Origin of the sequence: Paenibacillus antri, from assembly GCF_005765165.1 — a bacterium.
Classification (GTDB): Bacteria; Bacillota; Bacilli; order Paenibacillales; family YIM-B00363; genus Paenibacillus_AE; species Paenibacillus_AE antri.
Window position 1 is genome coordinate 113,364 of record NZ_VCIW01000010.1, and the last position, 107,187, is coordinate 220,550.

Consider the following 107,187-nt stretch of genomic DNA (forward strand, 5'->3'; position numbering starts at 1 on the left):
GTCGCGGACGTCATCTCGGGCATCTTCGTGCCGATCGTCGTAGGCATCGCTGTCCTGGCATTCCTCGCGTGGTACTTCTTCGTGACGCCGGGCGACGTGGCCGAGGCGTTGGAGAAGGCGATCGCCATTCTCGTCATCGCCTGCCCTTGCGCATTGGGTCTTGCGACGCCGACGTCGATCATGGCAGGCTCCGGCCGCGCGGCGGAGCTCGGCATCTTGTTTAAAGGCGGCGAGCACTTAGAACAAACGCATAAGATCGACGCGATCATTCTGGATAAAACGGGTACCGTAACGAAAGGAAAGCCGGAATTGACCGACGTGCTGGCGATCGGGAACGAAGCCGAGTTTCTGCGGCTCGTCGGCGCGGCGGAGAAAAACTCGGAGCATCCGCTCGCGGAAGCGATCGTCGAGGGAATCAAGGCGCGGAATATCGAGATGCCGGGCACGCAGAGCTTCGAAGCGATTCCCGGGTACGGCGTGAAGGCGGTCGTCGAAGGCAAGACGTTGTTGATCGGTACGAGAAGACTTATGGAAAAGTACGCGGTGGAAGCGGCCGGAGCCTATGGGACCATGGCGGACTTCGAGAACGCTGGCAAGACGGCCATGCTCGTCGCGATCGACGGCCGTTACGCCGGAATCGTCGCCGTCGCGGATACGATTAAGGAAACGTCGAAGGATGCCGTACGGCGTCTGAAAGAGATGGGCATTCAGGTCATTATGATTACGGGAGACAACGAGCGCACGGCGAAAGCGATCGCTGCGGAGGTCGGCATCGACCATGTCCGAGCGGAGGTGCTTCCGGAAGGCAAAGCCGAAGAGGTCAAGAAGCTGCAAGCGGAAGGCAAGACGGTCGCCATGGTCGGCGACGGCATTAACGACGCGCCGGCGTTGGCGACGGCGAACATCGGCATGGCGATCGGCACGGGAACCGACGTGGCGATGGAAGCGGCGGACGTTACGTTAATGCGCGGCGATCTGTCGAGCATTCCGGACGCGATATCCATGAGTCGCAAGACGATGAGCAACATCAAGCAAAACTTGTTTTGGGCGCTCGGGTATAACACCATTGGCATTCCCATCGCAGCGGTCGGGTTATTGGCCCCATGGGTGGCCGGCGCGGCGATGGCGCTAAGCTCGGTATCGGTCGTCTTGAACGCCCTTCGTCTGCAAAGAGCGAAAGTGCGTCACTGAATCGAACAACGAAACGAAAGTAGGCATGCGACGAATGAAAAAGATGATGATTTTGAGCATGGCCGTACTGCTCGCGCTTCTGATTTCCTCTTGCGGCAATAACGCGTCGCAGGCGGACGACCATGGCGACCATGGCGAGCATGGCGGGGAGAAAGCGGCGGAGCGGGAGACGTTGAACGCCTCGTTCGGATTTCCGAGCGGCGCGCCGAAAGCCGGCGAAGAGACGGAGTTGTCGATCGAAATTACGAATGAGCGAGGGGAACGGCTTCGGGACTTCGAGGTAAGCCACGAGAAGCTGTTGCATCTGATCGTCGTGGATCACGATTTGAAATTTTTCAATCACGTTCACCCGGAGCTTCAAGCGGACGGGACCTTCCTGATCCGCACAACCTTCCCGACGGGCGGCGAGTATAAGCTGTTCGCGGACGTCGTCCCTGTCGGCGGGGCGGGCGCGACGCTGACCGAATGGGTGACCGTCGAGGGGCCCGAGGGCGAACACGCCGAGATTGCCGTCGATTCGCTCCTGCGGCAAGAGGCGAACGGCAAGGAGGTCGAACTATCGGTAAGCAGTATGAAGCCCGACGAGGAAGTTACCCTTACGTTTTTCGTTCGAGACGCCGCTACGAAGAAGGAAATCAACGATCTTCAGCCGTACTTAGGCGCCGTCGGACATGTCGTCATCCTCTCGGCCGATGCGGAGCGGTACATCCATGTCCATCCGTTGGATGAGGCGTCCACGGGACCGGCAGCCGCGTTCGCGACTTCGTTCCCTCAAGCAGGCATCTATAAGATCTGGGGGCAGTTCCGGCATAACGACGAAGTGTTCACGGTACCTTACGTCATCGACGTGAAATAACGCAGCGGATCGGGAGAGGAGAAGCGCAATGGAAGGGGAACGGGTAAAAATCGCGGTTTCGCCGGCAATCCAAGTCGGCGGAAGCCTGTTTACGCCGGAGCAGTTCGCCTTGATCGGCAGCCTTGCCGATGGGGGCGCTTCGATCGAAATGACGCCGTTCGGCCAGTTGTACGTTGAAACGGCCGCCGAGCGTCTCGACGATATCCGGTCGGCATTGCAACGCGCCGGACTGCAAGTGCTTCCTGCGGGGTTCGCGGCCAAAGGCTTGATCGCTTGCAATTTTTGTAAAGGAGCCGAAGACGCAGGTCTCGAAATCGCCAGGGAATTGAACCGCCGGATCGCCGGCTTGGCGACGCCGACCCCGGTCAAGGTAGGGTACGCCGGCTGCGCGCTGGGAACGTCCGAGCCGCTGCTGAAAGACATCGGCGTCGTAAAGATGCGGGATACATTCGACATTTACGTCGGCGGAGAGCCGAAAGGGTTGAAGGCTTCTTTGGCTCAGCCGCTCGTTTCCGGAATCGAGGCCGAGCGCGTCGCATCCGCGGTTCGTGCGATCATCGACTATTATACGGCCAATGCGAAGGGGAAAGAGAAGTTTCGGAAATTCGTCGATCGCGTATCGTTGGATGCGATCCGAGAGAAGGTTAGGGAGGTTTTCCAATAAACGATGAGAATTCTATTGATCGGAGCCGCGGGAACGATCGGAAGCGCGGTGCACAAGGAACTCGTCTCGCGGCATGAAGTGATCGCCGCCGGGCGCCATGCCGGCGATGTCCGAGTCGACATCACCTCCGACGAAAGCATTGCCGCGATGTACGAGGCGGTCGGCAAAGTCGACGCCGTGATAAGCACCCCAGGCGCTACGTATTTCGGAGCTCTGGAGGACATGACGCCGGAACACAACGAAATCTCCATTCGCAGCAAATTAGCGGGGCAAGTGAACCTTGTCCTCCTCGGGCATCCTTACGTGAACGATCGAGGCAGCTTTACGCTGACGACGGGGATCCTTATGGACGATCCGGTCCTAGGCGGCGCCTCCGCCGCGATGGCAAGCGGCGGAGTGAAGGCGTTCGTGCAAGCGGCCGCCATCGAAATGCCCAGAGGCATTCGGATCAACAACGTAAGTCCGAACGTCCTCGAGGAATCGAAAGAGAAGTACGAGCCGTTCTTCCCGGGATTCGTGCCGGTCCCTTCGCCAAGGGTCGCGCAGGCGTATCGCAAGAGCGTAGAGGGAGGGCAAACGGGTAAAACGTATACGGTGTATTAATGCCCACGAGGCTGCCGCGTTCGGCAGCCTTTGTTACGCTAACCGGAAGAATAAGAAACCCATCGCCCGTAAAAGTCTCGGCGGCAATAGCCATTTACTAAGTTATTTTAAATGGCGGCGGAACCAGCAACCATCCCTTCTTCTGAAGAAATGCTTTATAAGTGATCCCAAACGTTACCTTCGACATAAAAAATTTTGCGAACATCGCCCCCACATCGGTGCGCACCGCTTCCGTAATCCCTCTCGCTGCCATCGTCATCGCTACAACTAAATTTTCAGAGACTAATTGCGCCGCTTCTTGGTCGGATAATTTGGCATCGGCCGGGATACTTTCGAAATCTCCTTGTTTCTTGGGAGGAGTTGTCTCAGGCAGAGGCACGCCTTCCTTTTGAAGAAATCCGATAATGTCCTTTCGAATTTCCGAATGAATATCCATTAGCTCTTGCAAATGTTTTTTTAAATCCTCATCTTGAACGGTATTTATGGCAACCTGTTCGCCGCGTATGGTTTGTTCCGACACGGCAAGGAAAAACCATAAATTCATTACTTCGCCTACATGTAAAGGAGGTTTCTCCCCGTCAAGAAAAGGTTTGAAAACATCCTTGATTACTTCGAGCAAATTCATTTCGGTTTACCTCCAGCACGTTTGCGTTTATTATTTTCCCGATTTCCCCTTATTATGATTAAGAAAGGGGGCTGAGAAGGCTCTACTAGGGGGATTGCACCGTAAATTTCATATTGTTGCACGTTAATAAAGTGAATTACTATAGGAAGACGCGACGACTCGTCGGCAAGGAACAAAATCGGAGACGAAGGAGCTTGCGAATGAGAACGACGCTTCGCGGCAACAAGTATATGCCGTTCACGTATAAGATGATGCTCCCGTACCTCGTGCTTGTCCTCTTGACGGATTTGTTGATCGGCTACATTTCCTATTCGATGCTCGTGCAATCCCGAACCGAGATGGCGGAGACGAACATACGAACGGCCATGAAGCAGACGCGCAACAACCTCGAATATCAAGTGAACGAGATCAGTCGCATGGCCGATATCATCTTTAATAACGGGGCGTTCCAGAACGCTTTGCAAAACCGGGGAGAGCCGCTGGAGGTCATGCTGGCGATGCGGGATCACATCACCCCGCAGCTGAGAGGGCCGCTGCAGCTGTACGGGAATCATCTCCGGTTGGCCGTCTACGCGACGAACGATCGTATCCTGGAGATCGAAGGCGACGATATGTCGACGCCGATTCACCGAAGCGATTATTATGTCCTGCTCTCCGGCCACATCGAGAACAGCCCGTGGTTTACGTCCATCGTCGAACGCGGTCGGGATCGGGTTTGGGTGCAGGTCGACACCGACCGGCAGCTCGACAACATCTCGTATTTTCGCAAGCTGGTGTCCGCTTCGACCGCCGTCATCGGGTACGTACGCGTCACGGCGAGGTTCGACGAGCTGCTCGGCAACTTCGACGCGTACCCGATCGAGCAGGGGATTCGGCTTCGCTTGATCGATACGGCGACGGGAACCGCGCTCTACGAGCGAGGCGCGTCCGCCGGCTCCGGCGAAGACGGGTCTTATTTGATCGTCCGAGAGGACATCACGGAGACGCATTACGCCATCGAAACGTACGTCCCGCATGCGTATCTAAATAAGGACGCCAGCCGGCTGCAGCGGGTAATCGGGACCGTGTGCGCGATAAGCTTCCTTGTCATGGCCTCGATCGGCTATCTCGTGGCGCGCTTGTCCGGCAAGAAGATCAAGCGGATCGTGACGTTGGTCCAAACGTTCCAGGAAGGGAACTTCCACAAGCGGATCGGATTTTCCGGCAACGACGAGTTCGCCCATATCGCGGATGCCTTCAACCAGATGGCCGCCAGCATTCAAGAGCTGATTAAGAACGTCTACGTGCAGGGCATTCAGCGAAAGCAGGCGGAGCTCGACGCGCTGCAAGCCCAGATCAATCCGCATTTCTTGTACAATACCTTATCGACGATCGGCAGCCTCGCGAATATGGGAGAGGTGCAGAAGGTGACCGCTATGGTCCAAGGGCTTTCGAAGTTTTATCGGCTGACGATCAATCAAGGGCAGGCTTCGATCGCGCTGGAGAAGGAACTGGAGCAAGTGCAGACGTATCTGGAAATACAGAAGGTCAAATATGCGGGGCGCTTCAACGTGTATTACGATATCGATCCGGGCATTCTTCATGTGCCCGTGATTAAGCTGATTTTACAGCCGTTCGTGGAAAATGTGTTCAAACATGCCTGGTTCGAGGACGCCATCTCTATACGGATTACGGGAAGGCGGCTAGGCAAGCGCATCGAATTGAAGGTGATCGACAACGGCGTCGGCATGCGCCCTGAAACATTAGAGAATATGCGGACTCCCTCTCCTTCGAATCACTCGGATCGATACGGCTTGAAGAACGTGGAGGAGCGGATCAAGCTGAGGTACGGGCCGGATTACGGCATTCGGATCGGCAGCCGGTACGGCGCGGGAACGACGGTTCAGATCATTCTTCCGATCGAGGACGAGCCGCCCGGGGACGAAGAGGAAGCGCCGGCATAAGGCGATGGAAGGAAGAGCAACCTATGGACATTACTATTTTGCTGGTAGACGACGAAGCGGTCGATTTGGAGTGGCTGCGGAGGCGGGTGGCAGGCAACGAGCAGGTCGTCTTCCAAAGCGTAACAACCGCTTCCAGCGGCTTCGAGGCGCTCAAGATCATGGAGCAGCAATCGATCGACGTCGTGCTGTCCGACATTCGGATGCCGATCATGTCCGGCATGGAATTCGTTCGGAAGGCCAAGGAAGTGAACCCCCAGGTTCAAGTCGTATTCATTAGCGGGCATCAGGATTTCGGCTTCGCGAAGGAGGCGATTCAGCTCGGGGCCGCCGGGTATTTGCTCAAGCCGGTGGACGATCGCGAGTTGAACGACATGCTGATCGAGCTCGCCGGGAAGATCGAGAGAGAGCGGCATCAGCGGGCGTCGCTATCGGAAACGTTGTCGCTCGTGAACCAGGAGCTGGTGCTGCGCTGGTTCCACGAAGGGACGCCGGAGCAGATCGACTCGCATGTCCGCGGCTTGTTGACGCCGGTCGCGTCGGGCGGCTCGGCCGTCGCGCTCGTCGAGGTCGACGATCTGGCCTGGAAGCTGGAAGGCATGGACGAGGGAGAACGGCACGCCTTCATCGGGAAGGTCGCCGATTACATCCGCGGCTTCGCGAGAGACAACTCGTTGGGGACGGTCATCGCGGGCCGCGATCACCGGTTCGTCGTGCTGACGACGCCGCCGGAGGACGAAGCCAAGGCGCTGTTGGAACGGTTGATACAATCGTTCTATCAGTCGTTCGCCTTCTCGATCACGGTCGGGACGGGGAAATATACGACCCAAGTCGACGAGCTTCATCATTCCTATCGGCAGGCGAAGGCGGCGCTCGGCATCAAGTGGATCGTCGGGAAAAATCGGCTGATCCAAGACGCCTCCGTCTGGTCCCCGAAGGCCAAGATGGCCCCCGACGTGGAAGAGGTCGTCGATCGGATGCTGCAAGCCATGCTGGAATACGACCTCGTGACCGTCGACGATTGCCTGCTCGAGCTGTTCGGCGGGGACAGCCCGTTGTCCCGAAAGAACGAAATTTACGACCTGATCATTCGGATCAATTCCAAGCTTCATGCGGAGCTGCAGCAGATGAACGAGCATCTGTACGACATCTTGAAGTGGGAGAGCCATCAGCCCCTCATCCTCTTCCAGTTCGAAACCGTACACGACATCATCTCCTGGCTTCGAAGGAGATTCTTCGAGTTGTCCGAGCTGCTGTACTTGAAGAGACAGAAGCAGAAGCGCGGGTTGATCCATAAAATTACGGAATACGTGAAGGAGCGTTTGGATCAGAAAATTACGCTGAACGAAGTCGCCGCGCACTTCGGATTCACTCCGAATTATTTGGGCCATCTGTTCAAGGCGGAAACGAATCAATTGTTCAGCGACTTCCTGAACGAGCTGCGGATGAAACGGGTATGCGAGCTCCTGCAAGACCCGACGAAGAAAATTTACGAAATCGCCGATCAGGTCGGCTATAAGAACATTATTTATTTCAACAGGCAGTTTAAGCAATACGCGGGCGTCTCGCCCGGAGAGTATCGGAAGAAGAATAAAATGTGACGCGGCGCCGGGATCAGAACCGGCGTCTTTTTTATAAAGGAGTCGAAGGGAGAATCGTTGAATTCGTATTACTTTTCGTTGTTCCCCTTAATTATTTCGCAGCCGAAAACTTTCTATAATTAAGATACACATAGAGAGAAGAGAGGGATCAAGAATGAGACTGCGCAGGTTCTGGGATGACTTGGCAAGGTACAAGATCCTCTTGCTGATGTTGGCACCGGCCGTTCTTTTCTACCTGATATTCGCGTATCTCCCGATGGCGGGGATTGTAATCGCATTCAAGCGTTACGACTATATCGGGGGGATTTTCGGAAGCGCCTGGAACGGCTTGGACAACTTCCGGTTTTTCTTCGAATCCGGGGATGCCTGGAGGGTAACGCGAAATACGGCGTTGTACAATATCGCGTTCATCGTCGTAAACAACTTGCTCCAAATTTTCGCGGCGATTCTGCTCTTCGAGGTCGGGGGCAAGTGGTTCAAGAAGCTGACGCAGTCGGTCTTATTCCTCCCGTACTTCATCTCGTGGGTCGTCGTCGGCGCGATCGCTTATAACTTGTTAAACTACGATATCGGCACCGTGAACGCGCTGTTAAGAGGGTTAGGTTTGGAGCCGATCGACATCTACAACACGCCTTCGTACTGGCCGTTCATCCTGGTCGCCGTATCGGCGTGGAAGACGTTAGGTTATGGAACGGTTATGTACCTGGCCGCCATCACCGGCATCGATACGGAGATGTACGAGGCGGCGGAAATCGACGGCGCGAACATCTTCCAACGCGTCATGAAGGTGACGATCCCGAATCTGTATCCGACGGTCATCATCCTGGTGCTGCTCGCGGTAGGCAACATCTTCCGAGGCGACTTCGGCATGTTCTACAACATGATCGGAAATAACGGACTGTTGTTCTCTTCCACCGACGTCATCGATACGTACGTGTTCCGTTCGCTCATCACTTCGAACGATATCGGCATGTCGGCCGCGGCGGGCGTGTTCCAATCGGTGCTCGGCTTCGCGACGATTATGCTCGTCAACTACGCCGTCCGTCGATACGACCGCGACCGCGCATTATTCTAAAGGAGGCGATGACATGAACGCTAAGGATGCGAGCTTCGGTAAACCGTTCGTTCCGGCGGTTCGAAGACGGAGCCACCTGGACCGGACGCTCTTCTCGACGATCGGGTATGTGTCGCTGACGATTCTGGCGGTGCTCTGTATCGTTCCTTTCATCTTGGTCGTGTCTTCGTCCCTGACGGAAGAAAGCACGATCGTCGTGGAAGGATACCAATTCCTTCCGTTACACTTTTCGACGGAAGCGTACAGCATCTTGTTTAAATATCCGCAGCAGCTGATCAACGCGTATATCGTGACGATCGGCGTGACGGCGGTCGGTACGTTCGTAGGACTATTCCTCACCTCGATGACGGCGTACGTCCTGTCGCGGAAGGATTTCAAGTGGCGCAACGGATTCGCGTTCTACTTCTTCTTCACGACGCTGTTCAGCGGCGGTCTCGTCCCGTGGTATCTGCTCATCGTCAACTATTTGCAGATGAAGGATACCGCGCTCGCGCTGATCGTCCCTATGATGCTGAACGTCTTCTACATTATCGTCATGAAGTCGTTCATGAGCAGCATCCCGGAGGCGATCGTCGAATCGGCGAAGATCGACGGCGCCGGCGATTTCCGGATTTACGCTCAGCTCATTCTTCCGCTGTCGAAGCCGGCCTTGGCCACGATCGGATTGTTCCTGGCGCTCGCGTATTGGAACGATTGGTATAACGCCTTGCTGTTCGTCTCGAACGAGAAGCTGGTGCCGCTCCAATATTATCTATACAAAATGCTGGGCAATATGGACGGCATGAGGAAAGCTATGATGAGCGCCGGGGCCGTCAATACGACCTCGCTGCCTTCCGAGGGCCTCAAGATGGCGATGACGGTCGTGGCGACCGGTCCGATCCTCGCGGTGTACCCATTCATTCAGAAGTATTTCGTACAAGGCATGACGATCGGCGCGGTCAAAGGATAAGGATGAACCCAGGCTTTCCTGGTTTATCGATAGCATTCATCATTTATTAGGGGGAACTACCTCATGCAAAACAAAAAGATGCTTCTCGCCGCAACCCTGGCTTCCATGATGGCGCTCGCCGCATGCGGCGGCAACAACGCCGGGACCGAACCGGTCAACGAGGCTCCGGCGCAAGACGATGCTTCGCCGTCGACGGATAACGCCGCTGCGCCGAGCGAAGGCGGAGTCGACACTACGGAAGAAGTCGCTCTGAAGATGGTATTCGTCGGCCCGAAGCCGGTCGATTACGACGCGGTGTTCGCGGAAGTCAACAAAAAGCTGAAAGAGAAAATCAACGCGACGCTCGAAGGCGAGTTCCTCGATTGGTCCGACTGGGCGCAGAAATATCCGATGATGCTCGCGGCGAACGAGGACTTCGACCTCATCTACGCGGCGAACTGGGCCGGATATAACGACCAGGCGCTCAAGGGCGGCTTCCTCGAGCTGACGGAAGACATGCTGCAGAAGTACGCTCCGAAGGCCTGGGAATCGACGCCTTCGGTCAACTGGGATCAAGCGAAGGTGCAAGGCAAGCTGTATATGGTGCCGCAAAACAACGGCGAATCGGTCGAGAAGATCATCCTGTACCGCGAGGATCTGCGCAAGAAGTATAACCTCCCTGCGATCGACAGCCCGGAAGCGTTCGCGAACTATCTGTTGGCGGTCGCGCAGAACGAGAAAGGCGTCACGCCGTTCACGCCGGAGACGGGCGATTGGAAATACCACAACTTGGACCGGATCCTGCTCAAGCAGCAGAACGAGTGGAACATGTTCGACCTCGATCTTCCGTTCGCGTTCAAGCTGAAGGACGAGAAGGGCCAAGTGTTCAACGTGTACGAGACGCAAGAGTTTAAAGATTTGGTCGTGTACTACAAGGATCTCGCGGACAACAACGCATGGTCCAAGAACGTCTTGAACAGCAAGAACGACCATCAGCAGGACTTCCGCCAAGGCAAAACGGCGTCGATTACCCATAACACCGGCACGACGGGCTCCCTCATGGAGCAGATGCGCCGGGAGGGCTCCCCGTACGAAGTCGCCGTCGCCGACATCAACGTAGGCAAGGCGAAGTCGGTCGCGATCTCGACGCAGAACGGCACGGCGATCCATGCGACGTCGAAGCACCCGGAGCGCGCGCTGATGCTGATCGATCTGATGCAGTACGACAAGGAAATTCACGATCTGATCATGTACGGCGTCCAAGGCGTGCACTATGAGCCGGTCGGCGACGACTTGTTCAAATCGACGGACAAGAGCGCGAACTACACGGGCTTTTCTAACTGGAGCTTCAACTCGCCGCTTAACCGCACCAACGAAGCGTTCCCGAAAGAAGTCAGCGATATGGTGAATGGCTTCGAGAGCGGCGTCTACCACTACGCGCTCGAGACGTTCGTGTTCGATAACAGCAAGGTGAAGTCGGAAATCGCCGCCGTCGGCAACGTGATGCTGCGGTACGGCATCCCGCTCGAATACGGCTTGGTGAAGGATATCGACCAAGGCATCGCGGAACTGAATAAGCAGTTGAAGGCCGCCGGCGTCGACAAAATCCAAGCCGAGCTGCAAGCTCAGATCGACGCGTTCTTGGCGAATCAATAAGAAGTTTTCGCCCACAGCGGCAGAGAAGGCTTCAGGCTCGTATGTAACGCCTGAATCGTAAACGGATGCCGTCCTCTAGAGGACGGCATATCCGTTTATCCTTGCGCCGCTGCGTTTTATTTTCATCATGGAAACAGAGGAGCGGAGAGCATTATGACCAAGCGGTATCCCCCGATCAGCGCCAAACTGCCCGTCTTCATGCACGGGGCGGACTATAACCCGGATCAATGGCTTCATGCGCCGGAGGTGCTGAAGGAAGACGTTCGGCTGATGAAGCTGTCGCATTCGAACGTGATGGCGCTCGGCATCTTCGCCTGGGCGGCGCTCGAGCCGGAAGAAGGCGTCTTTACGTTCGAGTGGCTCGACAAGACGTTGGACGAGTTCGCGGCGAACGGCTTGTACGCTTGGCTCGCGACGCCGAGCGGCGCGCGGCCGGCCTGGATGTCGCAGAAGTATCCCGAGGTGCTGCGCGTCGGGGCCAATCGCGTGCGCAACCTGCACGGCGCCCGGCATAATCACTGTTACACGTCGCCGGTGTACCGCGAGAAGGTCGCGATTATGAACGGCAAGCTGGCCGAGCGGTATGCGCATCATCCGGCCGTGGTCGGCTGGCATATCTCGAACGAATTCGGCGGAGAGTGCCATTGCGATTATTGCCAAGACGCGTTCCGCGAATGGCTGAAGCGGAAGTACGGCACGCTCGAGGCGCTGAACCATGCTTGGTGGAACGCGTTCTGGGCGCATACGATTACCGATTGGTCGCAAATTCAATCGCCCGCGCCGCACGGGGAGATGGCGGTGCACGGCATGAACGTCGATTGGCGGCGGTTCGTCACGGACCAGACGATCGACTTCTATCGGTGGGAGGAAGCGCCGCTGAAGGCGGCGAACCCCGCGCTGCCCGCGACCGCGAACATGATGGACTTGTTCGACGGCCTCGACTATTGGAAGTTCGCCGAAGCGGTGGACGTCGTCTCTTGGGACGCGTACCCGACTTGGCACGCCGAGGCGAGCGAGGCGCAGGTCGCCTCTTGGTTCGCGTTCAATCACGACCTGTTCCGTTCGCTCAAGGGCAAGCCGTTCATGCTGATGGAGAGCACGCCGAGCCTGACGAACTGGCAGCCGGTGAGCAAGCTGAAGCGGCCGGGCATGCATAAGCTGAGCTCGATGCAGGCGATCGCGCACGGCTCGGATACGGTCCAATACTTCCAGTGGCGCAAGAGCCGGGGCTCCAGCGAGAAGTTCCACGGCGCGGTCGTCGACCACGTCGGCCACGAGCATACGCGCGTCTTCCGCGACGTGACCGAGGTCGGCGAGACGCTCGAGAAGCTGTCGAGCGACGTGCTCGGCGCGGGCACGGACGCGCGCGTCGCGATCGTGTTCGACTGGGACAACCGCTGGGCGATTCGCGACGCGCAAGGTCCGCGCAACATGGGCGTCCACTACGAGCAGACGGTCGTGCAGCATTACCGCGCGTTCTGGGAGCTCGGCATCTCCGTCGACGTCGTGAGCCGCCACGCGGACTTGTCCGCATATAAGCTCGTCGTCGCGCCGATGATGTACATGCTCGACGATGCCGCGGGGCGCAAATTCGAAGCGTACGTGGAAGCGGGCGGCACGCTCGTAACGACGTATTGGAGCGGGATCGTGGACGAGAACGATCTATGCCATCTCGGCGGCTTCCCGGGGCCGCTGCGGAAGACGCTCGGCCTCTGGTCCGAGGAGCTCGAGGGCCTGCACCCGCACGACGCGAACGGCTTCGTCTACGACGGCGCGGCATACGAGTCGCATGAGCTGTGCGATCTGATCCACAGCGAAGGCGCCGAGGTGCTCGCGACGTACGAGAGCGACTTCTACGCCGGGCGCCCGGCGCTGACGGTGAACCGATTCGGCCGAGGCAAGGCGTATTATTTGGCGACGCGGGCGAAGGAGCCCTTCTACGAGCGGTTCTACGCGAAGCTGGCGGCGGAAGCGGGCGTGAAGCGCGTGCTGGGGACCGAGCTCCCGGCGGGCGTCACCGCGCAGGCGCGGACGGACGGAGAGAACGAGTACGTGTTCGTCATGAACTTCAGCGGCGCGCCGCAGACCGTCGCGCTTGACGCTCATGCGTACGTCGACTTGGAGACCGGCGCGTCCGTGACGGGCGAGCTGGCGCTGCCGACGAACGGGATTCGCATGCTGAAGCGATAGTGGAATCGAGGAGGTCTTCCCGAACGGGAGGCCTCTTTCTTGAAACGGGGAGGAACGGACATGGAAGGAAGAATCAGATATTCGTTCGACCGGGAGTGGCGGTTTGCGCTCGGCGACATCGCCGGCGCGGAGGCCGTCGCGTTCGAAGACGGTTCGTGGCGTACCGTGCATGCGCCTCACGACTGGAGCGCGGAAGGCGCGTTCGACGAGCATGCCCCTTCCGGCGGCGACGGCGGATATCTCCCGGGCGGCGTCGGCTGGTACCGTAAGTCGTTCGTCGCCGACGAGGCATGGATAGGCCGGAAGGCGACCGTCCAGTTCGACGGCGTCTATATGAACAGCGACGTCTGGGTGAACGGGGCGCATCTAGGGCGGTACCCGTTCGGCTACGGGAGCTTCGAGTACGACCTGACGCCGCATCTCGTCTTCGGCGGAACGAACGTCATTGCGGTCCGGGTCGACAACGGCGCACAGCCGAACTCGCGTTGGTATTCGGGCTCCGGCATCACGCGCCGCGTCTGGCTGCAGGCGACGGACCGGCTGCATATCGACCGGTTCGGCGTCTTCGTAACGACGCCGGACGTCTCGCCGGACGGGGCGACGGTCGCGGTCGCAACGCGCGTCGTCAACGACGGCGATCGAGCGGCGGAGGGGATCGTTCTGCGCGCGGAGGCGCTCGATGCGCGGGGCGCCGTAATTGCGTCCGTCGAGACGGTATCGGCGCCGATCGAAGCCGGAGCGACGCTGGAGCTGCGGCAGGAGCTTCGGCTGGAACGGCCGGCGCTGTGGTCCGTCGAAAACCCGCAGCTGTATACCCTTCGAACGACGCTCGTCCGCAGCGGCGAGACGGTAGACGCGGAGGAGACGACGTTCGGCGTGCGTTCCGCCGTGTTCGACCGCGACCGCGGGTTTCTGCTGAACGGCCGTCAGGTCAAAATCAACGGCGTCTGTCTGCATCACGACGGCGGGTGCGTCGGTGCGGCCGTGCCGGTGCGGGTGTGGGAGCGGAGATTGCAGCTGTTGAAGGAGATGGGCTGCAACGGCATTCGAATGAGCCATAACCCGCCCGATCCCGAGCTGCTCGACTTGTGCGACCGGATGGGCTTCCTCGTGATGGGCGAAGCGTTCGACGAGTGGACGATCACGAAGTGGAAGAACGGGCGCGCGGACGTCCACGGCTATGCCGAATATTTCGACGCGTGGGCGGAGCGCGATCTGACGACGATGCTCCGGCGCGACCGGAATCATCCGTCCGTCGTCATCTGGAGCGTCGGCAACGAAATTCCGGAGCAGCGGGAGCCGGACGGGCACGACGTCGCCCGTCGGCTGATCGACGTCTGCCGCCGCGAAGACCCGACGCGTCCCGTGACAGCGGCCTGCGACAACATCGAAGCGGAGCCGGTACCCGCGACGGAGGCGTTCCTCGAGACGCTTGACGTGGTGGGTTACAATTACGTCGGGCGCTGGCGCACGCGGACGGAGACGTTCTATAGCGAGGACCGGCACCGGTATCCGCACAGACGGGTCATCGGGACCGAAAATCCCGGCATCGTGTCCGTCCGAGGGGAGTATTCGTTGGAGCCGTCGACGGACGAGTGGTGGCGCGCTCCGTATCCGACGGCCATGATCGGGGTCGAACAGCTCTGGAAGTATACGCGGATGCACGACTTCGTCGCCGGCGACTTCATGTGGACGGGCATCGATTATATCGGCGAGACGAGATGGCCGAACAAGAACGCCAGCTTCGGCGTGATCGACACATGCGGATTTCCGAAGGACGGCTATTATTTCTACCAGAGCCAGTGGACGGACCGTCCGATGGCTCACCTGTTTCCGCATTGGAATTGGGCGGGGCAGGAAGGGCGGGTCCTCCCGGTCGTCTGCTACACGAATTGCGAGAGCGCGGAGTTGTTCGTGAACGGCAAGTCGTTCGGGGTCAAGTCGTATGAATTTCCCCGGCAAGGGATGACGAAGGAGTGGGCGCATTTCGAACGGCCGTACGTCCACGTCACGACGTCCGATCTGCATCTGACGTGGGACGTCCCGTACGAGCCGGGCACGCTGCGGCTCGTCGGGTATAGAGGAGGCGCGGTCGCCGTCGAGACGGAGGTCGCGACGACGGGGGAACCGGCGGCGATCCTGGTCGAAGCGGATCGCGCGACGATCGCGGCGGACGGCCGCGACGTCTGCCATGTGACGGTGCGCGTCGTCGACGAGGCGGGCAGAACCGTTCCGACCGCCGACGTGCAGCTCGCGTTCCGCGCGGAAGGCGCGGGAGCGCTGATCGGCGCCGACAACGGCAAGCCCGACTGCCATGAGCCTTATAAGTCGAACCGCCGCCGGACGTTCAACGGCTTGGCGCTGGCGATCGTGCAGTCGACGCTGGATGCGGGAGACGTTCGCGTCACGGTAGAGGCCGAAGGCTTAGGCTCGGCGAGCGTAGAGCTCGAAAGCGTGGCCGATATACGTATCTATGAAGCCCGAATCTAGCGAAGACGGAAGAGGAGCCGCCTCGAGCGGCTCCTCGTTTTTTTCGTTATCGACGTTGACAACCTCAATATATTGAGATAAATTAGTATCCAACATCTACATATTGTTTTTCGAATAGGTGTCTTACTTTCGAGCCGAAAGTAGACTTAATAGGGAAGCCCGGTGAAAATCCGGCGCGGTCCCGCCACTGTATGGAGGAGTGCGCTTCAATACGCCACTGGCCGGTATTCGGCCGGGAAGGCGAAGCGCATGACGATTCCGAGCCAGGAGACCTGCCTATTCTCGACAACCCCTACGGCAGATAGGAAGGTGTCCGACGTTTGCTTCGTTTGCAGCGTGCTTTTTTTTCGCATGAGCTGTCCTCAAAGCGTATTCGGCATCGCGTTCCTTGCCGGGTGCGCTTTTTTTTATGCAGGAGAGGAGCCCGATCGACGATGTTAGTGATGTTCGAATCCAGAACCGGCAACGTGCAGCGCTTCATTCGGAAGCTGCAGCTGCCGTCGCGCAAAATCCAGGACGAGCTGACGGTGGACGAGCCGTTCGTGCTGGTCACGTATACGACCGGGTTCGGCCAGCCGCCCGAGAAGGTCATGGCGTTCTTGAACAACAATTCCGCTTTCCTTCGCGGGGTGGCGGCCAGCGGCAATCGGAATTGGGGCGAGAGCTTCGCGAAGAGCGCGGACTCTATCTCCCGCGCGTTCGGCGTGCCGATCGTCTCGAAGTTCGAGCTGTCGGGCACGAGCCGCGACGTACAAACTTTTCTCACGGGGGTACAGCGACTTGCGACATATTGAGTTGAACAATCTGCTGATGCAGCGGGATCGGGAAGGCTTCTTCCGGCTGGAGCGGGATCGGGAAGCGGTCGCCGCCTTCATGGACGAGGTGGCGGGCAAGAGCGTCGTCTTCGCGACGACGAAAGAAAGAATGAAGCACTTGATCGAACGCGACTATTACGAGAACGTCTATGCGTCCTATACCGAAGAAGAAGTCGACGACGTCTATCGGATCGCGTATCGGTACGACTTTACGTTCCCTTCCTATATGGCGGCCAGTAAGTTCTACACCGATTACGCGCTCAAGAGCAACGACGGCACGAAATATTACGAGCATTACGCGGACAGGGTCGCCATGGTGGCGCTTCATCTGGGCCGCGGGAACGTCGACGTCGCTCGCGCGTTGACGAGCGCGATGATGGAGCAGCGGGTGCAGCCGGCGACGCCGACGTTCCTCAACGCGGGGAAGAGCCGGCGCGGCGAGATGGTGTCCTGCTTCCTGCTGGAGATGGACGACACGTTGAATTCGATCAACTACGTGCTCTCCACCTGCATGCAGCTGTCGAAGCTGGGCGGCGGCGTCGCGGTCAACCTGTCGAAGCTGCGGGGAAGAGGCGAGTCGATCAAAGGGGTGGAAGGCGCGGCCAAGGGAATCATGCCGGTGCTGAAGCTGATGGAGGACGCGTTCTCTTACGCCGATCAGATGGGGCAGCGGAAGGGGTCCGGGGCCGCGTACTACAACATTTTCGGCTGGGACGTTATGGAGTTCTTAGACAGCAAGAAAATTAACGCGGACGAAAAGACCCGGTTGAAGACGTTATCGATCGGGCTGATCGTGCCGCAGAAGTTTTACGACTTGGCGGAGCGCAACGAACCGCTTCATGTGTTCGCGCCTTACACCGTGTACAAAGCGTACGGCGCGCATCTCGACGATCTGGACGTCGACGCCATGTACGAGACGCTGCTGGCCGACGACCGCGTGAAGAAGAAGGTCGTTATGAGCGCCAGAGACATGCTCGTGAAGATCGCTTCGGTGCAGATGGAATCCGGTTATCCGTACATCATGAACAAGACGAACGCGAACCGAGGCCATGCGTTGAAGAACATCGGCAGCGTGCGGATGTCCAACTTATGCACCGAAATTTTCCAGCTGCAAGAGACGTCGGAAATCGGCGATTACGGCCAGCCCGATCTCATCCGCCGGGACATTAGCTGCAATCTCGCGTCGCTGAACATCGCGAACGTGATGGAGCTTCGCAAGATCCGGGAGTCGGTGCACGAGGGGATGACCGCCTTGACCGCCGTCAGCGATATGACGGCCATCGTGAACGCGCCGGGCGTCGCGAAGGCGAACCGCGAGCTGCACTCGGTCGGGTTAGGCGCCATGAACCTTCACGGGTATTTGGCGAAGCACAAGATCGCGTACGAAAGCGAAGAGGCGAAGGATTTCGTCCGGGCGTTCTTCATGGCGGTCAATTATTATTCGATCGAAAAGAGTATGTGGATCGCGCGGGACACCGGCCGGACGTTCCAGGGCTTCGAGCAATCCGAGTACGCGTCCGGCGCTTATTTCGCCCGCTATCGGGAGACGGACTACCGTCCGGCGACCCCGCGCGTCGCAGCGCTGTTCGAGGGCGTCGACCTGCCGACGCCGGACGATTGGAGGCGGCTCGAGGAAGAAGTCCAGCGGCATGGACTATACCACGCCTATCGTTTGGCCATCGCGCCGACGCAGAGCATCTCGTACGTGCAGAACGCGACGTCCAGCGTCATGCCGATCGTCGAGCTGATCGAAACGAGGACGTACGCCAACTCGACGACCTACTATCCGATGCCGTTCCTGCAGCCGGATAACGTTTTTTACTATAAGTCCGCCTATCAGATGAACCAGTTCAAGGTGCTCGACCTGATCGCCGAAATTCAAGCGCACGTCGATCAAGGCATCTCGACCGTACTGCACGTGAACAGCGACATTACGACGCGCGAGCTCGCCCGGTACTATATTTACGCGGCTCGCAAAGGGTTGAAGTCGCTGTATTATACGAGAACGAACCGATTGTCCGTGGAAGATTGCATCGCCTGCTCGGTATAAATCGCTAGATAGGAGAACCGCCATGGAAGCATTGCGCGCCGTCAATTGGAACCGGTCGGACGACGACTTTACGATTAACTTTTGGAATCAGAACATTATGCAATTTTGGACCGACGAGGAGATTCCGCTGTCGGACGACAAGATGTCGTGGCTGACGCTGTCGGACGAGCAGCGCGACGTCTATATGAAGGTGCTCGCAGGGTTAACGCTGCTGGACACGGTGCAGGGCGGCGTCGGCATGCCGAGGCTCGTCGAGCATGTCGACGGATTGCAGCGCAAAGCCGTCCTCAGCTTTATGGGGATGATGGAGCAAATCCACGCGAAGTCGTACAGCAGCATCTTCACGACGCTGGCGACGGGCGAAGAAATCGACCGCCTGTTTCGGTGGGTCGAACGGCATCCGTTACTGCAGCGGAAGGCGGAAACGGTGACGGCTTACTACAATTCTATTACGGATCGCAAAGGGTTGTACTTGGCGATGGCCGCCTCGGTGCTGCTTGAAAGCTATTTGTTTTACAGCGGCTTCTTCTATCCGCTCTACTTGGCGGGGCAAGGGAAGATGACGAGCAGCGGCGAAATCATCGATCTCATTTTGCGGGACGAGAGCATCCATGGATTGTACGTCGGCGTACTGGCCCAGGAGGTGTTCGCGGAGCTGCTTCCGGGCGAGCAGGCCGAAGCGGAAGAGACGGTGCGGGGGCTGCTCGACTTGCTGCATGACAATGAGACGCGCTACACGGAAGAGGTGTACGCTCCCGTCGGACTGGCCGGCGAAGTGACGGCGTTCCTTCGCTACAACGCGAACAAGGCGTTCATGAACTTGGGCCTCGAGCCGCCCTTCGCCGAGGAGGAGATCAATCCGATCGTCATGAACGGGCTTCGCACCCAGACGAAGCAGCACGATTTCTTCTCGAAGAAGGGGAACGGCTACGTGCGCACGATTCGCGTCGAACCGCTGCGGGACGAGGATTTTGTGTTCTGAACATCGCTTGAATAAAAACCTCGATTCGTAAGCTTTTCAACGAATCGAGGTTTTTCAATGATTGACGATGTAGAAGTTTGGGGACAGTAACGACATACGCGGAACACTATGATTCGGAGGGATAGGGTTGAATGAGTCCCGTAAGTCGACGCGTTATCGGCGACAAAAGGCCTTTGTCAGTATGTACGGCACGACCCAGCTACAACCCAAGAAGCCTCTGGTTGTGGCTGCTTGGTCGGTGGCCTTCCCGGGCTTCGGTCATCTTCTCCTGAACAAATATTTACGCGGGTATGCGTTGCTCCTATGGGAATTCTTCATCAATCAAAGAATCCAATTGAATACAGCCATGGTTTATTCCTTCAACGGTCAATTTCAAGCGGCTAGGGATATCCTTGACCCGAAATTGATGGGATTGTACATTCCTGTCTATCTCTTCGCGATTTGGGACAGCTACCGAACGACCGTCGACTTGAATAAGCTATATGTACTCGCCGATCGGGAAAACGCCCCGACCCGAAGCTTTACGATAGGGGCGCTGGAGATCAATTACTTGGATAAGCGCAAGCCTTGGCTTGCCGCAATGTGGTCGGCAGCGATTCCGAGCATAGGACAGTTGTACATGCATCGGATCGTATTTGCTGCATCTGTGCTTCTTTACACCATCTTCATCGTTGAGAATTCAAGATTATTGTTGTCCATCCACTATTTAATCCTCGGGGATGTGCAAACTTCTTCCGCCGTCCTGGATGTGCAGTGGGTACTGTATTTTCCGTCGTTTTATTTCTTTACGATTTACGATGCGTACATCAATGCCGTGGAAAACAATAATCTGTACGACGATGACTTACGAAATTATTTGATTCGGAAGTATCAACCGGCCGGGAAAGTGATCCGTCCAGGAAAAAAGGTGGTCTAGTGCAAATTTTCGCTACATTCGAATATTCCCCTCTTCTCGAGCTGGCGATTTCGGAATTAAAGGCTAGGGACGTAGGGGAAATATACGCCGTGCCTTTGGCTTTGCGAAATGAAGATCCGAGGATTTTGGATACGATTCATCGCTCCGACGGAGTTTCTTACATAGACAAAGGATTTATTTTGGCATTCCTGCTTGCCACGATCGGGGCGAGTAAGGGTTTCGTGTGGGAATGGGGCCCCGTGATCTGGGGATTGATCGGAGCAGCCAGCGGAATAGTGCTCGGCCTTGCGATCAGTTGGTGCCAGATTGCGTACAAACGAAGGAGAACTCGCCTTCGGATTCGGAAAGGAACGAAAGGAGACGTCATCTTGATCGTGACATGCGACGAAGGACAAGTCCACGTCGCGAAGGATATACTATGGGATCATCAGGCGATCGGCTTGGCCGTAACCGAATAGAAAGCCTTTCCGCCTTTCCCCTTGCATGGGAGTCGAAGGAAGTCGGCATCCTATGGGCAAGGGGTGAGATGTCATGCGACAGGTAACGAAGGTGTTTTGGATCGCCTTGGCGGTATGCCTTGTGTTCGTGGGGTGGGGCGCGGCGTTTCCGGACCGATTGTCAGGCGTGATGACCGACCTGCAGTCGTTCTTTCTGGAATCGTTCGGTTGGTTTTACCAATTGTGCGCTACGTTATTTTTACTGTTCGCCGTGTTTTTGGTATTCAGCCGGTACGGGAAGATTAAGCTCGGCCAACCGGAGGACGTGCCCGACTTCAATCGATTGACGTGGTTCGCGCTGTTGTTCAGCGCGGGCATGGGCATCGGGCTGCTCTTCTTCGGGGTGTCCGAGCCGATCTCCCACTTCGCCAATCCGCCGCTCGGCGAGGCGAAGACCGACGAAGCGGCGAAGATCGCGCTGCGATACACGTTTCTTCACTGGGGCTTTCACGCCTGGGCGATCTATGCGACGATCGCGCTCGCGCTCGCGTACTTTAAGTTTCGCAAGGGGTATCCGGGACTCATGAGCGCGGCGCTTATTCCGTTGTTCGGCGATCGAACCAAAGGCGTGGCCGGGACGACCATCGATACGATCGCCGTCTTCGCGACGATCTTCGGCGTAGCCGCGTCGCTCGGGCTGGGGGCCGCGCAAATTAACGGAGGCCTCAGTTATTTGACGGGGATTCCGAACCACTTCGGCATTCAGATCGTTATTATCGCCATCGTGACCGTGCTGTTCCTTCTCTCGGCGGGGACGGGACTCAAGCGGGGCATCACGTACCTAAGCAATATCAATATGGGGCTGGCGACGATTTTGTTTTTCGCGGTGCTGTTCGTAGGTCCTACGTTGTTTTTGCTAAATCTGTATATCACGACGCTCGGCGAATACATTCAGAATTTGCCCAGCATGGGGCTGCGTCTGGCGCCGTTCAACCCCGAGCGCGCGGCTTGGGTGCAAAGCTGGACGATCTTCTACTGGGCGTGGTGGATCGCTTGGGCGCCGTTCGTCGGCACGTTCATCGCCCGCGTATCGAAGGGAAGAACGGTCCGGGAGTTCGTCGTCGCGGTGACCGTCATTCCGACGCTCGTCTGTACGGTCTGGTTCGCCGTCTTCGGCGGCACCGCGCTCGATTTGGAATACCGGCTCGGGGTGCCGATCTCGGACCGAACGCTGGAGACGGCCATCTTCGCGGTATACGAGCAGCTTCCGCTGCGAGGCATCTTAGTGGTCGTCACGTTACTCTTGATCGCGACGTTCTTTATTACGTCCGCCGATTCCGCCACCTTCGTGCTCGGGATGCAGACGACGAACGGCAGTCTCGAACCGCCGACCAGCGTCAAGACGATCTGGGGGCTCCTGCTCTCCGCTTCCGCGATCGTGCTTATGATGTCCGGGGGGCTCGAGGCGATGCAAACCGCGATCATCGTGGCCGCCTTCCCTTTAGCGTTCGTACTCATTCTCATGGTGGTCTCTATGCTGAAGTCGTTCAACGGCGAGCTTCGTCCCGCCTCCGGCTCGGGCCGGGGGGCGGCGCCGTTCGAGGAGCGCGAGGGCGGCAGGCTCTCTTTCCCCGGCCGTAAGGAGAAGGCGAAATAAAGCGCAACGAAAAAAAAAAGCGATCGCGCCCCCGGGAATGCTCCGGGGATGCGATCGCTTCTTGTTTTTATTCCTCTTTCGGCACGAGCTCGAAAATAGCGCCGGACTCGAAGGCGTCGATCAACCGGCCCAGCCATAGGTAATATTTTCGCGCCTCGTCCAGCTTCTTCTCGTCGTGATCCAACACGTCTGAGAGCGCGCCGTCTTGCGTCTCCTCCGCTTCGCGGCGGAGCTTGCGGACCTCGACCAGCGCCTTGTTGATCGCCGAGATGTTCATCTCGATCGACTTGCGCCACTCCACGGAGAAGTAGTCGATGAACGTCTGGTGCCAATCGTGCTCCACGACGTATAAATCCTTCCGCGATCCCTTCCCCCATACCTTGTGGACCATCTTGAGATCGATTAACGTACGCATGCCCGTACTCATGCTCGTCTTGCTCATGCCCATGACGTCGCCCATCTCGTCGAGGGTTACCGGTTCGTTCTGAAAATACATATGCCCGTACATATGCCCGATAGACAAGGTAATCCCATATAAGTCCATATTGCTGCCGATCGTCTCGATGACGCGCTGGCGGATGGACTGAATCTTAGCGATATGCTCGTTCGATAGACTTTGCAGTTTATTCATTCGTTGTGTTTCCCTCCTTCTGCGGGGGAGTCGCGAGCGTTGAGACATTTAATCCTCATTGTAGGAAACGATGCCCTCCATGTAAAGAGCGAGCCATGGACAGAATTGGGAGCATATTAGAGTATTCTGTATGTAACGTACGTAAAGTTTAAACTTTACAAACTATACGACCTATTTTCCGTTTTGACCCATTCGACCCCCTCCCTTTAGACTTAAGCCCAGAGCAACAAAGACGCAACGGAAAAGAAGAGAGGGGGAGCAGGATGCCGATCATTGAGGCGAAGCAAGTGACCAAGATATTCGGTAACGACCCGAAACGGGCCCTCCCGCTGCTGAAGCAAGGGTGGTCGAAGGAAAAGATCCTGGCCGAGACGGAGCTGACCGTCGGCGTGAACCGGGTGGATTTCTCGATCGAGCCCGGCGAAATTTTCGTCATCATGGGGTTGTCGGGCAGCGGGAAGTCGACGTTGGTACGGCTGTTGAACCGATTGATCGAGCCGACGGACGGGCAAGTGCTGATCGACGGGAAAGACATCGTGAAAGCGGACGCGGAGCAGCTGCGCGAAATCCGCCGGAAGCAAATCAGTATGGTGTTTCAGAAATTCGCCTTATTCCCGCATCGTACCGTCTTGGAAAATGTTGAATACGGCCTCGAGGTTCAAGGAGAGCCGAAGAAGCAGCGCCGCGAGAAGGCGATGCAAGCCTTAGAGCTCGTAGGCCTGAGCGGCTGGGAACATAAGAAGCCGGATGAGCTGAGCGGCGGCATGCAGCAGCGGGTCGGACTCGCGCGAGGACTCGCCAACGACCCGGACGTGCTGCTCATGGACGAAGCGTTCAGCGCGCTCGATCCGTTGATCCGCAAGGACATGCAAGATGAGCTGCTGCAGCTCCAAGCGCAGATGAAGAAGACGATCGTCTTCATTACCCACGACTTGGACGAGGCGCTGCGCATCGGCGACCGGATCGCGCTCATGAAGGACGGCGCCGTCGTTCAGATCGGTACGCCGGAACAAATCTTGACGAATCCGGCGAACGATTACGTCGAACGGTTCGTCGAGGACGTCGACTTATCCAAGGTGCTGACGGCGGCTCACGTCATGCGGCGGCCGGAGACGGTATCGCCCGACCGAGGTCCGCGGGTCGCGCTGCAGCTCATGAAGGAAAGGGGCGTCTCCAGTCTCTATGTCGTCAATAACGAGCGCAATCTGCTCGGCGTCGTTACGGCGGACGACGCGTCGTCCGCGGTGAAGGACGGGAAGACGCTGCATGACATTATGATCAAGGACGTGCCCGAGGTGCGTCCCGACACGGTCTTGAACGATTTATTTCAAATCATGAGCGACACCCGCGTGCCGGTCGCGGTCGTCGACGAGCAGAACAAGCTGCGCGGCATCATTATCCGAGGCTCCGTCCTCGGCGCGCTCGCCGGCAATCAAAACGTGGGAGGAGGGTAAGCTTACTCATGGGAATTCCCAGAATACCGTTAGGGAAATGGGTCGAAGCATTGGAGTCGTGGTTGGAAAACCATGTCCAGCCTTTGTTCGACGTTATACGGCTGGTTATCGCTTCCGTCGTGGACGGATTCGAATTCGTGTTCCAAACGATCCCGGCTCCGATCACGATCCTGCTGCTTACGGGCATCGCATACGCCCTCGGGCGCTGGCGGCTCGCGGTCTTTACGGCGGTCGGGTTTCTGCTCATCTGGAATATGGGACTGTGGGATCCGACGATGCAGACGTTGGCGCTGGTGCTCACCTCGGCCGTCATCTCGATCGTGCTCGGCGTCCCGATCGGCATCTGGTGCGCGCAGAGCAATACGGTTCGGAACGTCGTCACGCCGATTCTCGACTTCATGCAGACGATGCCTGCGTTCGTGTACCTGATCCCGGCGGTGTCCTTCTTCTCGCTGGGCGTCGTGCCGGGCGTCATCGCTTCCGTCATCTTCGCCATCCCGCCGACGATTCGGCTGACCAACCTCGGCATTCGGCAGGTGCCGAAGGATTTGGTGGAAGCGGCCGAAGCGTTCGGCTCCACCCCGACGCAGAAGCTGGTGAAGCTGCAGCTGCCGCTGGCCGTGCCTTCGATCATGGCCGGGGTGAATCAGACGATCATGCTGTCGCTCTCCATGGTCGTCATCGCTTCGATGATCGGGGCGCAAGGCGTCGGGTCGAAAGTTTATCAAGCGATTACCCAGGTCAAGACGGGGGTCGGGTTCGAAGCGGGCCTCGCGGTCGTCATCCTGGCGATCGTGCTCGATCGATTCACACATCATCTTGTTCATAGGAAAGGGAGAGGATCGAATGTTTAAGAAGTCTATGGGGAAAAGTGTCGCGCTCTTGCTGGGGGCTTCGCTGATCGCGGCGGGCTGCTCTACGGGCGGCGCGGCGAAGAAGGAGCTGACGCTCGCTTACGTCGCTTGGGATTCGGAGATCGCGAGCACGCATGTAGTCGAATACGTGTTGGAGAACGAGCTCGGATACGAAGTGGAGATGCTCCAAGTCGACGCGGGTCCGATGTGGACGGGCGTCTCGGACGGCAGCGCGGACGCGATGGTCGCCGCGTGGCTCCCGTCCACGCATGAGAGCTATTATAAGGATAACGAAGGGAAGTTCGTCGACCTCGGACCGAACTTGGACGGAACCAAAGTCGGGTTGGTCGTTCCCGCGTACATGGACGTCGCCTCGATCGAGGATCTGAAGAAGCCGGAGGTCGCCGAGCTCGTGGACAGCACGATCATCGGGATCGAACCGGGCGCGGGCATCATGATGGCTACGCAAGAGGCGCTTCCCGCCTATGGCCTCGAAGGTTGGACGCTGCTCGAAAGCTCGTCCGCCGCGATGGCGACGGAGCTGCAATCCGCGTATAAGGATCAGAAGCCGATCATCGTAACGGGTTGGACGCCGCACTGGAAGTTCGGGAAGATGGATTTGAAATACCTCGAAGACCCGCAGGGCGTCTACGGCGGAGACGAGCAAATTCATACGATCGTGCGGAAGGACTTGGAGAAGGATCATCCGGACGCGTACAAGCTGCTCGACGCTTTCAACTGGACGCCGGACGAGATGGCGGCCGTCATGGTCGACATCCAAGAAGGCGCGGAGCCCGCGGATGCCGCGAAGGCATGGGTAGAGGCGAACGAGGACAAAGTGAAGTCGTGGTTGGAGTAATCGAACCCGCATGAAGAAGAGGCCGGTCCGGGAGCGTCCCGGAGCCGGCCTCTTGCGGTTTCGTTAGGCTTCTTCGCTTCTGTACAGCTTCTTGCCGATCCACGTCTGGGCGACGACGATCATGCCGCCGACCGTCCAATACAGCGGCAGCGCGGCGGGGGCGGTGAAGGAAAACAAGCCCATCATAACGGGGGACAGCAAGCCGAGGAACGCCATCTGCTTCTGCTGTCCGTTCGCCGGGGCGGAGCCCGTCTGGGATACCTTGAATTGTACGAAATACACCGCGGCGGCGAGGAACGGCAGGATCAAGTCCGGATGTCCCAGGTTAAACCAAAGGAACGAATGGGACGCGATTTCGGGCGTTCGGCGGATAGCGTAGTAGAAGCCTAATAATATCGGCAGTTGGATCAAGGCAGGCAAGCAACCGACAGCGAGCGGATTGAATTGATGCTTCCGATACAACGCCATCATCTCTTGCGACTTGGCTTGTTGGGCGGCGCGATCCGCTCCCTTGTCCTTATATTTCTCCTGCAGCTCTTGGAGCTCCGGTTGGAGACGTTTCATCTTGGACTGCATCTCCGACGAGCTCTTCAGCTGCCGCATCATCAGCGGCATGAGCGCCAGACGGATCAAGACGGTCACCAGGATAATGGATAAGCCGTAATCCCCGTGAAACAGACGTGCGAAATAGGAGATTAGACGGGAAAACGAATAGACGAAGTAATGGTCGAACCAACCGGCGCTGTTGGCGTCGATCGGGGCGGTCGTCGCGCCGCAGCCGCTCAACGCGAGCGCGATTCCGATCAGCAGGGCGATAGCGATCGGACGCCGCAGACGGGCGAATCCGAACGCTCCGGCCGATGCGGTCGAAGTTTCCATAAGAATAAAGTTCCTCCTCGTTCGTAGTCGTTCGTCGTTGCCAAGTACGAACGGGAGGAAGAGTCGCCATCGTCGGTCGGCGCTTTGCGCCTGACGCGGCTTAACGCCTTGCGAAGCGAAGCCATCGATTCCATGGCGGCTCTCTCTTGATCGGCGGAGGCGCCGTTCGACGGCGAACGCGAGGCGGAATAGGCGGCGACGGCGACCGACGCGGCGGTCAGCCGCAGTCCGATAAAGCCGAATAACAGGCTGACCGAGCCGAGAAGCGAGATCGCTTCGAACAACAAATCGGGAAGATCCGGGTACATCCGGATTCACCTCCTTCATCCCTACAATTACAACGTTCATACGAAGGGAGAAAGGAGCGGTTTCGGACATTTTCGAGGGAAAAGCGCCAAGAAAATTATGTTGACAAAATAAAATATTTATGTTATAATATTAAATTTTTATGTTGAATTTCTATTTCGATTAGGATATAAATGTATATGTTTCAATGAAATCTTAAAGATTGAAGGTGTCCCCATGGAAAGTCTGCCTTGTCAGGGGTGCAAGGGTTTATGCTGCGGACCGGTACCGATCACCAAGGACGAACGCAAGCGTATCCTTAAGAAAATCCGATCGATGCCGCCGAAAGAGCGGGCGGCGCTGCAGAAGCAGGAGCGCTTCTACGGCACATGCATCTTCTACGACCTCGATCGGGACCGGTGCGGGATCCATGCCGCAAGACCGGCCGTGTGCCGGGCGTTCGGCTATTATAAGAATTTAGTTTGTTTCCGCAAGCCGGAAGCCGCTTCGAAGGGGCTTTGGCTGCAGCATCCCTCGGATTACGAGGGCGTGTTGAGCGAAGATTTCACTTGGAAGGACTTTGCGTAAACTTTATTGTCTATTGTAGACAATCTATATGCAACCGCCTTCATGAATGATATGATTCGAGCATAGAAGCAACGTATCGCATCGAATCGATCCTTCGGCAAAGGCGGCGGACCAGATGAAATCCGAAAAGCGAAGCAAACATCCGTTCAACCTCTATCTTACGTCCGGCGAGTATATGAAGGTTATCGGCTCGCAGGACGGGTATTTCCCGGACTTCGGCCATCATGTGGCGAACGAGATGGGCGGCGTCTGGCTGCACCCGATCAAGCTGTTGGACGGCTTCTGGCTTCGCGTGACCGACCCGTCCCGCGGCATCTCCGTTTGGGCAAGGGCGGACGAGTATGCGACGCTGCCTTGGGGGAATACGTTCCGCTACGATCATGGGTTGGGGCATATCCCCGTCTCGATCGAGCGAGTCCAGTTCGCGCCGGAGACGGAGAAGGGGCTTGTCGTTCGCTACGAAATCTACAATTCCGCAGCTGCCGAGACGGCGCTCGAGCTGGAGCTGCTGGCGCGAACCGATCTTCGCCCGGTATGGCATTCCGAGACGATCGGCGTCGTCGACGGGCCGGCCGACGAAGCGCGGGCGCTGTCGAGTCGTCTGGCGCTGGCGAAGGACGGCGACCATGATTGGTACGCTTGCGTCGGCACGGATTTGCCCGGCGAACAATATAGCATAGGCGGGCAGCTGTACGGGCCCGAATTCACGAGCGGCAACGGCGCGGGCATCTCGTTCCGTGCGTCCGTCGCGTTGGCGCCGGGAGAGCGTTTCGTCTTCCATCTCGTCGTGTCGGGCTCCACCGAGAGCGGCGAGGCATGCGAGCGGACGTATCGGCTGCTCGAGGACCCCGCCGAGCGGCAGCGGCTGCTCGAAGAGAAACAAGCCGCTTACGAGGCGATTCGCGCGCGAGCGTCGCTCGAGATCGAAGGCGATCCGGATTTCTGCGACGTCTTCGCGTGGGCGAAGTGGAATACGCAATGGCTCGTCCAACGCGTGGACGGCATCGGCCGGGGGCTGACGGCAGGGTCGCCGACGTACCCGTGGTGGTTCGGCTGCGACAACGCGTACGCGCTGCAGGGCGTATTGGCCGTCGGCGACCATCGACTCGCGCTCGAGACGGCGAAGCTGCTGCTGGAATTTTCGAAGCGGGCGAACGGCAACGGGCGCATCATTCACGAGGCGACGACGATGGGCGTCGTCGCGAATCCGGGCAATACGCAGGAGACGGCGCATTATATTTGTCTCGTCTGGGAGCTGTACCGCTGGACGGGCGATCGAACCGTGCTCGAGGATAACTACGAAGCTTGCGGCAGCGGCATGGACTGGCTGCTCGGCGAGATGGACCCGGACGGCGACGGCCTCCCTTCGGGTTATGGCATTATCGAAATCGCGGGACTGAATATGGAGTTGATCGACTCCGCCGCGTATACCGCCGCCGCGGCGGGGGCGATGTCGCGAATCGCCGCGGAGCTTGGCGCCGGGGAGGAAGCCGCGGCTTACGCCGTGTTGGAGAAGCGGCTGACCCGCGCCGTGAACGAGACGTTCTGGGACGAACGCGAGGGGCTCTTCTGCGACGCAGTCGCTCCGAAGAAGGACTTGCTGCCGAAGGTCGACGACATCGTCTCGATGGCGGAACGCCACGGCGCCGAGGGGGTCCGCGAGGCGCTGGAGCGGCAGCTAAGCGAGACGGAGGGGCTCGAAGCGGACCGCGGGTGGCTCATTCAGAAAAACTGGGTCATCTCGACGCCGATGGAAGCGGGCGTCGCCGATCGGGCGAAGGGCGAGCGCGCCGTGCGGAACATGCGAAACGAGGCGTTCGTCGGCGAATACGGCTCGTACTTGTCGGCCGTGCTGCAGCAAGGGACGATGACGATCAGCACGGGCGCGCATGCGGTGGCGGAAGCCCGATACGGCGACCCCGAGGCGGCGCTCGAGTTGCTGCGGCGAATGAACCGCTCCTTCTCGACGGCGCTGCCGGGGTCGATCTGCGAGATGTCGCCGGACTACGGCTGCATCGCGCAGGCGTGGACGCTGTACGCGCTCGCCGTGCCCGTCGTCATGCATCTCATCGGGCTGCAGCCCGAAGCGCATCGAAGGCGCGTTCGGCTCGAGCCGAAGGTGCCCGCCTCCTGGGAAGGGCGCTGGATCCGCCTTCGCGACGCGCGGGTCGGCGATGCGTCGCTGGATATCGCGCTGCGCAAGGAAGGCGGGAAGCTCGCCGTCGAGATCGTCAACGCGTCGGGCCTTACGGTCGTCGTGTCATGGAACGGACGGGTCGTCGAATCGGCGGAAGCCGATATTCGATTCGCGTTGGATCGATAGAGAACAATGTCGACAACTTGAAAACGGTCGGTCAGGAGGTCTATTCCTGACCGACCGTTTTCACTATTTGGCTTATTGCCGTTCGCTTAAGGAGGTTATGGGCGAGTGAAAGCCACCCGACCTCCAAGCTCACTTTGGCAAGCTTCGAAGTTGGGTTTAATGACGACAGGCGGCTCATTCGGTTTTACAGAAGCGCGAGCCGGAACCCGTACCCCTTCCCGCTAAGAGCATGATTGTAAAAAGAAGGAGCCGCCCCTAAGTCATTTTACGACTTTCGGGACAGCCCCTTCTTGTTTCCTGCAACGAAGGTTCCGAAAATATAGAGATTCGCAAGAAAATACAGTTCCCCCGCGGCGCCGTCTCGGGGACAATAGATGTTGTATGCCTTGAGGAGAGAGGGAAGCATTGGGACATGAAACGATACATGTATCGATCGACGATTCGCCGCGCCGATTCGGCCGAGTCTTTCGCCGAGGCGTTCGCCTCATCGCGTACGGAGCTCGAGACGTCGCTCATGAGCGCGGGCGTGCGGGCCTTTTCCTTATTTCGCTGGGACCGGCATCTCTTCGCTTACCTCGAGACGGACGGCGACGCGTTCCGGCTGGAGTTCCCGCCGGCGCTGCAAGCGCGGCTCGAGGCGTGGCCGGGAGAGGAGGAGCCGCGGTATGCCGTGCCGATGGTCGATATTTTCCACGACGGAGAACCGATCGATCGGATACGGTGGAGGGCGGGCCGGAGCGTGGAAGAGAGCGTAGGCGCTCTCGCGCGGTTAAAACCGGAGCAATACGCGAGTTACGTGTTCTACCATTATCAGATGCAGGAGGAGCAGCCGGAGACGTTCAATCAGACGTACTTGATCGGCTCGCACGAGCGACTCCTGTTCTCGTATTCGGAGCGCCCCGCGAGCCTGAGCGGCCGACCGAGAACGGGCAAGCTCCGTACGAAGCATACCCCGAACGACTGGCAAGAGGTCATGGAACCGCATTTCGAGCCGTGGACCGACGCCGGCGAAGACGAGCGCCTCTGGAGGAAGCTGGAGCGAATTTGCTCTTTCGGCACAATGACGACATAGAAGACGAGCGACGGACGGTCCTCGTATCGGAAGGGGCTCAACGCGACATGGAACTTATGATCGAATCATCTTACGATGCCTTAAGCGAATCCGCGGCTCGACTCGTCGAGACGGCGCTGGCGCGCAAGTCCGACGCCCTGATCTGCTTGCCGACGGGCCATACGCCGCTCGGCCTGTTCCGGAAGCTGACCGAATCTCCGAAAGCGCCCGAACGGTGGCGCGGCGCGACGGTCGTCGCGTTGGACGAATACTTGGGCGTTCGACCGGAGCAGCCGCACTCCTTGATCGGTTGGCTGCGGCGGGAGCTGCTGGACGGGCTCGAGATCGGGAACGATCGTCTCCTGCGCGTCGACCCGGTGCATCCGGAGCCGTCGGCGGCTTGCGCCGCGCTCGATCGCGAGATCGAAGAGCGCGGCGGCATCGAGCTGACCGTGCTGGGGCTCGGGCCGAACGGGCATATCGGCTTCAACGAGCCGGGAACGGCGGCCGACTCGGCCACCCGAGTCGTGCGATTGGCGGAAGCGTCGATCGCGTCGAACGCGGCGTATTGGAAAGCCCGCGGCGGCTACGAGCCGGAGTACGGCCTTACGCTCGGCATGGGAACGATTTTGCGGCACTCCAAGACGATTGCGCTGCTCGTTTCCGGAGCGCATAAGGCGGACATTTTCCAACAATTCCTACGGCAATCCCCATCCCCTGCGATTCCCGCGACGCTGCTGAAGCAGGCTTCGAGGCTGATCGTCCTCGCGGACGAGGCGGCCGCAGGGAAAAGCGAGATCCGCCAAACGGAGGACCGATAACCGATGCTGAAATCGTATAAAACCAAACGTCTGCACGTGAAAGACGGCCGCTTCCGGCTGGACGGCCAGCCCTATTACCTGCAAGGCGTCAGCTTCTTCAACGCGCTGTTCAACGACGCGTTCAACCGGAGCGAGGAGGACCGTCGGGCGTGGTTGGCGAAGTTTAAGGCGTACGGCGTCAATTGCCTTCGCGTCTGGTGCCAGTGGGATTTGAATCCGAAAGTCAAGACGTTCATCGACGTCCATCCGGATCACACGTTGTATACGGAAGACGGACAAGTGAAAGACTTGTACTTCGAGCGTCTTGCGGCGCTGCTGGCGGAAGCCGACGCGCTCGATATGACCGTCGAGGTCGCGCTCTTCGTCGTCGAGCGGTACGAGCATCCGATCGCGCCGTTCCCGCTATGGGCGCACGAACGCGCGGCGGCGGAGATGACGAGAAGGCTGCTGCCGTATCGGAACTTGATTTTGCAAATTTGGAACGAAAATTCCGTCCACGTCCCGATCCTGTACGAGACGATCAAGCGCATCGATTACGCCCGCATCGTGACGAATTCGCCGGGGTACGCGGATTCCGTCTACCGGGGCACCCACGAGCATAACGATCTGGTCGACGTGCTGACGCCGCATACGAACCGTTCCGAGGATGAATTTTACAAGGCGGCCGTCTTGGAGCTGGAAATGCTGATGGAAAAGTATCGCAAGCCGGTCATCGACGACGAGCCGGCGCGGAACGGCACGCTGAAGTTCGGCGGCAGAGAAGGCACGACGCCGCAGATGCACATCGAGCAAATTCGGAGCGTCCGCGCGCTCGGCGCTTATCATATCTACCATCACGACATGTTCCAGCTCGGCTACGGGGATCCTTCGATCCCGCCGTCCGGCATCCCGGACCCGGAGTTCAGCCCGTACCACCGCCAAGTCTTCGAATGGCTGAAGGCCCATCCGACCTGGTAAACGACGATCGACGACGAGAGGAGGGGGAGAACGGATGGTTTTTATGAAAAGGTTTCGATCCCGCAAATACCTGCAGCGGCTGCTCCTCTCGATCGTGCTGCTCGTCGTTCTGACGTCGATGATCTCCTCGGCGATTCTGTTTTATTATTCGGAACAGACCGGCCTCGACATTCAATACGAGGCCAATCGGAAAGTGCTCGCTCAGACGAAATACAATATCGATTATATGAGCGAGATCGTGCACAACCTAGGTTGGTCGGTTTATAACGACTACGAACTGGCGAATTTGTTTTACAGCGACGATATCGCGATCGAGGACGTCTATCAGCCGCTCCGGAAGCTGCAGAACGTGGTGTCCTCGACGGATTTCCTGAATTCGATCATGATTTACAACAGCTATAACGACTCGTTCTATTCGACGGAATATTATCCGATGGATGCGCGCATCAAGCCGCTCGAAGCGAAAATCTACAGCGTCGTCTCCGATTATTTCAAGGAAAGCGCCGTGCAGCCGAATACGGAATGGATTCCGTTCCGGTCGTCGGAGGACGGCGAGATCGAGTTTTTCGCCTTCTTCCTCTTCGAAGCGTTGTCGGGCAATCCGACGGCCCGCAATAAGAGCACGTTGATGATGAATGTGCGGACGGACTGGTTTTTCGAGAACCTCCAAGTCATCAACGATCTTGCGGCGGAAGAAAGCGAGACGTTCGTCATGGACGAGAACGGGCTCATTCTGAACCCGCCCCGGACCGACGGCCCCGATCCCGCCGAGGTGTCCGCTACGCTGCTCGAACACGTGGCGGCGACCGGCAACGAGATGGACTTCCTCACGGCGAAGGTCGGCGCGGACGAGATGATCTTTACGTACTTAACGTTGGACAACGGATGGCGGATCGTCTCCGTTCAACCGTACGACGTCGTCTTCGCCAGCATTCGGCAGCTTCGGCTGACGTATTTCTCGATTGCGGCGGGGCTGCTGCTCCTGTCGATCGTCGTTTCCTTCGTCGTCTCCCAACGCCTGTATCGGCCGATCCAGCAGATGGTGACTAAGATCGTGGACGCCGAGCCGGGAACGATGAAAGGGAAGGACGAAATCAATTCGATTCTAAGCGTATACAATCGCGTTACGGACGAGATGCGCTTCATCCGCAAGCACTACGACGCCGCGAAGGATATCGCGAAAAATTACTACCTGCGGACGATCGTCACGAACAGTCCGTCGTTCACGGAGGAGCAATTCCGCGCCACCGTGGAGCAAAACGCTTTGAACGTCCGGCCGGACGGCGCGAAGGCGGTCGCCTTGCTTGCGATCGATCGCTACAAGGCGTTCGACGAACGGACGGCGTACGCGGACCGGAAGCTGTTGTCGTTCGCGATTTCCAACATCTCGGAGGAGATCGTGTCCAAGCGGTTTCCGAACGAGGCGATCGACGTCGGCGAGGGCCGGTTGGCCATCTTGATCAGCGCGGACGCCGGCGACCCGGGGCTGGCGGAAGACGCGGCGGCGCTCCTGAACGAAACCCTGGAGGTCATCGGACGGTTCTACGGATTGTCGCTGACGGCCGCGATCAGCCCGTTCCGGGAAGGGCACGCCGAAATTACCGAGCTGTATCAGCAGGTGCAGGAGCTGATGCTGTATCGGCTCGTGTTCGGCCAGGGCTCGGTCATTACGCCGGAGCGGGTCGCGGCCCGCGAAGAGACGGCGCCGGCCCCCGAGCTCGAACGCCGATGGGTCGAGGCGATCCATCTGAGCAACGTGGAACAGTTCCAAGAGTATACGAGGAAGTCGTTCGAAGCGTTCAAGGGGCTGCCGTACGAACAAATCATTCACTCCGTGCTGCACTTGGTGTTCCTGCTGCAGCAGGCGGCGAAGTCGTCCGACAAGCGGAAGGCGGGCGTCTCGTTGACGTTCTCCGCGCTGAACCAGAAGGTGTTGGAGTTGGAGACGTTAGACGAGATGTCGGCGTACGTGCAGTCGACGTTCGCCCGCTTCGTCGAGCAGCAGCAGCGCGTCGAAACCGAGGAAGACAAGAGCGCGATGCTGGTCGACACGATCAAGGAGATGATCGAGTCCGACTACAAGAACCTGAACCTGAGCCTGCAGTCCGTGGCGGATACGCTCGGGATGTCGGATAAATACGTCGGCCGCTTGTTCAAGAAATACGAGACGGTCGGCGTCGCCGAATATATCAACGACGTTCGGCTGCGGCACGCGGTAAAGCTGCTCGAGGATGAACGGTATACGGTGAAGGAGATCATGGAGGCTGTCGGCTTCGGCAACGAAAGCCAATTCTTCCGGGTGTTCAAGAAGAAGTACGGCGTCACGCCGGGGGAATATCGAATGCGCCGGACTTCGGCGCGATAATGGGAGCGGGGGGAAACCCCGCTTCTTTTTGTTGTTCGCCTTGCGTCGCCGACACCCTCCCGCCGCCGAACTGCGTATGATGCGCGCGCTTTCTGCGTACAGAGTACCGCTTTCTGCGAACTTCCTCCAGACTTGCCGACAGACAGCACCCGTTCATTATTATCGCATCGCAGATATTTTTCTAAATTAGAAAAAAATCGATGATAAGAAAAAAATAGACCCTCCCCTCGTACCACCGTCCGCCGACACACTTTCGCAGGAATAGTCGGAGAAATTCCGACTGCAGCGGCCGAGAGGATCTCGGGAGGCGGAAATAGTCGGAGAAACTCCGACTGCAGCGGCCGAGAGGATCTCGGGAGGCGGAATAGTCGGAGAAACTCCGACTGCAGCGGCCGAGAGGATCTCGGGAGGCGGAATAGTCGGAGAAACTCCGACTGTAAGCACCCCATGAGAACGCAGCCGGTCTCCATAGCATTCGTAAGAAGGGCCCATTCTATCCTGTTAGGCTCGGAATCACGACTGCGGCCGGCGCGGCGGGGCGGTCGGCGATTTCCATTTTCCAGGGCGTAAAGGAGCGGGGTTCCCATTGTACAGTGGGGTTCCGATCCTACAGTCGGAGACGGAAAACCCGCGCGGCGCAAGGACTTCGGCAGCTTTGCAAGCGCGGAACGGCCCGCTTCCGTCGCAGTGTCGGATTTACAGTTTTCACGACGGCCGACATGCCGCATAGTGAGGGTACCAACGACGACGCGAACCACACAAACGAGAGAGGTGATCCGCTTGAGAGGCCTGATGAAGGAATTGCGTCTCTTCCAAAAAAATATCGAGTTGTTCCTCTTAAGCTTTCCCGCAGTCGTATACATCTTGATTTTCGCTTACCTTCCCCTCGTCGGGTTGGTGCTCGCATTCAAGGATTACCGGTACGACAAGGGAATTCTGGGAAGCGATTGGGTAGGTTTCAAAAACTTCGAGTTTTTCTTTACGTCGCAGACGGCGTACATCGTCACCCGAAATACGATCCTGTATAATGTCGCTTTCATTTTGGTCGGCCTCGTCTTCGCTCTCCTGTTCGCGGTGCTGCTGAACGAGATCGCGAGGCGATGGATTAAAGTCCACCAGACGGCCATGTTCCTGCCTTACTTCTTGTCCTGGGTCGTCATCAGCTACATTATCACGGGTTTCCTGGATCACGAGCACGGATATTTCAATCAGCTGCTGATGCAATTCGGCGCGGATCCGGTGTATTGGTACAACGAATCGCGGTACTGGCCTTGGATTCTAGTGGCGGTCAGCCTTTGGAAAGGCGTCGGCTTTTCGACGCTCGTCTATTACGCCGGCATCCTCGGCATCGATTCCTCCTATTACGAGGCGGCTCGAATCGATGGGGCCACGAAGACGCAGATGGCGATGAAAATTACGCTACCGCTGCTCGCGCCGCTCATTTCGATCTTGATGATCATGAGCATCGGCGGCATCTTCCGAGCGGATTTCGGTCTGTTCTACTTCATCCCGAACGATTCGAGCTTCCTGTACTCGGTGACGGACGTCGTAGACACGTATGTATTCCGCGCGCTGAAGAACGTAGGCGATATCGGTATGTCGACAGCCGTAGGGTTTTACCAGTCGGTCGTAGGCCTCGTGTTGGTCGTCCTGGCGAACTATATCATTAAGAAAATCAACGACGAAAACTCGTTGTGGTAAGGAGGAGACGAGGATGCAACAAACCAAGACCAATCCCGGACAAGTCGCGATCAATCTCATGTTCGCCGTCGTCTCGCTGCTGATGATTTTGCCGCTCGTGCTCGTCGTCTCCATCTCCGTCAGCGAAGAGAAGTCGCTTCTTACGAACGGATATCGGTTCATTCCCGAAAGCTTGGATTTCACCGCTTACAAGCTCATTCTGCAGACGCCCGGCGTCTTGCTTAACGCTTACGGGGTCACGATTCTGGTGACGATCGCAGGCACGATCCTTAGCTTGCTGATGACGGCGATGATCGGGTACGCGATTTCCCGACGGGACTATCGGTACGGGCGCATAACGACCTTCTACATTTTCTTCACGATGCTGTTCAGCGGCGGGCTCGTTCCTTCGTACATCTTGATCACGCAGTATTTGCACCTGAAGGACACGATCTGGGCGCTCATTATTCCTTATTTGTTAAGCCCGTTCAACATTATGCTGATGAAAGGGTTCCTACAGAAAATTCCGGGCGAAATTATCGAGTCGTGCAAGATGGACGGCGCGGGCGAGCTTCGCATCTTCTTCCGCATCATCCTGCCGCTGTCGACGCCGGCGCTGGCGACGTTGGGCTTGTTCATCTCCTTCATGTATTGGAACGATTGGTGGCTCGGCCTGCTCTATATCGACAACCAGAACTTGGTTCCGCTGCAGCTGATGCTGTACCGCATGATGAACACGATCGACTTCTTGTCGAGCAACCTTCGCCGATTGAACGTCATGATCGATCTGGCGAGCTTCCCGAGCTTATCCTCGCGCATGGCGATGGCGGTGCTCGCGGCGGGGCCGATGATGTTCGTCTTCCCGTTCTTCCAACGCTATTTCGTCAGCGGATTGACCGTCGGCTCCCTGAAGGGCTAGTCGCGGCGTCGCGTCAGGCAATGTTTGGTTTTAGGTCATTGGGATGGCAATCATTCCGGTGGTTTAAGATAAAAAACGAAATTTTACAGGAGGTCAGTAAATATGAAGGGGATCACGAACAACGCGCTTCGTCTGTCGGCAATGGCATTATCCGTAGCTCTCGTCCTGGGCGCTTGCTCGAGCAACAACGGCAACGGCGCGACTCCGGCTCCGGCCGACAATGGAAGCGGTTCGAAAGCGGAAACGCCGCCTGCAGGCACGGGCGAAGGCGCCGAGCTGGAGCAGGTGGAGCTCGTATGGTACTACCCGCAGCCGAGCAATCAGCCGGATCTGCAGAAGGTCCAAGACGCAGTCAATAAAATTACGCTCGAGAAAATCAACGCGAAAGTAACGCTCAAGCCGATCGATTTCGGCGATTACACGCAGAAGATGAACACGGTCGTCGCCTCCGGCGAGAAGTTCGATATCGCGTGGACGTCCAACTGGTCGTTCTTCTACGGCCCGAACGTCACGAAGGGCGCGTTCCAGCCGCTCGACGAGCTGCTCGACGAATACGGCGCGGACATCAAGTCGGAGATTCCTTCCTTCGTATGGGACGCGACGCGCGTCAACGGTCAAATTTACGCCGTGCCGAACTATCAGACGGTGACGAACCGCGAAGGGTTCGTCGTGCAGAAGCGTTTCGCCGACAAGTACGGTCTCGACCCGAGTACGATCAAGACGGAAAAGGACATCCAGCCGTTCCTCGAGAAAATCGCGGCCGGCGAGCCGGACATCGTTCCGTTCGGCATGGATCGCAACGGCGGCTTCTCGGCGATGGCGAACGGCATCGAATATGTCGGCGGCCATGTCATCGGCATTCATAAGGACGATCCGTACACGGCGATCGTGACGCCGAAGACGGAAGCGTACAAGAACAACGTAACGATGATCCGCGAATGGTACGAGAAGGGCCTCGTCAACCGCGACGCGGCGACCGTGAAGGCGTTCGACGATATCGTGAAAACCGGCAAGCTCGCAGTCGTGAAAGACAACGTCATGCCTCCGGGCGGCGAAGTGGGCGAGAAATTGTCCAACGGCGGTCATGACGTCGTATACGTCTACCTGACGGAACCGTACACGGGCACGAACACGATCATTACGACGATGCAAGCGATCAGCCGCACGTCCGCGAATCCGGAACGCGCGATGATGTTCATCAACCTGCTCAATACGGATAAGGAGCTGTACAACACGATCGCGTACGGCATCGAAGGCACGCACTATACGAAGCTGTCCGACGAGATGGTGCAGATTAATCCGGACGCGGGCTACAACCCGAACTCCAACTGGGTGTTCGGCAATACGTTCAACGGCTACCTGGTCGAAGGCCAATCGCAAGAAATCATGGACGCCGTGAAGCACGAGAACGAAACGGCGGAGCCGTCCCCGCTTATGGGCTTCTCGTTCAACGACGAGAACGTGAAGGCGGAAATCGCGAACATCTCCGCGCTGGGCGACCAGTATTCGCCGGGTCTCGGAACGGGCGCGGTCGATCCGGCGAAGGTGCTGCCGGAGTACCTTGATAAGTTGGAAAAGGCGGGCGTCGAGAAGGTGCGCGAAGAAGTGCAGCGCCAGATCGACGAATGGAGAAAAGCGAACGGCAAATAAATAAGGGCCCGTAATTCGTTACGGTCGAGAGCTCCCTGCGCGGCCATGCCGCGCAGGGATTGTTTTTAACGACGGGCAACGACGGATCGAAAGGATGAGACCATGATGTCGACATCGGGCAACGGCGCAGCGAGAGAGACGCTGCTATTCGATGAGCAGTGGCATTTTCATAGAGGGGATATTCATATTCCGTATGCGGTGAAGGCGGGCCGCACGGGCGGATTTACCGATTGCGAGAAGCCGGAGCGCGGAGATTGGCTGGAGATCGCTTACTCCGACGAGTTTTCCGAAGAAGAGATGGATCCGAAGCGTTGGACGCTCGTCGATCTGCCCCACGATTGGGCGATCGAGCAGAGCTACGTAAAGCATTACCCGAAGGGACGGGCGCATCTGCCGATCGGCGTCGGCTGCTACCGGAAGCTGTTCGCGATGCCGGCCGAGGACGAGGGCAAGCGGATCACGCTGCGATTCGACGGGGTCATGCGGAACAGTACCGTCTGGGTGAACGGGCATTTGATCGGCACGCACGCGGCCGGACATACCGGCTTCATGTACGACATTACGGACGTGCTTCGATACGGGGACGAGGGACGGAACGTGGTGTTCGTTCGAGTCGACGCCTCCGAATACGAGGGATGGTGGTACGACGGCTGCGGCATCTACCGGCACGTCTGGCTGACGAAGACCGATCCGCTCCGCGTGAAGGAATGGGGCACGTACGTGACGACGCCGGTCGTGTCGTCCGATCGGGCCGAGGTGCGTATCGAAACGGAGGTAGCGAACGGGTATCGCGAAGCGGCCGAGGTGCGCCTTAAGACGGCGATTCTCGACCCCGAAGGCATCGAAGCGGCGCAAGTCGAGAGCGCGGAGACGATCGACGGGGACGGCGAGCGGACCTTCGCGCAGCGCGTCGTCGTCGAATCGCCGCGGCTGTGGCATCCGGATCGTCCGCACTTGTACCGGGCGGTCACGACCGTCGAGCGGGACGGCGCCGCCGTCGATACGTACGAAACGACCTTCGGCATTCGTTCGATCGAGTTTACGAAGAACGACGGCTTCTTCATCAACGGCGAGCCGCTCGTCATTCAAGGCGTCTGCGTGCATCAAGACTTCGCGGGCGTCGGCGCGGCGTTGCCGGACCGCATCCAGGCGTACAAGATCGAGCTGCTGAAGGAGATGGGCGTCAACGCGTACCGCTGCGCGCATCATCCGCCGACGCCGGAGCTGCTGGACGCGTGCGACCGGCTCGGCATGCTCGTCATGGACGAGAACCGCAAGCTGGACAGTTCGCCTGCCGGGCTCGCCAACCTGGAGAGCATGATCCGGCGGGACCGCAATCATCCGAGCGTCATCCTGTGGAGCATGGAAAACGAAGAAGTGCTGGAAGGCACGAAAACCGGCGCCCGCATCTTGGATACGCTCGCGCGGCGGACGCGCAAGCTCGACCCGACGCGGCCGGTCGTCGCGTCGATGAACCACGGCTATCATACCGGCGGCTACGCCGACGCGGTCGACATCGTCGGATACAACTACGGCACGTACGACAACGATCGGGATATCCGCGACAAGAGGGCGTATCCGGACCGGATCGTCATCGGCAGCGAGAGCGCTTCGTATACGGTGACGCGCGGCATCTACGCGGACGACGAGGCGAAGGCGTACTGCTCGGAGTACGGCACGAAGCTGGCGCCGTGGTGCGTCAGTCCGGAGCATGTGCTTCGCAGCCTGGCGGAGCATCGCTTCCTGACCGGCACGTTCATCTGGACCGGCTTCGATTACAAGGGGGAGCCGACGCCGTACAATTGGCCGGCGATCGGATCGCACTTCGGCATCATGGACAGCTGCGGCTTCCCGAAGCATAACTATTATTACTTCAAGGCGAACTGGACGAACGAGCCGGTCGTTCACTTGTTCCCGCATTGGAGCTGGCACGGGAAGGCCGGGGAGCCGATCGACGTCTGGGCGTACAGCAATTGCGAGACGGTCGAACTGTTTTTGAACGGCCGATCGCTAGGGACGCAGCAGGTCGATAAGCTTGGCCATCTGGAGTGGAAGGTGCCGTACGAGCCGGGAACGATCGAAGCGCGCGGCGCGAACGGGGACGTCCAGGCGGCGGTTCATACGGTACGGACGACGGGCGCACCGGCGCGCATCGTCCTCGACGCGGATCGGACGACGATCGACGCGGACGGCCGGGACGTCTCCATGATTCGCGCGTCGATCGTCGACGAGCGGGGCGACGTCGTGCCGACCGCCGACAACGAAATTCATTTCGCGGTCGAAGGCGCGGGCAAGCTGATCGGCGTCGGCAACGGCGACCCGTCGAGCCACGAGTCCGATAAGGCGCCGTACCGCCGCGCGTTCAACGGCCATGCGCTCGCCATCGCGCAGTCCGCCAAGGCGCCGGGCGAGTTCGTCTTGAAGGCGACGGGAATCGGTCTCGCGTCCGCCGAGGTGCGGGTGAACGTCCGATGACGAACGGCGGCGCGTTCGAGAACGGGAGCCGCGAGTCGGCTTGGGTGAGGCGGTACAACGTAAGCTGGGACTCGCCCAGCGCCGGGGCCGTCGGCTCGATGCCGATCGGCAACGGGGATATCGGCCTGAACGTATGGGCTGAGGAAGACGGCGATCTCTTGTTTTATATCGGGAAGACGGACGCCTGGAGCGAGACGGGAAGGCTGCTTAAGCTGGGGAAGATTCGCTTGTCGCTGACGCCGAATCCGTTCCTCGCCGGACGTCCGTTCCTGCAGGAGCTCGACCTCGAGGACGGCGCGATCCGCATCGAAGCGGGCGAGGCGGGCTCGCGCGTCCGCATCCGGCTATGGGTCGACGCGAACGCGCCGGTCGTCTACGCGGAGATGGACGGCGATCGGGAATTCGAAGCGTCGGCGGCGCTGGAAGTGTGGCGGACCGAGACGGTAGAACTGACGGGCCATGCGCTCGGCGCGGCGAACTTGTCGCGATCGCCCGTTCCGGTGTTCGAGGACGGCGATACGGTCGTCGAAGGCGAGGGACCGATCCTCGCGTGGTACCATCGCAACGAGCGGTCCGTCTGGCCGGACAGCCTGCGTCTCCAGAGCCTTGAGGGCCTGCTGGCGAAGGGAGCGCAAGATCCGCTGCTGCATCGGACGTTCGGCGGCGTGCTTCGGGGCGGCGGCGTCGACGGCGCGATCGAGGGCACGGCCGAAGGCGCGTCCGAAGGCGGCTGGGCGAAGGCGGGCGACCGCATGCTGACGACGTCGCGGCCATCGCGCTCCGCCGCCTTCTCCGTGCGCGTCCTGACGGCGCAGACGGCATCGGCCGCGGCGTGGCTCGAGGCGGCCGAGGCGATTCCGGCCGCGGATCGCGCGCCGGAGCGCCGAGCGGCGTTCGAAGCGCATCGGGCATGGTGGCGCGCGTTCTGGGCGGGGAGCCGCATCGATCTTCGCGGCGCCGCGCCGGCGCACGACGACGAGGCGTTCGCGGTCGCAAGGGGCTACACGCTCCAGCGGTTCATGAACGCGTGCGGCGGCCGCGGCGCGTACCCGATCAAGTTCAACGGGTCGATCTTCACGTTCGACGTAACGTACGACGACGGGTTCGACTTCTCGGGCGAGTTCGACGCCGATTACCGGCGCTGGGGCGGAGGCTACTGGTTCCAAAATACGAGGCTGCCGTACTGGTCGATGCTCGCATCGGGCGATTTCGAGCTCATGACATCGTTATTTTACATGTTTTGCAACAATCTGCAGTTGGCGGAGGAGCGGACCCGTCGGTATTATGGGCATGAAGGCGCGTACTTCCCGGAGACGATGACGTTCTGGGGCGCGTATCTGAACCCGGATTACGGGTGGGACCGCGAGGGCAAGCCCGCGGGCCAAGCGGACAATTCGTACATTCGCCACTACATGCAGAACAATCTGGAGCTGCTCCTGCTCATGCTGTCCCACTATGAATACACGGGGGACCGGGAGACGTTCGAGGCGGCGTCGCTGCCGGTCATCGAGTCCTGCCTCCGGTTCTTCGATCGGCACAATCCGGTCGACGAACGCGGGAGGCTGCGGCTCGAGCCGGCCCAAGCGCTCGAGAATTGGCACGAGGCGGTCAATCCGCTGCCCGAGATCGCCGGGCTTCGCGTCGTGCTGAGCCGGCTGCTGCGGCTGCCCGAGCTGCCGGCCGAGAGCCGCGAGGCGTGGGAGTCGCTGCGGCGACGGCTGCCGGACGTGCCGGAAGCGACGGACGAAGACGGCGAAGCCGTATTCGCACCGGCGGAGGCGTACTTCGGAGACATCATGAATTCGGAAAATGTAGAGCTGTACGCGGTGTTCCCGTACCGGATCGCCGCCGTCGGCACGCCCGAGCTCGAGAAGGGACGGCGCACGTTCGATCGGCGCCGGGTGAAGGGAACCGGCGGCTGGCGGCAGGACGCCATTCAAGCCGCATATCTCGGACTCGCCGAGCAGGCTCGCGAATTCGCGGCGTTCAACTATACGACGCCGTACGAGGCGGCGCGGTTCCCGGCGTTCTGGGGACCGAACTTCGACTGGATGCCGGATCAGGATCACGGCTCCGTCGCCAATATCGCGCTGCAGACGATGCTGCTGCAGTGCGACGGGGACCGCATCTTACTCTGCCCGGCATGGCCGAAGGCATGGAACGCGGAGTTTCGTCTGCGCGCGCCGTACGGCACGATCGTCGAAGGCGCGGTGCGGGACGGGAAGCTGGAGCGGCTGAAGGTGACGCCGGAGGAACGCGCGAAGGACGTCGAGGCGAGATTCGGAACGGACCAATAAGGAGGACTCGGACATGTATGAAACGCTGCATCTCGCCCCCGGCGGGAGAGACGATGCGGACGGCTCGGCCGCCGCGCCGCTGCGAACGCTGCAAGGGGCGGTCGCCCGTATCCGCGAGCTGCGACGCGCCGAACGGGAGACGGGGGCGATCGAGGTACTCCTGCACGGAGGCGAATACCCGACGCCGGAAGGGCTGCTGTTGACGGGAGACGACCTAGGCGACGAAGGCCGGCCGCTCGTCTTCCGCGCCGCCGGCGACGGCGAGGCGGTCGTGACCGGCGGCATTCGACTGAAGGGCTTCGAGCCGCTGGAAGGCGGGATCGTCAGGCTCGATCTGGCGGCGGCCGGCCATGCGGGACTCCGATTTTCGCAGCTCCTGTATCGGGGGGAGAAGCAGCGGATCGCCCGGTACCCTAGCTATCAGGCGGACAATCCGTACGGCGGCGGATGGCTGTACGTCGAAGGCGATCCGGTGGACATGTACGAAGGCGGGCACGGACGGAAGGACCGGTTCGTCTGCCGCGACCCGAGACTGCAATCGTGGTCCGCCTTGGATCGGGTCGAATTGTTCATTTTCCCGAGATTCAACTGGAATAACGACGTTATCCCGCTGAGCGGGTACGACCCCGCCACGGGCGAAGTCGTATTGTCTCGGCCGGCGACGTACGAGATTTATCCGGGCGACCGGTTTTACTTCCGCAACGTGCGGGAGGAGCTGACCGAGCCCGGGGAATGGTTTTTGGATCAGGACGAGGACATGTTGTACTTTTATCCGCCCGCGCCGGCCGCCTGCGAAGACGTTGAAGCGTACGTGCCGACGGCGGCGCATTTGATCGAGCTGCGCGGGGCGCCGGAGCAAGCGGAAGATTTATATACGGAGAAGATCGATTGGCGGGAGTCGGGCACGTACATCCACCACGCCGAACGGATGCCGCGGCGGGCCGAACGCGGATTCGTGTCGTTCGAGGGCTTGACCCTCGAGGGCTGCGACGGGACGGCCGTGCTGCTTCGCGACGTGACGGCGTGCCGCCTAGAGCGGTGCACCGTTCGAAATACAGGCGCGGCCGGCGTCACTGTCCTCGGCGGGAGGCGCAACGTCGTCGCGGATTGCGATATTTACGAGACCGGAAGCCACGGCATGTACGTCTCCGGCGGCGTGCGCAGCCCGTTCGCCGGCCGGTACGATCCGTGCGGGCACGAAGCGACGAACAACTACGTGCACCATGTCGGGACGGAAACGAAGAGCGTCGCCGGCATCTCGATCAACGGGGTCGGCATCCGCGTCGCCAACAACCTGATCCATGACGGTCCGCGCTGGGGCATCCAGTCGCGCGGCAACCATAATGTCATCGAATACAATCACATCCGGCACGTCAACGTCGAGACGAGCGATACCGCCGCGATTTACTTGGTGGACCGGGATTGGACGATGTTCGGCACGAAAATCCGCTACAACCGCATTCACGACATTTTGGGCTATCACGCGGAGAACGGCGTCTGGATGTCGCCCTCCTTCGCCTTCGGCATCTACCTAGACGATTACACGAGCGGGGTGGAGGTGTACGGCAACGTCACGTACCGAACGCCCGGAGGCGGACTTTATCTGCATGCCGGCAAGGAAAACAAGGTCGAAAACAATATGTTCCTGGACACGACCAAGGAAGTCGCCAAGTTCCGGCGGTGGCGCGAGGAGAAGGAGTACGAGACGCTGCGGACGCGAGGCCTCGGGCTTCGCCATAACGAGATTCGGCGCAACATCTTCGCCTCGGGCGGGGCCCAGGCCGTGCTGTATCGATTCGATACGGCGATCGACAAGGACGGGCGGCTCGACCTGGACATGAACATATGGGAGAACAACCTCGTCTGGCTGTACGGCAAACCGGCGGCGGTGCGCGTCACGAACCGGGAGGAGGAGCGGTTCCTGTCGTTCGCGGAGTGGCTGTCGCTCGGCTACGAACGGGGCAGCGTCGAAGCGGACCCGCGGTTCGATACGGCCGGGCCGGAGCCGCATGCGTTGCTGCCGGACAGTCCGGCGTTCGCGCTCGGCTTCGAGCCGCTGCCGTTCGAATCGATGGGATTGAGGCGAGACGTACAAGAAGCGCCGGGCGTGCGGGAGCGCCCGGTGCGCACATTCGCGAATAAGGAGTGACCCGCCATGGAATATACGACATTCGGCAAGACGGGGCTGCGCGTTTCGAAAATGGGCCTCGGCGGCGCCCCCCTCGCCGGCGACTTCGGCAAGACGGACGAGAGCGAGGTGCAGCGCGTCGTTCACGAGGCGATCGACCTCGGTATCAACTTCATCGACACGGCCCCGCTGTACGGGAAGGGCGAGTCGGAGCGCCGCATCGGCCGGGCGCTCGAAGGCGGCCGGCGCGAGCGGGTCGTGCTCGCCTCGAAAGCGGCGCGCAGCGATATGCGATACGACTATAAGACGATCATACAGTCCGTGGAGGACAGCCTCGCGCGGCTGCGGACGGACCGGCTCGATCTCGTGCAGCTGCATGACGTCAACACCCAGCCGTACGAGCTCATTATCGAGGAAGCGATCCCGGCGCTGCAGAAGCTTCGCGAGGACGGCAAGGTCCGATTCCTCGGCGTGAGCACGAAGGACTTGGATTTGTTGATGCGCTTCATGCGCACGGAAGCGTTCGACGCGGTGCAGTTCTACGCGCGGTACATGCTGCTCGACCATTCCGCGAAGGATGCGCTGCTGCCGCTCGCCCGCGAGATGAATCTCGGCGTCATGAACGGCAGCGTGCTCGGCATGGGCATCTTGGCGGAGACGCCGGCGTTCTTTATCGGCGAGGAGACGCTGCGGCGGGCGGCCGAAGGGATCGCGAAGCTGGACTTCCTACGCACGAGGGACGGTCCGGGCGGGCTGATCGAGCCGGCGATGCGCTTTAGCTTTACGAATCCGGATATTCACGTAACGCTGAGCGGCGTCGCCACGCTGGACGCGCTGCGCATGAACGCCGCGCTGTGCGACGGACGCGGCCTCGAACCGGAGACGCAGGCGAAGGTGTTCGAGCTGTTCCAAGGCGACAGCGTGTTTTAATTCGAGAGGGGGTCTGGACATGGGGAATCGACTGCAGGTATGGAACGCCGTCGAGCTGACGTTCGAGGCGGAGCGCGAGACGGAACGGCCTTACGCGGAGCTGGCCATGACCGTCGCGTTCGTCTCGCCGAGCGGCCGCCGCTTGGAGACGGTCGGCTTCTGGGCGGAGGGGCGGCGATGGCTCGCGCGCTTCGCGCCCGACGAAGCCGGCGCTTGGCGATGGAGCTCGAGCTCGGCCGACGGCGGCCTCGGCGGCAAGGAAGGCGCGTTCGACGTCGATCCGTACGAGGGGGAGCACCGGCTCTACCGGCATGGCTTCATCGGCGTGCATCCGTCCGGCCGGGCGTTCGCGCACGCCGACGGCACGCCGTTCTTCTGGCTCGGCGATACGGTATGGTCGGCGCCGGCGCACGCGACGCTCGAAGAATGGCAGCGTTACGTCGCGTATCGCGGGGGGCAAGGCTTCAACGTCGCGCAGATTAACGCCCTGCCGCAATGGGACGCCTCCGGCGCGCCGCTCCGGCTGCCGTTCGAGCGCCGGGACGACGGGACGTACGATCTAACGGCGCCGAATCCCGATTACTTCCGTACGTTGGACGTCATCGTCGCGGCGTCCGCCGCGGCCGGACTCGTGCCGGCGATCGTGGCGTTGTGGTTCAACTACGTCCCCGGGACGAACTTGAACTGGGACTTCGAGGTGGACCGCCCGTTCGTCTTCGACCCGGCGTCGGCGTCCCGGTTCGCGACGTTCCTGGCGGCGCGGTACGCGGCGTTCGGGGCCGTGTGGCTCGTCAGCGGCGACACCGACTTCGCTCGGCCGGAGACGATGCCGGTATACGACGCCGCGGCGGAAGCGATTCGGTCGGCTTCGCCGTACCCGCCGCTCCTGACTGTGCACATGGTCGGCGGCCTATCGACGCCCGAGCTCGCGAACGAGAAGCCTTGGCTGTCGTTCCATATGTACCAATCGGGCCACTCGGGGAAGAGCGCCCGAACCGCGAGACGCCAAGCGGCCGCGGACCGCGCGTACGAGCCGGCGCGCCCGGTGCTGAACGGCGAGCCTTGCTACGAGCATATTCGGATCGGCGACGACGGCGGACGGACGAGCGACCGCGCGTACGTCCGCCGCGTCGAGTGGGCGAGCGCGCTGACGGGCGGCAACGCCGGCCTCGCCTACGGGGCGCACGGGCTATGGCCTTGGCATCGCGAGGGACATCCGTACGAGTTCCCGCTCTACGGCGACCCGCTGCCTTGGGAGACGGCGCTCCGTCTGGAGGGCGGGGCGGACGCGGTCCGTCTGAAGACGTTCCTGAGCGCGCTGCCTTGGTGGGCGCTGGAGCCGCGGGACGACGCGACGGCCGAGCCGGCCCCGGTCGAGCTGGCGGCCGCCGGCACGCCGGACGGCGACGTCGCGGCGCTGTACGTCTCGTCGCCCTGCCGCCTCGAGCTGCCGATCGCGGCGGATCGCGCATATGAAGGGGAATGGTTCGATCCGGCGACCGGCCGAACGACGGCCGCGGACGTCGGCGTCGCGCGGCGCGGAGAGGGCGCCGTCCTCGTCGTCGAACCGCATGCGTGGGACGGCGACGCCGCCCTGACGATCCGCCGGACGGAGGCGAACCGATGACGACGTTCCGCAATCCGATCCTGCCGGGCGATTACCCGGATCCGTCGATCGTCCGCGTAGGCGACGACTACTACATGGTGACGTCGACGTTTCAATTTTTCCCGGGCGTGCCGGTCTTGCATTCGAAGGATCTCGTCCATTGGGAGACGATCGGTCACGTCCTTACGCGCCGGGAGCAGATGGATATGACCGGCATTCCCGATTCGTTCGGCGTGTTCGCGCCGGATATTTCATACGCCGACGGCAAGTTTTGGGTCGTCGTGCCGTATTACCACGGGCAGCCGCGCTGCACGAACATCCTATATGTCGCGGATCGTCCCGAAGGGCCATACAGCGCCGGCACCCCGCTCAACCACCACTTCATCGATCCGTCGATCTTCCATGACGACGACGGAAGGAAGTACCTCGCCTTCGGCGGGGGCTGGGTGCACGAGCTGGCGGCGGACGGGTCGGGACTCGTCGGCGAGGCGAAGCAGGTATGGCCGGGCACGGGCGGGGCCGCTCCGGAAGCGCCTCATCTCGTGAAGCGGGACGGCTGGTATTACCTCATGCTGGCGGAGGGCGGCACGTTCTACGACCATATGGAGACGGTGGCGCGCAGCCGTTCGGTATGGGGGCCGTACGAGCCATGCCCGCGCAACCCGGTGCTGAAGCAGACCGATCCGGAACGCCGGATACAGCGCGCGGGCCACGGCAAGCTGGTGGAGGACCCGAACGGCCGATGGTGGATGGTGCATCTCGGGGGCCGGCCGCTGACGCCGAACGGCGATTGCCCGCTCGGTCGGGAGACGTTCCTCGCGAACGTCGAGTGGACGGCGGACGGCTGGCTCGCGGTCGGGGACGAGGGGCTTCCGCAGGAGCGGATCGAGGTCGACGCGCCGCCCGGACAGCCGCTGTTCGAAGCGGGCGAGACGGTCGACCGGTTCGACGGCGGAACGCTGTCTCCGGAATGGGAGTGGGTGCGGCACCCGATGGAAGACGGATACGCGCTCACCGATCGCGGTCTGGAGATTCGCTGCCTGCCGTTCATTCCGTACAGCCCGCAGTCGACGCTCATCGCGACGCGCCGCTGGCGCCATCTCGCGTTCGCCGCGGAGACGACGCTGACGTTCCACCCCGAGGCGCGGGGGGAGGAAGCGGGACTGACGATGTACCGGGACACGGACGCGTACTTGACGTTCACCGTGCGGCGCGGCATCGGGCAGACGTCCGGGCAGATGTTCGATGTGAAGCGGCTGCATGAAAATCAGGAATTCGACGGGCTGTACGTGCAAGCGGAAATCTATGAAAATCTCAGACGGCGGGCGATTGCGCTGCTGCCGCTGCCGATCGCGGCAGGCGACCGCCTGCGGCTGCGCGCCGAGCTGAGCGAGGCGAGCGGCGGCTCGATCCGGCTTTCCTATCGCGCGGACGGCGGCGCGTTCGTCCCGGCCTGCGATCCGCTCCCGGCCAAGTTCCTGTACCCGGAGAGCGTGCAGCGGTTCCACTGCTTCACGGCGCCGCGGGTCGGCGTATTCGCGCGAGGCGTATACGGGGAAGCGCACGGCAAGGCCGTATTCGAACGATTTACGTACCGATGGGGGGATGAGGCATGAGGAACGGCAACGAGAAGACCGACATCGAGATGCCTCGGATCGTCGCCGACGAACGTCGGGTACCGCCGCAATGGGCGCTCCTCGAGCGCCGGCTATTCGATGCGCTGAACCAAGCCGCCGTCGAGTTCGCGAATCGGTACGCCCGGGAAGACGGAACGCTCGTCTGGCGCGGCGATTGGCCGGGCATGGACGGCTCCGACGATCCGTACGAGGGCTTCATGTATTTGTCCCTGCTCTACACGCTCGGCGGCAGCGACGAGGCGTATCGCCTCGCGCGCCGCATCTACGAAGGCATCACGTGGCAGTGGACGCAATACGGTCAAATCCATCGGGAATTCGACGCGTATTACGACTGGATGCATCATGGGGAAGGGTATCTGTTCTTCTACTTCCTCGGCTTGACCGACCCGGCGTCGCTCAAGGACCGGCAGCGGGCCGAACGGTTCGCGCGCATGTACACGGGCGAGGACCCCGAGGCGCCTAACTACGATCCCGAGCGGAAGCTGATCCGCTCGCCGATCACCGGCAGCCGCGGCCCGCGCTTCGAGATGACCGAGGAGGACTGGGTCACGCACCGCGAGGTGTTGGACGATTACCATGCGCCGTTCGAAGACATCCCGGGCGTCGACTTCGCGAGCGGCAAGTGCCCTTGGAGCGACGACGAGATCTACCCTCGCATCATACAGGCGATGAACGAGCGGATGGCGAAGGGCGACGTGCCGCTCAACCTGAACGCGACGTCGCTCATCGCGCATGCCTGCATGTACTCGGGCGACGAATCGCTGCGCCGCTGGGTCGAGGAATACGTCGGCGTCTGGGCCGAGCGCGCGCGGAACAACGGCGGCGTCATCCCCGACAACGTCGGTCTCTCCGGCGAAATCGGCGAGTACTTGGACGGCAAGTGGTGGGGCGGGTATTACGGCTGGCGCTGGCCGCACGGCTTCCTGACGATCATCGAGCCGGTGCTGAACGGCGCGATGAACGCGGTGCTGCTGACCGGCGACATGAAGCACCTGGATATGGCCCGCGGGCAGATCGACGAGATGTGGAAGCGGGGCCGCGAAGAGAACGGGCAATGGGTCGTGCCGCATAAGCATTACGACGGCGGCTGGACCGACTTCAAGCCCGCGAATCCGCTGTACCCGATCTACCTCTGGTATACGTCGATGGAGGACGAGGATCTGGATCGGGTGCTGCGGGTGTCGGTGCCGGAGCATTCGACGTACGTCGACGTGCCGACGCAATCGGGCACGGGCAAGAACGGGAAAAACACGAAGCACTTCAACGCGAACTGGATGCCTTGGTTCGAGTACATCCGCGGCGAGCGGGCGGATTATCCGGAACGCATTCTCGAGGCGAATTTCGAGCTGATGAACCGCCAGCTGGCGAAGATGCGCTCGGAGGCGGGAGACCCGCGGCAGTGGATCGGCGAGGGGCCATGGGCCGAAGACATCAACGGGATCCACAAGTGGCAGGAGATGTGTCCGGTGTACTTCGAAGGGCTGCTGCAGCTGACGCTCGGCGCGCCGATGCACTTGTCGCACGGCGGCCTGCAGCACGCGCGGGTGCGCTACTTCGACGCGGAGCGCCGCCGGCCGGGCTTGCCGGAGGACGTCGCGGCGCTCGTGGAGAAGCTGGAGAAGGACGGCATGCGGCTGACGCTCGTCAACGTGTCCTTGTTCGAAGCGCGCGAGGTCGTCGTGCAAGCCGGCTCGTTCGGCGAGCATGCCTTCGAATCGGCCGCGGTATTGAACGAGGCCGGCGAGGAGACGGCGCGGCACGAGATCGGCGGGAAATATGTCCGGATCCGTCTGCTGCCGGGCGCCGGGGCGACGCTGGATATCCGAATGTCCCGGTACGCGAATCGCCCGTCTTACGATACGCCGTGGCGGAAGACGGCGGACGGTCCGGCGCCGATCGCGGGACGCCCGGGGTACGAGGCATGAGCAAGGAGCGAGCGTATTACGTCGCGCCGTTCGGGGACGACCGTTGGTCCGGGACGCTGCCGGAGCCGAACGAAGGCCGCACGGACGGTCCGTTCGCGACGGTCGCGCGGGCGCAGGCGGCCATGCGGAACGAACGGCGGGACCGCGTCCTGCTGCGCGGCGGGACGTACCGGCTCGAGGAGCCGCTCCGCTTCGGTCCGGAGGACGGCGGCGCGCCGGCGACGTATGCGTCGTTCCCGGGCGAAACGGCGGTTCTCGACGGCGGACGGCGGCTTACAGGCTGGAGGGAGACGACGCTCGACGGCCTTCGCGTATGGGTTTGCGACGTGCCCGAGGCGAAGTCGGGCGCATGGCGCTTCCGACAGCTGTGGGTGAACGGCGAGCGCCGCCTCCGGCCCCGGCTGCCGAAGCGAGGGCTGTATCGGATGGCGGGCGTGCCCGGCATGACGTTCGACGACGAGCTGTTCCAAGGCTCCGATTCGTTCGAGTACGCGCCCGGCCATATCGAAGGCGGCTGGCGCAACCTGCAGGACGTCGAGGTCGTCGTGCCGCACTTCTGGACGGACGAGCATATGCCGATCGCCTCCGTCGACGAGGCGAACCGGATCGTCCGCTCCTCGCGGCGCAGCATCTTCGTCCTGAAGGACGACTTCGTCGCCCGCAACGCCGATTACTACGTCGAGAACGTCTTCGAAGCGCTGAGCGAGCCGGGCGAGTGGTATCTCGACGGTCCCGCGGGGAAGGCGTATTACGTGCCGCACCCGCAGGAGACCGTGGACGCATGCGACGTCGTTGCGCCGGTCGCCCATCAGCTGCTGCTGCTGAGCGGCGACCCGGATGCGGGCGATCTCGTCGAGGGGCTGACCTTCGAGGCTCTGGCGTTCCGCCATACGGAAGGGACGCTGCCGCGGGGCGGGGGCGAGCGGTTCGGCCGGCCCGGCGTCGACTTCGCCGCGTCCCCGCAAGCTGCGCTTCACCTGCCGGGCGTCGTCGCCTTCGAGGGCGCGAAGGACTGCGCGCTCGTTCGCTGCAGGATCGAGCATGTCGGCTGGTACGCCGTCGACATCGCCGGCGGCTGCAGCGGCATCTCCGTCGTCGGCTGCGACCTGCGCGACTTAGGCGCGGGCGGCGTGAAGGCGGGCGGCGCGGACGCGGCCGGTCCGGTCCAGCGCCGAACGCGCGGAATTACGCTGACGGACAACGTCCTGTCCGGCGGCGGACGCATGTTCCTCAGCGCCGCGGGCATCGCGCTGGCGCACGCGTCCGACAACGACGTCTCGCACAATCTGATCGAAGACTTCTACTACACGGGGATTTCTTCGGGCTGGGTATGGGGCTACGGGGAGAACGTCTCCAAGAACAACCGAATCGAATCGAACGTCATCCGCCGGCTCGGGCAAGGGCTGCTGAGCGACATGGGCGGCGTCTATTTGCTGGGCGTGCAGCCGGGAACCGTGGTGCGGGGGAACGTCATTTTCGATATCGAAAAGAAAAACTACGGCGGCTGGGGCATCTACCTGGACGAGGGCTGCGCGCATGTGCTGGTCGAAAACAATATTTGCTTCAATACAAGCAGCCAAGGTTTTCACCAGCACTACGGCCGAGAAAATATCGTGCGCAACAACATCTTCGCCTTCTGCGGCGACGGGCTGGCCGCGATGACGAGGGGAGAGGCGCATAATTCGTTCTCGTTCTGGCGCAACCTTCTCGTCTCCCGCGGGGAGCCGATGTACGCGATCCGCAAGGGACGGCCGAAGAGCTTCCTGGCGGATGCGAACCTGTTCTGGAATACGGAGGGACCGCCGGTCGTCGGCGCCGACTTCCGGTACGCGGAGGCTCGGTTCTTCATGGACGGGGAGCTCGATCTGGCGGAGTGGCGGGCGGCGACCGGCAACGATCTGCATTCCGTCGTCGCCGATCCCGGCTTCGTCGATGCGGAGCGGTTCGACTTCCGGCTGCGGCCGGATTCGCCGGCGCTGCTTCTCGGCTTCCGCCCGATCGACGCGAGCGCGGCCGGCCCTCGGGCGGAGCGGCGGGAACGAGATTGAACGCAAACAAGAAGCCGCAACGTACGTTGCGGCTTCTTGCGCATTCATTCAACCGTGATCGCGATCGCGTTCGCCGCGCCGGTGTCGTCGTCCACCGCCGTTATGACGGCCGCGCCTGCTTGGTTCGCTCGGACCGTGCCGTTGGCGTCGACCGAAACGACGTTCGGCGCGTCGCTCCGGAACCTCAGCTGGTGCGGCTCCGCCGGTACGATGCTGCCATCCGGGTAAAGCAGCCGGGCAGTCAACGATTGCGTATCCTTCGATCTCATCGTCGTCGCTCCTTCCAAGCGAAGGAACGGCTGATCCCCGTTGAACAGTACGGTAACGCTAGAGCGATGGACGAAGCCGTACACCGCATCGGTAACGGTGAGCGTCGCCGTACCGGGCATCTTCGCCGTTAACAGACCGGCGGCGTCTACGGACGCTACGTCGGGGCGATCCACTTCATACGTCGCCCCGACGACCGGAACGCGATGTCCGAGCGGGTAGCCCCATCGCGCGGTAACGGTCCCCGTTTCGCCCGGCATCATCTCGGACGGCGCGTCTACGCGCATGATCAGCGGCGCCAACGGGTAGATGCCGACCTCCGTGATGCTGTTCCACGCATTCGCGTTATTCCCTTTGCCGAGGATGCGGACGTACCGGGCCGTCGTCTCCTCTACGAGATACGTCTCCGGCAACGCCGTAGTCCCGGAGGTGACGCCGTCGGCGTAGACGGTTTTCCAGACGACGGCATCGTCGGAAGTTAAAATATCGAAGTAATTTTTCCTCGTATCGCCGGAATAGATCGCGATCGATACGGCGCCGATCTTCCTGGGCTCGCCGAGGTCGTATTGGATGTATTGCGTGCCGGAAGCGGACCAACGCGTATCCAAATCGCCGTCGATCGTGTTTTCCGGAATGTTGGCCGCTTCCGGTACGGCGCTGGCCGTAACCGAGGCGACCGGATACTTCAGGTGCGCCGGCGGTTCGCCGACGGACGCCCCGCGCGCGAAGACGATCGTGTACCGATTCGTTCGCGGGGATCCGTCCGCAGCCGACACCGTCACGACGGCCGCGCCGGGAAGCGCCTCCGCCTGCGCGACGGTAACGGAGTGTTCCGAGGTCGCCGTTACGGTCGGCGGCGACGGTTCGTCCATCGGCAGCGCGACTTCGTAATAGGTTACCTTCGGATCGAAGCCGGCGAGCGGCTCGCCGTTCAAGCGAATGTCGGAAGCCGTCACGCGCTCCGCGACGGGCGGCAGCTCTCCGTCCGGGATCGACCAGGCGTGAAGCGGGACCGCCCCTGCGGCGGGAGCGGGCAGCGGATCGCTCGAATACAGCGGCACCATCCGTATGGAGAGCGTGGCCTCTTGAACATGTTCCATATGAATCGCCAGCTTCCGCATGCCCTCGTTGGAGGATTGGCCTTCCGGATTCGGCGACGTCGGCAGCGGGGCCGCGTCCATCGCGGCGAAGGCGGCGCCGGCCGGCGCTTCCGTCATCTCGACGTACAGTTTCTTATCCTGCGATCGCAGCAGCGCGGCGCGGCCGCCTTCGACGATTTCGATGTCGGCCGGGGTATGCATGAACCAATATACCTCTGACGGAAGCTTCAGCTTTATTTCGTCCTGCACGATCAGTTCGGTCCGGTCCGCCGTCAGCATCATGCCGCGAAGCATCTCCCCGGCATCCTTCGAGTATAGATCGGTCATATCCAGAATCGTGTATGCGCCGCGCGGCTTCGATTCGTTCCGCACCGCTACGGCCGTACCGTAAGGCTCCTGCTGCACCACCGGGTTTTGCACAGGGTTCAGAACGATCGTATTGTGCCCCTCGGTCTTCTTCCGATAGTACGTCCACCGCGTGTAATTGTAATCCCAGAAGCCCGGGAGATTATAATTTTCGTTCCCGAGGTCGGCCGCCCAACGGACGCCTAACGCGTCGAAGACGAAGGTGCCGGCGTCCAGATCGTTGTGGCTTCGCATCGTCTCGTTCACCCCTTTCATCGAGGCGAATAAGGCGTACGGGTCGTCCCAAGCGCTCCGCATGGAGCCGGACTCGATCCCGGAGAAGAACCGATCCAATGCCGCAGGCTTCGCTTCGAAAATGCCGGGCTCGTAAAACACCATATAGAGCGGGTGGAACAAGCCTTTCCGGCGGTACAGGTCGCCGATGAACCAAGCGTATTCCGGCTCGTCGAAGAAGGCGGCGAACCAGATCGATTCGTACATGTTTAAACTGACGCCGCCGTCGTAAAAGTTGAATACGCCCCCCTCGCCGAGGAGGTGATACGGGTAGGCGCCGGAAGCTTCGTAACCGGGCAGACCGGAAAGGCCGAAGTCCGTGCCGAGCGTTCCGTGCAGCGCCGCCATGTACATCGCAAGATACTGGCCGCCGTAATGCCAGTAAGCGGGGCCTTCCGGCCAGGAGCCGTCGGCCGTGTAATGACGGACGGCTTGTTGGAGCTTCGCGAACGAGCTCTGGACGGCCTCGAGCGCCGCGTCGCGCGTCTCGGGTTCATCGGCTACGGCAAGCGCAAGCAGTCCTAAGCCCCCGTTGTCGACGAGGTTGATGTTGTTGAATTCTCCGTTATGCCGGAACGCGCCGCGATACCAATCCAACGCGACGTTAAGGGCGTTGTCGCGGATGGCGATATTGATGCGGGAGCGCTGCTCCTCCGACATGTAGTCGTAAATCCAGTCGTACGCCAGCGCGACCGCGAAGCTCAGCTCCGACAACGCCAAAATATTGTTCGTGCGACCGCCCCAGTCGGGGTAATCGGCCATTGCGTCGAACTCTCGCCATACGCGCTCGGCATAGCGGTCGTCGCCGGTCAGCTGATACATCAGCGCGGTCGGGAGGAGCCGGTCGCGCAACGGATACGCGTTGCCGCCGTTCGCCGAATAGGCGAGCGGCTGCGTATTCAACACGGGATCCGCTTGTTTGCGCAGCAGCTCGAACCATTCGGGCATGTACGGATCGCCGCTGCCGGATGCCGATAACGCGCGGGCCGCGGCAAACTTCTCGCCGCTCGCCAGCAGCCGCGGATGGCTCCGGGCGGGCGCGTGCGCTTCCAGAGCCGCCGCCGCGCTAGCTGCCGTCGGCCCGACGAAGATCAGCATGTCTCGCTCCGTTCGGCCGCCGCGGCCGTCTTCCGCCGCCACGCGGAACCGATCGTAACCGGTGAAGCCCGCGTTAGGAGCGTAGTCATAGGATCCGTTCGCATGTACCGCGATGGCGCCGTTCGCCGTAGGCTCAACGACGGTCCAGGTCAGCGCGTCCCCGTCAGGATCGCTTGACTTCTGCAGCAAGCCTTGCGCGATCGAAGCGCCGGAAGCCGTATACGCCCACTCTAAGTCCAGGACCGGGGCGTCGTTCGTCTCCAGGACGGCGATCGTTCCGGTTCCGAACTTCGGCCCTCCCTCCCCCGTGGAGGCAGTAAATTTGAACGTGTCGGTCCCCGTGAAGGACGGATTCGGGTAATACCGGAACGATCCGTCGTCCGACACGGTCATGGCGCCGCGGCTCGGCGGCGTCGCGAGCGCGAAGGCGATAGGAGCCCCGCTGCTGTCCGTCGCCGTTAGGCGGCCGGTTAAGGAGCCGTCTTCCGGAACTTCCCCCGCGTAAGCTTCTACCTCGAGCGTATCGGACGCTCCGACGCTCACGCTTATCGATGCCGCATGCCCTCCGTCTACGGTCTTCGCGGTAATGACGGATTGTCCGGCGCGAAGGCCGACGATGTCCCCATCGCCAGACACGGCAGCCGTCTCCGGATCGGACGAGCTCCAGAGCAAGCGCTTATCGGTAGCCGAAGACGGCACGAACGTTACGCTCGGCGTTACCGTCTCGCCGATCTCTAGATAGGCGATATCCGGGGAGACGGCGATCGACTGAACGGGCTCGGTGACGGAGACGTCGTCGAACCAGACCTTCCCGGTTCCCGCCTCGAGGAACATCTCGACGGCCAGCGTGGCCGGCTGCAGCGCATTGTCGGGGATCGTCAGCAAGCGTTCGATGTACGTCCAATCCCGCGTTCCGGTGACGGTGCCCACGTTGATGAGCAGGTTGCCGGCGCCGGATCGTCTCATCTGGAATCGAATCAGCGCTTGATTGCTGACCGCCTCCGTCTTGACCCAGCCGCCGATTCGATACGTCTTGCCGATGGTCACCGGGACGGATTGCGTAATGGCCGCGCGGCTGACGGCGCCTGCGGGGCCTTCGATGCTTGCCGACCTCTCGCCGCTGCGGTACACCTGCGAATCGATCGCCAGCTTCGGCGTTCCCGAAGCCAGCCACTGTCCCCATGCGGAAGGCTTGACGTTGTCGATCCACCCTGAGCCGGTTTCGGTTCGTTCGAAGCCGCCGTTCGCGAGCAGATTGTCGACGCCGGTCCCGGCAAGGGCGTCGGCTTCCCCGATCTCCGCCGCTGCGGCTGATCCGGACGGGAGTGCTCCTCCGAGCAGGCCGACCGCCATGGAGCAGATCGTCGTCATAAGTAGGAATCGTTTCAAAATGTTATTTCCCTCCCTAAGATGGCATGTCCCCCGACCCTTACGGGCAGGGATACCCTCATCCTAGTAGAGAATACGGCGCAAGTGTATTGACTAAATATCGAGATTGGCTATCAAAAATTAAGATTTCGTAAAAAAAGAATGCCCCCGTCTCGAGAAGCGAGAGGGAGCGCCGTCCGAGGGTGTCGGGGGAAAGGTTTGGTTAGATCACGCGATGGGCAGCGTCATCTCGACGGTCGTGCCCTCGCCCAGCTTGCTGCGGAACCGGACGTCGCCTTCGTGCTGCTGTACGATCCGCTTCGTTACCATCAGCCCGAGTCCGGTGCCCGACTCCTTCGTCGTGAAGAACGGCTCGCCGAGCTTCGCGAGTTCCTCCTCGGCGATGCCGACGCCTTGGTCGATGAACCGGATTTCCGCGACGTTCCCGGCCGACCGGCGCATCTGGATCTTGATGATGCCGCCGTCCGGCATCGCTTCGATGGCGTTCTTGATGAAGTTAATGAACACCTGCTTCAGCTGGTTTTCGTCGCAGGACGCGACCAAGTCGCCGGTTCCGTAATCGACTTGAATGAGCACGTTGTTCATGTTCGCTTGGGCGTCCATGAACGAGACGACCTGCTGCATGAGGAAGCGGACGTCCTTCTTCGTGAACTTGATCAGCTGTGGCTTCGCCAGAATGAGCAGCTCGTTCGTGATCATCTCGATCCGATTCATCTCCGCGAAGATGACGTCGAAGAAGCGGGACTTGTCCGTCGTCATATCGCGCATCAGGAGCTGCATGAAGCCCTTGATGGCCGTCAGCGGATTGCGGATTTCGTGCGCGATGGCCGCGGCGAATTGCCCCGCGACGGCGAGCTTCTCCGAATGGACGATCAAATCCTGCGTCCGCTTCTGCTCCGTAATGTTGCGAATGAGGAGGCATCGCATCTCGATCTTCTCATAAACGGCCGGAATGCAGACGATCTCGACGTCGATGATCTGGCCGTCCATGCGGACGAGCTTCTCTTCCATCGACTCGAGCGGCTCGCGCCGGCCTTCCACTTGTTCGATGCGCAGCCGGATGCGGTCGTGGAACTCCGGATGCACGGTATCGTATGCATTGCGCCGGAGCAGCTCCTCCTTGGAGGCGCCGAGCAGCCGGGCCGCGGCGTCGTTCACGTACATCCAGCGTTCGCCCTTCGCCAACACGATCGCTTCCGGGAAGTCCTCCACCAACCTGCGGTAGTTGTCTTCGCTTCGCTGCAGGTCTTCCTCGATCCGCTCCCGGTGGTGGCGCAGCCGATCGTTCTCCTCGATATAGCGCTTCTGCAAGGTAACGTCCCGGAGCACGCTGATCGTCTCCCGAACGGCGCCGGTCTCGTCCCGCAGCACGTTGCAGCTGGTTTCCAGCCAAACGTACGCGCCGTCCTTCCGGCGGGTCCGAAAGACGAGAAGCCGCTCGTCCGGACCGTCGGAAGGGAGGTGCGACTCCTCCCGCAGCGACTTCGCGTCGTCGGGATGGATGAATTCGTATGCGGAGACGCCGATGAGCTCCTCCGGCGCGTACCCCAGGATGCGTTCGCACGAAGGAGAGACGTACAAGCACACGTTGTCGGGAGAGTGTCTAGCGATCATATCCGCCGAATGCTCCGCCAGCAGCCGGAACAGCCGCTCGCTCTCTTGATGGACCTGCTCCAGCTGCTTCCGCTCCGTAATATCCTGAATTTGGGACACGAAGAAGAGCGGGGCCCCTTCCGGCGAACGGACGAGGGATACGCTCAGAATCGCCCAGACGACGTCGCCCGAGCGCGTCAGGTAGCGCTTCTCGATGCGGTACGAACCGGCATGCCCGTCGAGCAGGCGCTGCACGTTGCGTTCGTCCAAGTCCAGATCGTCAGGGTGCGTGACGGTATGGAACGTGTACGTCTGCAGTTCCTGTTCGGAATACCCGAGCAGCTCGCACAACGAACGATTCACTTGCATACAGCGCCCGTCGAGTCCGACCAGCGCCTTACCGATGGGCGCGTGCATAAAGGCGTGCTCAAGCAGCGCGGTATCCTTCCGATCCAACGACATGTCGATCAACCTTTCGGGAAAATGAAAAAGCCAAATAGTCCGCGGCGTTCCGGCCGCATGCTATTTGGCTTATGTCCAGCTTTCAATCTGGCTCATTCAACCTAAGATATCCGGTTTTTTCAAATCTATCCTTTCTACTATACCGAGGATTCCGCGAGGTTTCAAGACTTTCGCGGCAAGTCAAGCGAAGTTGCATCCCCTGCCGTCGGATGGGTAAGGTATGGTAAAGGAGACGATGCCTAGCTATCGCAGGCGGAGAACCCGTCCGGCGGCGGAGCGCCGGGCTCGACATTCACGCTTATTTGGGCGAAATCTTATACGCGGTCAATACGCAAGGCACGCCGCGGCCGACGGCGCCCGGCTTGCTCATTTGCTCCATATATTCGATGCCCCGAGCGCACTGGCTCTTGCATACGGCGCACGTTTCGGACGTCACGATGCGCGTGTACCATTGGAGCGTATTGTGGTACGGGATCGTTCTTCTTTTCGCCGCTCCCGATTTTCCCGCCATGCCGACCCACTCCTTCCTCCCGTCGAACTGTCCCTAGCTATTGCTAACGTATGAAGATGAAGCGCGAACGGCTATGGGCTATAATGGAGAGACAAGACGGAAAGGAAGTCGGTCCCATGGTGGAAATCAGCGCGTTCAGCGCCGAGCAGATTAAAGACCCGTTCGGCATCTTGCCCGGAGCGCGGTACGAGTTTTATTTGGACCTCGAGGTGGAGGAGGACGACGAGCTGTATTCGGAGCAGGGCCTCTCCGTCCGGGTCGTCTACGGCGTCGAGGAAGCGCGGTCGGGCATCGTGAAGTACGAGCTGCTGGAGCGCTCGACCGAGAAATACCTCGACTTCGAGCTGGAAGCGGAGGAGCTCGAGGCGATCGAGGCGTTCTGCCGGGAGCATCTGCCGTGAACTACGTCTGGATCTACCTCGCGCTCGTGAACGTCATCGGGTTTTTCCTGATGAAGCACGACAAGGAGCAATCCCGCCGCAGCCGATGGCGCGTATCGGAGCGGCGCCTCTTCACGTACGCGGCGGTCGGCGGCGCGCTGGGCGTCTGGGCGGGGATGCTGGCGTTCCGGCATAAGACGAAACATATGAGCTTCGTGCTCGGCGTACCCGCGCTCGCGGTCGTCAACGCCGTATGTTTGTATTTGATTCTCACGCGCCTCGCGGATTCGTAATTCGCGGGGCGGCCGTTCCCGACGCCGAGAGGCGTCTTTTTTTTTCTGGAACGAAAACTTTGTTGCGGGGTCGCAGGGTATTACCTAAGTGAAAGGACGTTCGGCGAAGAAACGGAGGAGGCGCGGTGGAGGAACAAGAGCTCGTACGGAACATCAAGGCGGGAGACGGCGATGCGTTCGAGGCTCTCTACCGTCTCTACGCCGACGGAGCGCTGCGAACGGCGCACGCGGTCGTCTTCGACCGGATGACGGCGGCGGACGCGGTGCAGGAGACGTTCGTCCGGGTGTATCGCCATATAGGGTCGTACGACGAATCGAGGCCGTTCCGGTCGTGGTTTCACGCGATTCTGATCAACGAGTGCAATCGAAGCTTGAAGAAGCAGGCGAAGGCGATCCCGATGGAGCTCGACGAGTCGCGGCATTTGCCGGCGGAGCGCGATACGTACGCGTTCGAGGAAGAGGATGCCTTATACCGGCTGGTCCGGGAGCTGGAGGAGCCGTTCCGTCTTCCGATCGTGCTGAAATACGTCAACGACCTGACGGATCGGGAGATCGCGGACGTCATGGGGCTGAACGTGAACACGGTGAAGTCGAGACTGCACCAGGGGAAGAAGAAGCTGAAGACGCGGATGATCCGGGACGGAGGGGGGAACGGGGATGGCTGACGCATTCGACGAACGGTTGAAAACGAGCTTGCGGCGGGCGACCGAACCGGCCTCCCGGATGCAGGAGGACGTATGGTCCCGGATCGCCGAGCGGCTCGCGGCGGAGCCGACCGACCGCGAGGAGGCCGCGGAGGAGGCGGCGCCGTCTCCCGTCCGGCGGCGCCGCCTGCGCCGCGCCGCCGTCGGTTCGGCCGCGGCGGTCGCGATGCTGGGGGCGTTCCTCGCCGCGTCGCCTCCGGGGCAAGCGTTCGTCGCCGAGGTGAAGTCGTGGTTCGCCCCGCAGAAGACGGTCGAGGAGCCGCTGGAGGGGTTGCCCGAATCGACGGAGGTCGAGCTGCAAGAAGGGACGGCGGGATACGTCATCTACTTCGATGAAGCGCGATTCCGCATGGACCGCGTCGACGGCGTCGATCGGATCGTCCCCGTCGAACCGCCGGGGCCCGGATACCCGGAGGTGTATATGGAAATTTCGCATACGGACGGCGCGCCGGCCGACGTCGCGAAGGCGCTGGCCGCCTCGGTCGAGCGCGAGCCGACGGTGCTCGGTCCCCGCAAGGTTGAATTTCCGACCGCCGGCTGGGAGGTGTACGCGGTCGGCGGCACGGGCGGGCTCGCGTGGAATGACCCGGTCGTGCGGTACCTGGCGATCGACGACGGCGCCGGCGGCAGCTTCGTGGCGAAGCAGAAGTATTTCTTGGAAGCGGAAGAAGGCTACGGCGCGCGCTTCCAGCTGATGATGAAGGAGTTTTATATTACAGAGAACCCTTAGGGAGATCGGAAGAGGAGACGCTTGCGGATGAAAAACATCGGGTACGCAATGATGATCGGATTGTTGGCGGCGGGGCTCGCGGCATGCGCGTCGGAGGAACCGAAGGAGGCGTCGCCGCCTCCGGCGGAGCAGCCGGCTGCGGAACAGCCTGCGATGGAGGAACCGGCGAAGGAGGAGCCGACGACGGAGCAGCCCGCGCCGGAACAGCCGGCTGCGGAACAGCCGGAAGCCGAGTCGCCCGTACAGGAGGCGGCCGCCGAAGAGCCGGCCGCGGAAGAGCCGGCGGCGGACGCGCCGGAGCGCTTGAAGGCCGAAGACCTGATCGGACGCTCGACGGACGACGTCAAGGCGCTGTACGGCGAGCCGGAGGCGCAGGTTGACGACATGAACTACTTGATATGGCGGTATGACTTCGGGACTGAAGGCTACGCATATGACGAGAAGGTCATCTCGATCGACGCGCAGGGCTTCGCCGGAGGGAACATGCTCGCGCAGCTCGTCGTCGAATTCGGCGACGATCCGACGGCGGACGCCTATTCCGTCTACTACATGAAGGACGGCGAGCTGACGCAATACCGCGCCACGAAGGCCGGCGCCGAGGAATACCCCGCCGCCGCCGACTGACGGCGGAGCGACTTTGCGGGAAAACCTCCTTCTAATTGGTCAATGAAGAGCCCGATTCCATGATTTAGAGGGAAAAAGCGGAGCTAATCGGGACGATGGAATGGCAAATGGGCCAATTCGTTCACATTAGTGGGAGGATTTCCGCATAAGCGTCGGATCGTTTCAGGAAACGATGGACTAAAGGGAGGATTTCCGTATAAATCGCGAAAAATCCCCCGCCGTCGGTCGCGAGACCGGGGCGGGGGATTCGTTCGTTATTACGCCCATTCGATCAGGTTCGTCTCGACGATGGGAGCCGCCGCGTCGGCCGGGACGCGGAACGTCTTGATTTCGCACGGTCCGAAGTCGGCGCGGATGACGCGGCCGAGGTGCGGGAGCGAAATTTCCGCGCCGGCGGCGGGCTCGCCGTGCGCCTCATAGCAGCGGACGATCAAGTCGTCGCCGTCCTCGGCTTTCTTGATCGCGGCGACGACGAGCGCGTCGTGCGACGCGGAGACGAACGAGCCGACCTGCGGCAGCGGGCCGTCGCGGTACGTCTCCATCAGCGGGATGACGCGCTGGTTCAGCTCGGCGGCATGACGCACCGCGCCGGCGTCCTTCCACGTGCCGCGATGCGGCAGCAGGGCATAGGAGAACCGCTGCACGCCTTGGTCGATGAACGCGTAATCCTTGCCTTCCTCGATCGGGCCCGGGATATGATGCGCATAGATCGGAGAGCGCAGCACGGTCATGCTCATCTCCGCGCCGCGCACGTCGAAGGCGTACTTGCCGTCGTTCAGCAGGCTGACGCCGTAGACGCCGCTCCCGCCGAGCGCCGCGCCGGAGACGTCGATCCAGTTCTGCCCCGGCTCTTCGTCGCCGTCCGTCTCCCGAACGATGTGTCCGTACGGAATCTCATATGTGGCGACTGGGTTCGCGACGTCGACGGGGAAGCGCAGCTTGAGCATCTTAAACCGCTCGTGCCAGTCGACGGTGACCGCGACCTCGATCGGGTCGACGCCGGCGCGGACGATGAAGTCCTGCGTCAGCGTCGAGCGGCCGTATTCGGAGACGACGCGGAGGACGGACTTGACCGGCCCGTGCTCGACGAGCCGCACGGAGCGCGCCGTAAAGACGCCGATTTCCTCGTCGTACTTCGTCATGTTGTGCCCCCACGTGTCGCTCGGGTCGTGCAGCACGACCGGCCGCGCCGCCGGGCCGGAGAACGCTTCGACGCCCGCGCGCTTGTCGTACAGCGACGCGATCCAGCCCGTCGCCGGGTCGATCGCGAGCCGGTACCGGTCGTTCTCGACCGACGTCGGCGTCGCCTCCGCGGCGGCCGGCAGCTCCGGCGCGGACGCGTCGGCGACGACGCGGTACACGCGGTAGCCGAGCGCGGGCACGTCGGCCATGAAGGCGATGCGCTGCCGGAAGCGGGTCGTCGCGAGCGATTGGACGACCTGCATCGGCACGCGCCGGCCTTCGTCGTCGAGCAGCGCCTCGTCGCCGCGCAGGAAGCTCTTGCCGACGAGGCCGGGATGGCCGAACTGCAGCGCCGCCTCGGCGCGGACCGGCCACGCGTTCGGGTTAAAGACGACGATCGGCACCATGCCGTCCTCCGCCGGGATGCCGATGCGCCACGAGAGCGCCTGCAGGGCGTAGTTAAGCCCGGTCGCCGCGATCGTCATGGCGTAGCCGTGCATGTCGCGCGCGTCGTCGTACGCGGGCTCGATGCTCGTTCCGGCGAGAATGTCGTGGAACTGATTGAACAGCACATGCCGCCACGCGGCTTCGAAATCGGCCGGATACGGCTGCCCCGCGACGTCCTTCGCGACGGCGGAAAATTTCTCCGCGACGAGCAGCTTGTTTTCCGCCTCGCGATTCCACCGCTTAATGCCGGAATGGACGGAATAGCAGCCGACCGCATGCATCTGAAGCTCGTCGTGCACGACGGGGATCGGCCAGGACGGATCGACCTCGGCGAAATACCGGACCGGATCGCTGAGCGTAAGCTCCGGCAGGCCGTCACGGCCGCTCAAAGACGCAATGCTTGCCAAGTTTTCCTTCGTCGGGCCGCCGCCGTGGTTGCCGACGCCGTAGAAGCACATGACGTGCCCGAAGGAGACGGGCAGCTCGCCGGCGCACTTTGCCACATGCTCGTCCAGCTCCTTGCCCCAGCGCGTATACTCGAACGGGATCCGGAACGTCAGCACCTCGGAGCCGTCGTCCGACCGCCACCGGAACAGCCGGCTCGGCAGCTCCTTCTCGTGCGGCTGCGGCCGCATGAAGACGTAATAGTCCATGCCGCTCTTCTTTAAAATTTGCGGCAGCATGCCGTGGTGGCCGAAGCTGTCCGGATTGTAGCCGACCGTCGCGGTGACGCCGAACTTCTCCATGAAGTACCGCTGCCCGTATAAGCCTTGCCGGACGAACGATTCGCCCGAGGGCAGGTTGCAATCGGGCTGCAGCCACCAGCCGCCGCACAGCGCCCACCGGCCTTCGGCGACGCGCCGCCGGATCTCTTCGAACATCGCCGGCTCGTTCCGTTCGATCCACTCGTACATGACCGCCGAGCTCGACGTAAAGACGAAGTCGTCGTATTCGGCGATCCGGTCGAGCGCCGAACGGAACGTCGCCTTCGCTTCCTGAAAGCCTTCCTGCCATTGCCACAGCCACACCGGATCGAGATGGGCGTTGCCGATCATATGCATCTTCATATAGAAAGTCGCCTCCAACGGAATAAGCTTGTCCATAGCATACCGCGTTACCGCAGCATATACCAAAACGCCCCTTCGCCGGCTTTCGATTGACAGCGGCTTCGGGCCGGAAGTATTCTTGGGAGTAATATTCGACCACTGGTCACCAATGAAACGGAGTTTCTTTAAAGCTATGAACCTGCCCTCGTTGCGTCATTTTTCGAAAGATATGCAAGTGTTTATGATCGCCAGCCTCATCAATTCGGCCGGCAGCTCCTTGATGTGGCCGCTCATCTCCATGTACGCGTTCGACGAGCTCGGCCGCAGCATGTCGGACGCGGGCTTCGCGCTCGTCGTCTTCGCGCTCGGCTCGATATGCGGCCAGCTGGCGGGCGGCGCCCTGTACCATCGGCTCGGCGTGAAGCGGCTGGTCGTCGGATCGCTTTCCCTCGTCAGCGCCGGGCTGCTCGCGCTGCCGTTCGCGGGCCATTCGTGGCCGGCGTTCGTCGCGCTGCTCGGCTGGATCGGCTGGTTCAACGCGATGGCGTCGCCCGCGATCCAATCGTTCATCGGCTTCCGCTTCCCGGAGCGGCGCGCGGAGATGTTCAACGCGGTGTACGTCGCGAACAACATCGGCGTCGCGGTCGGCTCGGCCGCGAGCGGCTTCCTGGCGGAAGTGTCGTACGCGCTCAGCTTCGCGGCGAACGGCGTCACGTCGGCGGGGTTCGCGGTCTTTTTCCTGCTCTACCTGAAAAGGACAGGCGCCGAGGCGCCCGCTCGCCCCGCCGAACGAAAGAAGAAGACGGGCGGGTACGCGCCGCTCGCGAACGTTCGGGTGTACCTGTTCCTGGCGCTGGCCGGTCTGGCGCTGAACGTCGGCAACTCCGTCTGGAACTCCGGGGTGTCGCCGTTCATCCTGTCGGAGGGGATGCCGAAGTCGGCGTACGGCCTGCTCTGGACGCTGAACGGCGTGCTTATCTTCGTCGCCCAGCCGCTCATCGGCCTGCTCCGCCGCACGATCGCGCAAAGCTACACGAGCCAGATGACGGCGAGCGCCGTCCTGTATGCGGCGGGCTTCGCCTGCTTCCTGATCGTGCCGAGCTACGCGGGCATGTTGCTCGGCATGATTCTCGCCACGTTCGGCGAGATGCTGATCGCGCCGGCGGTCCCCGCGTTCCTGTCGGAGGCCGGGGGGAAGGAGGCGCCGCTGTACCTCGGCATCGTCGGCGGCGTCGGCTCCGTGGGCCGGGTCGTCGGACCTTACGCGATGGGCTTCCTGTACGATGGGGGAGGACTGCCGCCCGTCGCTTGGATGGCCGTGGCGGCGTCGGTCTTGGCGGCGGGGTTTTACCACCTGCACACTATTCTGTATCGGAATCGTCCCGAAGCAGCTCGGCCAGCATCCGATCTTTATTCGAAAGAAATTCCTTCATAACGATGTAATGATCGGTCTCCTCGAGCGTCCGCGCGTCGATCCCGTCCGGCGTCAAGTAATAGAGGACGCTGTCGGGATACGCCATGACGATCGGGGAGTGCGTCGAGACGACGAATTGCGAGCCCGTCTCCACGAGATCGTGCATGCGGGCGAGCAGCGCCATCTGGCGAACGGGGGACAGGGCCGCCTCCGGCTCGTCCAGCACGTACAGCCCGTCCCCCCGAAATCGATGCAGGAACGTCGCGAAGAACGCCTCGCCGTGCGACTGCGCGTGCAGCGACTTGCCTCCATAGGAGTGAATGATTTTCCCTCCGGGTCCCGGCTCCCGATCCATCGCTTCGATATGGCTTGCCACGTTGTAATAGCTTTCCGCCCGGAAAAAGAAGCCGTCCCTCGGCCGGCGCGCGCCGCGCACGAGACGGATGTATTCGTGCAGCGGCGAATGCGACGGCTCGGTCGCGAAGTTGAAGTTGACGGTGCCGCCTTCCGGATTGAACCCCCACGCGACGGCCAGCGCTTCCAGCAGCGTCGACTTCCCCATGCCGTTCTCCCCGACGATATACGTCACCTTCGGGTGCAGCTCGAGCCGGTCCAGGTAGCGCAGCGCCGGAATGTCGAACGGGTACGCCCGGAACGACGGCACCCGCTCGCGATCGAGCCCGAAGCTGCGGACGAAACCGCCGGGCTCCGCGAATCGCGCCATGTGCGACGCCTCCTCGTTTTCCGAATAAGTTCCTTGGAGCCATCTTACTTCAAAACGTGATAAGATAAAACCGATGTAATACATACGGAATCGGAAAAAGGAGAATGCGCCATGGCTTTGTTACGATGCGATTTTTTCTCGGACGCGCTGCAGCTCAGCACGTCGATGACGGTCATCCTGCCGCAGAAGACGTATACGCAAATCGGGATGGCCGGCGCGGGAAGCGCGCGCGAGCTGTACCCGACGCTGTACCTGCTGCACGGCTTGTCGGACGACGACACGATCTGGTCGCGCCGCACGTCGGTGGAGCGGTACGCCGCTTCCTTGGGCCTCGCCATCGTCATGCCGAACGTGCACCGCAGCTTCTATGCGGACATGGAATACGGCGGACGGTACTGGACGTTCCTGACGGAGGAGCTTCCGGCGCTCGCCCGCTCGTTCTTCCCGCTGTCGGCGGAGCGCGAGGACAATTTCGCGGCGGGGCTGTCGATGGGCGGGTACGGGGCCATGAAGTGGGCGCTCAATCGTCCGGACAAGCTGGCCGCGGCCGCGAGCCTCTCGGGCGCGCTCGACGCGCTGCGGATGACGCGGAACCCGGAGCCGTGGATCAAGCCGTCGCTGGATTTAGTTTTCGGCGGACGGGAGCTGGAAGGGACGGAGCACGACGTGATTTCGCTGCTCGCGAAGGTCGACGCGGCGGACGGCCCGAAACCGAAGCTGTATCAATGGTGCGGGACGGAGGACTTCCTCTATGCGGATAACGTCGCGTTCCGGGACGCCTGCCGGCGGACCGGATTGGATCTGACGTACGAGGAAGGGCCCGGGGACCACAGCTGGGGGTACTGGGACGAGAAAATCCAAGACGTGTTGAAGTGGCTGCCGATCCGATAAGGCCGTCGGGCGAGAATCGCTAGTCTATTTCCTATCAACCGGTCATATACTCTACCAAATCGTTACGAAATGATCTGGGAGGGTACCGGAAATGATAGGTTCTTGGACGAAGCGGGTGGCGTTCCTTACGATGGTGTGCTTGTTGTTGATGCTTTGGCCGCAAACCGCGAAGGAGGCGGCGGACGTGTCGGCCATGCCGGAGGCGCCGGCCGCGCGGACGGCCGAGCCGGCGAAGCAAGCCGCGCCTGCGAGGCCGGAGCATGAACCGCAGCCGAAGACGGCGTCCGAGCCGACGACATCCGAGCCTGCCGCCGAACCGGCCGCCGAGCCGGCTGTCGAAGCGACCGACGAGCCGACCGTCGAGCCGACCGTGCCGGTGTCCCTGCCGACGGCCTGGGTCGACCCCGCGGAGCTGTTCGCCCGGCTCGCGAGCGGCGACCGGACCGGCGGCGCGACGCGGGACGAGGCCGCATCGCCGGAAGGACCCTCGCAGCCTACCGTCTATTTGACGTTCGACGATGGACCGTCCAAGTGGACGCCGCAGGTGCTGGACGTCTTGAAGGAATACGGCGTGCCCGCGACGTTCTTCGTGCTCGGGGAGCAAGCCGAGGCGCGGGAAGAGACGATTCGCCGCATCGTTCGGGAAGGTCATGCTCTCGGCAATCATACGTACGATCATAAATACGAAGACTTATACGGCAGCTTCGCCTCCTTCTGGGAGCAGGCGGAGCGGACGAACGATATATTGGAAAACATTACGGGCGAACGCGTCTCGCTGCTGCGGGCGCCCGGCGGCACGGCGAAAAACTTCGACGCCTTCTATTTCTACTACTTGGAGAAGGCCGGCTACAAGATCCACGATTGGAACGTCGATTCCGGCGATTCGAAGCGCCGCGGCGTCCCGGCTTCCGAGATCGTGGCGAACGTGAAGCGGACGAAGCTGGCGCACGAGATGAACGTGCTGCTGCACGACGGCGCGGGACACGAGGAGAGCGCGAAGGCGCTGCCGGACATCATCGAGTATTTTCGGGAGCAGGGGTATCGATTCGCGGCGTTAACCGAAGAGACGAAGCCGATCTCCTTCAAGGTGACGAAGCCGAAGTGGAGCCGCGCCGTCAGCGAGGCGGAGCATGCGCGGCTGCTGGCGCTCGTCGAACCGTCGCGGGACGTGGCGATTTTGTCCGCGGCGTCCGAGGAGCGGGTGCCGCTGCGCGCCTGGGCGGAGGAGACGGGAGCGACGGTCGTGTGGGACGCGGTCCGCGAGACGGCGACGGTCGTCGTCGGCCAGAATCGCCTCCATTGGAACGTGCGGGAGGCCGCCGGATGGACGACCGACGCGGAGGGCCGGGTCGAGCGCATCGACTTCGCGCTGGAGCTCCAGGGCGAGCGGTTGTACGCGCCTAAGGCGAGCCTCGAGTCGCTGCGGTAACGAACGAAACAGGGATGTACAAGGAGGGCATACGGATGCAAGGCGTGGAGGTATTGTCTGCGTCCTTCTCATACCATACGAAGCCGTTCCACGTGGTGGCGAAGGAAGGGCTGCAGACGCACTATTTGCTTCGCCTGCAGACGGAGGGGCGGTGCCGGACCCGCATCGACGGCGCGCTCGTGCCGGTGGAGCCGGGGGATCTAATGCTGTACGCCCCGGATATGCCTTACGAGCTGCATGTCGAGGAAGAGGAGCGCGGGAACGGCCGCGCGGTGGCGAGCGGCGATTACTTTGTCTTTTTCCGAGGGGCGTGGGCGGACGAATGGTGGAAACAGAAGCCTCGTCCCGTCAAGATGCGTGTCTCGCTGGACGAAGCGCTCGTGCCGCTCTGGCGGCAGATGATCGCGGAGCATCGCAGGCAGTCCGAACAATCCGCGATGCTGCTGGACTATTTGATGCGCGTCGTCTGCCTGACGGTGGATCGCCTCTGTTCCGAGCAGCGTCCGATGAAGGGCAACGCGTTCCTGGCGTATCGGATGAAGAACTATATCGAGGAGCGGGCGACGACGTTGTTCCAGCTCAAGGATCTCGCCCGGCATTGCAACGTCAGCGTGTCGCGGGCGGTGCATCTGTACAAGCAATTTTTCGGGAAAAGCATCATTCAATACGCTCAAGAAGTTCGGCTGAAGGTCGCGCTGGAGCGAATGCTGTATACGCAGACGCCCCTGGAGGTCATCGCGGAAACGTCGGGCTTTCCGAGCTATACGTATTTCTATCGCGTATTTAAGAAGGAATTCGGCGTTTCGCCGCAGCAATACCGGAGCGAACGAAGCGGAGCTCTCGAAACGTAAGGGAGAGTATATTTAAACAATTATTGACAGATGCTACCGTCATCGGGTATTGCACAAGACACCTTGGGCGTAACCGATAATATCCCCCGTGTGCCGCTCGCCATACGCAAGGCGCTTGCGAACGATAAGGACGGAACGCATGAAGAAGAATATCCCTCCCTATGAGATGCTGCTGTGGTGCGTCGCGTTGCCCGGATTCGGGCAATTTTTGAACGGAAAGTACTTGAAAGGCGTCGTCCTAATTGTGCTGGAGGTGCTCATTAACATGGGCGCCAAGTTAAACTCGGCCATCGTATCCAGCTTTCAAGGGAAGATCGAGGTCGCGATCGCCCAGGTCGATTACCAATGGCTTATGTTTTATCCTTGCGTTTATATGTTTTCGATCTACGACGCGTATAAGGACGCAGGCGGCGGACTGGGGCGCCACGACACGCTGCCGTTCGTCGGCTGCGCCTTCTTCGGCACGGTCGGCATCACGTATTCTCCGTTGTTCCGTTTGTTCGGCACCCCGCTCGGACCGGTCTGGTGTCCGATGCTGTTCGCGGCCGTGGGCCTCCTGGCCGGCGCGATCCTCCGGTACGCGCTGATGAAGCGCGATCTGGCGGATTAGGGCCGCTCGAGCAGCCGGGCGACCAATTGCGTGCGGTTCCGCACCTCGGCCTTGCCCAGCATGGATTGAATATGCTTCTTCACGGCCGCCTCGCTGATATACAGTCGCGAGGCGATCTGTCCGTTCGTCGCCCCGTTCACGAGATGCTTGGCGACCTCGGCCTCCCTTGGCGTGAATTCGAACTGCCGCTCGCCTTCCAGGCGAAGCGGCTTTTCCCGTTGGGGGACCGATGGGCCGATCGTTCCGCGCAGCCATGCCGTCAGCCGGTCGTCGCGTACGTCTGCGACATAAGTAGCCGTCGGCGTGGTCCCGTCGTAATCGAAGTGCACGGCTCCGGGCACCGTCTCGAAGCCCATGCTCTTATGCACTTCTTCGTAATGCGGCAGCGGAGGCGGCGAAGCGACCGTCAATCCGCCGGACAAGACGGCGTCCAGCATGATGCGGACGATATCCGACCGCCGATCCTCCCGCTCCAAGTCGTCCATGTCCACGGATAACAGAAACCAGCCCGCCGGCCGTTCGGGCGGCGCGAGGAGCGGGCGCAGCCGGTCGTCGCTCAGCGAAGCGAAATACGCGCGGGCGACGATCCACTCGCGGAGATGCGGGATCGTTCCTCGATGGATCGGCACCGCCGCGACGAGGCCGACGACGGCGCCGGCCGGATCGCGCACGATGCGCAGCGACCGGCGGTCCCACTCGAGCAGGCGCCGCGGATCGACGCCGGTCAGACGCAGCAGGCTCCGCTCCTCGTCCAGGTCGTATCGGAACATCGTCCCGCTCTCCGGGTCGGAGCATCGGATGCGAACGCGCTTCGCGGTATCCCGGCGTCGGCGCAGGTACGCTTCGACTTCGGGCAGCGTCGATTCGTCCGCTTGCTCCAAGTAGTTCGCGGAGAAGCCGGACTGTCGGTAATGGGCGCGGAGCACGGGGCTTCCGAGATATTGCAGCAGCTCGCCGAGCTCCTGCGCGACCGGCCGACGCTCGCTAAGGCGCCGTTCCAGCCGTACCGCGACGAACGAGATCCAGCGTTCCCGGTACCGCTCGAAGGTCGAGGGCTTGCGGGCGCGCAGCGACCGCCGGAAGGCGTCGCGGATCGTATCGTGCATCCCCCAGCCGCGCTCCGTCCGTCTTAGGAAGGACAGCCGGACGAGCCGATCGAAGAGGAGGCCGGACACGTCCTCGCCGACGATGCCGGACAGCGCCTCCTGATCGAAGCGAAGCGGGATGGAGGCGGCGGAGAGCAGCTCGGAGAGCGCTTCGTTCTCGGCTTCCCCGGCCCAATGGCGCACGAGCGCGTCCCACTGCTCCGGACGGTCGTACGACAGCATCGCGGGGCCGGCCGTCGAAGCGCCGCAGAGCGCCATCGCCAGCGGATGGCCCATGGATCGCACCCAGAGCGAATCGCCCGCTTCGTCGGATAGGCCCAGCCGGCCCGCGTATTCGCGAACCTCCTCGTAGCCGAGCGGCTCGAGCCGCAGATGAACGGTCATCGACCGCCACGCCGGATCGATCGCCCACGGTCCTTCCAGCGGCCGCCGGCTCGCCATGACGACGAGCGCGTCCGCGCGAAGACCGGGGAGGAAGCTTTCCCGCAGCCATTGCTCCGCGGCGCCCAGCTCGTCGCAGTGGTCCAAGACGAGAACGGCGTCGTCCGCCGCGCCGCGCCATGCGTCGCTTATCGCGTTCTCAACGTCTATGCTTCGCCCCGCCCCCCTTATATCGACGAATACCGCGGCTCGGCCGCGTTCCGCGGCGAGCTCCCGCCACCGGTCGAGCAGGAAGCTCTTCCCGATCCCGCTGTCCCCGTATACGTTCACGACGCGTTCCGCGCGGGTCGAGCCGCGGCCGAGGAAGGCGGCGAAGAAGCCCAGCTCGAAGGCGCGCCCGACGAACAAGCGCCGTTGCAGCGCGCCGAGCCGATCGCCGAGGCGCTCCGCCGCGCGGCTCTCGGCACGGTCGCCGGCGCAGCGCCCGGCGGGGATGTCCCCGCGGCTCTCGAACCCGTCCTCGAGACGATTTCCTTCCCACCGCTCGCATTTCTTCTCCTCGGACATTGCAGTCCCCTCCCTTATCCGCCCGAATCGATCCGAAAAAAATATCTATTAGTATACTACCGGAGTGTTCGAAAGAGTAGTTTCCTTCTCGTTATCCCGTGGTACGTTCAAGTCGCCGACATCGGCGAGGAGGGATTGCGATGAGAGATCGGAGTAAACAAGAGAGGGGCTCGGGGCCGGAACGGTTGACCGGCTCCGAAATTATGCTGCGCACGCTGCTGCTGGAAGGCGTGGAGTGCGTATTCGGTTATCCGGGCGGCGCCGTGTTGTACATGTACGACGCCCTGCACGGGCATGAGGGCTTCCGCCACGTGCTGACGCGCCACGAACAGGGCGCCGTTCATGCGGCGGACGGCTATGCGCGGGCGACCGGCAAGACGGGCGTTTGCATCGCGACATCCGGGCCGGGGGCGACGAACCTTGTCACGGGGATCGCCACCGCCTACATGGATTCCGTCCCCATGGTCGTAATCACGGGGAACGTCGCGACCGAATTTACGGGAACGGACGCGTTCCAAGAGGCCGACATCGTCGGCATCACCCAACCGATCACGAAGCACAGTTATTCCGTGCGCAAGGTGGAGGACCTGTCCCGGATATTGCGGGAGGCGTTCCTGATCGCCGGAACGGGCAGGCGAGGTCCGGTGCTGGTAGACATTCCGAAGGACGTCTCCGCGGCGACGACCGACTTCGTCTACCCGGAGCGGGCGGGGCCCCCGCCGGGATACGAGCCCGGCGCGCGAGGGGTGGACGAAGCGGCGGCGGCGCGCCTCTTGGCGCGCCTCGGCGAAGCGTCTCGACCGCTCGTGCTGGCCGGGGGGGGCGTCGTCCACGCGAACGCGAGCGAGGAGCTCGTCGCCTTCGCGACGAGGTCGCGCATTCCGGTGACGACGACGCTGCTCGGACTGGGCGGCTTTCCCGGGGATCACCCGTTATGGCTCGGCATGCCCGGCATGCATGGGACGGTGACAGCGAATACGGCGCTGCAGGAGTGCGATCTGCTGCTCTCCGTCGGCGCCCGGTTCGACGATCGGGTGACGATGAAGCTGAGCGCGTTCGCGCCGCGCGCGGAGATCGCGCATATCGACATCGACGCGGCCGAGATCGGGAAGCTGGTGCCGACCGCCTACGGCGTCTTGGGCGACGCCCGCGAGACGTTGGCCTGGTTGAACGAGAGAATCGGAGAGCCGCCGGCTTCCGAGGATCGAGAGGCGTGGATTCGGCGCCTGACGGAGCTGCGGCTGCGGTTCCCGCTCGCCTACCGAGACAGCGAGACGGAGCTGAAGCCGCAGTACGTCATCGAGATGATCGACCGGACGACGAAGGGCGAAGCGATCGTCACGACGGACGTGGGCCAGCATCAAATGTGGACCGCGCAGTTTTATCGTTTTCGCCGGCCTCGCTCGCTGCTCACTTCGGGCGGGCTCGGGACGATGGGCTTCGGCTTTCCGTCGGCGATCGGCGCTCAGATCGGCAACCCGGATCGCGTGGTCGTCTCGATCAACGGCGACGGAGGGATGCAGATGTGCGCCCAGGAGCTGGCCGTCTGCGCGATCCATCGCGTGCCGGTCAAGATCGTCGTCGTCAACAACCGCACGCTCGGCATGATTCGGCAGTGGCAGAAGCTGATCCATGAGGAGCGGTTCAGCCATATCGATCTGTCGGGCAGTCCCGACTTCGTCAAGCTAGCGGAAGCGTACGGCGTGCCCGGATGGCGGGCGGAGACGAAGGCCGAAGCGGAGCGGGCGTGGCGGGAGGCGCTCGCGACGCCGGGTCCGGCGCTCGTCGACTTCGTCGTCTCTCGAGACGAACTCGTCTATCCGATGGTCCCGCAAGGCAGCGCGCTTGACGACATGATTCTTGGGGAGGAGCCGTAAACATGCGAACCGTTCATACGTTATCGTTGCTCGTATCGGATCAACCGGGGGTGCTGCAGCGCGTCGCCGGACTGTTCGGGCGAAGGGGATTCAACATCGAGAGCATCGCGGTGGGGCCGTGCGAGCGGGAGGGCTGCGCCCGGATGACGATCCTGACGCCGGGACCGGAGCAAGGCGTCGACCAAGTCGTCCGGCAGCTGCAGAAGCTCGTCGACGTCTACGAGGTCGAAGCGCTGGAGCGGCCCGCGGTCGCGCGGGAGCTGATGCTGGTGCGCCTCGGCATGGAGGCGAGCGAAGAGCGCGCGGCTCGGCTTCGCGGCTGGGTCGATGCGTTCCCGTGCAGGCTGTTGGACGTTAGGGACGATGCCGTCGTCGTGCAGCTCGTGGCGACGCGGGCGCAAAACCGGGCGTTCCTTAAGCTGAACTCGGACGTGCCCGCGCTCCGCATCGTCAGCGCCGGGGAAGTCGCGCTGCCGCTGTAAGGGCGGCGAAAGCGAAGAGCCTTTCCCGAGCGCTGGTCGGCGTCGCGGGACGGCTCTGTTTTCGCAGTATCGGCAATTTGTCGTCTAACGGATGTCGAAATACCCTCTATGGGGCCTGTTATGAGCGAAAGTTCGTATATTTGGTGGATAAAACCTCTAAGGGGAGCGAAATAGATGATCTTTTGCCGATATTGGCTCCTCCATCGGGCATAAGGCGGGTGAAGATATGACATTTTGCCGAAAACGCATGGGCTTCGGGCGCAGCTTATTTCCGAAGAAACGCAGGAACGGCCTCCGCCGGCAGCGGGCGCGAGAACAGGAACCCCTGCACCTGGTCGCAGCCGTGTTGCTCGAGGAACCGTACCTGCTCCGTCGCTTCGACGCCCTCCGCGATGACCTCGATGCCGAGGCTGTGCGACATCGTGACGATCGCCTTCACGATGTCTTGATCGTTCTGGTCCGCAAGCAAATCCCGAATGAACGATTGGTCGATCTTGAGCCGGTTGATGGACAGATGCTTCAAGTAATGGAGCGAGCTGTAACCCGTGCCGAAGTCGTCGATCGCGATGCCGACGCCGAGCTGCTTCAGCCGGCGGATGACCTCGGAGGAGGTCGTCCGATCCATCGTCAGGCTCTCGGTCAGCTCCAGCTCGAGCAGCCGGGCCGGGAGCCGGGACGCGCGGAGAGCGTTCCGCACCAGAGAGATGAAATCAGGCTGCTGCAGCTGCCTCGCGGAGATGTTGACGGAGACCGTCATCGGCGGCAGTCCGTCGTCGATCCACGACTGCGTCTGCCGGCACGCTTCGTTCAGCACCCAATCCCCGATCGGCAAGATCAATCCCGTCTCCTCGGCGATCGGGATGAACGTCGCCGGGGAGACCGGTCCCCACGACGTGTGATTCCAGCGCAGCAGCGCTTCGACGCCGATGACGCGCCGCTTGCGGGTATTGACCTGCGGCTGGTAATGCAGCGACAGCTCGCCGCGCTCCAGCGCGCGGCGCAGATGATTTTCCAGCTCGAGCCGCTTCTCCGCCTTCGACTGCAGCTGAGGATTAAACAGCTGGAAGCCGTTGCGTCCGTTCTGCTTCGCTTGATACATCGCGTAGTCCGCGCTTTTCAGGAGCGACTGAGGGTCGAGGCCGTGATCGGGGAAGACGCTGACGCCCATGCTCGGCGTGATGAAAATTTCTTGCCCTTCCACGTAGAAGGGAGCCTGCAGCGCGTCCAAGATGCGTTCCGCGACCGCTCGCGCCCGCTCCTCCGATGCGCCGTCCAGCAGCAGCACGAATTCGTCCCCGCCTTGCCTCGCGATCAACCCCTCGCCGTTCGCCGCCTCGACCAGCCGCCTCGAGACTTGCCGTAACAGCGCGTCGCCGAATCGGTGCCCCATCGAATCGTTCACGATCTTGAACCGATCCAGGTCCAAAAACATCACGGACAGATGATCCCCCTCGCGAGCCGCCCGTTCGATCGCCCGGTCGAGCGATTCTTCCAGCAATCGGCGATTGCCGAGACCGGTCAAGGCGTCGTGGAACGCCATGTGCCGGATCGTCTCGTCCTGCCGCTGCCGCTCGATCGCGAGGCCGACGAGCGCCCCGGCGCGTTCGGTCAACCGAAGCTCCTCTTCGCTCGGGGAGCGCCGATCGAAGGAATACATAGCGAAGGTGCCGACCAATTCGGCCTCCAGCACGATCGGGACCGACCAGCAAGCTTCGATGCCGTACGGCTGGACAAGCTCTCGGTAGCCGTCCCAGCGTTCGTCCGTCGAGATGTCGGAGACGATCACGGTTTTCTTATAGTAAGCGGCGCTTCCGCACGAGCCGATCGAAGGGCCGATCGGCAGCTCCGTCAAATTGCGATTGAACGCTTCGGGGAAGCTCGGCGCCGATCGCAGCCGGAGCCGGCCGGCGGCCGGGTCCGACAGCAGCACCGAGCACAGCGCGCCGGTCTGCTCCTCGATCAGCGCGACGATGCTGCGAAGGATGTCGTCCAGCTCCTGCGTCTTCGCGATCATCTCGAGCACTCGGTTTTGCCCGTCGATCAACCGAAGGGACTTGTTCCTCGAGGTCATATCCTTGGCGATGCCGATGACGCCAGCGACGCGCCCGTCCGCCAGCAGGGGCACGGTCGTGATGGTCAGCTCCGCGATTTTCCCGTCGCCGCGCACGATGTTCACATCCATCGTCTGCGGCTGCAGTCGATGGATGACGTGGAAATAACAGCGCTCGACCTCTGCGGCATACTCCGGCACGACTAACTGCATGTAAGACATCGAGCGAAGCTGTTCTTGGGTGTAGCCGATCAGAAGCTCGCCCGCCGGGTTGACGCCGGTGAAGTTGCTGCGGTCGTCCAACACGAAGACAGGATCCAAGTTGTATTGAAAAAGGGACTCGAAATTCGGCTCCGCGGCATTCGACATTCGGGGTTTCGCTTCGCTCACGCGCTTGCACTTCCTTAACTCCGCTAATCGGTGGTGTTATCGGCATTATAAGGGCGCCGCGCCGCGGTGTAAACGCAAATTGAAGCGTGTCATAAGCGCGTCCGGCAATTCCCGCCGCCGCGCGGCAAATAGCGGGAGGGGAACGGGAACATACTAAGCGCGGATCGCACCATTCTTGGAACCGAAAGGAAGTCGATGGTTATGGCAACGACGACGCAGCAGCCGCCGAAGCAGACGTTCCCTCCCCAGCATCAGGACCGGCAGCCGGGCCTCGAGCGGGACATGAACCCGAAGCCGGTGTTCGAGGATCGGCAGTATAAAGCCGCGGGCAAGCTGCTCGGCAAGACCGCGCTCATTACCGGCGGCGACAGCGGCATCGGCCGCGCGGTGGCCGTGACGTACGCGAAGGAAGGCGCGGACGTGGCGATCGTGTATTTGAACGAGCACGCGGACGCGGAAGAGACGAAGCGCCAGGTCGAGCAAGAGGGCCGGCGGTGCCTCTTGATCGCCGGAGATATCGGGGATGAAGCTTTTTGCCGGGATGCGGTGGAGCGGACCGTCCGCGAATACGGGAAGCTCGACATTCTCGTGAACAACGCCGCGGAGCAGCATCCGCAGAAGAGCATCGAGGACATTACGGCGGAGCAGCTGGAGCGGACGTTCCGGACGAACATCTTCGCAATGTTCTACTTGACGAAGGCGGCGATGAAGCATCTGAAGTCGGGCGCGGCGATCGTCAATACGACGTCGATCACGGCGTACCAGGGCAACGAGATTTTGCTCGACTATTCCTCGACGAAGGGCGCGATCGTGACGTTCACCCGTTCGCTGTCGCAGCAGCTCGTCGGCAAGGGCATCCGCGTCAACGGCGTGGCCCCGGGGCCGATCTGGACGCCGCTCATCCCGTCGACGTTCAACGAAGATCAGGTATCGAAGTTCGGAGGCACGACGCCGATGAAGCGCGCGGGACAGCCCGAGGAGCTGGCCCCGAGCTTCGTCTTCCTCGCGAGCGACGATTCCTCCTATATGACGGGGCAGATTTTGCACGTGAACGGTGGTATGATCGTTAACGGGTGATGACGTATGGGCAAACGGAAGACAGGCGGGTCTTCGAACGGATGGTCCGGGGGGAAGACCGCGCCTCAAGCCGCTTCGCAAGAGAAGGAGAAGGGGCTGACGCTGAAGGACGCGCTCGGCGCGGACGTGCTGGCGAAGCTGAAGGCGCAGGCCGACGCGCTCAAGGCGCAGGAAGCGCAAGAGCGCGAACGCCAGCGCGCCGAGGCGGAGGAACGCCGCAAGCAGGAGCAGAAGCGGCTCGACAACGATTTCGAGCATCTGCTCAATAATAGCGGCATGGATTGGAAGAAGTTCAAGTAGGGGAAAAATAGCGGAGGTTCCGGTCGCGTGCCGGAGCCTCCGCTATTTTTTATGCGCTGCGGTTCGCACCGTCGCTTTTTTTCTTCCTTCTCCTCGGTTTCCTTTCGCTCAGCCGACCGGCTGAACGTAAGGAAATCGGGGAGGAAGGGGCGCAAAGGACCGGCGGACGGCGGGACGGGGGCAAGTGCGGACCAAGTATGCAGCAAGCGGGTACCTGGTGCGCACAATCTGCGTTCATCGTACGCAATTCGGCGGCGGAAGATCGTCTTCGTTTGACGATGAGAATCATTTTCAAATAAAATGAGATGTTGGAAAGGACGTGAACGGACTTGCTCTCATACTTAGATACTACGCTCGTCCGCGTGCCGGAGAGCGGACGCGTCGACGTCGCCGGCGACGAGGCGCCGCGGTTCGGCTTCGTCCAGCGCGAGCACGTGTCCGCGACGATGGAGGACGAGGCGGCGGACTTCGCCGCGGCATCCGGCGACTGGTTCTTCGTCCCGTCGCGCAGACGATTAACGCTATATAATCCCGGACCCGCGCCGGCGGACGTCCTGCTCGTCCGCTTTCGCGCGTCGGAAGCGGTACCGGCGTGGCCCGCGAACGAAGGCGGCAGCCGCACGTTCCGACTGCCCCGCTCGCGCGCGCCGGCGGAGGCGTTCGCGGCCAGCGCGGGAGCGGGCCGCTTCGAAGCGCTGCCGCTCGAGACGCGGCTCGAGCGGCAGGCGCACCTGCACGCGGTCGCGGCCGCCTGCGTCGCGGCCGCGCGGGCGGCCGCCCTCAGCGCCGAAGATCCGCTGCATCGCCACGTCGAGGAGGCGCGGCGCGCGATCCGCGATCGGTTCGACGAGCACCTCGACATGGAGGAGCTCGCACGCTTGTCCGGCGCCTCCCCGAGCCGCTTCTACCAAGCGTTCCGGGAGCACACGGGCTTCAGCCCGCATAAGCTGCTGACGGCCGTGCGGCTGAACGCTTCGCTCGCCCGGCTGTCGAACGCGCCCGCATCGATCATGGCCGTGGCCCATTCCGTCGGGTACGCGGACGAGCTGTATTTCAGCCGGCTGTTCAAAAAGCACATGGGCGTGTCGCCGTCCGAATACGCGAGCCGGGCCAATCGGCGCATCGCGAACCTGTGCCCGGTCTTCGAGGGCGATCTCGCGGCGCTCGGCATCGCGTCCGCGTTCGCGCCTCCGAGAGGCTGGGAGGCGCGCGCCGAGGAGCTGCTGCCGAACCTAAGAGCGGCGAAGCCCGACATCATCTTCACGCATCCGGTGCCGGACGACATTCAAGCGGAGCTGGAGATGATCGCGCCGGTAGAGCGAATCGTATGGAAGGGGCCGGAGGCGCCCTCTTGGAAGGAGCGGCTCGTTCGCATCGCGAGCTCGCTCGAGCTGCCGGGCGTCGCGGAGCGGTGGCTGTCGCTGTTCGAGACGAAGGCGTCCAACGCGCGTACGCACGTGAACGAGAAGCTGGGCGGCGCGCCGTTCCTGCTCGTCGGCGCGTATGCCGGCGGCTTCCGGGTGTTCGGGCCGCAGCGGAAGAAGATGAGCGACCTCTTCTACTCGGAGCTGGGCTTCGCTCCGCCGCCGGAAGCGCTCGGCCTCGGCTTTCTGGACACGGAGCGGATCGAGGACGTCGCGGCGCTGCCCTGCGACAACGTGCTCTTCCTGCTGCCCGACTCGCTGCCGGTATCGTTCGGCTTCCGTCTGGCCGCCGAATGGCGCGAACGGAAATCCGGGCGGACGGCATGCCTGCTGATCCGCCATTCGGATCCTTCGCTGTACAACGCGGCTTTCTACGAGAGCCTGCTCGACCAGACCGTCAATCAGTTGCTGCGCGGGGACGTTTTAAAAAGTCCATACGAAAAGTAGAAATGTCCATTCCGCTCGAAGAAGGATGCGGTACAATAGGGAAAGTGTTTCACTGATAATGATTATCACTTTCGGCATCGCCGGCGGAGAATAATGCCGGCGGCATAGGGGGACCTTATGGGATTATCGGAAGTTATTAGGGGACGTCGATCCGTACATAAGTTCCAACAGGATCGTCCGGTACCGCTCGACGTCGTCGCCGAGCTGCTCGACACCGCCGTATGGGCGCCGAATCACAAGCTGACGCAGCCGTGGCGGTTCGTCGTCGTGCACGGGGAAGGTCGCAAGCGGATCGCGGAAGTGTCCAGAGCCGTCAACGAGAAGCGGGAGAAGGATCCCGTCAAATCGAAGGAGCTCGGCGAGTTTTTCTATAACAAGCTGATGGCCGTGCCGATGTTCGTCGTCGTGCTCATGCGGGAAGATACGCAGCTCGCCGTGCGCGAGGAAGATTACGCGGCGACGAGCTGCGTCATTCACAACTTCGGCTTGCTCGCGTGGGAGCGGGGCCTCGGCATGGTTTGGGAGACGTACGGCCTCTTGCATCAGCCCGGGTTTCGGGAGGCGGTCGGCGCGCGGCCCGGCGAGAAGATCGTCGGCAGTCTGCATGTCGGCTACCCCGCGGCGGTGCCGCCCGCGCAAGCGAGAATTCCGGCCTCGCGGCTGCTGACCGTCATCGGCGAGTAACGCCATGCCGCGAGGCGGCGACTAGACGCTTCCATGGAGAAGCATATACGCCAGGAGCGAATCATGAAAATACGTTATTTATTGCCTGCGCTGATCGCGCTGTCCGTCGTCTCGCTGTTCGTGGGCGTCTCGGACTTAACGCCGATGGACCTGTTTACGATGAGCGAGAAGCAGGCGCAAATTTTTTTCGCAAGCCGCGTGCCCCGGCTCGTCAGCATCGTCATCGCGGGGATGAGCATGAGCATCGTCGGCCTCATCATGCAGCAGCTGACGCGCAACAAGTTCGTGTCGCCGACGACGGCCGGCACCGACGAAGCGGCCCGGCTCGGCGTGCTCGTGGCGATTCTGCTGTTCTCCGGCACGTCGACGATGGCCAAGATCTTGGTCGCCTTCGCGTTCGCGCTGGCCGGCACTTATATTTTCATGAAGCTGCTCGACCGGGTGAAGTACAAAGACGCGATCTTCATTCCGCTCGTCGGACTGATGTTCGGCAGCATTATCGGTTCGGTCACGACGTTCTTCGCGTACAAGAACGATCTTATCCAGAACATCGCCGCTTGGATGCAAGGCGACTTCTCGCTGATCATCCGCGGCAGCTATGAGCTGCTATATCTTAGCGTGCCGGTGCTGATCGTCGCTTACGCGTACGCGAATCGATTCACGGTAGCCGGCATGGGCGAATCGTTCGCGGTCAACCTCGGGCTGAACTATAAGCAGGTCGTCAACATCGGCCTCGCGATCGTCGCGCTCGTCTCGGCCGTCGTGCTGCTGACCGTAGGCATGATTCCGTTCCTCGGGCTTATCATCCCGAATCTCGTCACGATGTATCGAGGGGATCATCTGCGGAACAGCCTGACGTCGACGGCGCTCTTCGGCGCCGTGTTCCTGCTCGCCTGCGACATCTTCGGACGGCTGATCATCTTCCCGTACGAAATTCCGATCGGACTGACGGTCGGCGTCATCGGAAGCGCGATCTTCCTGTATATGCTGCTGAGGAGGAAGAACTATGGGGCCTAGAGGCAAGCTCATCTCCCTCGCGGCCGTCGCCCTGGCGCTCATCGCCGTCTTCCTGTTCGCGAACCTCGGCGGCAACGTCGGGTACGTGCTGCCGCGCCGGGCGTACAAGGTGCTGGCGATCGTACTGACGGGGGCGGCGATCGCATACGCGACGACTGTGTTCCAGACGATGACGAACAACCGGATTTTGACGCCGAACATAATCGGCCTCGATTCGATGTACTTGCTCGTCCAGACGTTCATCGTCTTCGCGTACGGCGCGATGAACGTCGCGGTCATCAATCAGAAGCTGAACTTCTTCCTCTCCGTCGCGGCGATGATGGGCTTCGCTCTGGTGTTGTATCGCCTGCTGTTCAAGCGGCCGGGCGCCCACATCTACTTCTTGCTGCTCGCGGGCATCGTCATGGGGACGCTGTTCGGCAGCATGACGACGTTCATGCAGGTGCTGATCGATCCGAACGACTTCCTCGTCGTGCAAGGCCGCATGTTCGCGAGCTTCAACAACGTGAACACGGATCTGGTCTGGATTGCGCTCGGCGCGTTCGTCGTCGTCGGAGGCTATGCGCTGCGTTTCATTCCGATGCTCGATACGTTGTCGCTCGGTCGGTCGCATGCGGTCAATCTCGGCATCGACTACGAAGGCGTCATCAAGCGGCTGCTCGTCGTCATCGCCGTGCTGATCGCCGTCGCGACCGCGTTGGTCGGGCCGATCACGTTCCTCGGACTGCTCGTGGCGAATTTGGCCGTACAGTTCATGCGGACGTACCGGCACAAGTTTCTCATCCCGGCTTCGATCCTGATCAGCGTCGTCGCGCTGGTCGGCGGCCAGCTGCTCGTGGAGCGCGTGTTCGTCTTCTCCACGACGCTGAGCGTCATCATCAACTTCATCGGCGGCGTGTACTTCTTGTATTTGCTGTTAAAGGAGAATCGAACGTGGTAGTCGTGAAGAACGTAACGAAGTCCTATGGCGGCAAGCCCGTCGTCGAAAATGTATCCCTGCGCATCGAACCGCGCAAGATCACTTCCTTCATCGGCCCGAACGGGGCCGGCAAGAGCACCCTGCTCTCCGTGATCAGCCGCTTAACGCCGCAGGACGAAGGCGAAGTGTGGATCGAGGACAAGGAAATCCGGAAGTGGAAGAGCGGCGACTTAGCGAAAAAGATTTCGATCCTGAAGCAGTCGAATATCGTGAACGTCCGGCTCACGGTGCGCGAGCTCGTCAGCTTCGGCCGCTTCCCGTATTCGCAGGGTCGGCTGACGCCGGACGACTGGAAGCACGTCGACGAGGCGATCCGGTACATGGATCTCGAAGCGATGCAGCACAAATATTTGGATGAGCTGAGCGGCGGGCAAAACCAGCGCGCGTTCATCGCGATGGTCATCGCGCAGGACACCGAATACATCCTGCTCGACGAGCCGCTCAACAATCTCGACATGAAGCACTCGGTGCAAATCATGAAGGTGCTTCGGCGCCTGGTCGACGACCTCGGCAAGACGATCGTCATCGTGCTGCACGACATCAACTTCGCTTCCTGCTACTCGGATCGGATCGTCGCGCTGAGAGACGGCCGCGTGGCGAAGGAAGGCGCCGTGGACGAAATTATCCGCACCGACGCGTTGAAAGAGATATACGACATGGACATTCCGATCGAGCCGATCGGCGGGAATCGGATCGCGGTGTACTTTTCATAGGGGCATAAAGGAAAGACAACATAGAAACCAAATTATTATAAGGAGTGGTTAGGATCATGAAGAAATTTTCGGTATGGGCGGTATTGATGGTCATGATGCTGGTCGTCGCGGCATGCGGCGGCGGCAACGCGTCCGAGGACGGCACCCAAGGAGCGGCGGAGACGCCTCCCGTGGAGCAGCCCGCTGCGGAGGAGCCTGCAGCCGAGGAGCCGGCGGCGCCGACGGAAGTTACGATTACGCATCAACTCGGCGAGACGGTCGTGCCGGTCAATCCGGCGAAGGTCGTCGTGTTCGACTTCGGCGCGCTCGACTCGCTCGACAAGCTGGGCGTAACGGTGACCGGCGTACCGCAATCGGGGACGATTCCGCCGTACCTAGAGAAGTACGCGGGCTCCGACTATACGAACGTCGGCAGCCTCGTCGAGCCGGACTTCGAGAAGATCGCGGAGCTCGATCCGGATCTGATCCTCATCTCTGGCCGTCAATCGGCGCATTACGAAGAATTCACCAAGCTGGCTCCGACGGTGTTCATCGGCGTCGACAACGCCAACTACATGGAGTCGTTCAAGAACAACGTAACGATTCTCGGGCAAATTTTCCAGAAGGAAGCGGAAGTCGCGGCGGAAGTGGAAGCGGTGGAGAAGGCGGTCGCCGACCTGAACGCGGCGTCGACGGCCGGCGGCAAGAACGCGCTCGTCGTGCTGACGAACGAAGGAAAGATCAGCGCGTACGGACCGGGCTCGCGCTTCGGCATCATTCACGGCGCGTTCGGCATCCCGGCCGTCGACGAGGACATCGTCGTCGAGACGCACGGTCAGAGCGTCACCTACGAATACATCGTCGAGAAAGATCCGGACTACTTGTTCGTGATCGATCGGAACGCCGTCGTGACGTCGGGCGAAGCCGCTCCGGCGGGCTCCTTGTCGGACAACGAGCTGATCAAGAACACGAAGGCCTACAAGAATAATAAGATCGTCTACCTCGATCCGAACTACTGGTACCTGTCCGGCGGCGGCCTGATCTCCGTCTCCGAGATGGTGAAGCAAGTGACGGAAGCGACGAAATAATTCAGTTTCCGTTGCCGCATATACGGAAGACTGCCGCGAGTCCTTGGGACTTGCGGCGGTCTTTTTTTGCTTATATAGGGCCAATAGTCCCGATATAAAACGGCTCGAAAAGACATAGCGCCTTGAAATAAAAGGCTTGAAGTAAAAATTCACAAATGTAATTTACTCGTGAAATTTAGTTTCAAAATCCTACCTGCGACCCATGGAGAAAGATCGGAAAGGTGGTAATATACGAAACGTTATGTATCTGGAAGGTCTTGGATCGATTCACGTAGATTCGAATGAATGGTGGGAGAGGATGAACGTGGCTTTACGATCGATTTGGAGTAGGATGGCAAGGGTTCTGGCTGTTTGTTTGGCGCTGTCCTCGATTACGCCCTCTTGGGCGGCGAACGAGGCGTTAGCGGCCGGCAGGGGGAACGAGCTTACCCCGGTAACGGTGCAGGTTACGGATTCGGACGGCGCGCCGCTGCCTTCCGCTTCCGTGTTGGTACGCGCGAAGGGGGGGCGAGACGAATCCGTCTGGGGCGTAACGGATGCCCAGGGGAGCTGGAACGCGTCGCTGAAGAACGGCGCTTACGATGTTGCGGTCCAGCATGAAGGCGGCTTCGCGGCGTATAAGAACATCGGGGTCGGCAAGGGCACCCCGGTCGTTGCGCTGCAGGCGGAGAAGGCCGCGGTCTTTACAGGAAAGCTGACGGAAGCGAACGGCGAGGCGGCGGCGGGAGCGTTGGTTTCGTTCCGGACGAACCCGGCTTTCCTTACCGCGACGCAAGCGGACGGATCGTTCCGGGTTTATGTGCTTCCGGAACGTACTTACCACTTGTCGGTGGATGCGAGATGGGAAGGGGTGCCGTTCGCGGGAGAGGCGCCGTCGGGGCTCGACGAAGAGAACGCGGACGGGGACGGCTGGTACCGGCTGTTGACCCCGCTGCACGCGCCGCAAGCCGGAGAAAGCTATGATTTGGGCACGATCGATCTTGCCGACTTGAAGCCGCATTCCGGAAACGGCGGCGGTTCGGACGGCGGCGGCGGGGAGACGCCCGACGTCACGCCGCCGGCGGTCCCGGAAGGGCTTGAAGCGACCGCTTCTTCGGACCGGATCGAGCTGCAGTGGCAGGCCGTAGGGGATGCGGACCTAAGCGGTTATCGAGTATATACCTCTATGAACGGCGGTCAGGACTGGGATACGGGGGTTGCCGCGGGGACGGCGACCGCCTATACCGTTACGGAGGTAACGCAAGGATTGGCGTATACCTTCGCCGTAACGGCCGTGGACCGGAGCGGGAACGAATCGGCGAAGTCGGGAGTCGTTACGGCGGTGCCGCTCGAGGTGCCGGACACCGTTCCGCCGGCGGTCCCTGCAGGGCTGACCGCGACCGTGGAAGCGGCCCATGCGCTGCTTGCGTGGAGCGCCGTCGAGGACGATGCTCTTGTGGGATACAATTTGTATCGGTCTTTAGACGGCGGTCTATCGTGGCATGCGCTTCTAAGCGCATTCGCGGGAACCTCGTACACGGTTTCGGACCTGACGCCGGGCGTCCTCTATCAATTCGCCGTATCGGCCGTCGATGCGGCGGGGAACGAATCGGCGAAGTCCGAAGCGGTCGCGGTGCTGGTGCCCCCGTCGACGGATCCTACGGATCCCGGCGACGTCGCGCCGGAAATTCCGGTCGACGGGTCCGGGACGTTCGCTTCGAACAACTCGTTCCTCTTCGAGGGTCCCCAGCCGATTCAGATCGGCGTCGTTCCGGGCGCGATCGAGCCGGAGCGGATGTCCGTGCTTCGCGGCCGGGCGCTGGACGATCAAGGCGCGCCGCTTGCCGGAGTCGCAATCTCCGTATTGGGTTACGAAGAGCTGGGTCGAACCCTGACCCGCGCGGACGGCGGCTTCGATCTGGCGGTGAACGGCGGCGGAACCGTAACGGTCCAATACGAGAAAGACGGGTACATGTCGATTCAGCGCAAGACGATGGCGCCGTGGGCGGATTTCGCGACGCTGCCGGACGTCGCGATGAAGCGGTACGACGCGAAAGCGACCGCCGTCTCCCTGGAAGAAGGAACGACCGAGATGCAGGTCGCCCAAGGGAGCCCGGTGACCGATGCGGACGGCACCCGGCAAGCGACGCTGCTCATTCCGGAAGGAACGACGGCCTATATGAAGCTGGCGGACGGGACGACCGCTCCCCTGCCGAGCATGAACGTGCGCGCGACGGAATACACCGTCGGCGAGAACGGCCTTCAGGCGATGCCCGGCGAGCTGCCGACGTTCGTGGGCTACACCTACGCCGTAGAGCTGTCGGCCGACGAAGCGGTGGCGGCGGGCGCGACGGAGGTTCGCTTCAATCAGCCTCTGTATGCGTATGTCGATAATTTCCTGGGCTTCCCAGTCGGAGAGATCGTCCCTTCCGGGTACTATGACCGGGAAGCGGGCGCGTGGGTCGCTTCGCCGAACGGCAAAGTCGTTGCGATCGTCGGCGTAGAGGGCGGCATGGCTTCCGTGGATACGGACGGGGACGGCGCGGCGGATGCGGAGGACCGGCTGGCGGCACTCGGGCTGACGACGGCGGAGAGGGAGAAGCTCGCAGGACTGTATTCGGCAGGGCAAAGCTTCTGGCGCGTGCCGATCGAGCACTTTACCCCGTGGGATTTCAACTGGCCTTACGGTCCTCCTTCCGATGCGGTGAATCCGCCGAATCGGGGGCCGAATTCCAATAACCCGAACGTGAACGATCCGTGCAAGAAATCCGGCTCCGTCATCGGATGTCAGGAGCAAACGCTCGGAGAGGCGGTTCCGATCGCGGGAACCAACATGACGCTGAACTATTACAGCCGGCGATCCGAAGGGTATAAGAGCAAGTCGACGCTATCCGTTCCGGTGGTCGCCGGTCCGCTGCCGGCGTCCGTGATCGCCGCAAGCGTCTCGGTCGAGGTCGCCGGGAAGAAGACGTCGACGTTCGTCCCGCTTTCGCAATCTTTGTATACCTTCGTCTGGGACGGGATGGACGCTTACGATCGACAGCTGACGGGATCATACCCTTATACGGTCACTGTCCAGTATCATTACCGACCGGTGTATTACGCGGCGAGAAGCTCGTTCGAGAGCAGCTTCGGGCAGGTGTCCGGCGGTTCCGGCGGGTCGAGGAGCGTCATCGGCATCGGACGTACGTCGACGACGATCGCGACGCAGAGGACATGGCACGGACTGATCGAGAGTCCGGTGGATCCGTATGAGCATGCCGGGATCGAAGGCTGGAGCCTGAGCCCGCACCACCAGTACGACGGGGAAACCGGCATGATTTCCTTCGGCACCGGCTTTACGGAGTACCGGGAAGGCGCGCTGAGCGCTCGGGAAGCGTTTATCCGCGGGACGCCGGAAGCGCCGGCCTTGGGCATCCCGACCGACAGCAAGACGACGATTCCGACCGATCTGGCCGTAGGGCCGAGCGGGGACTTGTATGTCGGCACCTACCGGAACACGGGACTGCCGTATCCGAACCATGTGGAACAGGTCGTATGGAGAGTGAAACCGAACGGCGAAGCCGAGGAAGCGGCCGCCATGAGAGGGCAATTGACGCTGTCTTCCCTCGTCGTCGACGCGAACGAGACGCTCTACGCGACGAGCTGGGGAACGTACCGGATTTGGAAGAAGGCGGAAACCGACCCGGCATGGGTACCGATCGCCGGCACCGGCGTTCCCGGATCGGAGTACGAGGATTTCCCCGAGGGCGTCCCGGCGCTTGAAGTGAATCTGAGGGATCCGAAGAATCTGGAGATCGCCGCGGACGGAAGCATCTTCTTCACGGACAGCGCGCGGCTGTACCGAATCGGTTCGGACGGCATCCTGACCGCCTTCGGCGTAAGAGGCTACACTTCGCCGACCTACGCCGGCGTGGACAGCGGCCCGGTCACGAAGGAGAACGTCGGCATCGTCGACGACATCGAGCTCGCGCCGGACGGGAGCTTGTATATGCTGGACCGGGGCGGATGCTCAGGCATCTACTGTTCGTATACCCGCATTCGAAAGATGACGGTCGAGGGAAATATCGAGCATGTGGCGGGGAACGTCCGGCCGACCCTGGAACAATTCTACGACGGGATTCCGGCGAAGGACGCTACCTTCCGTGTGGATGGACCCCGCATGGAGATCGACCGCGCCGGGAACATCTACTTCCTGACGCTGAGCAATTCGGACGACCGCAGGCTGTTCCGCGTTACGCCGGAGCACATCATCCAGGAGGTCACTCCGGATATCCTCTCCTCGATGAAGCGGCGGGCGAAGGAGGAAGGAAGATGGAGCAGCGGCAACGTTCCGATCCGCTTGATGGGCATCGGTCCGAAGGGAGATTTGCTCCTGCAGGTGCAGCACACGATCGGACCCGACGCGTTCTATCTCTATAAATTGGAACCGAATGGAAAAACCGAAATCGCGGACGAGAGCGGGCTGCAGTTGTTCCGCTTCGATCCCGCGACCGGGCGGCACGTGGATACGGTGAATACGCTGACCGGAAATACCATCTACGCATTGAGCTACGATGAGGAAGGAAGGTTGACGGCGCTGACGGACCGCAACCAAAATCAGGTGCGGATCGAACGCGACGAGGCCGGCGTGCCTACGGCCATCGTGGCGCCCGGAGGACAGCGTACGACGTTGACGGTCGAGCAGGGTCGGCTGACGAAAATTACGAATCCGGCGGGGGAAGCGTACGAAATGGCGTACAACGGCGCCGGGCTGCTGGAGAAGTTCATCGACCCGAATAAAGAGGTGCGTACCTACGGGTACGACGATTCCGGCTATCTCGCATCGGCGGAGAACCCGCTGGCGGGCGTCTCGACGCTCGTGCGGGAGAGCCTGCCGAACGGATATAAAGTGACGTACACGCAGCCGGGAGATCTGAAGACCTCGTACGCGGTCACGCGCGAAACCGGGGCGTTGAAGCGGGTCAGCACGGATCCGTCCGGAGCGGTGACCACCTCCGTAGTCACGGATGCGGGCGTCGAGACGATTCAGTATCCCGACGGGACGCAGGCGACCAAGACGCTTGCGCCCGACCCGAGATGGGGAGACGCCGCGCCGGTCGCCGCGAACGTCACCTACGTGACTCCGCAAGGACGCCGTTGGACGTTAGCGGAAAATCGAGTCGTTACGTTAGCGGAACGCGGGAACCCGCTCAGCGTGAAGACGTACCAAACGACGTATACGATGACGCAGACGTCCGGCGGGAAGACGACGACGGCGACGTCGACCGCGGTTTACGACGCGGCCGAGAAGAAGTTTACCGAAACGAGCGCCGAAGGTAGCGTGTTGTATACGTATCTGGATGAGAAAGACCGCGTAGCGAAAGTGGAAGAGTCCGATCCGCTCGTGGCGCCGATCATCTACTCCTATGACGAGTTCGGACGGTTATTCCGCGCGGAGCAAGGCGATCAATTCGTGCAAAACACGTATGACGCCAAGCATCGGATCGAAGAAGTTATCGATGCGGGCGGGCAGAAGAAACGCTACACGTACGACGACGCGGACCGCATCGTATCGATCGCGCTGCCGGGCGGCCAGACCGTAGGCAAAGGATACGACGATTCCGGCAATATGACGTCCATTACGATGCCGGATCAGACGACGTATATGCAAACCTTCAACGGCCTGAACCAGTTCAGCGGCTTCGCGCCTGCCGGTCGGACCGGAGGACTTACGGTCGAATATACGAGCTCCGGCAAGTTCGACAAGACGACGCTGGCCGGTGGAAGGGAAGTGGACTACGTCTACGACGCTACCGGACGGATCAACGGCTTGAACGATGCCGACATCGCGCGTACGTTCACGTATAAGGGAGCGACCGATCTCGTGAGCCGGATCGCGACGAGCGTTACCGGACGCACGGCCGGCAACCAGGCGATCGATTACCAGTACGACGGTTCCGATGTGACGGGAATGACGTTATCCGGGGCGGCGAACGGAAGCTTCGCTTACACGTACGACGGTTACTCCAATCTGACGGGCATTCGGATGACGGCCGGCGGCGTAAGCAATCAGACGATGGCGATCGCGTACGATAAAGACTTGAATCGGACGCAGTTCGGTCCGTTCGCCTTCCAACGGACGGGGCCGGGCAAGCGGATCGGCGCCGTCACGGACGGCAAGATGAATATCGGCGTCTCCTACGACGATAAGGGCCGGATCGAAGAAGTCGTCCATACGTTGAACGGCGTCGTCGTCCAGAGGTCGGAGCACATTTTCGACAAGCGCGGGTTCGTGACCGACAAGACGGTTACGACATCGAAGGGCGTGGAGACGTACAGCTACAAGTACGATGGGGACGGTCAACTGACGGAAGTCGCGAAAGTCGGGACGGACGGGGCGACGTCGGTCGAAAGTTACGATTATGTCGATAACCGGAACCGTATCCTTCGCTCGGTGACCGGCTCCGATGCCGAGATCGCGACATATGGGGATTATGATGTGCTGGAGCAGGCCGGCGGAACGGCGTATTCGTTCGATGTCGACGGATACCTGACGAATCGGGGGTCGGATACGTTCCAGTACGGGGCTAGAGGGGAACTGCTGACGGCCACCGTGACGGGAGCGGTATACGAGTACCACTACGACGCTCTCGGAAGAAGAGTCGCGCGGGTGTCCGGCGGGGAGAAGACGCAATACCTGTACGGCAATCCGGAAGCGCCGCACAGCTTGACGGCGACCATCGACCCGAATGGGGCGGTAACGACGTATTTCTATGACGAGCAGGGCTTGCTGATCGCGTTCGAAAGAGGCGGCGTCCGCTATTACGTCATCACGGATGCGGTCGGTACGCCGGAGCGGGTGCTCGCCGGCGACGGCACCGTCCTGAAGGAGCTGGAGTATGACAGTTTCGGCGTCCTGACGTCCGACTCGAATCCTTCGTTCCCGCTGGCGATCGGCTTTGCGGGAGGCATCGCGGACGAGGGGACGAAGCTGGTCCGATTCGGCTTCCGGGACTACGATCCGGCATCGGGCCGTTGGACGGCCCGCGACCCGATTCTCTTCGACGCAAACCAAGCAAACCTGTATGCCTACGTAAACAATAATCCTGTGCTGCTCCGCGATCCGTGCGGGTTGTTCTGCATAGGCGGCAGCGCCTATTCCGGCCTTGGCGGCGGCGGCAAGGTGTGCATCACGGACGAGGGAGTTTCCGCCTGCGCCGAAGTCGGCCTCGGCGTCGGCGGCGGATTGGAAATCAATCCGTTCGAGGATTTGTCCAACACCGAGCTCGTCGCGGAGGCGACCGGCAAGGCGTCATGGGGGCCTGCCTCCATCTCGGCCGGCTACAAGGTGACCAGCGCGTTCAACGGCGATTGCATGGCGGTGAGCCCCCTCGCGAAGGTGGAGCTCGGACCGCTCGGGTACGACTTCATGAGCCCGTCCGAATCGTCCTTGGCGTTGGAAGCCGGACATTTCGAGACGGATGCGAAGGATTGGAAGAACCTCTTTAAATCCTCCGGGGCGAAGGCGGAAGCGGCCTTGAAAGCGAAGGGCTGCGCGCAGTACAAGTGGTAACGGCATGAGGAGCGAAGCGGTCGATCCGGATTTCCGGAAGGCCGGACGACGCTGAACGGCGAGTGGGCGTTCTACTGGAGCCGACTGCTCGAGCCGGAGGACATCGCCGCGCAGCTGTACGACATATCGGCAATCTCCGCGGGAAGGTCGAGGACGATCCGGCGAATCCGAGATGGATCGTCACCGTGCGAGGCTTCGGATATAAGCTGATGCGGGAGTAACGCGAAAGAGAGACCGACCGGAGCGCGAATGCTTCGGTCGGTCTCTTTTCTTTACCCGTATGGATTCGTCTCGGTTTACAATGACAACGCCATGTTGGCGTTCTTGACGTCCGTCGCCAGCAGTTGATCGAGATTGTAGGAAGGATAAAATCCGCGCTCGAGCATGAAGTAGAACACCTTGGCATGCAGCGCGATGGCGGCGGTCAGATGCTTGACGAACGTCGCGCGAAGCTCAGGCGTCGCCGTCTCCGTTATCGCGATCGCGTAGCTGCGCACGGACGTCTTCAGCACGCCGAGCAGCTGCGCCGATTCGGCGCCCGGAATTTCGACGTCGCCTTCGTCGCGGTTCGGCACCGGCGCCTTCGGGTAGTACGCGAGCAATTCGCGCAGGTTGTTTTCCAACGCGGCGACGGCTTCCGCGTACAAGGCGCGGAGCCCGGCATCCTGGAGCGTAGGCAGCTTCTTCTTGAACGAAACCAATTGGCCGGTCTGGAAGGCGACCAGCTCGTGCATCTCCAGCGTCTCGTGCCATGCCAAATACTTCACTTGCCCAGCTTTCAAATTCACTTCGTTCACACCCGCTTCTTCGGAAGATGGGATACCATATGCCCATCCGGGCGGAACGGAACATTGTCCCGAATACAATTCGATTTGGCGAGGTGTATCCGGAATCGGAAATGTCGATGCTTCTGAGGAGAGAATGCAGAGGGGGCTCGACTACAGGATGGCGGATCGACGCGTTGACGTTTGGATCGGGGCGACGCTTACGCTGACGGCGCTGGCGCTCGTTTATTTCGGCATTATGCACCGGCCGGTCGTCGGGATGGCGGACAACGGGGATTTCCTGCGCGTCATGAAGACGGCGGGCTTCGATTACGCGAGCGACGGACTGACTTATGAGGCAAAGTATTTCGACTACGCGATCCTTCAGTACCGCAACGCCCCGTTGGGCTTCGGCGGATACGCGTCGACGCATCTGCTGTTTTTGTTCGTCGCGAAGGCCGCGAACGCGCTGCTTCACCCCGGCGGGTTGTTCCATATTACGACGCTAGGGGCGCTCTATGCGGCTTGCTTCGCGGCGGCGATCGTCTTGATCTACACGGGGCTTCAAGCGAGCCGCGCGACGAGGCTGGCCGTCGCGGCGCCGCTCGTCGCCGTCTATACGGACGTCGCCTATGCGGCGTACTATCATTCGTTCTACGGCGAGCCGGTATCTTTGATCGGCTTCCTGCTCGCGATCGGCTGCGGGCTGCACGCGGCGCGAGCGCCCGAACGCTCCCGGCTCTGGGCGTATTTCGCCGCCGTCGTCCTGTTTATGGGCGCGAAGTCGCAAAACTTCGCCGTCGGCCTCGTCTTCTCCGCCTTGCTGCTCGCGCTGGGGAGGGCGGCCGCCGAACCGCGGACCCGCAGGCTTGCGCTCGCGTTATCGGCGGCGGTCCTGCTGCTGACGGCGGCGTTTTATGCGGCGGCTCCGAAGGAGCTGAAGAAGATTAACTTGTACCAAACCGTGTTCTACGGGGTGCTGAAGCATTCGGACGACGTCCCGGCCGACCTGCGGGAGCTGGGGCTGCCCGCGGAGCTCGCGCCGCTCGCCGGAACGAACTTCTTCGAAGCCGGCACGGCGATTCCGCAGACGTCGCCGGCGCTCGACGCTTTGTTTTACGACCGCATCGGCCATCTGGACGTCGCGCTGTATTACGCCAAGCATCCGCGCAAGCTGCTCGATCGGTTCGAGCGGGCGGCGGACGACGCGTCGACGATCCGCCCGTATTATCTTGGCAGCTATTCCAAGGAAGAAGGGCGGGGGCCGGGCGCCGTCCATCTGGAGGGCGCCTGGTGGAGCGAAGGGAAGAAGGCGCATATGCCCCGCAGCGTCTACGCCGCGTTGGCGGTCGCCGCCCTGTATACGGCGCTGCTCGCCAGCCGCCGGGTCGCCGCGCTGACCGGCTTGCGCGCGCACGGGGCGCTGTACGGCGCCCCGTTCATCGCCGCGATCGCATACGTCACGCCGCTGCTGGGCGACGGAGACGCGGATCTCGCGAAGCATCTGTTCTTATATAACGTCGCGTTCGACTTTATGGCGGTTTGCGCGGCGGGACTGGCGGCGGCCTGCCTCGCGCGCTTGGCGGCCGCCGCGGCGATGCGGCTGTACCGGCGGCCGAGCGCGGGGCAAGTCGGAGGCGGCCGGCCGTGAAGACGTTCGCCCGATTCCTTGCCGTCGGCGTCCTCAACACCGTCGTCGGCTACGGCACGACGTTCGCCGCCCTCGCGCTAGACGCGCCGTATCTCGCGGCGACGGCGCTCGGCACGGCGCTCGGCCTCGCCGTCAGCTTCGCGATGAACCGCCGCTTCACGTTCCGGCATCGCGGCAGTGCGGCCGCGGCGGCGCTGCGCTTCGGCGGCGCGAGCCTCGCCTGCTACCTCGCCGCGTTCCCCGCCGCCCGCGCGGCGCTCGCCGGCTGGGCCGCAGGGCCGCTGTCGCCGGATCAGACGGCCGCCGTCGCGGGCAGCGTCCTCTACACGCTGCTGCATTACGCGGCGCTGCGCTTCGTCGTGTTCAATCCCGCCAGATCTTCCCATGAAAGCCTGTAATGCCGCGGAACAGCGCTTCTCCGTCATGGGGAAGCGCCGCCGCGCCTTTGCCCCCAAGCTCCATATACAACGCCCGGTACGTCTCCGGAACCCAGCGGTAGCGATGCACGTACTCCGTCCGCCGGAAGCCGAGCGACGTCCAAAACCGCTCGCGGCTTTCGTTCGAAGGCGTCTCTTCCGCTTCGATCTCGATGACGAGGCCGTCGAAGCCGAGCCGTCGCGCCTCCTCCGCCAGGAACTCCGCCATGCGCCGTCCGATGCCCCGCGACCGCGCGGCGGATCGCACCGCGACGTAGTCGATCAGCAGGCTTCTAAGTTCCGGCAGCTTGCCGGTGACGGCCATCGCGACGGCCTCGCCGTCCTCCGCGCCGATATGCAGCCAGCCGGCGTCCGTATCGACGATTTTCCGAATCATGCGGCTCGTCTTCCGCCCGGACGGCGGGAACGCTTCGTCGAAGATCGGCTCGACCGCGCGCCATGCTTCGGAGTCCCATTCCGCCAGCGTCGTGAACTGCAATGCCAAGATATATCCCTCCGCGAACGAATCATGGTACAATCTGCATACATCATACCAGAACGGCGGTGCGGGCATGAAAGAGAAGGAGCTGGTCCGATTCGGCGTCTCGATGCCGCAGGAGCTCGTCGAGCAGTTCGACCGGGTCATCGCGGCGCAAGGGTACGGAAATCGGTCGGAGGCGATCCGGGACTTGGTGCGCAAGGAGCTGCTGCAGCCCGATCGGCTGCCGCCCGAGGAGGCGGTCGCCGGCACGGTCGTCATCGTGTACGACCATCACGTCTCCGATTTGTCGAAGCAGCTGACGGAGCTGCAGCACGATTATCACCACGACATTATTTCCACGATGCATGTGCATCTCAATCACGATCAATGCCTCGAAATCGTCGTCGTGAAAGGGGCCTATGGCCGGCTGAGCCGATTGACGGACGCCATTCGGGTGCTTCGCGGCGTCGCGTACGCGCAGTTGTCGGTAAGCCATATCGAACCGGCCGGGCACGGCCATTCGGATGCCCGCGCGCACAAGGATCGATAAAAAAAATGTGCGGGATGTCAGGTTTTTCCGCGGAAAATGTGCTACAATCTGAACGATTCGTAACACGTTTTCTACGGAAAGGTGGTTCATAAAGATGCATATTCCCGACGGTATTTTAAGCCCGGCGGTGTGGACGGCGGCGACCGCGGCGTCCGCGCTCGTGCTCGCGGGCAGCGTGCGCCACTCCAAGCGGACGCTGGAGCACCGGGCGGTGCCCGTGATGGGCGCCATGGCGGCGTTCATCTTCGCTTCGCAGATGGTGAACTTCCCGCTGCTCGGCGCGGCGACGTCCGGCCACTTGATCGGCGGCGCGCTCAGCGCGATCCTCTTCGGCTTCTGGCCCGCGACGCTCATCATGACGACCGTCGTCGCCATCCAGGCGATCGTCTTCCAGGACGGCGGCATCACCGCGCTCGGCGCCAACGTCTTCCTCATGGCGATCGCCGCGCCCGCGGTCGCGACGCTCGTACATAAAGCATTGAAGTCGTTCCGCGTCCCGATGGCCGTCTCCGGCTTCGTCGCCGCTTGGTGCTCCGTCGTCGCCGTATCGATCGTCGGCGCCGCGCTGCTCGCGTGGTCCGGCGTCATCGGTTTCGCGCCGGCCGCGGCGTCGCTCTTGTTCTGGCACGCGTTCATCGGCATCGGCGAAGGTCTGATCACGGCCGTCGTCATTCCGTTCGCGCTGCGGTCTTCGTTCCATTTCGCGGCGAAGGAGGGACTCGGCGCATGACGAAACGGAACGTCGCATGGTGGCTGGTCGTCGCCTTCGTCGTCGCGGGCGGCGTGTCGCTGCTCGCCTCCTCGCATCCCGACGGCTTCGAGAAGGCCGGGGAAGAAACGGGCTACATTCACACGGCCACCAACCTGTTGTCCTCCCCGTTGCCCGACTATTCGGTGCCGGGGATCGATTCGTGGCTGTCGTCGAGCCTCGCGGGCATCGTCGGCGTCGCGCTTACGTTCGGCGTATTTATGGCGCTCAGCCGCGTCTTGGCCCGCAAGTCGTCCCGATGATCTCCGTCATCCGGGACCCGCGGCTGCGGGTCGTCGCATTGTTCGGCGCGCTCGCCCTCGGCGTGTCGGTCGAACGGTGGCAGACCGCATGGGGGTTCGTTGCACTAGGATTCGTATGGCTGGCGGCGGGCGGGGTGCCTGGCCGCCTTTTTTGGCGGCGAGCGAGGCTCGTTCTGCCCTTGCTCGCCTTTATGTTTGTGTTTTTTCCATGGGCGTACGGCGCGGAAGGATGGGAGAAGGCGGGACTGTACGCGGGCCGGCTGCTGTTCGCGGTGCAGACGCTCTCCTTGACGTTCCACGGTTTGCCCGCACCGGCGTTCTTCCAGACGCTGCTCCGGCTGAAGGTGCCGTCGATCTTCGTCGAGATGGCGCTCTTCACGCTTCGGTATATCGACGTCTTCCGGGCGGAGGCGTCGTCCATGCTGCGCGGGCTGCGGAGCCGAGGCTACCGCGCCGCTTCCCGATGGTTTTCCCCGGCGACGTACGTCGTCTTGTCCAAGCTGCTCGGTTCGCTTCTGCTGCGGGCGTTCCGACGTTCGGAGCGCGTCTACCTCGGCATGCTGTCCCGGGGTTATCGCGGCGTCGTGCCCGTTCGCGAGCTGCCGCCGCACGCGTTCGGCGACGCGTGGAAGGCCGCCTGGATGGCGGGCGCGGCGCTGGCGTTATTCGTATGGGAGAAGGTATAGGAAGGAAGGCTGATTCAGAAAATGTCGCACCCCCCCATCCTCGAATTCGCGGATGTGACCTACCGATACCGCGACGATCGCGCGGCGCTGTCCGGCGTCTCCTTCGCCATACGCGAAGGGCGCAGGACGGCGATCGTCGGCGCGAACGGCGCCGGCAAGTCGACGGCCGTCTTCCATATGAACGGCCTGTTCCGTCCGACCTCCGGCGAGGTGCGGTTCAAGGGACAGCCGCTCGACGCGAAGCGGCGCGGCCGCATGACGGAGCATGTCGGCGTCGTGTTCCAAGACCCGGACGATCAGATCGTCTCGCTTACCGTGCTCGAGGACGTCGCGTTCGCGCCCGCGCAGCGCGGCATCGCCCCGGCCGAAGCGGAGCGCCTCGCGCGCGACTGCCTTGCGGCGCTCGGCATCGAACGGCTCGCCGATCGGAATCCGAGCGACTTGAGCTACGGCCAGCGGAAGACGGTCGCGATCGCGGGCGTGCTCGCGATGGACGCCGAGGTCGTCGTCTTCGACGAGCCGATGGCGTTCCTCGACCCCGCGGGCAAGAAGGAGCTGCGCCGATTGATGGACGACCTGGCGGATCGCGGCAAGACGGTCGTCGTCACGACCCACGATATGCAGCTCGTCGCGGAATGGGCCGAAGACGTCGTCGTCATGAAAGGCGGAACGTGCCTCGGCGTCATGTCGCCGCCGGAGCTGTTCGCGAACCGCGAGATGCTCGCGGAGACGAATCTCGAGCTGCCACCGCTCGCCGAGCTGGCTTCGGCGCTATGGACCGGCAACCCTAGGGACATGCCGATCCGGCTGGACGACATGCTCGCTTGGCTGGGCGATCGCCTGAACTGACGCGATTCTATCACTCCCCTCTATCGATAGGAATACAATGTCCTATCGATAGGGGGGATTTTTCATATGATCGGGAACCGTAAGCTCTGGGCATGCCTCGTCGTCTTGCTTCTCGCCGCGCTCTTCGTCGCTTGCTCTCGGCCGGCCGTCACGGAGCCTGCGCCTACTCAACCGCCGCAAGAGACGCCGGCCGCGCCGGAGTCGCCGGAATCTCCGGAATCGATCGACACCGTCTGGGGCATCGACACCGCGAGCCTCGTCGACGACGGTTTGTACGCTTGCGTCCGCGACAGCTTCGGCGAACCCGCCTTCGTCGGCCGCTACCTCGAGACGAAAGAAGGCGTCTCGTACGGCATCGCGCCGGAAGAAGTGAAGCTGCTGCACGGGCAAGGCATTAAGATCTTGCCGATCTATAACCACTTCACCGACGCGACCGCGTACGACCGGGGCGTCGCCGAGGCGGAGCAGGCGATCGAGATGGCCGGCGAGCTCGGCATTCCGGAGGGCGTGGCCATATTCGCCGACGTCGAGCCGACGTATCCCGTCGACGCCGAGTTTATCCGCGGCTGGACCGAGACGATGCTCGACTCGCCGTACGTGCCGGGCATGTACGCCGTCTTCGTCGAAGCGAGCGAGAGCAAGGCGCTGTCCTCGTACCTCGCGTTCGCATGGCAGCATCAAGCGTTGGCCTCGCAGTTAGCCGTATGGACCAGCGACGTCGACGTCGGCGTCACGACGAAAGCCAATGCGCCGACTGCCTACGAGCCGGAGGCCGAAGCGGTCACCACCGTCGACATCTGGCAGTACGGCATCGACGCCGAGACGTGTAACATCGACACGAACCTGATGCGATCGGACTTCCTGAAATACTTGTGGTAATCATCAAGCCGCTTCCCGCGGGCCTTTCGGCAGGCGGGATTTTTTGTTCCGGAATCGGGTCGCGTCCTGGGTCCTCTATTGCGGCTTCTTTCTAAGGTGATTCCCTTACCTCAGGCCGTGCTGGATCCTGAGCAAGTGGAATCAGATTAGAAAGAGAGTTGGCGGAGGGGGGAGCTCCCGGTCTCTATTGAAGATCTTTTCTAAACTGATTTCCTTACCTCAGGCTAGGGCGGGTCCTGAGTAAGGGGAATCAGATTTGAAAGAGAGTTGGCGGAAGGGGGGGGAGCCTCCTTACCTCAGGCTAGGGCGAATCCTGAGCAAGGGAAATCAGATTAGAAAGAGGTTGGAGAGGAGAGGAGCCCTGGAACTCTACTATGTTAAGGTTTCAAGTTTCGTAAGAAAGGGGGCGTCTGTCCATGCTAAAAAAGCCTGCGGCTCGCGAGCGCGAGCGGCAGGCGCCTTTTCCAAAACTACGACTTCTTCAGCGACATGACCGCATCCAGGGCTTTCTTCACGTCCGATTCGGAAATGTAAATCCCCGGCGTGAAGCGCGCGTACCGCTTCTTATACGGCGCTTCGGTCGAAATGACCTTCTTATGGACGAGCGCTTGCGCGGCCTCCTTCGGCGTCATGCCCTTCACCTCGAAGGAGACGATCCCCGAGGACAGCCGGTCGTCCATCGGCGTCGCGAGCAAGACGTGCTCCATCTCCGCCAGGCCTTCCTTCAGCATGCGCGCCAGAGCGTGCACCCGCTCGTAGATCGCCTCTTTGCCGATGCTCAGCGAAAATTCGAAGCCGCTCGGCATCGCCCACAGATGCTCCATCGAGTGGAAGCCGCCCGGAGACATGGTCGTGCCGTCGACGACGTTCGTCGCGGGGGAGCCGCTGATGATGTCGTACATCGTCTCCGAGAAGCTCGGGATGACCGGGCGGACATGGCGGTAGCCGGCTTCCGTCGCCGCGACGATGCCCGTGCCGCGCGGTCCGTAAATCCACTTATGCGCGCCGGCGCAGAAGAAATCGCAGCCGAGCTCCGGGAACGTCTCCAGCTCGATGCCGAAGCCGTGCACGCCGTCGACGACAAGCAGGATCCGATCCTCGTCGCCGCGCTTCTCGTTGATCTTGGCGATTTCCCTCGCGAGCTTCGGAATCGGAGACTTCAAGCCGGTGCTCGAATGCACCCACGTCGCGCCTATGATCCGCGTCTTGTCCGTTACCTCGGCGATGAGGTTCGACACCATCTCTTCCTCGGTGACGGTATGGATATCGTCGTAGTACGCGACCTCGCGGAAGGTGCAGCCGGTACGTTCCGACGCTCGCTTGATCGCTTCCTGCTGCGAGTAGTAATTATGCTCCGACGTCAGAATTTCGCGCCCTTGTTGAATGTTAAGGCCGGTATACACGATGCCGAGTCCGACGGTCGTGCTGTCCACGAGCGTGATGCGCTTGTGGTCCTCGACGCCGAAATAGTTCGCGGCCGCCTTGCGGCAAGTCTCCGCGAATTTCACTTCGTTCTTTAAAATATATAACGCCGGGTTTTTGTCCAGCTCGTCGCGATGCCGCTCGATGGCTTCCCGAACGGGACGCGGATGGGAGGCGAAGTATTGCGCAGTCCCCATATGAATGTAGTCCGGGTCGAGATTGAACATGGCGCGGACCGCTTCCCAGTCGACGCCCTGTGCGGCGGACGGCTTCGTCTCCATCATTGTCGGCATGAGCGCTCGTTCCCCTCTTTATATAGTGATCGGGGTTATTGTGGACGGGGGACGGCCTTCCGTATCCGAAAAGAGTCGTTGGCAGTTGTTCCCTCGCGCGCCCCGGCATAACGGCCGGGTCCGCGTTGAAGGCTATACGGAAACGTCCGTACACCGGCCAGGAGGAATAGGATCATGAGCGACAAACAGCATCCGACATCGGGCGCCGCGGCGAGCCGCGGAACGTTGAAGTGGTGGCAGTTGACGCTGCTCGGCCTAGGGTTTACGACGGGGACCGGCTTCTTCCTCGGTTCCGGCATCGCCATCGAGCGGGCGAGCTACGCTGTGTTGGTTATTTTCGTGTTGGCGGCGATCGGAACGTATTTCGTATACGACGCTTTGTCGTGCATGATTGCCGAAAAACCGGAAAAGGGCTCCTTCCGGACGTACACGAAGCATGCGTTCGGCCATTGGGCCGGCTTCAGTCACGGTTGGATGTACTGGCTGTCGGAGATGCTCATTCTCGGCAGTCAGCTGACGGCGCTCGGGCTGTTCACGCGATTCTGGTACGATAAAATTCCGTTGTGGGGGTACGCCGCGGCCTACTCGGTATTGGGCGTCGCGATCGTGCTGCTCGGGCAGAAGGGCTTCGAGAAAGCGGAAAATGTGTTCGCCGTCCTGAAGGTCACCGCTCTCGTCATGTTTATCGTATTGGCGTTCCTCGTCATTCCGGGCGTGCTCGGTCAGGAAAACGCCCACATGCATTCGCCGAAATCGGTACCGGACTTCTTCGAACATGGCGCCATGGGGATGTGGACGGGGTTCGTCTTCGCCTTCTTCGCGTTCGCGGGCATCGAGGTCATGGGCCTGATGGCGACGGAGCTGAAGACGCCGAAGGACGCGCCGAAGGCGGGGAAGGTCATGATCGGCGTGGTCACGGTGCTGTATACGGCGTCGTTGGCGTTGGCGCTCGTTCTGGCTCCGAAGAAGGACTTCTCTCCGGACGAGAGTCCGTTCGTCACGGCGCTTAAGGATCTCGACTATCATATGATCGTGAGCATTTTCAATGGAGTGCTTATTATCGCCGGGTTCTCGAGCTTGGTCGCTTCGCTGTTCTCCACGACGAAAATCATGTATTCGATCGCGCAGGACGGGGACGCGCCGAAGCTGTTCACGAAGCAAACGAAGAAGCGCAAGCTTCCTTATATGGCGTTGTTTCTGACCATCGGGGGCATGATCGTCTCCATCGTGGTCGCCCTTGCGCTGCCGAAGTCCGTGTACGAATACATTACTACGGCGGGTGGACTCATGCTGCTGTTTTCGTGGCTGTTTATGGTGCTGTCCGCGCGCCGGCTAACGAAGCTGACGGTGTGGGCGCAGGTCAAGTCGGCGACCGCCATCGTTCTGATCGCCGCCGCCGTAACGGGGACTTTGTTCGATAAGAGCAGTCGACCCGGCTTCTTCGCAAGCATCGGCTTCATGGCCGCGATTATCGGCGTCGCGCTCATCCTGCAGTTTACGAAGTGGAAGGGCGGAGGGGGCGGAACGAAGCCATCGCCGGACCGCGCGGATACGCAGGACGAGGAGGAAGAGACGGAGACAGAAGGGTCGCCGTTTCGGGAGCGGATTTTCCGCAAGCGACGTGCGCTACAGAAACAGTAGCTTGAACGCCTGTACGCCGAAATAGAGGCCGAAGCCGATTAACGCAAGACCGGCCGCGCGCGAAACGAACGTCAGGAAGCCGCCGGAGGCGAATTTCTGGAACGAGCTGGAAAGCGTCGCCATCGTGAAGTCCCACGCCAAGATGCCGATGAAGATCGCCGCGCTGTTGACGAGCATGTCCATGGGTTTCGCGGCTTCCGCGGCCTTGGCGAGAATCGAGCCGTAAATACCGAGCCAAAACAGAATGCTAAGCGGGTTGCTAAGCGTCAGGATAAATCCTTGGGTGAAGGATTTGGCCGGCGCTTCTTTTCCTTGCTCCCTAGTGGAAGAGCCAATCCCCTTAGCCTTCTGGAAGCTCTCCACGCCCGTATAGATGAGAACGAAGCAACCGAACGTCCACAGGAACGATTTCATGAAGGGCGTCTGCAGGAAGTGCGCCGAGCCGAAGTAAATAAGAAGCATGAACGCGGCGTCAGCCGCCATTGCGCCTAACCCCAGCAGCCAAGCGTTCCAAAAGCCGAACCGGATCCCTTTGTCCAGCTGCGAGGCGTTCACCGGTCCGATCGGCGCCGACAGCGATAGTCCGAGAAGGATATAACTTAGGAAAGTACTCATGTTGACAGCAACTCCTCGTAGCGGGTATAGGGTGTAGTTGACTACTTGTACAGTGTATTGATGGGGCTGTCCCAGTAGAACCGTCGGAATTGGGAAAATGTGTACATTGCGCGGACTCGAACGCGATGGTAAGATAGTTTTTCCGCCGGCGAGTTCGGCGGTGATCGAAAAAGAAATATAAAATACCACTTGCAATTGATCGACGTAATGTGTTATATTCTAATTCCGGCCGCGAGAGCGATTCGGACAAGCAACACCGAGTAAGACAAGCTTGCTCCTTGAAAACTGAACATGAGCGCATATGCTTTTTAAAGAAGTAAAGCTAGCTTGTAATGAGCGCAGTATATTGAACTACCCTTTTTGGAGAGTTTGATCCTGGCTCAGGACGAACGCTGGCGGCGTGCCTAATACA

82 protein-coding genes and 1 riboswitch (1 of these 83 cut by a window edge) are annotated in these 107,187 nt (G+C 61.4%); of the genes, 67 read left to right on the forward strand and 15 right to left on the reverse strand.

Annotated features, from left to right (window positions below; translation table 11 throughout):
- The 4 genes in view from FE782_RS16110 to FE782_RS16125 are tightly spaced (at most 34 nt apart) and all read left to right on the forward strand, a layout consistent with a single transcriptional unit that may run on beyond the window.
- Nucleotides 1-1,191: the 3' portion of a heavy metal translocating P-type ATPase gene (locus FE782_RS16110; protein ID WP_138195247.1), read on the forward strand. It extends 1,044 nt beyond the left edge of the window; only the last 1,191 of its 2,235 coding nucleotides appear in the window; its start codon lies beyond the left edge, outside the window; its stop codon occupies nt 1,189-1,191.
- Between the two features lie 34 nt (nt 1,192-1,225).
- Nucleotides 1,226-2,047 carry a DUF8832 domain-containing protein gene (locus FE782_RS16115; RefSeq protein ID WP_138195248.1) on the forward strand — a complete coding sequence of 274 codons (822 nt, stop codon included), beginning with the start codon at nt 1,226-1,228 and terminating at the stop codon, nt 2,045-2,047.
- A gap of 28 nt (nt 2,048-2,075) precedes the next feature.
- Nucleotides 2,076-2,711 carry an NAD(P)/FAD-dependent oxidoreductase gene (locus FE782_RS16120; RefSeq protein WP_138195249.1) on the forward strand — a complete coding sequence of 212 codons (636 nt, stop codon included), beginning with the start codon at nt 2,076-2,078 and terminating at the stop codon, nt 2,709-2,711.
- 3 nt (nt 2,712-2,714) lie between these two features.
- Nucleotides 2,715-3,314 carry a short chain dehydrogenase gene (locus FE782_RS16125; protein WP_138195250.1) on the forward strand — a complete coding sequence of 200 codons (600 nt, stop codon included), beginning with the start codon at nt 2,715-2,717 and terminating at the stop codon, nt 3,312-3,314.
- 97 nt (nt 3,315-3,411) lie between these two features.
- On the opposite strand, the gene FE782_RS16130 is transcribed toward FE782_RS16125, so the two are convergent.
- Nucleotides 3,412-3,939 (reverse strand): DUF3231 family protein, encoded by a 528-nt coding sequence (locus FE782_RS16130; RefSeq protein ID WP_138195251.1) that lies wholly within the window; start codon nt 3,937-3,939, stop codon nt 3,412-3,414.
- A 200-nt stretch (nt 3,940-4,139) separates the two neighbouring features.
- On the opposite strand from FE782_RS16130, the gene FE782_RS16135 reads away from it, so the two are divergent.
- The 12 genes from FE782_RS16135 (at nt 4,140) to FE782_RS16195 (ending at nt 22,676) form a co-directional block, all read left to right on the forward strand.
- A complete protein-coding gene (locus FE782_RS16135) occupies nt 4,140-5,882 on the forward strand; it encodes a sensor histidine kinase (protein WP_138195252.1) in 1,743 nt (580 codons plus the stop codon).
- Between the two features lie 23 nt (nt 5,883-5,905).
- Nucleotides 5,906-7,480: a response regulator gene (locus FE782_RS16140; RefSeq protein ID WP_138195253.1), complete on the forward strand. Its 1,575-nt coding sequence runs from the start codon at nt 5,906-5,908 to the stop codon at nt 7,478-7,480.
- Nucleotides 7,481-7,634: 154 nt separating this feature from the next.
- Complete coding sequence (locus FE782_RS16145) at nt 7,635-8,555, forward strand: ABC transporter permease (protein ID WP_138195254.1); 921 nt, start codon at nt 7,635-7,637, stop codon at nt 8,553-8,555.
- A gap of 13 nt (nt 8,556-8,568) precedes the next feature.
- Nucleotides 8,569-9,504, forward strand: coding sequence for a carbohydrate ABC transporter permease (locus tag FE782_RS16150; protein WP_138195255.1), 936 nt, complete (start codon nt 8,569-8,571; stop codon nt 9,502-9,504).
- 63 nt (nt 9,505-9,567) lie between these two features.
- On the forward strand, nt 9,568-11,139 hold the full coding sequence (locus tag FE782_RS16155; protein WP_138195256.1) for an ABC transporter substrate-binding protein: 1,572 nt from the start codon (nt 9,568-9,570) through the stop codon (nt 11,137-11,139).
- Nucleotides 11,140-11,292: 153 nt separating this feature from the next.
- Nucleotides 11,293-13,329 carry a beta-galactosidase gene (locus FE782_RS16160; RefSeq protein WP_138195257.1) on the forward strand — a complete coding sequence of 679 codons (2,037 nt, stop codon included), beginning with the start codon at nt 11,293-11,295 and terminating at the stop codon, nt 13,327-13,329.
- Between the two features lie 60 nt (nt 13,330-13,389).
- The gene (locus FE782_RS16165; RefSeq protein WP_138195258.1) at nt 13,390-15,819 is read left to right on the forward strand and encodes a glycoside hydrolase family 2 TIM barrel-domain containing protein; all 2,430 of its coding nucleotides are present in this window, start codon (nt 13,390-13,392) and stop codon (nt 15,817-15,819) included.
- A gap of 99 nt (nt 15,820-15,918) precedes the next feature.
- Nucleotides 15,919-16,113, forward strand: a riboswitch (cobalamin riboswitch).
- Nucleotides 16,114-16,253: 140 nt separating this feature from the next.
- Nucleotides 16,254-16,613 (forward strand): class Ib ribonucleoside-diphosphate reductase assembly flavoprotein NrdI, encoded by a 360-nt coding sequence (gene nrdI / locus FE782_RS16170; protein ID WP_138195259.1) that lies wholly within the window; start codon nt 16,254-16,256, stop codon nt 16,611-16,613.
- Nucleotides 16,600-18,684, forward strand: a complete 2,085-nt coding sequence (gene nrdE / locus FE782_RS16175; protein WP_138195260.1) for a class 1b ribonucleoside-diphosphate reductase subunit alpha — start codon at nt 16,600-16,602, stop codon at nt 18,682-18,684. Before nrdI ends, nrdE begins: the two co-directional genes overlap by 14 nt.
- Nucleotides 18,685-18,706: 22 nt before the next feature.
- Entirely contained in the window at nt 18,707-19,666 is a 960-nt protein-coding gene (nrdF, locus tag FE782_RS16180) for a class 1b ribonucleoside-diphosphate reductase subunit beta (protein ID WP_138195261.1), read from the forward strand.
- A gap of 127 nt (nt 19,667-19,793) precedes the next feature.
- A complete protein-coding gene (locus tag FE782_RS16185) occupies nt 19,794-20,582 on the forward strand; it encodes a hypothetical protein (RefSeq protein WP_238392512.1) in 789 nt (262 codons plus the stop codon).
- A 531-nt stretch (nt 20,583-21,113) separates the two neighbouring features.
- A complete protein-coding gene (locus FE782_RS16195; RefSeq protein ID WP_138195263.1) occupies nt 21,114-22,676 on the forward strand; it encodes a glycine betaine uptake BCCT transporter in 1,563 nt (520 codons plus the stop codon).
- A 67-nt stretch (nt 22,677-22,743) separates the two neighbouring features.
- Here FE782_RS16195 and FE782_RS16200 read toward each other — a convergent pair whose 3' ends face one another.
- A complete protein-coding gene (locus FE782_RS16200; protein WP_138195264.1) occupies nt 22,744-23,307 on the reverse strand; it encodes a GbsR/MarR family transcriptional regulator in 564 nt (187 codons plus the stop codon).
- Nucleotides 23,308-23,570: 263 nt separating this feature from the next.
- Here FE782_RS16200 and proV point away from each other — a divergent pair, with 263 nt between their 5' ends.
- The 3 genes from proV to FE782_RS16215 are packed head-to-tail and all read left to right on the forward strand — an operon-like array spanning nt 23,571 to nt 26,474.
- The gene (gene proV / locus FE782_RS16205; RefSeq protein ID WP_138195265.1) at nt 23,571-24,761 is read left to right on the forward strand and encodes a glycine betaine/L-proline ABC transporter ATP-binding protein ProV; all 1,191 of its coding nucleotides are present in this window, start codon (nt 23,571-23,573) and stop codon (nt 24,759-24,761) included.
- An 8-nt stretch (nt 24,762-24,769) separates the two neighbouring features.
- Nucleotides 24,770-25,615 (forward strand): ABC transporter permease, encoded by an 846-nt coding sequence (locus FE782_RS16210; protein ID WP_138195266.1) that lies wholly within the window; start codon nt 24,770-24,772, stop codon nt 25,613-25,615.
- A complete protein-coding gene (locus FE782_RS16215; protein WP_238392513.1) occupies nt 25,608-26,474 on the forward strand; it encodes a glycine betaine ABC transporter substrate-binding protein in 867 nt (288 codons plus the stop codon). The genes FE782_RS16210 and FE782_RS16215 overlap by 8 nt, the downstream gene beginning before the upstream one ends.
- Nucleotides 26,475-26,537: 63 nt before the next feature.
- Here the strand turns inward: FE782_RS16215 and yidC are convergent, their stop codons facing one another.
- Nucleotides 26,538-27,353: a membrane protein insertase YidC gene (gene yidC, locus FE782_RS16220; RefSeq protein WP_138195267.1), complete on the reverse strand. Its 816-nt coding sequence runs from the start codon at nt 27,351-27,353 to the stop codon at nt 26,538-26,540.
- The gene (locus tag FE782_RS16225) at nt 27,278-27,661 is read right to left on the reverse strand and encodes a hypothetical protein (protein ID WP_138195268.1); all 384 of its coding nucleotides are present in this window, start codon (nt 27,659-27,661) and stop codon (nt 27,278-27,280) included. The genes yidC and FE782_RS16225 overlap by 76 nt, the downstream gene beginning before the upstream one ends.
- Before the next feature lie 214 nt (nt 27,662-27,875).
- On the opposite strand from FE782_RS16225, the gene FE782_RS16230 reads away from it, so the two are divergent.
- From FE782_RS16230 to FE782_RS16310, 17 genes are all read left to right on the forward strand, one after another.
- On the forward strand, nt 27,876-28,226 hold the full coding sequence (locus FE782_RS16230; protein ID WP_138195269.1) for a YkgJ family cysteine cluster protein: 351 nt from the start codon (nt 27,876-27,878) through the stop codon (nt 28,224-28,226).
- Between the two features lie 115 nt (nt 28,227-28,341).
- On the forward strand, nt 28,342-30,549 hold the full coding sequence (locus tag FE782_RS16235; RefSeq protein WP_138195270.1) for an MGH1-like glycoside hydrolase domain-containing protein: 2,208 nt from the start codon (nt 28,342-28,344) through the stop codon (nt 30,547-30,549).
- A 412-nt stretch (nt 30,550-30,961) separates the two neighbouring features.
- The gene (locus tag FE782_RS16240; RefSeq protein WP_138195271.1) at nt 30,962-31,621 is read left to right on the forward strand and encodes a hypothetical protein; all 660 of its coding nucleotides are present in this window, start codon (nt 30,962-30,964) and stop codon (nt 31,619-31,621) included.
- A 47-nt stretch (nt 31,622-31,668) separates the two neighbouring features.
- On the forward strand, nt 31,669-32,421 hold the full coding sequence (locus tag FE782_RS16245) for a 6-phosphogluconolactonase (protein ID WP_138195272.1): 753 nt from the start codon (nt 31,669-31,671) through the stop codon (nt 32,419-32,421).
- A gap of 3 nt (nt 32,422-32,424) precedes the next feature.
- Nucleotides 32,425-33,378, forward strand: coding sequence for a hypothetical protein (locus FE782_RS16250; protein ID WP_138195273.1), 954 nt, complete (start codon nt 32,425-32,427; stop codon nt 33,376-33,378).
- Between the two features lie 43 nt (nt 33,379-33,421).
- Entirely contained in the window at nt 33,422-35,743 is a 2,322-nt protein-coding gene (locus FE782_RS16255) for a helix-turn-helix domain-containing protein (protein ID WP_158299419.1), read from the forward strand.
- A gap of 780 nt (nt 35,744-36,523) precedes the next feature.
- Nucleotides 36,524-37,444 carry an ABC transporter permease gene (locus FE782_RS16260; protein WP_238392514.1) on the forward strand — a complete coding sequence of 307 codons (921 nt, stop codon included), beginning with the start codon at nt 36,524-36,526 and terminating at the stop codon, nt 37,442-37,444.
- A 13-nt stretch (nt 37,445-37,457) separates the two neighbouring features.
- Nucleotides 37,458-38,342 carry a carbohydrate ABC transporter permease gene (locus FE782_RS16265; RefSeq protein ID WP_138195275.1) on the forward strand — a complete coding sequence of 295 codons (885 nt, stop codon included), beginning with the start codon at nt 37,458-37,460 and terminating at the stop codon, nt 38,340-38,342.
- Between the two features lie 102 nt (nt 38,343-38,444).
- Nucleotides 38,445-39,992, forward strand: a complete 1,548-nt coding sequence (locus tag FE782_RS16270; protein WP_138195276.1) for an ABC transporter substrate-binding protein — start codon at nt 38,445-38,447, stop codon at nt 39,990-39,992.
- 102 nt (nt 39,993-40,094) lie between these two features.
- Nucleotides 40,095-42,467: a beta-galactosidase GalA gene (gene galA, locus FE782_RS16275; protein WP_238392515.1), complete on the forward strand. Its 2,373-nt coding sequence runs from the start codon at nt 40,095-40,097 to the stop codon at nt 42,465-42,467.
- The gene (locus FE782_RS16280) at nt 42,464-44,764 is read left to right on the forward strand and encodes a DUF5703 domain-containing protein (protein WP_138195278.1); all 2,301 of its coding nucleotides are present in this window, start codon (nt 42,464-42,466) and stop codon (nt 44,762-44,764) included. The genes galA and FE782_RS16280 overlap by 4 nt, the downstream gene beginning before the upstream one ends.
- Before the next feature lie 13 nt (nt 44,765-44,777).
- Nucleotides 44,778-46,913: a right-handed parallel beta-helix repeat-containing protein gene (locus tag FE782_RS16285; RefSeq protein WP_138195279.1), complete on the forward strand. Its 2,136-nt coding sequence runs from the start codon at nt 44,778-44,780 to the stop codon at nt 46,911-46,913.
- Between the two features lie 6 nt (nt 46,914-46,919).
- Complete coding sequence (locus FE782_RS16290) at nt 46,920-47,822, forward strand: aldo/keto reductase (RefSeq protein ID WP_138195280.1); 903 nt, start codon at nt 46,920-46,922, stop codon at nt 47,820-47,822.
- A 19-nt stretch (nt 47,823-47,841) separates the two neighbouring features.
- A complete protein-coding gene (locus FE782_RS16295) occupies nt 47,842-49,449 on the forward strand; it encodes a glycoside hydrolase family 140 protein (protein ID WP_138195281.1) in 1,608 nt (535 codons plus the stop codon).
- Nucleotides 49,446-51,044 carry a glycoside hydrolase family 43 protein gene (locus FE782_RS16300; RefSeq protein WP_158299420.1) on the forward strand — a complete coding sequence of 533 codons (1,599 nt, stop codon included), beginning with the start codon at nt 49,446-49,448 and terminating at the stop codon, nt 51,042-51,044. Before FE782_RS16295 ends, FE782_RS16300 begins: the two co-directional genes overlap by 4 nt.
- Nucleotides 51,041-52,990, forward strand: coding sequence for a DUF8034 domain-containing protein (locus FE782_RS16305; RefSeq protein WP_138195283.1), 1,950 nt, complete (start codon nt 51,041-51,043; stop codon nt 52,988-52,990). The genes FE782_RS16300 and FE782_RS16305 overlap by 4 nt, the downstream gene beginning before the upstream one ends.
- A complete protein-coding gene (locus FE782_RS16310) occupies nt 52,987-55,038 on the forward strand; it encodes a right-handed parallel beta-helix repeat-containing protein (RefSeq protein ID WP_138195284.1) in 2,052 nt (683 codons plus the stop codon). The genes FE782_RS16305 and FE782_RS16310 overlap by 4 nt, the downstream gene beginning before the upstream one ends.
- 44 nt (nt 55,039-55,082) lie before the next feature.
- Here the strand turns inward: FE782_RS16310 and FE782_RS16315 are convergent, their stop codons facing one another.
- The 3 genes from FE782_RS16315 to FE782_RS16325 form a co-directional block, all read right to left on the reverse strand.
- Nucleotides 55,083-59,531 carry an Ig-like domain-containing protein gene (locus FE782_RS16315; RefSeq protein WP_238392516.1) on the reverse strand — a complete coding sequence of 1,483 codons (4,449 nt, stop codon included), beginning with the start codon at nt 59,529-59,531 and terminating at the stop codon, nt 55,083-55,085.
- A gap of 207 nt (nt 59,532-59,738) precedes the next feature.
- Nucleotides 59,739-61,586, reverse strand: coding sequence for a PAS domain S-box protein (locus FE782_RS16320; RefSeq protein WP_138195285.1), 1,848 nt, complete (start codon nt 61,584-61,586; stop codon nt 59,739-59,741).
- Nucleotides 61,587-61,884: 298 nt separating this feature from the next.
- The gene (locus FE782_RS16325) at nt 61,885-62,097 is read right to left on the reverse strand and encodes a hypothetical protein (protein ID WP_138195286.1); all 213 of its coding nucleotides are present in this window, start codon (nt 62,095-62,097) and stop codon (nt 61,885-61,887) included.
- A 116-nt stretch (nt 62,098-62,213) separates the two neighbouring features.
- On the opposite strand from FE782_RS16325, the gene FE782_RS16330 reads away from it, so the two are divergent.
- From FE782_RS16330 to FE782_RS32625, 5 genes are all read left to right on the forward strand, one after another.
- Nucleotides 62,214-62,498: a DUF6509 family protein gene (locus FE782_RS16330; protein WP_138195287.1), complete on the forward strand. Its 285-nt coding sequence runs from the start codon at nt 62,214-62,216 to the stop codon at nt 62,496-62,498.
- Nucleotides 62,495-62,770 carry a DUF1294 domain-containing protein gene (locus FE782_RS16335; RefSeq protein ID WP_138195288.1) on the forward strand — a complete coding sequence of 92 codons (276 nt, stop codon included), beginning with the start codon at nt 62,495-62,497 and terminating at the stop codon, nt 62,768-62,770. The genes FE782_RS16330 and FE782_RS16335 overlap by 4 nt, the downstream gene beginning before the upstream one ends.
- A gap of 125 nt (nt 62,771-62,895) precedes the next feature.
- Nucleotides 62,896-63,435 carry an RNA polymerase sigma factor gene (locus tag FE782_RS16340; protein WP_138195289.1) on the forward strand — a complete coding sequence of 180 codons (540 nt, stop codon included), beginning with the start codon at nt 62,896-62,898 and terminating at the stop codon, nt 63,433-63,435.
- Nucleotides 63,428-64,204 (forward strand): hypothetical protein, encoded by a 777-nt coding sequence (locus tag FE782_RS16345; RefSeq protein ID WP_138195290.1) that lies wholly within the window; start codon nt 63,428-63,430, stop codon nt 64,202-64,204. The genes FE782_RS16340 and FE782_RS16345 overlap by 8 nt, the downstream gene beginning before the upstream one ends.
- Nucleotides 64,205-64,231: 27 nt before the next feature.
- The gene (locus FE782_RS32625) at nt 64,232-64,828 is read left to right on the forward strand and encodes a hypothetical protein (RefSeq protein WP_202914545.1); all 597 of its coding nucleotides are present in this window, start codon (nt 64,232-64,234) and stop codon (nt 64,826-64,828) included.
- Between the two features lie 257 nt (nt 64,829-65,085).
- On the opposite strand, the gene FE782_RS16355 is transcribed toward FE782_RS32625, so the two are convergent.
- Complete coding sequence (locus FE782_RS16355) at nt 65,086-67,524, reverse strand: alpha-mannosidase (protein ID WP_138195291.1); 2,439 nt, start codon at nt 67,522-67,524, stop codon at nt 65,086-65,088.
- A 172-nt stretch (nt 67,525-67,696) separates the two neighbouring features.
- Between FE782_RS16355 and FE782_RS16360 the strand changes: the two genes are divergently transcribed.
- Nucleotides 67,697-68,938 carry an MFS transporter gene (locus tag FE782_RS16360; RefSeq protein WP_138195292.1) on the forward strand — a complete coding sequence of 414 codons (1,242 nt, stop codon included), beginning with the start codon at nt 67,697-67,699 and terminating at the stop codon, nt 68,936-68,938.
- Here the strand turns inward: FE782_RS16360 and FE782_RS16365 are convergent.
- Nucleotides 68,865-69,641: an AAA family ATPase gene (locus FE782_RS16365; RefSeq protein WP_138195294.1), complete on the reverse strand. Its 777-nt coding sequence runs from the start codon at nt 69,639-69,641 to the stop codon at nt 68,865-68,867. The genes FE782_RS16360 and FE782_RS16365 overlap by 74 nt on opposite strands.
- 111 nt (nt 69,642-69,752) lie before the next feature.
- On the opposite strand from FE782_RS16365, the gene FE782_RS16370 reads away from it, so the two are divergent.
- The 4 genes from FE782_RS16370 to FE782_RS16385 all read left to right on the forward strand — a co-directional run bounded on the left by FE782_RS16370 (nt 69,753) and on the right by FE782_RS16385 (nt 73,422).
- Complete coding sequence (locus FE782_RS16370; protein WP_138195295.1) at nt 69,753-70,532, forward strand: alpha/beta hydrolase; 780 nt, start codon at nt 69,753-69,755, stop codon at nt 70,530-70,532.
- A gap of 91 nt (nt 70,533-70,623) precedes the next feature.
- The gene (locus FE782_RS16375; RefSeq protein WP_238392517.1) at nt 70,624-71,961 is read left to right on the forward strand and encodes a polysaccharide deacetylase family protein; all 1,338 of its coding nucleotides are present in this window, start codon (nt 70,624-70,626) and stop codon (nt 71,959-71,961) included.
- Between the two features lie 35 nt (nt 71,962-71,996).
- On the forward strand, nt 71,997-72,812 hold the full coding sequence (locus FE782_RS16380) for a helix-turn-helix transcriptional regulator (protein WP_138195296.1): 816 nt from the start codon (nt 71,997-71,999) through the stop codon (nt 72,810-72,812).
- A gap of 139 nt (nt 72,813-72,951) precedes the next feature.
- A complete protein-coding gene (locus FE782_RS16385) occupies nt 72,952-73,422 on the forward strand; it encodes a hypothetical protein (protein ID WP_138195298.1) in 471 nt (156 codons plus the stop codon).
- On the opposite strand, the gene FE782_RS16390 is transcribed toward FE782_RS16385, so the two are convergent.
- The gene (locus tag FE782_RS16390; RefSeq protein WP_138195299.1) at nt 73,419-75,476 is read right to left on the reverse strand and encodes a LuxR C-terminal-related transcriptional regulator; all 2,058 of its coding nucleotides are present in this window, start codon (nt 75,474-75,476) and stop codon (nt 73,419-73,421) included. The genes FE782_RS16385 and FE782_RS16390 overlap by 4 nt on opposite strands.
- A gap of 140 nt (nt 75,477-75,616) precedes the next feature.
- Here FE782_RS16390 and ilvB point away from each other — a divergent pair, with 140 nt between their 5' ends.
- Both ilvB and ilvN read left to right on the forward strand, forming a co-directional pair.
- On the forward strand, nt 75,617-77,353 hold the full coding sequence (gene ilvB / locus FE782_RS16395; RefSeq protein WP_138195300.1) for a biosynthetic-type acetolactate synthase large subunit: 1,737 nt from the start codon (nt 75,617-75,619) through the stop codon (nt 77,351-77,353).
- Between the two features lie 2 nt (nt 77,354-77,355).
- Complete coding sequence (gene ilvN, locus FE782_RS16400; protein ID WP_138195301.1) at nt 77,356-77,835, forward strand: acetolactate synthase small subunit; 480 nt, start codon at nt 77,356-77,358, stop codon at nt 77,833-77,835.
- A gap of 265 nt (nt 77,836-78,100) precedes the next feature.
- Here the strand turns inward: ilvN and FE782_RS16405 are convergent, their stop codons facing one another.
- Complete coding sequence (locus FE782_RS16405) at nt 78,101-80,275, reverse strand: sensor domain-containing protein (protein ID WP_138195302.1); 2,175 nt, start codon at nt 80,273-80,275, stop codon at nt 78,101-78,103.
- A 201-nt stretch (nt 80,276-80,476) separates the two neighbouring features.
- On the opposite strand from FE782_RS16405, the gene FE782_RS16410 reads away from it, so the two are divergent.
- The 10 genes from FE782_RS16410 (at nt 80,477) to FE782_RS32915 (ending at nt 95,738) form a co-directional block, all read left to right on the forward strand.
- The gene (locus FE782_RS16410) at nt 80,477-81,352 is read left to right on the forward strand and encodes an SDR family oxidoreductase (RefSeq protein ID WP_138195304.1); all 876 of its coding nucleotides are present in this window, start codon (nt 80,477-80,479) and stop codon (nt 81,350-81,352) included.
- Between the two features lie 6 nt (nt 81,353-81,358).
- Nucleotides 81,359-81,652 carry a YqkE family protein gene (locus tag FE782_RS16415; protein ID WP_138195305.1) on the forward strand — a complete coding sequence of 98 codons (294 nt, stop codon included), beginning with the start codon at nt 81,359-81,361 and terminating at the stop codon, nt 81,650-81,652.
- A gap of 329 nt (nt 81,653-81,981) precedes the next feature.
- Nucleotides 81,982-83,523, forward strand: a complete 1,542-nt coding sequence (locus FE782_RS16420; RefSeq protein WP_138195306.1) for an AraC family transcriptional regulator — start codon at nt 81,982-81,984, stop codon at nt 83,521-83,523.
- Between the two features lie 117 nt (nt 83,524-83,640).
- On the forward strand, nt 83,641-84,207 hold the full coding sequence (locus FE782_RS16425) for a nitroreductase family protein (RefSeq protein ID WP_138195308.1): 567 nt from the start codon (nt 83,641-83,643) through the stop codon (nt 84,205-84,207).
- 63 nt (nt 84,208-84,270) lie between these two features.
- Nucleotides 84,271-85,224: an ABC transporter permease gene (locus tag FE782_RS16430; protein WP_138195310.1), complete on the forward strand. Its 954-nt coding sequence runs from the start codon at nt 84,271-84,273 to the stop codon at nt 85,222-85,224.
- Nucleotides 85,214-86,164 carry an iron chelate uptake ABC transporter family permease subunit gene (locus FE782_RS16435; RefSeq protein ID WP_138195312.1) on the forward strand — a complete coding sequence of 317 codons (951 nt, stop codon included), beginning with the start codon at nt 85,214-85,216 and terminating at the stop codon, nt 86,162-86,164. The genes FE782_RS16430 and FE782_RS16435 overlap by 11 nt, the downstream gene beginning before the upstream one ends.
- A complete protein-coding gene (locus FE782_RS16440; protein ID WP_138195313.1) occupies nt 86,158-86,916 on the forward strand; it encodes an iron ABC transporter ATP-binding protein in 759 nt (252 codons plus the stop codon). The genes FE782_RS16435 and FE782_RS16440 overlap by 7 nt, the downstream gene beginning before the upstream one ends.
- 56 nt (nt 86,917-86,972) lie before the next feature.
- The gene (locus FE782_RS16445) at nt 86,973-87,983 is read left to right on the forward strand and encodes a siderophore ABC transporter substrate-binding protein (protein WP_138195314.1); all 1,011 of its coding nucleotides are present in this window, start codon (nt 86,973-86,975) and stop codon (nt 87,981-87,983) included.
- A gap of 304 nt (nt 87,984-88,287) precedes the next feature.
- Nucleotides 88,288-95,517: a carboxypeptidase regulatory-like domain-containing protein gene (locus tag FE782_RS16450; RefSeq protein ID WP_158299421.1), complete on the forward strand. Its 7,230-nt coding sequence runs from the start codon at nt 88,288-88,290 to the stop codon at nt 95,515-95,517.
- A 62-nt stretch (nt 95,518-95,579) separates the two neighbouring features.
- Nucleotides 95,580-95,738 carry a winged helix-turn-helix domain-containing protein gene (locus FE782_RS32915; RefSeq protein WP_338016899.1) on the forward strand — a complete coding sequence of 53 codons (159 nt, stop codon included), beginning with the start codon at nt 95,580-95,582 and terminating at the stop codon, nt 95,736-95,738.
- Between the two features lie 75 nt (nt 95,739-95,813).
- On the opposite strand, the gene FE782_RS16460 is transcribed toward FE782_RS32915, so the two are convergent.
- Entirely contained in the window at nt 95,814-96,251 is a 438-nt protein-coding gene (locus FE782_RS16460; protein ID WP_138195349.1) for a spore coat protein, read from the reverse strand.
- Nucleotides 96,252-96,462: 211 nt separating this feature from the next.
- On the opposite strand from FE782_RS16460, the gene wsfD reads away from it, so the two are divergent.
- The gene (gene wsfD / locus FE782_RS16465; protein ID WP_138195317.1) at nt 96,463-97,932 is read left to right on the forward strand and encodes a glycan biosynthesis hexose transferase WsfD; all 1,470 of its coding nucleotides are present in this window, start codon (nt 96,463-96,465) and stop codon (nt 97,930-97,932) included.
- The gene (locus tag FE782_RS16470; protein WP_138195318.1) at nt 97,824-98,330 is read left to right on the forward strand and encodes a GtrA family protein; all 507 of its coding nucleotides are present in this window, start codon (nt 97,824-97,826) and stop codon (nt 98,328-98,330) included. Before wsfD ends, FE782_RS16470 begins: the two co-directional genes overlap by 109 nt.
- On the opposite strand, the gene FE782_RS16475 is transcribed toward FE782_RS16470, so the two are convergent.
- Nucleotides 98,296-98,853 carry a GNAT family N-acetyltransferase gene (locus tag FE782_RS16475; RefSeq protein ID WP_158299422.1) on the reverse strand — a complete coding sequence of 186 codons (558 nt, stop codon included), beginning with the start codon at nt 98,851-98,853 and terminating at the stop codon, nt 98,296-98,298. The two genes, FE782_RS16470 and FE782_RS16475, sit on opposite strands and share 35 nt — an antisense overlap.
- Before the next feature lie 67 nt (nt 98,854-98,920).
- On the opposite strand from FE782_RS16475, the gene nikR reads away from it, so the two are divergent.
- The 6 genes from nikR (at nt 98,921) to FE782_RS16505 (ending at nt 102,804) form a co-directional block, all read left to right on the forward strand.
- On the forward strand, nt 98,921-99,379 hold the full coding sequence (nikR, locus tag FE782_RS16480; protein WP_138195320.1) for a nickel-responsive transcriptional regulator NikR: 459 nt from the start codon (nt 98,921-98,923) through the stop codon (nt 99,377-99,379).
- A 94-nt stretch (nt 99,380-99,473) separates the two neighbouring features.
- A complete protein-coding gene (locus FE782_RS16485) occupies nt 99,474-100,109 on the forward strand; it encodes an energy-coupling factor ABC transporter permease (protein WP_138195321.1) in 636 nt (211 codons plus the stop codon).
- Entirely contained in the window at nt 100,106-100,390 is a 285-nt protein-coding gene (locus tag FE782_RS16490) for a PDGLE domain-containing protein (RefSeq protein WP_138195322.1), read from the forward strand. Before FE782_RS16485 ends, FE782_RS16490 begins: the two co-directional genes overlap by 4 nt.
- Nucleotides 100,387-101,076 (forward strand): energy-coupling factor transporter transmembrane component T family protein, encoded by a 690-nt coding sequence (locus FE782_RS16495; protein ID WP_138195324.1) that lies wholly within the window; start codon nt 100,387-100,389, stop codon nt 101,074-101,076. The genes FE782_RS16490 and FE782_RS16495 overlap by 4 nt, the downstream gene beginning before the upstream one ends.
- Before the next feature lie 21 nt (nt 101,077-101,097).
- Nucleotides 101,098-101,925, forward strand: a complete 828-nt coding sequence (locus tag FE782_RS16500; RefSeq protein ID WP_138195326.1) for an energy-coupling factor ABC transporter ATP-binding protein — start codon at nt 101,098-101,100, stop codon at nt 101,923-101,925.
- Nucleotides 101,926-101,991: 66 nt separating this feature from the next.
- Complete coding sequence (locus FE782_RS16505) at nt 101,992-102,804, forward strand: glycoside hydrolase domain-containing protein (RefSeq protein WP_138195327.1); 813 nt, start codon at nt 101,992-101,994, stop codon at nt 102,802-102,804.
- 470 nt (nt 102,805-103,274) lie between these two features.
- On the opposite strand, the gene FE782_RS16510 is transcribed toward FE782_RS16505, so the two are convergent.
- Nucleotides 103,275-104,519: an aminotransferase class V-fold PLP-dependent enzyme gene (locus FE782_RS16510; RefSeq protein ID WP_138195328.1), complete on the reverse strand. Its 1,245-nt coding sequence runs from the start codon at nt 104,517-104,519 to the stop codon at nt 103,275-103,277.
- A gap of 174 nt (nt 104,520-104,693) precedes the next feature.
- On the opposite strand from FE782_RS16510, the gene FE782_RS16515 reads away from it, so the two are divergent.
- Nucleotides 104,694-106,160, forward strand: coding sequence for an amino acid permease (locus tag FE782_RS16515; RefSeq protein WP_138195329.1), 1,467 nt, complete (start codon nt 104,694-104,696; stop codon nt 106,158-106,160).
- Here FE782_RS16515 and FE782_RS16520 read toward each other — a convergent pair.
- A complete protein-coding gene (locus tag FE782_RS16520; protein ID WP_138195331.1) occupies nt 106,146-106,775 on the reverse strand; it encodes a LysE family transporter in 630 nt (209 codons plus the stop codon). The two genes, FE782_RS16515 and FE782_RS16520, sit on opposite strands and share 15 nt — an antisense overlap.
- Between the last annotated feature and the right edge of the window lie 412 nt (nt 106,776-107,187).

Coding starts and splice junctions, on each gene's coding strand:
- FE782_RS16115 (WP_138195248.1), top strand. CDS start 1,226: ATGAAAAAGATGATGATTTTGAGCATGGCCGTACTGCTCGCGCTTCTG.
- FE782_RS16120 (WP_138195249.1), top strand. CDS start 2,076: ATGGAAGGGGAACGGGTAAAAATCGCGGTTTCGCCGGCAATCCAAGTC.
- FE782_RS16125 (WP_138195250.1), top strand. CDS start 2,715: ATGAGAATTCTATTGATCGGAGCCGCGGGAACGATCGGAAGCGCGGTG.
- FE782_RS16130 (WP_138195251.1), bottom strand. CDS start 3,939: ATGAATTTGCTCGAAGTAATCAAGGATGTTTTCAAACCTTTTCTTGAC.
- FE782_RS16135 (WP_138195252.1), top strand. CDS start 4,140: ATGAGAACGACGCTTCGCGGCAACAAGTATATGCCGTTCACGTATAAG.
- FE782_RS16140 (WP_138195253.1), top strand. CDS start 5,906: ATGGACATTACTATTTTGCTGGTAGACGACGAAGCGGTCGATTTGGAG.
- FE782_RS16145 (WP_138195254.1), top strand. CDS start 7,635: ATGAGACTGCGCAGGTTCTGGGATGACTTGGCAAGGTACAAGATCCTC.
- FE782_RS16150 (WP_138195255.1), top strand. CDS start 8,569: ATGAACGCTAAGGATGCGAGCTTCGGTAAACCGTTCGTTCCGGCGGTT.
- FE782_RS16155 (WP_138195256.1), top strand. CDS start 9,568: ATGCAAAACAAAAAGATGCTTCTCGCCGCAACCCTGGCTTCCATGATG.
- FE782_RS16160 (WP_138195257.1), top strand. CDS start 11,293: ATGACCAAGCGGTATCCCCCGATCAGCGCCAAACTGCCCGTCTTCATG.
- FE782_RS16165 (WP_138195258.1), top strand. CDS start 13,390: ATGGAAGGAAGAATCAGATATTCGTTCGACCGGGAGTGGCGGTTTGCG.
- nrdI (WP_138195259.1), top strand. CDS start 16,254: ATGTTAGTGATGTTCGAATCCAGAACCGGCAACGTGCAGCGCTTCATT.
- nrdF (WP_138195261.1), top strand. CDS start 18,707: ATGGAAGCATTGCGCGCCGTCAATTGGAACCGGTCGGACGACGACTTT.
- FE782_RS16195 (WP_138195263.1), top strand. CDS start 21,114: ATGCGACAGGTAACGAAGGTGTTTTGGATCGCCTTGGCGGTATGCCTT.
- FE782_RS16200 (WP_138195264.1), bottom strand. CDS start 23,307: ATGAATAAACTGCAAAGTCTATCGAACGAGCATATCGCTAAGATTCAG.
- proV (WP_138195265.1), top strand. CDS start 23,571: ATGCCGATCATTGAGGCGAAGCAAGTGACCAAGATATTCGGTAACGAC.
- FE782_RS16210 (WP_138195266.1), top strand. CDS start 24,770: ATGGGAATTCCCAGAATACCGTTAGGGAAATGGGTCGAAGCATTGGAG.
- FE782_RS16215 (WP_238392513.1), top strand. CDS start 25,608: ATGTTTAAGAAGTCTATGGGGAAAAGTGTCGCGCTCTTGCTGGGGGCT.
- yidC (WP_138195267.1), bottom strand. CDS start 27,353: ATGGAAACTTCGACCGCATCGGCCGGAGCGTTCGGATTCGCCCGTCTG.
- FE782_RS16225 (WP_138195268.1), bottom strand. CDS start 27,661: ATGTACCCGGATCTTCCCGATTTGTTGTTCGAAGCGATCTCGCTTCTC.
- FE782_RS16230 (WP_138195269.1), top strand. CDS start 27,876: ATGGAAAGTCTGCCTTGTCAGGGGTGCAAGGGTTTATGCTGCGGACCG.
- FE782_RS16235 (WP_138195270.1), top strand. CDS start 28,342: ATGAAATCCGAAAAGCGAAGCAAACATCCGTTCAACCTCTATCTTACG.
- FE782_RS16240 (WP_138195271.1), top strand. CDS start 30,962: ATGAAACGATACATGTATCGATCGACGATTCGCCGCGCCGATTCGGCC.
- FE782_RS16245 (WP_138195272.1), top strand. CDS start 31,669: ATGGAACTTATGATCGAATCATCTTACGATGCCTTAAGCGAATCCGCG.
- FE782_RS16250 (WP_138195273.1), top strand. CDS start 32,425: ATGCTGAAATCGTATAAAACCAAACGTCTGCACGTGAAAGACGGCCGC.
- FE782_RS16255 (WP_158299419.1), top strand. CDS start 33,422: ATGAAAAGGTTTCGATCCCGCAAATACCTGCAGCGGCTGCTCCTCTCG.
- FE782_RS16265 (WP_138195275.1), top strand. CDS start 37,458: ATGCAACAAACCAAGACCAATCCCGGACAAGTCGCGATCAATCTCATG.
- FE782_RS16270 (WP_138195276.1), top strand. CDS start 38,445: ATGAAGGGGATCACGAACAACGCGCTTCGTCTGTCGGCAATGGCATTA.
- galA (WP_238392515.1), top strand. CDS start 40,095: ATGATGTCGACATCGGGCAACGGCGCAGCGAGAGAGACGCTGCTATTC.
- FE782_RS16280 (WP_138195278.1), top strand. CDS start 42,464: ATGACGAACGGCGGCGCGTTCGAGAACGGGAGCCGCGAGTCGGCTTGG.
- FE782_RS16285 (WP_138195279.1), top strand. CDS start 44,778: ATGTATGAAACGCTGCATCTCGCCCCCGGCGGGAGAGACGATGCGGAC.
- FE782_RS16290 (WP_138195280.1), top strand. CDS start 46,920: ATGGAATATACGACATTCGGCAAGACGGGGCTGCGCGTTTCGAAAATG.
- FE782_RS16295 (WP_138195281.1), top strand. CDS start 47,842: ATGGGGAATCGACTGCAGGTATGGAACGCCGTCGAGCTGACGTTCGAG.
- FE782_RS16300 (WP_158299420.1), top strand. CDS start 49,446: ATGACGACGTTCCGCAATCCGATCCTGCCGGGCGATTACCCGGATCCG.
- FE782_RS16305 (WP_138195283.1), top strand. CDS start 51,041: ATGAGGAACGGCAACGAGAAGACCGACATCGAGATGCCTCGGATCGTC.
- FE782_RS16310 (WP_138195284.1), top strand. CDS start 52,987: ATGAGCAAGGAGCGAGCGTATTACGTCGCGCCGTTCGGGGACGACCGT.
- FE782_RS16320 (WP_138195285.1), bottom strand. CDS start 61,586: ATGTCGTTGGATCGGAAGGATACCGCGCTGCTTGAGCACGCCTTTATG.
- FE782_RS16325 (WP_138195286.1), bottom strand. CDS start 62,097: ATGGCGGGAAAATCGGGAGCGGCGAAAAGAAGAACGATCCCGTACCAC.
- FE782_RS16330 (WP_138195287.1), top strand. CDS start 62,214: ATGGTGGAAATCAGCGCGTTCAGCGCCGAGCAGATTAAAGACCCGTTC.
- FE782_RS16345 (WP_138195290.1), top strand. CDS start 63,428: ATGGCTGACGCATTCGACGAACGGTTGAAAACGAGCTTGCGGCGGGCG.
- FE782_RS32625 (WP_202914545.1), top strand. CDS start 64,232: ATGAAAAACATCGGGTACGCAATGATGATCGGATTGTTGGCGGCGGGG.
- FE782_RS16355 (WP_138195291.1), bottom strand. CDS start 67,524: ATGAAGATGCATATGATCGGCAACGCCCATCTCGATCCGGTGTGGCTG.
- FE782_RS16360 (WP_138195292.1), top strand. CDS start 67,697: ATGAACCTGCCCTCGTTGCGTCATTTTTCGAAAGATATGCAAGTGTTT.
- FE782_RS16365 (WP_138195294.1), bottom strand. CDS start 69,641: ATGGCGCGATTCGCGGAGCCCGGCGGTTTCGTCCGCAGCTTCGGGCTC.
- FE782_RS16370 (WP_138195295.1), top strand. CDS start 69,753: ATGGCTTTGTTACGATGCGATTTTTTCTCGGACGCGCTGCAGCTCAGC.
- FE782_RS16375 (WP_238392517.1), top strand. CDS start 70,624: ATGATAGGTTCTTGGACGAAGCGGGTGGCGTTCCTTACGATGGTGTGC.
- FE782_RS16380 (WP_138195296.1), top strand. CDS start 71,997: ATGCAAGGCGTGGAGGTATTGTCTGCGTCCTTCTCATACCATACGAAG.
- FE782_RS16385 (WP_138195298.1), top strand. CDS start 72,952: ATGAAGAAGAATATCCCTCCCTATGAGATGCTGCTGTGGTGCGTCGCG.
- FE782_RS16390 (WP_138195299.1), bottom strand. CDS start 75,476: ATGTCCGAGGAGAAGAAATGCGAGCGGTGGGAAGGAAATCGTCTCGAG.
- ilvB (WP_138195300.1), top strand. CDS start 75,617: ATGAGAGATCGGAGTAAACAAGAGAGGGGCTCGGGGCCGGAACGGTTG.
- ilvN (WP_138195301.1), top strand. CDS start 77,356: ATGCGAACCGTTCATACGTTATCGTTGCTCGTATCGGATCAACCGGGG.
- FE782_RS16410 (WP_138195304.1), top strand. CDS start 80,477: ATGGCAACGACGACGCAGCAGCCGCCGAAGCAGACGTTCCCTCCCCAG.
- FE782_RS16415 (WP_138195305.1), top strand. CDS start 81,359: ATGGGCAAACGGAAGACAGGCGGGTCTTCGAACGGATGGTCCGGGGGG.
- FE782_RS16425 (WP_138195308.1), top strand. CDS start 83,641: ATGGGATTATCGGAAGTTATTAGGGGACGTCGATCCGTACATAAGTTC.
- FE782_RS16430 (WP_138195310.1), top strand. CDS start 84,271: ATGAAAATACGTTATTTATTGCCTGCGCTGATCGCGCTGTCCGTCGTC.
- FE782_RS16435 (WP_138195312.1), top strand. CDS start 85,214: ATGGGGCCTAGAGGCAAGCTCATCTCCCTCGCGGCCGTCGCCCTGGCG.
- FE782_RS16445 (WP_138195314.1), top strand. CDS start 86,973: ATGAAGAAATTTTCGGTATGGGCGGTATTGATGGTCATGATGCTGGTC.
- FE782_RS16460 (WP_138195349.1), bottom strand. CDS start 96,251: ATGCACGAGCTGGTCGCCTTCCAGACCGGCCAATTGGTTTCGTTCAAG.
- wsfD (WP_138195317.1), top strand. CDS start 96,463: ATGGCGGATCGACGCGTTGACGTTTGGATCGGGGCGACGCTTACGCTG.
- nikR (WP_138195320.1), top strand. CDS start 98,921: ATGAAAGAGAAGGAGCTGGTCCGATTCGGCGTCTCGATGCCGCAGGAG.
- FE782_RS16485 (WP_138195321.1), top strand. CDS start 99,474: ATGCATATTCCCGACGGTATTTTAAGCCCGGCGGTGTGGACGGCGGCG.
- FE782_RS16490 (WP_138195322.1), top strand. CDS start 100,106: ATGACGAAACGGAACGTCGCATGGTGGCTGGTCGTCGCCTTCGTCGTC.
- FE782_RS16495 (WP_138195324.1), top strand. CDS start 100,387: ATGATCTCCGTCATCCGGGACCCGCGGCTGCGGGTCGTCGCATTGTTC.
- FE782_RS16500 (WP_138195326.1), top strand. CDS start 101,098: ATGTCGCACCCCCCCATCCTCGAATTCGCGGATGTGACCTACCGATAC.
- FE782_RS16505 (WP_138195327.1), top strand. CDS start 101,992: ATGATCGGGAACCGTAAGCTCTGGGCATGCCTCGTCGTCTTGCTTCTC.
- FE782_RS16510 (WP_138195328.1), bottom strand. CDS start 104,519: ATGCCGACAATGATGGAGACGAAGCCGTCCGCCGCACAGGGCGTCGAC.
- FE782_RS16515 (WP_138195329.1), top strand. CDS start 104,694: ATGAGCGACAAACAGCATCCGACATCGGGCGCCGCGGCGAGCCGCGGA.
- FE782_RS16520 (WP_138195331.1), bottom strand. CDS start 106,775: ATGAGTACTTTCCTAAGTTATATCCTTCTCGGACTATCGCTGTCGGCG.